Origin of the sequence: Neobacillus sp. 114, assembly GCF_030127045.1 — a bacterium.
Lineage (GTDB): Bacteria > Bacillota > Bacilli > Bacillales > Cytobacillaceae > Neobacillus > Neobacillus rhizophilus.
Genome location: NZ_CP126144.1, coordinates 1,485,881 through 1,601,223 on the forward strand (window position 1 = coordinate 1,485,881; position 115,343 = coordinate 1,601,223).

The following is a 115,343-nucleotide window of genomic DNA, read 5'->3' on the forward strand; positions in this document are numbered from 1 at the left end:
GATTATTTTTCATGAAGAAATCAGTCTGGCCCATTGGATTGGGATTGTGGTAATACTCGGTTCAGCCCTGATGATTCAATATTCGCCGGGCAAAAGTCACGGCACAAATTATGGTCCATGGATTTATCGGGTCGTAATGGCAATTCTGTCCTTTGGGATTCTGGGAATATTAATGAAAACAACATCCTATTTGCAAATTAGTTCGCTAAGTACATTAATTTGTATGTACGGCGGGGGCAGCATTTATTTGGCCCTGACCAGTTTGAGGGAAAAGGAAAGCTGGCTGAGGTCCGAAGTGAATGTCGGGTCCATGGCCGGTTTAGTCAGTGTCATCGGGTACAGCTGTTATTTCTATGCATTGCAAAAAGGTATTGCCAGTATTATCTTCCCAATCGTCAGCTTGAATTGCCTTGTTGTCATCCTGGCTGGTTGTTGGTTCTTTAAGGAGAAATTAAAACGATACCAGCTTGTCGGCATATTCTCTGCGATTCTTGGGATTATTTTTACAAAAATATGATACGTGGGGACGTTTCTTGTGCTTCAATTTTTGAAGCACAAGAAACGTCCCTTTGCTTTATCAAAAATGAGCAACGCTTTTTTGGTTTAAAGTGATAAAATTTTTATCGAAAATCTATTGTTCTATAACAATAATATATGGTAAAATCTGAATATTATTTATTTTTCAGAAAAATTAGAGCGGTTATTACTGCGTTCATAGTCCGCTGAGGGGGAGAAAAGGTGAAAAAGAGTTTAGCCATTGTTTTGATGGGAGTATTGTTGCTGCTTTCTGCTTGTGGTGGGGGAAGCAAGGAAACTAGTGGGGAAAAGAAAGAAAAAGAAGTAAAAATAGGGATCACGCAAATCGTTGAGCATCCGTCCCTTGATGCTGCCCGCGAAGGGTTTATCGCGGCCTTGAAGGATGCTGGTTATGAAGAAGGAAAGAACTTGAAGCTTGATTACCAAAATGCACAGGGCGACATGAATACCAATTTATCAATTGCCCAAAAATTAGTTTCGGACAAGAATGATCTAATTTTAGCAATTGCCACGCCAAGTGCACAGGCTGTATTGAAAAACACGAAGGAGATACCAGTTTTATTTACGGCTATTACGGATCCGGTTGGTGCGCAATTAGTTAAAAGTTTAGATAAGCCAGGCGGCAATGCCACTGGAACATCTGATACGCACCCAGATGCCATTAAGAATACGATTGCTGCGATAAAGAAGTTTGTTCCTAATGCCAAGAAGGTCGGCATCATCTATAACAATGGTGAACCTAACTCTGTTGTAAACGTGAAGAATGCCAAGAAAGCGATTGAGGCAGAGGGACTGGAGTCAGTTGAGACAACTATTACAGCCGGTTCCGAAGTGAAGCAGGCTGCTGAATCATTAGTTGGTCGTGTGGATGTCCTTTACATTCCTAAGGACAATACGGTTGTTGCTGCTCTTGAATCCGTTATTACTGTAGCAAATGCGAAAGATATCCCAACATTTGTTGGTGAAGGTGATTCTGTAAAACGAGGAACATTCGCCTCTTATGGTCTAAACTACCATGATCTTGGCTATTCAACTGGTAAAATGGCAGTCGAAATCCTAAAAGGAAAGAAACCAAGCGAAATTCCAGTCGGCTTCCCAGAAAAGCTAGAACTCGTCATCAACAAAAAAGCCGCTGCTGAAGAAGGCATCACCCTAACAGAAGATTTAATTAAGGACGCTAAGATAGTAGGAGAATAAGTGAAACATGGGGACGGTTCTTGTGCTTCAATTTGAAGCACAAGAACCGTCCCTTTGCTTTGAAACTTTTAATTTAGGTGGGCAGTCTAATCTAGTAAAGGAGTGGTGGTGTGATGAAAAAATTCATTTTTCCGCTTATACTAGTGGTTTTCTTTATTCTAATGGTGTGGGGGATGGGAATGAAACAAACCGGAAATTTGGCTCCATCCATTAACGCTATTTTTGGAAAGGAAGATTATACGGAAATTGTTTCCGCCAATAATCAATTGGGGATGAAACTGTTAACAGAGATAGGAGCAGGAAACGGCGGCAATACGGTTATTTCTCCGACAAGTTTATTCATGGCGTTGTCAATGGTCTACAACGGGGCCGATGGGGCAACAAAGGAAGAGATGGCGAAGGTTTTGCAAACGACCGGAATGGATGCCAGTGAGTTAAGTCAAGCAAACGCCTCAATGATGTCGATGTTACATAAGCATTCAAAGCAAATTCAGCTCAATATCGCAAACTCCATTTGGTTAAACAAAGACTTCCACTTTCAGGACGATTTTGCAACGAACAACAGAGATTATTTTAATGCAGAAATAAAAGAGATTGATATCAATGATAGCCAATCGGTTCCGTTGATTAATGATTGGGTGAAGAAATCGACGAATGGTAAAATTAAGGAAATTATTGAAGCTCCTTTAGATCCAGATTTAGTCGCTGTTCTGATTAACGCGATTTATTTTAACGGGAAATGGCAATATGAATTTGATAAAGAGCAAACAAAGGAACAAACTTTTTATCTGACAGAAGGGACCACCAAAAAGGTGCCGCTTATGACGCTGAACGAAAAATTGGCTTATTTGGAAACCGAAGATTTCCAGGCGGTTTCGCTTCCATATGGTGATGGTCAAATGAGCATGAAGATATTTCTTCCAAGGGAGAGTTCCAATTTAGCAGCATTCCAAAAAATGCTGACAACTGAAAATTGGGAGAAGTGGAACTCTGAATTTACCGAAAAAAAGGGGACCGTTCTGCTGCCAAAGTTTCAATTGGAGTATGAAGTGATATTGAATGACCCATTAAAGAATCTGGGGATGGAGACCGCTTTTGACACTCGTGCTAATTTTTCAAAAATGGTGAAAGAGACGGATCCCATAATGATCAGTGAAGTGAAACAAAAGACATTTATCGATGTGAATGAAGCAGGGACAGAAGCGGCTGCGGCAACCTCTGTCCAAATGGTAAAAGAGTCGGCAAGCATAGATAATCCCTTCTTTATAGAAGTAAATCGGCCATTTTTCATGGCGATTACCGAAGAAGAAAGCGGAACTATTTTATTTATGGGGTTGATATCTGACCCTCAGGGGGGAACTCAAAAATAGTTCATTTTTTTGGCTAATAAGAAAGTGTAAAATTCCCCCTAATTTTACACTTTCTTAACGCATAAATTCAACTAGGTCTCTGTCTTCGTCCTAACGGACTCGCCGATCGACGAGTTTTCATTTAAAATTGCTTTTGCAAAATTAGGTTGATAAACTTATTTTGTATATTTAGAAAAGGAGTTTTAGCAGGATGATTAATAAAGTTGCAAAAGTTACTGTTTATGTAAATGATCAAGAAGAAGCAAAAGATTTTTGGATTAATAAAGTCGGCTTTGTCCTAAAAGAAGAGCAGCCAATGGGGCCAGACTTCTCTTGGATAGAAGTCGGACCAAGTGGCGATGAATTCACTAACTTAGTCCTTTATGCAAAAGCTGCGATGGAACAGCATGACCCATCAAAGGTTCAGCACCCATCGATCCTCTTCAGCACGGCCGATATCGAATCTGCTTATGAAAAAATGAAACAAAATGGAGTAAAAGTAGGGGAAATGTTAAGAATGCCATTCGGAACGATGTTTTCCTTCCATGACCAGGACGGCAATGATTATTTGTTAAGGGAAGATAAATAAGGATAAATAGGGACGGTTCTTTTGTTTCAAAAATTGAAACAAAAGAACCGTCCCCGTGTTCCTTATTTCTTTTTCTTCTTAGAATTATCGACAACTGCCACTTTACCTTTTTTGATTTCTTCTAAAACCACTTTCACATGTATCGTTTTTTCGTCAATATGCTCGACGTTTGAAACCTTGGCTTTGCGGCCTTTAATGGTTAGATCCTCTCCAACTGCTGGAATACGTTTTAGCAGCTGAGTTAATAAAACATTTTTATTTTCAAGAAAATGAACTGCAAACATGGGCGGGCCTCACCTTTCATTTTTAATGGGTTGTCTCTCTACAAAAATATTTATTGAAAGGTGGTTTTAGACCAAAAACGCTTACATAAAAACTTGAAATTAATTTCCACTTAATTTTAAATAGAGTTATAGATTGATTAAAAAACGAAAAAACGAGATGATTATATGTTTATTTTAACTGAAGCAGCGAAAGCAGAATTACAAAACCGATTGCAAAATTCAAACACATTTATCCGCTTGCAAATGCGGAAAAGTTGTTTTATGAAAGCTAAACTGACCTTTGAAGATTCCATTCAGGCAAATGACGAATTAATAAAATTGGATGAACTTCAGTTTATCATTGACCAATCCGAATGCCATTATTTCAGGAACAAAACATTGGATTTTATCCCCGACACGACTGGTTTTAAACAATTTGAGATTATCTAATTTTTCAAAGAGCTTATTCCGCAAGGATTAGGCTCTTTTTTTTGCTTTTAACCACCCATTTCAAGCAGGTTTACTTAAAATTTATGAATTCTAAAAATATTGACACAATAAAAAATGCAAGATATTATAAATTTGTAGGTTGATATTATCGAATGGTGTTCGACAATATCGAACGCAATGGAGGATTAATAATGTCTGAACGTTTAATTCAATCGATTGAAAGAGCAGCAGATGTCCTTGAAATTTTTTTAACAACAAATTCAGAGCTAAGCGTCAAGGAAATAAGCGAGAAGGTAAATCTATCGAAAAGTACTGTCCATGGGATTATTAAGACTTTGGAACACAGGGGATACCTTCAGCAAAACCCGGATGACCTCAAATACCGTTTAGGTATAAAGCTTTTTGAACTAGGTAATTTTGTCGGCAAACATTTGGACATAAGAAGCATTGCTCGACCAATTATCAAGGATTTAGTCAATGAACTAAATGAAACCGTTCACTTAGTTTTATTGAACCGCAACGAAATTATTTATATCGAAAAGGAAGATGGACCGAGAACCCTGACGATGTACTCGCATATTGGAAAAAGAGCCCCGGTACATTGTACAGGAGTCGGGAAAGCTATTTTGGCCCACTTAAGCGATCAAGAGGTAGATCGGCTGCTGTCAATCCAAAATTTGCTGTCGTTTACGGAGTTCACGATGACGGATAAAGAGGAAATTAAAAATCATTTAAAATCCATCCGTGAGTGCGGCTATGCGGTTGACGATGAAGAAATTGAGTTAGGGCTGAAATGTATCGCTGCTCCGATCTTTAACCATCAAGGGAATGTAATCGCTTCAATAAGCTGTGCCGCCCCTAAAATCAGGCTAGATGAAGAACGTCTTCCAAAGGTCATCGCCGGAATCCGGAAAGCTGCATTAGAGATTTCAAAGGCACTGGGCTACAAAGGTGTAATGCAACGATAGGGACTGTTCTGGCAGCTATTTTGGAATAGGGATTGAATAAAATGGGACACGAGAACCGTCCCCGTGAACTACCCGTGAACTAATTTTTAGGAGGAGAAATGAAGTGGAAAAAGTAAAAGTTGCCATTCTTGGCTCAGGAAATATTGGGACAGATTTAATGATTAAGCTTGGCCGCTCTGAAATTTTGGAATTAACCACTGTGATTGGGATTGATCCAAATTCGGATGGACTGCGCCGTGCCAAGGAATTAGGATATACAACTATAAGCGATGGTATTGATGGGTTTCTGAAAACACCGGAATTGGCTGACATCATTTTTGATGCAACTTCTGCCAAAGCACATCTCTATAACTCAAAAGTGTTAAAGGAAGCAGGAAAGAAAGTAATCGATATGACTCCTGCTGCGGTTGGACCATATGTGTGTGCTGCGGTAAACATTCAAGAGCATTTAGAGAAAGATAATATCAATTTGATTACTTGCGGGGGCCAAGCGACGATCCCAATGGTGCATGCAGTCAATCGTGTTTGCCCAGTTGAATATGCCGAGATTGTGGCAACCATTTCAAGCCGCAGTGCCGGACCAGGGACTCGCGCAAATATCGATGAGTTTACTGAAACGACATCCCGTGCGATTGAGGTAGTTGGGGGCGCGAAAAAAGGAAAGGCCATCATTATCCTGAATCCTGCTGAACCGCCGATCCTTATGCGTGACACCGTTTATACGCTTGTCGAAGAAGGAAAGATGAACGAGGAAGCGATCAGACAATCAATTGCAGAAATGACTAAGGTCGTTCAATCCTATGTTCCGGGGTATCGTCTACGTACAGAGCCGATTTTTGATGGAAATAAGGTAACCATTTTCTTAGAGGTAGAAGGAGCAGGGGATTATCTGCCAAAATACTCTGGAAACCTAGATATTATGACAGCTGCAGGTGTTAAAATCGCAGAAGAATTTGCAAAAAACTTATTACAGAAACAAACCGTTTAAGAAAGGGGCCGAAAAAACAATGGAAAACAACAGGGATATTATCATTACTGAAGTAGCATTACGGGACGGCAGCCATGCGATTGCCCATCAATATACTGTCGAGCAAGTATTGAAAGTAGCAAAAGCATTGAATGATGCCAATGTACCATTTATTGAAGTATCACACGGTGATGGACTTGCAGGGTCTTCTTTACAATATGGCCTGTCAAAAACAAATGAAATGGAATTAATCGAAGCAGCTGTTTCGGTTGCTGATAAATCAAAAATTGCTGTTTTATTAATACCGGGAATCGGTACACTGCATGAGCTAAAGGAAGCGGCTAATTTAGGGGCAAAAATGGCTCGTATTGCTACACATGTTACTGAAGCAGATGTGGCACCGCAGCATATTGCTTATGCAAAAGAACTTGGTATGGAAACAGTTGGATTCTTAATGATGAACCACATGGCACCAGTAGACAAACTTGTTGAACAGGCTAAATTAATGGAAAGCTACGGTGCTGATACTGTTTATGTGGTTGATTCAGCAGGTTATCTTCTTCCGGAACAAGTACGTGAACGGATTCGTGCCCTTAAACAATCTGTAGGAATTAATATCGGCTTCCACGGTCATAACAATCTTTCTCTTTCCATGGCCAATACGCTTGTTGCAATTGAAGAAGGGGCGACCCGCATCGATGGCAGTGTTCGCTGCTTAGGTGCCGGTGCCGGAAACACCCAGACAGAAGTGCTGGTTGCCGTTTGTGAACGGATGGGAATTAAAACAGGCATCGATTTATATAAAATAATGGATATGGCAGAAGATATCGTCGCACCGATTCTGCCGGTACCACAGGAAATTACTAGAGACAGCCTGACACTAGGATATGCAGGGGTTTATTCAAGCTTTGCCCTTCATGCGAAACGTGCTGCAACTAAATTTGGCATCGATTCACGTGACATTTTAATAGAGTTAGGAAAACGTAAAGTTGTCGGCGGTCAAGAGGATATGATCGTGGATGTAGCAGCGGAAATTGCTAAAAACAAAAACTAAGTCTTTTTGGACATCTTAGAATACGCACAATTAACATTTTTCAGCAAAGGGTTAGATCATCTAAGATAGAGGAGAAATTTTATGGAACTAGTTATTATTCTCTTAGCGCTGGGGTTGTTAATGTTTATCGCCTACCGCGGATTTTCAGTCATCATTTTTGCACCGGTATGTGCATTATTTGCGGTATTATTAACAAATCCAGATTATGTTCTCCCGTTTTATTCGAATGTCTTTATGGGAAAAATGGTGGAATATATAAAATTATATTTTCCTATTTTCTTGCTGGGAGCTATTTTTGGTAAAGTAGTAGAAATGTCCGGTTTAGCACGTTCCATCGCCACCACCTTGATTCAATTAGTGGGACGCAAGCGTGCCATGTTAGTTATTGTTTTATTGTGCGCAATTCTTACCTACAGCGGCGTAAGCTTAGTCGTTGTGGCATTTGCTGTATATCCGTTTGCAGCCAATTTGTTTAGACAATCCAATATTCCGAAACGGTTAATTCCGGGAACGATTGCCCTTGGTTCTTTTACCTTTACAATGGATGCGCTGCCAGGTTCCCCACAGGTGCAAAACGTTATTCCGACAACATTTTTTAAAACAAACCTTTATGCCGCACCTACACTTGGAATTATCGGGGCCATTTTCATCTTTACAGTCGGGATGCTGTATTTAGATTCACGCCGGAAAAAAGCAGAAAAAGCCGGTGAAGGCTATGATAGCTTTGGAACGATTACCGAAGAGGAAATTAAAATCGACTTAGATGTAAAAGAAAGCGTCGGCCGCAAAATATTTGCCTTTGTTCCGGTTGTCCTAGTTGGTGTGTTAAATAAGGTGTTAACCACAGTGATTCCAAAATGGTATCCAAATGGTTTTGATTTTTCGAAGATCGGTTTAACGACTTTCCCGAACATTGAAACGGCACAAGTCGTTGGTATTTGGTCAGTTGAAATTGCTCTTCTTGCAGGGATTTTTGCCACTATTTTGTATAATCGAAAACCTGTTCTGACGAATTTTAAGGTTGGCATGAATGTCGGGATTGGCGGGGCACTGCTAGCAATCATGAACTCTGCTACTGAATATGGTTTTGGTGCTGTTATTTCAAATTTGCCTGGATTTGCGATTGCAAGAGACGGCATCTCCAAAGCATTTGAAAATCCTTTATTAAACGGTGCCGTAACGACAAACGTTCTGTCTGCTATTTCAGGCTCTGCATCGGCGGGTATTGCCATTTCATTAGGTATTATGAGTAAAACCTATATTGAACTGGCTAATCAATTTGATATTCCACTAGAAGTTATGCACCGTGTTATTTCTATGGCATCGGGAGGGATGGATACACTTCCACATAACGGAGCTGTTATTACATTACTCGCGATCACTGGTCTGACACATAAGCAATCCTATCGCGATATATTTGCGATTACGATTATCAAAACAATCGCTGCATTCTTTGTAATTGGTGTTTATATGGTAACTGGAATTGTTTAAGAAATTTATAAAGAACTAGTTGCGAAAACAGGCAAGTAGACGATGTCTAAATGTGGACAAGTCTGCTTGCTTTTTTGCACTTATTAAGCTTTCCGGTTATAAAGTTATTTTTCCAGTACTATATTTTAATATATTTGCTAGTTTTTAAGAAAAAATGAAGAGGATTGTGTTAATCTCAATTTAATAAGTATCGCAAGATAAAAAACCTTAAGCAGAGGTTGTGCTTCAAATGATCGAAGAGTTATTAATAAATGCCGATGAGTGTTATCAGCAGGCTGAGCAAAAGGCTGCTGAATATTTTCGGACGCTATACAAACTGGTCACAGAAAAAAGCTATGTCACTGCTTTGACAACGGATTTCCAAGAGTGGAAACACAACCATATTCGTCATCCTCTATTAACCTTCCTATTTCGAAGAAGGCAAAGGCCGGATGTTCGGGGATACTACCAATATATTCAATGGCTCGACTATACCGGTAAACTGGACGATTATCTGGATCGAAGCATTTCCTATCTTTACATGCGGGACCTCGGCAAATCTCTGGAGTCACCAGAAATACAGGCCAGGGTACGGAGTGTTGTGTCCAATTTAAAAAATCACCTGACAAGCCTTGATGACAAAACTGATTTTTTCAGCATGGCCGGTTTGTATCGCTGGGCGCAGAAGGAAGGGATTGAATCCGCCTTTATTTGGCTGATGAACAAACTGAAAATCGTATCCGACAACATTCCGGAGGGAATGGATCCCGAGCATGCCAAACGAAAATTGATTAAAATCATTGCGGGGGTCATCCTGCATGTAAATGAAGAAATGGCTGATGAAACTGCCCAAGAAGAACGGAGCCAGAGGCTTGATGAAGCCATCAGGCTGGGTTATGCCTACGGTCTGACCTATCCCTTTATTGACGATCTACTAGATGCCCATGTTTTGTCCAATAAAGAAAAAGAGGAATACTCCAGTTTAATCCGGACCACCCTTGTTACAGGATCTGTTCCTGATTTAGGCAACTGGATAGGACCTAATGCCAGTCTCATTTGTTATATTCATTCTGAACTCCGCGATGCCTTTGACTATATTAAGTCCCATCAGCATCCGGAAACGAGAAAGCATTTTTCCGAGCAGGCCTACATCTTTTTTAATTCTCAAGAAGTGGACCGTGTTAAAAGTTTATCCAACCCTAATTACACCAATGAAGAACTGTACATACCGATCATTTTAAAATCGTCTTCGTCCCGATTAATTGCCCGTTCTGTCATCAGCGCTCCTGAGGATGAGGGGTTTGACAACCGGACCTTCTTTTACGGCATTTATAATCAACTGGCGGATGATTTTGCCGATATGTTCGATGACATAAAAGACGGTGCCGTCACGCCGTATACCTACTATATGAAATACCACAACCAGCGCGATGACCTTATCAACCCATTTGAGTTGTACTGGGCGGTTATTGCTAATTTGATTCACAATGTCTTTCACTCCGATCCAAAGACATGCGAGGTCATACTGGACCGAGCCATAAACGGCCTGAAACGATTTAAGGTGCGTCTAGGAACAAACAAATACAATGAAGTGATGGATTTATTTGCTTCGGGCAATCCTACATTTAATCGTGTTATTCAAAATATGGTTCAGAAGGCAGACGATGTGGATTTCTTTGATAAGCTGCTGCGCGACCATATTATTACAAATTTAAAAAATGACCGTTTGGAGCAAGACGACTTTTTAGATAGAATCGAAACGGTGCGCGACCAAATTAACGGGACCTTGAAAATTGAAGATGTGCCATTAAGGAATGACCCCATTAGCGATGCCGCCAATTACAGTCTTGAGGGTGACGGGAAGCGGCTGCGGCCCATTATGACGTGGGTCATGGGTGTTGATGGATATGGTTTGGACGGTTCCGCCATTACTCCGCTTTTACGGTCATTAGAATACATGCATACGGCATCACTTATTTTTGATGACCTTCCGTCTCAGGACAATGCTGCAATCCGCAGGGGACGGCCAACTCTGCATAAGACCTATAACATCGCCATTGCTGAACTAACTGCTCTTTTTTTAACCCAAAAGGCGATCGAGGAACAGACTTCGCTTACCTCGTTCAATGCAGAAACAGTGCTTCGCTTGATTCAATATTCGGTCCAGGTAACAGAGGATATGTGTAAGGGGCAGGCGATGGACCTGGAATCTAAAGGCAAGCCATTAACACTGGAACAACTGAATGTCATGTGCTTTTATAAAACCGGAATTGCTTTCGAAGCGGCTTTAATCATGCCGGCAATTCTTGCACAAGCTCACGCGTCCGAACAGTCCGCCTTGAAAAAATTCGCCAGGCATGCCGGCATTGCCTTTCAGATTAAGGATGATCTTCTAGATTTGGAAGGGGATCAGAACGTATTAGGGAAACCCGCAGGCAAGGATGCTGATAACAACAGCTCAACGTTTGTATCCATCCTGGGCGCAGAAGATGCAAAAAAAGCGATGTGGGACCATTATTGTCTGGCAATGGACACACTAGAGGAAGTGCCGCGCAACACGACTTTTTTGAAACATTTAATGAACTATATTGTTAATAGGGATCATTAAAAAGAGGGGACGGTTCTTTTGCTTCATTTTTTGAAGCAAAAGAACCGTCCCCATGTTTCAGTATATGACAACCGGTTCGTATGTGCTGAGATTTTCGTATACGACTTTCATATCGTCTGGTTGTGTGTTGACGCAGCCGTGCGAGCCATCGTTAAGATAGGCATTGCTTGCCCAGTTTTTCCGCCAGCTGGCATCGTGGAACCCTTGTCCATCGTTCGTAAAAGGAGCCCAATAATTTACCTGTACTTGATAACTTGGTTTTCCTCCGAGTTCCCTGCCTGTTAGTATGGAAGGAGATCGTTTATAGAGAATATACCAAACTCCTGTTGAAGTATCATTGCCAGTGCTGTGTTTTCCAGTCACGACATTTGTTGTGATGACCAATTTACCATCTTTGTAAATCCAAATTCGCTGTTCGGCAAGGGATACTTCAGCATACGTGTCGCCAATTCCGTTGTTCGCGGTTGTATCGTAACCGTAGCCTTCACCCTTCCATCCGTGTCCAATAACATTGGATGCTGCAATGGAATTCTCTCCCTTTTCAAAAGCTGCTTGAATTTGAGCAGTTTCTTTGTCAATATCTAATGCCCAGCCGTAGCCTTTTCCTTTTACAGATATGACCGAACCCGAGTGGGTCTTAAATGAGAAGTCTTTATTTAATGTGGATTTTGTCTCATTTATTTCCGCAACTTTGTTTTTTATGTCATTCGGGTCAATTGTAACTTTCAAATCCTTAGTCACAGAGGCATTTTTAATTACTTCACTAGCTTTTAAAGAAAAGACTTGATCCTGAACCTTATACTCAACAGTCTGCCCAAGAAGTTCTTGCAGCTTTTTCTGTTCATTTTTTACAATGGCGCTATTTTCTTTGATTGGCTGTATGTATAAAGGATTAAGATGAATGTCACTCTGATAATGCTGCTTGTCGTATTCCTTCAATAGGCTTGAGACGTCATACTGCTCTCCATCCTTGCTTTTGGTGATAACAATACTGCCCTGCGCAAGCTTCGCCTCTGCATCTTGGGGTGCTTTTAAACTTTTATTCATGGATAGGAGCTTTTCTTCCACAAGTTTTTTCATTGTTTCGCTTCGGAATTGGTCTGCCTTTTCAGGTATCAGATGATAATTTTTTGCCTTTGTAGATGGAAAAAATGTCCACTGGCTTTTTAGTATTTTCTTAACCTCAGGCAAATCCTGGTCCGCAAAACCCATCTTTGTATCTTCTTCATCTAAAATTTGCTGCTGTCCGACAAAGACCCTATTTTGTAGGACAGTGGTTTGTAATTTTTTTAATGCTTGATCAGCCGTCATCCCACCGACTTTTATATCATTAATCGTAGTCTGCGAATTGAATCGGGTTGCCTGGTAATAACTGACTCCTGCAATAATGAGTACGATAATGACGGTGCTGCCTGCTGTGATAAACTTCCAACTTTTATGCTGTTTGACCGATTTGCCTCGTCTGCTCTGGATTTCGCCAGCCAAATTCACTTCTGTGTTACTCATTAATCTTCCCCCATAAATGCCTAATAACATCGGTATAATTTCCACCGACTTTAATCCCATAACTCCCTTTTAGTCTACAACAATATGCTTAATTAATCATTAATAATTTACTAGATTTTCATAGTATAAAATAAGTGCTAATTTAAACCATCTTAGGATAAACTGAATATAAATTAGAGCATAGGGACGGTTCTTTTGCTTCAGAAGCAAAAGAACCGTCCCCATGCTTCAAAGAAGGGATAAAGAAAATATGAGTAATCCAGGCTGGAATTTTGATAATAGTTATGCACAACTCCCGAAAGCTTTTTTTACTGATACGAAACCTGCTCCAGTTGATTCACCAAAATTGGTTATTCTTAACGGTCATTTGGCATCTGCTTTGGGGTTGAATCCCGAGGTTCTTCAGGGTGAAGAAGCTGTTGAGGTGTTTGCTGGAAACAAAATACCCGAAGGTGCTGCGCCGCTTGCGCAAGCCTATGCCGGGCATCAATTTGGCTATTTTACAATGCTGGGGGATGGACGGGCAGTGCTGCTGGGGGAGCAAATCACTCCGGACGGAAAACGGTATGATATTCAACTAAAGGGCTCAGGCAGAACACCGTTTTCCCGCGGAGGGGATGGACGGGCGGCGCTTGGACCGATGCTTCGAGAATATATCATTAGTGAAGCCATGCATGCTCTAGGTATTCCGACTACCCGCAGTCTGGCCGTGGTGACTACAGGGGAAGCCATTTATCGTGAAACCGAGCTTCCTGGTGCCATTTTGACACGCGTTGCGTCCAGTCATATTAGGGTTGGAACCTTTCAATATGCTGCCGGGAAAGGCAATGTGGATGAATTAAGGATTCTGGCTGACTATACAATAAAACGCCATTATCCTGAAGTCGCTGATGATAATAAAAAGTACCTGTCATTTCTTAAGGAAGTCATAAAACGTCAGGCCTCACTGATTGCCAAATGGCAGCTCGTCGGTTTTATTCACGGGGTCATGAATACGGACAATATGACTATTAGCGGAGAGACCATCGATTATGGCCCTTGTGCCTTTATGGACACCTATGATCCGGCAACGGTATTCAGTTCTATCGACAGGGAGGGACGTTATGCCTATGGCAATCAGCCGTTTATTGGCGGGTGGAATCTGGCCCGATTTGCGGAAAGCTTATTGCCGCTGCTTCATGAAAACGAGGAGGAAGCAGTTAAATTGGCCCAAGAGGCTATTTCAGAATATGACGGGTTATACCGCCAAAATTGGCTTGCCGGAATGCGGGCAAAGCTGGGTCTTATTAATGAAGAGGCAGAAGATGAATCGCTTGTGGAAGACCTGCTTAGCCTAATGCAAAAAAATCGTGCTGACTACACCAATACCTTCCGAGCTTTAACATTGAATCGTTTGGAGGGAGCGGAGCTGTATAATGCACCGGAATTTTCCGAATGGCATAAGCGTTGGCAGGCAAGACTCGGCATGCAGCAGGAAGCAACAGAGGAATCCCAAAAGTTAATGCGGAATTCCAATCCCTCTGTCATCCCGCGCAACCACCGAGTGGAGGAAGCTCTTGATGCAGCAGTCAGTCAAGGCGACTTCAGCGTAATGATGAACCTCCTAAGTGCTCTGTCGCACCCTTTTGCCTACGTACCAGAACAGGAAGAATACTGTACAATTCCTGCAGTTACGAACAAACCATACAGAACTTATTGCGGTACATGATTAGGAAAGGAAAACTTCGTCGGTTTCCGTTTTATTCCTAAGTTTGTCGTGAGACTCCTGAATTTTGTAGTTAAGAAGCAAAATTATGTCGTGAGTTCCTATTTTTATGTAATGAGCGCAGTGAAATTTGAATTGAAAAAGAAGCTCCAACCCAGGCTGGAGCTTCTTTTTATTTTATGAAAAAAATTTAATATACTCCTACCGCATCAAATGATTTATTAACTGCAGTAACCTCCGCAGAGCTAGCCCCATAAAGATCCGCAGCAGCTTGTACCAGAGCAGCGCGTGCCTGGCTGAAGGTAGAGGAGGCTGTTAAGTAGACGGTATTTGCACGATAATAAATTGCCCCCACTTTATCATTGCCGATCCCCTGAACCGTTACACCATAATGAGTTCCACCGACAGCCAGCAGGTAGGCAGCTTTATTGATAATGCCGCTGTTCGTATGAACGCCGCCGTTATCACTTGTTCCAGTATAACGTTTTGAATAATGATCCGGATCGCCGTATTTCGTTGGATCACTCATCGAACGAAGGGCATCATTTGCCTTTGCTGGAGTATAAACGTCCTCGCCAATCTCATAATCTGGATTTTTCCCATTATAAAATTCAACAAGTGTACCAAAAATATCAGAAATGGCTTCATTTAATGCTCCGGACTCATTTTGGTAGACTAAATCTGAACTAGTGTCTGTAACCGCATGGGTCAGCTCGTGGGCAACAACATCAATACCACCTGATAACGGGATAAAGGTAGTTCCGTCTCCATCCCCATACACCATTTGACTGCCATTCCAGAAGGCGTTGTTGTAGTTTCGGCCATAGTGGACCGTCGATTTTAAGGCTCCTCCCTTATTATCATAGGAATTGCGGGCAAAGACATTTTTATAGTAATCAAAGGTTTTGCCTGCATAATAGTGGGCATCAACCGCAGGACTCTCATAAGAACTATTTAACAGGTTGTCAACACTTGTCCAAAGTGTCCCTGGCGTACGGGAACGGTTGGACGCATCATATGTGATTACACCGTTTCCTCTTGTATTATCCTGCAGATAATAAGTTGAACTGGATAAAAGCATGTTTAAGGCCTTCGTATCTCCTAAAACACCAACTCCGCTGCCCGTTGTATTTGTACCTGTTACGCCTGGGCCGGTTTTTGCTTCATGAAGGTCATTGTATTTATTTAAAATTTCCCCAGTGGCCGCATCAATAAAATAATTATAGTTTCCTGGTTTTGGTTCTAGGAAATTTAAGTTTACTAGATATGCATAGTTAGCATCATTACCTTGTGTGAAAACAACCAGATCAGCAGATGGCTTTTTCTCGTATTCAGGAGAAAGCCCAAGATCTGCTTCCGCAATTTTTATTGCTTGATTGGCATTGACCTTTTTCTCCTTGTTCAGCCCTTTTTTCGTTTCCAAGTCTGGAGTGACTGTTCCGGAGAATACATTCAGAGTTCCGTCCTCCGCGACAAACGCTGCCTGTGCAGCGCCCCAAACAGGAACACCGTTGTACAATTGTTGGAGTCTCAGCGCCGTTCCGCCAAGCTTGTCTTTATTGCTGGAGGTGATTTTGAACGATTCCAATGCGGATTTGGAACCAAGTTTAAATTTGTCTTTGTTAGCGTTTACATAATCAAGAACAATAGCTTCTGCACTTTTACCTGAGGGGTTTGTAAGCTTGCCTGAAATAAACTCTGGGGATCCAACTAGCTCATTGTATTTGTAGTTGGACAGGACATTTTTCGGTGCGGCAAATGATGATGCTGGGGCAATGGCACTGGCAGCGAGACCGATTGACAATCCGAAAGCTAAAACCTTTTTCTTCACTAAAACTCCTCCTTGGAAAACATATTAATTTTTAAAACTATCATATTACCTCGATAGGTCGTGAATTCATTTTACTATCAAAAATAGCCATGAAAAAGAAAAGGTTTTCATTTTGATGTTGGGAAAAAATCAAAAAAGTAGAGAAAATTTTTAAAAAAAGACAGTGGCATTTCCAAAAATACTGTTATATAATTCTTTGTAAATACCAAAGTTGTTATATAACAATTTGAACGAAAGGGGAAAAAATGATGAACAAGGTAGATTCAATTGCACGGAGAATTCTTGGTTGGAAGTTAAATAGGTGGGATCGTTGGTACGATTATGAAAAGGGAATGTTCATCCATGACGCAGACTTTCAACCTGAGCACAACCTTGATCATGCGATGATGATTGTTGACAGATTAGAGAATTTAGGATTTACCTATACAAACAAAGGGCCATCAGAGGTTTGCTTCAATGATGTAACGGGAACTGGGGAAACATTGGCTCAGGCGATTACTAATGCAGCCTACTCGATCATCGAAAGAAGCACAGAAGCTGTCAGCAGCAGACTATGGTCAAAGCTTTGCTAAATTAACTCAAAAAAAATGGACCGTCTTCGATAGACGATCCATTTTATTATGGTCTAGGGAATTACAGATTAAGTCATTGATAACTTGTTACCTGGATAGACACGTCCAGCTCCAACGCTCTAGCGGCTAGTGACCTTCGCTCTCCGCCCTACGATAAGTCAAGCACGAATGCGCTTGCGCTCTTCGTGTTACCTTTATCTCAGGTTGGAGAGCTCCAGGCCATACGCCGCTGACCAGGGCGCTTGTGCTTTTGTTCTTACCGTGCATCTGCAGGCTTTAAGTTCTTCTTCTCAAGCCATGTTAAACCAATATATAATACTGCCATGGTCACTCCGGTCCCGATAACAAACCCGCCGCCATGAACAAGAACAGCGCCAATCCATAGGATACTTAGAATAAAGTGAGCCGAGCGAATCGGTTTTTTCTTCTTCCGGTCCAGTACATATCCGTATATAGCCAAACAAAGCAGCAATAAAAAGGCAGAAGCGCCCGTTAAATTGTCTGTTTTTGTGAATTCCTTAATTAAGTAGTATCCGCCATGGATGGCAACAAGGGCCAATGCCGCCCAGCCGGTATACGTATGAATGCTGTGAGCTTTCCGAGCACCTACTTTAACAATCGGAAACGGAGATTTCAATTTCTTTTTCAAAAGAAACCATGAAAAACTCAACGCCCCTGCCAAAATCGCGCCGTTCCCCATTAGCTTAAAAATTCCGCCTTCGTCCTCGCGCTCCCGGGGCTTGCCCGCCAATTTTTCCGGACCATCGTGGGGAGTTGTAATTTGATAATATAGAAATAATCCGATTAATATTAGGCAAATTAGAACAGTAATGATAATAGGAATATAAACCTTAATATTCTTTTGCATTTGGCCCTCCCTTTTAAATTTAGTATTTCCCTCATTCTAAAGGACCAATCTTAAATTTTTCTTAAAATCATCTTAATATTAAAAAAATAAGAGGGGAATCACATAGATTATCGACTTAAAGGTAGGAAAAGGTTTAAGATATAAAATAGAGTGTATTGAAATAAGAACGAGGTGTATGTTTTGAAAATTGCATTTATAGCACATGACCAAAAGAAAAACGACATAGTGAATTTTGCTGTGGCATATGAGCCGATCTTTTGCAAGCATGAATTATACTCGACTGGCACAACTGGCAGCAGAATCATGGAAAAAACCAACCTGAAAATTCACCGATTTAATTCGGGTCCTCTTGGGGGAGACCAGGAAATAGGTTCCCTAATCGCTAAGAACCAAATGGATATTGTGTTCTTCTTCCGTGACCCATTGACAGCGCAGCCGCATGAGCCTGACATTTCAGCATTAATCCGTTTGTGTGATGTGTACTCCATTCCGTTAGCCACCAACATGGGAACGGCGGAAATACTTATTCATGGTTTAGAACGAGGCGACATAGACTGGCGCAATATTGTCCATGAACAAAGAACTGAATAGAAGGAAAAAAGCATCATTCATAATCATCAATTATGTCTGATGCTTTTTTTATCATCATCTTAAGTATTCAAGTCGAGTAACAATTTCATTATCGTGGCAAAATATTTTTAAATAATCTGGAATAGTAGTAACATTAGCTATAGAAACACAAAGGAGTAATGTTGAATGGTAGAAAATATTTTAGCGACATATGCTTCGATGCTGGATTGGCATATGTGGGCAGAAGTATTAACTTCGCCAAAGGCATGGGGGCTGATTCTCTCATTGGCTGTACTGGAATGTATCTTATCGGCGGATAATGCGCTAGTGTTGTCGGCGTTCGTAAAACCTTTGCCGAAAAAACAGCAAAAGAAAGCATTAGTATACGGTCTTTGGGGAGCGTATTTATTCCGCTTTATTTTCATCGGTTTGGGAACTTTTTTGATAAAGCTTTGGTTTATTAAATTAATTGGTGCGTTGTATTTGCTTTGGCTTGCGGTTAAGTTCTTTATTGACAAATTTAAGAGCAGTGAGGATGGAGACGAGGAAAAAGCACGGGAGCCAAAAGGCTGGTTAATGAAAACTTTCGGAGTCTTCTGGGCGACTGTTATCAGCGTTGAGCTCATGGATTTGGCCTTTTCCGTTGATAGTATCCTTACCGCACTTGCGGTTTCCGATGAGGTTTGGGTGATCCTGCTTGGAGGGATGATTGGGATTCTAATGATGCGAGGGGTTGCGACATTCTTCATTTCGCTGATGAACAGAGTGCCGGAGCTTGAAACAACGGCTTATGTACTGATTACCTTTATTGCTGTAAAAATGGGATTGACATTGATTGATATTCATATTGCAAATGAAATCTTTATCGTTGTCCTTATCTTGGCGTTTGTGGTTACGTTTATAATCCATGGAATTCGTTCAAGAAGAGGAGAAAAAGTATCACATTAAATATTGGGTAAACCCAGTCTTTTGGACTGGGTGTTTTTTTGATTTAGTGAACCTAATCTAGGACCCCCATAAACGGCTTCAGGCTGAAATAGTCCAGCGCCTGATTGACATCGTGAACATTATAAATTTTTTTCTCCAAACAGAATTGAATAACTAAATCGAAAGTATCGCTGTCAGATAAAGAATAGCCTGCCGAACTTAACAGTTTGTCGGTTTCTTTTTTGTTTAATTCAAGGGCAAGCGCCAAGGCTACTACTGTATTTTTTCGTGGGCGGTATTCTGGATTCGAGCGGATTTTAGAAAAATGCCTGCGATCCAATCCGGCTTTTTTGTAGATTTCTGTGTCGGCAGTTCCTTTTTTATCTATCAATTTGAATAGAGTTTGGTTGAAGGTCGGCTGGCGCTTATTTTTAATAAAATCTTCTAACCCAATACTATGTTTTTCATTAGACTCCATCATTGAGTAAGTAAGGAAGTTTAAGTTTCTTTCAACATATTCCTGCAATTAAATTAATAGTTGTTTATTCAGCATATTTCTCTCTCCCTTGAAATGTCGCTTTCAAGGCGACCAATTTTCAAATGAAAATTTCTATTATTATTTTATAAACAATATGGAAAGGATGATAGAGATGAACACGAATTTGACTGAAATTATTTTCCTGCTTGACCGTAGCGGGTCAATGGCAGGACTTGAAAGTGACACAATTGGCGGATTTAACGGGTTTATTGAAAAACAGAGGAAGCTAAAGGGTGACACGTTGGTTACAGCCGTGTTATTTGATGACCAATATGAAATACTTTGGAATGGAATTGAGGCAAAGAAGGCTAAACTTACGGATCAGGATTACTATGTAAGAGGTATGACAGCATTGTTGGATGCAGTGGGGAAAACAATTCTAGATGTAGGATATCGATTATCCAAAAAAGATGAGAATAAGCGGCCTGGCAAGGTGATATTTGTTATCACGACTGACGGAATGGAGAATGCAAGCTCTGAATTCACCTATGAAAAAGTGAAAGAGCTATTAAGACATCAGCAGGAGAAATACAATTGGGAGTTTATCTTTTTAGGAGCAAACATAGATGCTGCGAAGGAAGCGGATAGCTTAGGAATAGACGTTGAAAATGCCTTTAACTTTGAGGCATCTGAAAAAGGTGTTGAGGTTATGTATAATATGGTGTGTGAGCAAGTAATGGAGAGAAGGCTGCGCACAAGGAAACTTTAAAGCAGTAGTGTATTTGTTGTAAAATATATAGTATCTATTTTGCTCAGTCTATACGACTGAGTTTTTGTTTTGAGGTGAGTTATGCAAAAGGTAATTGTAATTGGTGCAGGAATACTCGGGGCATCCACTGCTTATCACCTTGCCAAATGGGGGGCAGAAGTTATCATAGTGGACCGGCAAGACCATGGGCAAGCCACTGACGCAGCTGCAGGGATTGTTTGCCCATGGTTGTCCCAACGACGTAATAAAGCTTGGTATCAGTTGGTTAAAGGCGGGGCGCGGTATTACCCAGAATTAATTACACAGTTAGAAGCAGATGGGGAAAAAGATACGGGTTATAAAGGAGTTGGGGCATTAAGTATTCATTCTGATACTAAAAAGTTAGAACAAATGGCGGAACGTGCGCGAGTCCGCCGGGAGGATGCTCCTGAAATAGGTGAGATTACTATCTTGTCTCCAACCGAAACGAATCGACTGTTTCCAGCTTTGTCCGAGGAATTTGGTGCAGTTTATGTTAGTGGCGGGGCACGTGTAAATGGCCGTGCTTTACGTAATGCACTTGTAAACGCTGCAGTAAAGCATGGGGCCCAAGTTATTAAAGGGGATGCCTCATTAATTAGTAACGATAATAAAGTCCAAGGGGTTAAAGTGTCTGAAAAATTATTTTTTGCTGATCAAGTTATCGTCACAGCAGGAGCATGGGCAAAAGAACTTTTGGGACCACTGGGAGTTGAATTTTTGGTAAGGCCACAAAAGGCGCAAATAATTCATTTACAGTTGTCAGACATGGATACTAACTCATGGCCGGTTGTCATGCCGCCATCTGACCAATATATACTCTCATTTGCAGATGGTCGTGTAGTAATAGGAGCTACACACGAAAATGATGCAGGATTTGATAATCGAGTAACGGCTGGAGGAGTCCAAGAAATCTTAAATAAAGCTTTAGCGATTGCACCAGGTCTTGCCGGTGGAACAATTTTGGAAACTAGGGTAGGTTTCAGGCCTTTTACACCAGGTTTTCTTCCCATAATAGGTGGATTGCCTAGTTTTGAAGGGATGTTAGTGGCAAATGGCCTAGGTTCTTCCGGGCTAACTAGCGGACCTTATCTAGGAGCTGAACTAGCTAAATTAGCACTTGATAAACAGACGGAGATTGATTTAATTAACTATAGTGTTGCTGGTGCATTAACGTAATGTTAAATAATACAAAGAGCTTTTCATGCGAAAAGCTCTTTTCTAGTCTAATAAAAAAATTATTTTTTTAAATAATATGTTGATATGGCAATATTGAAAACGCTGTCGGATAAATTGCATTATAATTTAGATGATTGACAAAATAAGAATAGATTTGTAGTATCTTAATATAACTTAATTATTTGTTAATTTAATTTTCTTATCCAGAGCGACCGAGGGACATGGCCCGATGACGTCCGGCAACCCCCGATTGGGAAGGTGCCAATTCCTGCAGAATGATTTCATTCTGAAAGATAAGCTACCGAGATGTTTATTTCGATGCTCCTTTCAGAATGAAAGGGGCTTTTTATTTGGGTATAAAGTCTAGTTTAGATATCGGAAAAATGAGGTAATCAGTATGATTGAAATAAAAAACCTTACTAAAGTTTACAAAACAAAAAAAGGTGAAGTAAAAGGTGTGGATAACGTTTCACTCACCGTAAAAGAAGGCGAAATCTTTGGCATTGTTGGCTATTCCGGTGCTGGAAAAAGCTCGCTGCTTCGTTGTATCAATCTTTTAGAGCGGCCAACCTCTGGCAGTATAACGGTCGATGGCACTGACCTGACATCCCTAAAAGGCGAGCAATTACGATCTTCACGTTTAAAAATAGGCATGATTTTTCAACACTTTTACCTAATCAGCCAAAAAACAGTCTATGAAAATATTTCTTTCTCTTTAAAGGCAGCGAACTACCCTAAAGACCAGGTAAAGCAGAGAGTAGAGGAACTACTCAAAATGGTTGGTCTTTCCGATAAGCGTGATGTCTATCCGTCACAGCTAAGTGGCGGTCAAAAACAGCGGGTCGGTATTGCAAGGGCTCTTGCAAATAATCCGAAGGTGCTTTTATGTGACGAAGCAACATCAGCACTTGACCCTACGACAACAAAGTCGATACTCAATCTGCTGAAAAAAATCAATAAAGAACTCAACATCACTATCGTTTTAATCACGCACGAGATGGATGTTGTTAAAGAAATCTGCAGCCGTATGGCGATTATGCAGGATGGAAAAGTCATAGAAGATGGTTCAGTATACGATATTTTTGCTAATCCACAGGCAGCACTCACCAAAGAATTTATTGAGAGTGTCGTAACCCTTGAAATCCCAGAAGTAATTTTAAATGGCTGTGAAGGGCCAATCGTTAAGGTTACTTTTAGAGGGAAGGTTGCTGGAGAAGGAGTCATTTCTGATACCCTTCAACAATTTAACCTTAAGGGTAATTTCCTACATGGATCTATTGAATATATTCAAGAATTACCGCTTGGCATATTTATTATGGAGCTAAAAGGACAAAAACAAGAAATCGAAAAAGCCCTTCAATACATTGAAAACCGGGCCGCACAAGTGGAGGTGTTACGCAATGGGCTTTGATTTTGCACATCTAATGGAGCTTATTCCGGATATCAATAAAGCATTTTTTCAAACCATCTATATGATTGCTATCTCGTTGGTTGTTTCAACAGTTATCGGACTTCCTGTTGGGATCCTGCTTTACATAACCGACAAAGGATTATTTCTAGAAAATCGTATGGTCCAAAATATCTTGGGTTTTGTCGTCAACATGGTCCGGTCGATTCCTTTCATTATATTGTTGGTGGCATTGCTCCCACTAACGAACTTACTTGTCAGCACAACCATCGGTCCAACTGCAGCTAGTGTTTCATTATCAGTAGCGGCAATTCCTTTTTTCGCAAGAATCGTAGAAAATGCTCTAAGAGAAATCGATAAAGGCGTAATCGAAGCGGCCATTGCTGCTGGGGCAACACCTTGGATGATTATCAAAGATGTCCTATTACTTGAAGCAAGATCCGGAATCATCTCAGGTGTAACCTTAACATTAATAAGTTTAGTAGGATTTTCCGCCATGGCCGGAACAGTCGGCGGCGGCGGTATTGGAGACTTGGCGATTCGCTTCGGTTATTACCGGTACGACAATACCATCATGATTTCAACAGTTTTAATCTTAATTATTTTAGTTCAGGTCATTCAGCTTCTTGGCGATTACATCGCCAAAGTTGTAGATAAAAGATAAACAGGAAAAGGGGAAAATTACAATGAAAAAATGGTTAACAAGCATTATATTACTATGCGTAGTATTCGCGTTGGCAGCTTGCGGAAACTCCGAAGAAAAAGCAGCTAGCGGCAAGGAAAAAGCAGCAGAATCAAAAGATATTAAAATAGGCGCGACCGCCGGCCCATATAGCGACATGGTAACAAAAGCGATTAAACCAGGCTTAGAAAAAAAGGGCTACAAGGTTGAGCTTGTTGAATTTAGTGACTACATCCAGCCAAACAAAGCATTAAACAATGGCGATATCGATGCAAACCTTTTCCAGCACACGATTTACCTTCAAAATTTCGCGAAAGAAAACAACATGGATTTAACAGCACTTATTTCTGTGCCAACAGCACCAATGGGAATTTATTCGAACAAATTCAAATCGATTGACGATGTAAAAGACGGTGCTACTGTTACACTTCCTAACGACCCGACTAACGCTGCTCGTGCCTTAAACACTCTTCGTGATGCAGGTTTGATCACGATTAAAAAGGATGCCGATCCGCTAAAAGTGTCTGAGAAGGACATCGACGAAAACAATAAGAACTTGAAGTTCCAACCAATCGAAGCAGGCCAGCTTCCACGCTCTGTTGAGAGTGCAGATTTAGCTGCAGTACCTGGAAACTTTGCACTTGCTGCAAAAATGAATCTGTTAGATGCTTTAACTCTAGAAGACATGGCAGACAATTACCGTAATATTGTAGCAGTAAAAACTTCCAACAAAGATTCACAGTTATCAAAAGATATTAAAGCTGTTGTCGAATCTGCAGATTTTGAAAAAGTGATTGATGACCAATTCAAGGGTTTTGGAAAACCATCTTGGATGAAAAAATAATTTTTGAAGTAGAGGATATGGATTTAACTCCATATCCTTTTTTATGTTGGATATACAATAACCTAATGGGAATCCTATGAAAAAAAGGAGGATTTCAGATGGGTTTTTTTAATGGAAAAGAAGAAAAGGTAAATATCGAAACAGTCTTAAAAAACTCCCTAGAAATTGAAGAAGATTTAATGCGTACATATTTAGTTACTGCTGAGCGAATTCATGACGATGACGAATTAAAGGAACGCCTTGAAAACTTTGCGGAAGGAAATGCGAAAAGAACGAAACAGCTAATAGATGAACTAAAGGAAGAACACGAATAAACTAGAAGCTTTGATTATCCCCCATCTTAACAGATGGGGGATTTTTCCTTTAAATATTAATTGATTTAGAAGAGAAAACGTTTTAATATAATGTGTGGGAATAATACAGAAAATTCCTTATTTTTTGTGTCCTTTTTCGCTTTTAGGTGGAAAATTGACAGTAAAATCATTTTAAGGAGGGTCCTATCCTTCAGAGGAGTTAGTATGTCTATTGACATTGAAATTATTTTATATCAAGTGCTGATCGTTCTCTTTCCGATTTTTGTCTATCATTTATTTTTTTACGAGAAGACGAGTGACCGTCGAAAACCTCTTTCAAAACTAACCTTCATTCTGATACTCATCTTAGTTCTGGCAATGTCTTTTCCAGTACAGTTTTCCGAAGGGTACATTTATGATTTTCGCCTCATACCTTTTATTATCTCATTTGTATATGGGGGAACTATACCAGGTTTAATAACTGGGGCTGTTTTGCTGACTTACCGGTTTATAATCGGTGGTGACGGCTTTTATGTCGTTTTCATCAGCTATTTGATCACCTGCATAGTCCTTATTTTTATGGGCGAAAAAATCCAGCGCTTTCAAAAGAAGAGAAATCTTATATTTGTCAGTATTGTTTTTTGGGCGAACACGCTCATGATTATGCTTACACTTTTCACACATAACCAAAATAATCAACTTTATTTTATGTTTGTCTTCTATTTCATTACCTGGATTTGCTTAATGATGGTTGTATTTGTCATCGAAAACGTCAATCAGCAAATCGAAATTCGCGAAAGACTTCAGAAGGATGAAAAATTAAACGTCGTCAGCCAGCTAGCCGCTTCGGTAGCTCATGAAGTTCGGAATCCGCTCACATCTGTCCGCGGATTTTTACAACTAATGACCGATGATGATAATCTGAAACAGGCTCAAAGATCGTATATTAAGATTGCCCTTAGTGAATTGGACCATGCTCAATCAATCATTAATGACTATCTCTCATTAGCTAAACCAAATACTGAAGAGTTATCTACAATCAATATTTCTGATGAAGTGATGAAAACAGTTGCCCTTATGACCTCTTACTCTAATATTCAAAATATAACAATTCAGCCAAGCATCCAAGATTCACTATATATAAGAGGTAACAAGAGCGAAATAAAGCAGGTTTTAGTCAATATTATCAAGAATGGCATTGAAGCAATGAATACCGGTGGGAATCTTACAATTAAAGCGTATGAAAAGGATAGTGTTATTTCTATTGAAGTGATTGATAGTGGAAAGGGCATGACAAAAGCCCAGTTGAAAAAGTTGGGAACGCCTTTTTATACAACCAAGGAGAAGGGTACGGGCGTTGGTCTGACGATTTCATATCAAATTGTCCAAGCTATGAAGGGAAGAATTTTTGTAGAAAGTAAAATAGATAAGGGGACCATCTTCACAATCCAATTTCCCAGCGTTTAAAAAAATATTGCAGGTAAGGAGTCTTTCTTTATAAGGAGGGCTCTTCTTTTTAGATAATTTTCCCAATATTAGGGGAATTTGTTCTCAGTCAGTGATGCCATTGAGGATGAGATATAAATATTTTAAATTCTTAAAAAATTTCTTATGATCCATGAATTAAACTATATATCCAAAAATGTGAAATATTATTTAAGTTAGGATGTGCAAATTCTGAGTTATGCTTTATTGTTAAATTAAGGAAACATAGAAAGGGATGAGTTTCTATGGAGAATGTAAATCTCATCGCTGTTTTACTGAGGATTTTGGGATGGGGAATGACCGGTTATTTCGCCTATCGAATTTATAAAAAACAGACTATTAAAATAACTGTATGGAAAGTGATTGTCATTTTATTCGTTGGTGTTTTTTCTTTTTCCTTCGATTGGAGGATGTCTGAAACGACCATTAAGCTTGCCATTTTGCCATTAGGAGTTTGGTTCTTGTTCTGGTTAAGAGGCAGGACAGAACAGTGGCAGATTTATCGGCACTTTGCTTGGCTTGGCTTTTTTGCCAATTATATTTTTCTAGTGACAACCTTAGTTTATATGCCGCTATATCATGTTGTTTATCCGGAAAACCAGGCAGACGTCTATATTTCAAACATCGAGAGAGCCTCTATTATTAGTACCTTCCCTACTGCACAAAACCTCACCCTGGATAAAAAATCATTGCAAGAACAGCTCCCAAAAATGATGGAAGAATCCATCCACAGCACGGAATGGTTCCATGAGTCAGAGGAAGAGATCGATAAAAAAAGTGAACGATTCCCTTATCAGCTTATTGGTTCCATACCCAAGTTTGGTAGTGGCCTTAATGTTATTGTTTACGTTGAAAACGAAGGAAAAGGGTTATTGATTTCGACACCGGAAAAGCAGCATTATTTTCGCTCGGAAGAATCGATATTAAAGGGCGGACAATGACATGAGAAAAAAGATGATGATTTTCGGAATAGTAATTCTGCTCTTGTCCTCGGTAACAGTATATTGGTTTTATTATTCCAACCCGGATAGATTTTTAACGAATCAGCAATTGGTTGAGAAAATTAATCATGTTTTTCCCGAAGTGGCAGCTGACACCATTCAAGATATAATCCACGTGGATGAACATCATAAAGTTATCCCGTTTGTAACAAAGGATAACCGTTATGGATTAAGCTATTGGGCATGGAAAAATCATCAATGGAAGGCTGTATATATTGATAATGCCGGTGAACCCAAGGTTTGGAGAGTTAACCCAAAGAATTCTTCAATCTACACGATTGTCTGGAACATCCACCCGGATGATGCCGTCAGCTATATGAAGTTTTATTTAAAGAAAGACAGGAATTATCTAATAAGGGATGGGATAGAGACCTATCATCCGGGCATCCAGCTAGAAGCAACGGCGTCCCTTAACGGTAAATCCTATGGTGTTCTAAGAATTCCGGATGAATGGAGCTCCGTTATCGATTCTTTTGATGAAATAAACAAGGCAAAGCAGCTGAATTTCTTTCAAAATGTATTTCCTGCAAGAGACGTGTTTTTTGGATGGACGCCCTATAAAAGCTCTGGGGAAGAAGCGGCCATCAAGGCCACTACGAACGGAAATTCCTTTCATAGTGGAGACGAAATGATTGATTTTATCATGTACGTAAACAAATCAGAACTTCAGTCTGAATAAATTTTTAAAAAGGCGTCCCGAGTCAATTGGGCTCTTTTTAGAGGAAAAGATGTAAAATGAAACTAGATATAATCGATGAGGGGGCTGGTTTGACATGTTTGCGGCAGGGCAAAGGGATATGCAACGGATGGATCAGTATACGATGGAAAGGATTGGTTTACCGGGTGTGGTCCTAATGGAAAATGCCGGTGCAAGGGTAGTTGAGGAAATTATCGCGGACTTACCTTGCCCTAATCCACGGGTCATCGTTCTTGCAGGCGGCGGGAATAATGGCGGCGACGGTTTTGTCATTGCCCGCAGGCTGATTGATGCAGGAGTCAAGGCGTTGTTGTGTCTGCTCGTCAATCCTGACCGTTTAAAGGGAGATGCAAAAATCCACTTTGATGTGTATATGAATCGCGGGCTGCCTGTCTTTAACCTTCAAGAACATTCACTTAAGGGTTTGAAAAATGAATTGAACACTTCGGATGTGATTGTTGATGCCATTTTGGGGACTGGGGTAAATGGCCCTGTCAGGGAACCCATCAGCAAGGTGATTTCACTGGTCAATGAATTTTCCGGAAAGAAATTGGTCTTGTCTGTTGATATCCCTTCAGGTGTCAGCAGTGATACCGGGAAGGCAGCAGGAGAAGCGATAAGGGCTGATAAGACGATAACATTTGTTTTTCCGAAAAAAGGCTTCTTTTTACATGACGGACCAAAATATATCGGTGACTGGAAGGCGGTTGATATTTCTGTACCGCCCTCGGCCGCGGCCGAATTAGGACTGGACATGCCAAGGGTGATAACAGGGCCTTTTGTGCGGGAGGTGCTGCCAAAACGGCCAAGGCACGGTCATAAAGGGACTTTCGGTCATGCTTTGATAGTCGGAGGATCACGCCCATATGTTGGCGCTCCGATCTTCTCAGCGAAGGCAGCCTTACATTCCGGTGCAGGTCTGGTAACGCTGGCAGTTCCGGAAGGGATTTATCCGATGGCGGCGGCGCAAAACCCGGAATCATTATTTATGCCTTTATCTGATGAGCATGGTCATTTTGCGGCCAGGGCGGTTCATGAAATTATTCCGCAGCTTCAGCAGTTTGACTGTATAGCAGTTGGTCCTGGGATGGGGCGGTTTCCTGGAGGGGAGGAGTGGCTTAAATCGTTGATTGGGTCCTTGAGCGATCAGCCTTTGATTATTGATGCGGATGGACTTTATTTCATTCGCGACTTGATGGACTTGGTTCACCAGTATAATGGGCCTATCATTTTCACTCCGCATCCGGGTGAAATGGCAAGGTTAGTCCATAAGACCGTTAAAGAGGTGGAGGAAAATCGCATCGAAATCGCCCGGGAATATGCGAAGTCAAACAATGTGTACTTACTGTTAAAAGGACACCGGTCAATTATGGCAGCACCGGATGGACAGGTCTATATAAATCCGCTCGGTCATGATGCCCTTGGAAAAGGAGGCAGCGGGGACGTTCTTACTGGTCTGATTGCTTCATTTCTTGCCCAGGGTGCCGAACCCTTACACGCCATGATAGCCGCAAGTTACCTTCATGCAAGGGCCGGACAAGAAAAAGCAAAAGTTCTCTCTCATTACGGAGTCATGCCCTTGGACATCATAGAAGGAATAAAAGAGCAGTTAAAATAACCAGTCTTTCTTCCTAGAAAGGCTTTTTATTTTTGGATATTAATACTTTTTTACTATATAAAATGGAAAAGAATGCATAATTCTTAGTATTTACCTTGGAAATTTTTCTAGTAAACTAATATTTAGGGAGTGGGAATATTCAAACTATTTAAATAAACCCTTATGTACCTTTTGTTAGAAAGGAGTTTATAAAAGATGAACACCGAAGAAAAGGTTTACGCCGAGAGTGGAATGACAAATCATTTAAGCCAGCTGGCTTCGATTGGCCAAATCGCTGCAGGAATTGCCCATGAAGTGCGAAATCCATTAACAGCGGTCAAAGGGTTTTTACAGCTTTTGCAGCAGGATCAAAAAAATGAATACCTAGAAATTGCTCATTCCGAACTTGATAACGCCCTGAAAACTTTAAATAATCTCCTTCAGGTTTCTAAGCCTGATCTGGAGGACGAAGAATTCCAAACTATTTATTTGTCAGTCGAATTGGAATCCATCATTAACTTATTCCAGGACAAGATGTATGAGATTACCATCCAAACTGATTTTCAAAATACTGGTGCTGCTATTTATGGTAGGAAAAATCAGTTTAAAAAGGCTTTCTTTAATTTAATTAAAAATGCAATTGAAGCGATTGACGGGGAAGGCGCCATTACTCTGACACATTACACAAAGAATAATGAAGTCATTGTGACGATTCAAGATACAGGAGTTGGTATCCCCGAGGAGAAGCTTTCGCTATTAGGCACGCCCTTTTTTACGACCAAGGATCAGGGGACAGGGATGGGACTTGCTCAGGTGTTCTCGGTCATTTATCAACATGGCGGCATGATTTTGGTTGACAGCAAGAAAAATCAAGGAACCTCTTTTACGATAAGGCTTCCGCAGCAGCAGCAAAAAACACAACGGGGTGTGAGAAAATTGGATGTTATGTTTGACGATAAATATTCAATAAAGGAATACTTTTTGGGAAATCAAAAATTATTTGAGGACCGTTTGCTGGCTGAGGCGACGACTGTAAGTGACAAAATTGATGATATACATAATGTTGGAATTAATTTACTTAACAATGCCCATAAGTTAGTACTATATGTCGTTGAAGGTAGGGAACATGAACTAATCTCATTTGCCAAGCAGGAGGGCATGGCTTGGGCGATGCATTCCTTGACCCTTGCGTTTAAGTTGGAATGGATTCAGGCAATCCGCCGAACACTGTGGGATTTTCTCTATAACTTTGATGCCTTAAATAAATTGGAGACTGATAGGATCACATTTTTTTCAATGGAAAAAAGTATTAATGAATTAATTGATCAGTTCCTGACACACTTTTTTATCACGTACACAAAATATAAGGATGAGTTGCTGGAGAACCAAAGAAAGCTTGTCGAAAACCTGTCTGTTCCGATTATTCCAATTAATAAAGAGATTTGCATTTTGCCCTTAATTGGAACACTTGATGATCTGCGTATTTCAACGATTCAGAATAAAGTGCTGGCTGAAATTGAATATCGGCAAATTCAAACTTTAATTATTGACCTTTCAGGTGTGGCATCGATGGAAAAAGAAGCCGCCCGGAACTTTGTCCAAATCATCCAAGGCTTTTCGATGATGGGCTGTAAAACGATCCTCACCGGGATGCGGGCGGAAATTGTCAAAAGTCTTATTACCTCGGGAGTTGATATTAGTCATAAGGTAGAGTTTAAAGGAACACTGCAATTAGCCTTGAACGATATTGTTTTTCACAAGGATTTGCAAGAGGTATAGAGTTTTCTAAAAAGTACTCGCGGGAGTACTTTTTTAGTTTCTATTAAATGTGCGGAATTTGTAAAAAGTTTTCCATCTATAAACTAGCTTTCATGTTATCTTAAAGGTAAGTGATGAATCTATAGGTAGGAGGTTTTTAACATGGGAGCGCGTTTAATAGAACCAAACACTGGTCCAGTTATCCAAAAGGAAAAAGAAATCGTCAAGCAAATGATTGAGATTTATTGCCGCCATAAGCATAAACATCCCAATGGTTTGTGCAATGAATGTCAGGAGTTGAAAAACTACTGTATGTTGAGGCTCTCCTTCTGCCGTTTTGGTGAGGAGAAATCATCCTGCTCCCATTGTAAAGTTCACTGTTATAAACCAGCCTACCGACAAAAAATCAAAGCCGTCATGCGCTACTCCGGCCCGTGGATGCTATTGTATCATCCGATTTATGGCGTTAAACATTTATTTAATAAAAGATAAAAAAGGTGTCTGCCGATTGACTATACGGCAGACACCTTTGCTTTTTATAAAAATTATCGAATGCCCTTCATGTACCCTTGAATCTTAGGTGCAAGCATTAACAGGATAATACCTAATACTAATGAAGCACCGCCGACTGTGCCAAAGTAGGCCATTTCGGTTGCTGGTGTGTAGAATTTTACGATTTGTGCGTTGATCGCCTGAGCAGCAGCACTTGATAAGAACCACAAGCTCATTGTTTGGGCTGAGAACGCAGCAGGCGCCAGCTTAGTTGTAGCTGATAATCCAACTGGTGATAAGCACAATTCACCAAGTACGCAGATTAAATAGCTAAGCACCAACCATAATGGGTTTACCAAAGAATCTGTTCCGCCAAAGTAAGCAGGAAGCAAGATCACGATAAATGATAAACCAGAGAACAATAATGCTAATGAAAACTTCTGTGGAATATTCGGTTCTTTTTTTCCGAGCTTCACCCAAAGCCATGCAAAAACAGGCGCTAATATAATAACGAATAATGGATTTAAGGATTGGAACCATGCAGGAGAAATATGAATTCCTGCAAAATCAAGCTGGGTACGTTTGTCCGCATAGTTTGCTAAAATCGTTGAACCCTGTTCTTGAATCGCCCAGAACATAACAGACGCGATAAATAACGGAATATAAGCGATTAATCGAGAGCGTTCCACCGATGTTGTTTTTTTGCTTCGGTACATGACAATGAAGTACATAGTAGGAATTAAGATACCCAAAATACCAATTAGGTTAACAAATGTTTCAAATGTTAAATAGCCATTAGGAATCGCAATGGCGCAAATTACGGCAATCACGACAATGCCTAATCCAATATAAGTAAAGACTTTTTTCCTTTCAGCAGGTGACAGCGGGTTTGCAACTGTAGTACCGGCTAATCCAAGGTTTTTCTTCTTTGTTAAAACAAACATTACTAACCCTACGAACATACCAATCGCTGCGATACCAAATCCTAAATGGAAGCTGACACCCATTAGGGACCCAACGATTAATGGTGAAATAAATCCCCCAAGGTTAATCCCCATATAGAAAATACTGAAACCTGCATCACGGCGATTGTCGTTCTCTGCATACATATCACCAACCACGGTGGAAACGTTAGGCTTAAGCAGCCCTGTACCAAGAACAATCAATACCATGGAAACAAAGAATAACGTAATATTTCCCGGAATGGCTAGCGCAATATGACCAAACATGATTAAAATACCACCATAGAACACTGCTTTTGATGTACCGAAAATCCGGTCAGCCAGCCAGCCGCCAATGATTCCGGACATGTAAACTAACGATCCGTAAATGGACATGATAGATAATGCCAGAGTTTGGTCCATTCCAAGGCCGCCCTTGGAAACTTCATAGTACATATAGTATACGAGAATTGCTCTCATTCCATAATAAGAAAAACGTTCCCAAAACTCTGTAAAGAACAGTGTAAATAAGCCTTTAGGGTGACCGAAAAAGCCCTTCTGAGGTACACTGTCCACAATTTTCTGTTTATTTATGTTTGACATAAATCTACCTCCTTTTGTTATTCTATAATACTTTTAAAGTTGTGAATGGTCAAAATCTTTTTTCTGGAATTAGATTTACAAAACGGTTAAAAACCTTGATTTTATTATGTTTTCAGAAAATGTTCACGCGAAAAGAAAGTTTTTTTAAAATAATAATTATTTTCGGATAAGTTTGTATTTTGGTATCTTTTGGATGATTTATCCATAATAAAAAGCCCTCGAGATCTCTAGGGCTTTGTTAGTAATTTTAGAATTGTCTCATCCATGAGAGTGTGATCCTGTGCAGTAAGCAGAGCATCAGGAATTAGGGCGTATCTGCCATGATTACCTGTTAAATAGCTATAAATAATTTGTGCTTCGTCAAGGTCTTCTTTGTGGACATTAAGGGGTGTTTCATCCCTGACACCTTTGAAAAAGTTCAAGATATTCGCCCTTACCGTTATAACGACATCCGTTCCTTCAAGCGAAAACTTCTCTGAAAATAACACCGTGTTGCCTTTGATTAAAAAAAGTTTAAAGGTGCGGTCATCCAAAAATTCGATCGTGACGATATTTTGATTGGCCTCCGCAAAATCAACGACACCCTCTTTATAATGAAGAAAACTGATTGCCTCCAAATATCCTTTATACTTTGCGGCCAGTTCAAAATCCAATTGCCCCGCAGCAGCAGCCATTTTTTCCTCCATTTCCGCAAGCGGACTTAAGTCATCTCCCTTGATCAAGGCGATGATGCGGGTTAATATCGAATCATATTTTTCTCTCGGGACTTTTCCTGTACACAAGCCGATGCAGAGGCCAAGAGAATGATTCAAACATGGAGAACCTACTGTGGAACGGTTGCTGCAGCTAATTTTAAAAAATTCCTTGATCCCCTGTACCGCTTTTTCTACTGCAAACTTACTGATAAAGGGTCCGAAATAAAGATTTCCGTCATTTTCAATGCAAACATTCGTTACTTCAAGCGTAGGATGAAGCTCGTCCATTCTCATGACGATATAGGAATAGTTCTGCGGGTTTTTCATTTTCCTGTTGAAAAAAGGTTTGATATCTTTTATTAACTGGCATTCCAGGAGAAAGGCTTCAAACTCCGTGTCTGTCAGGATGTAGTCAAAATCCTTTAATGTAGCAACAAGTTTTATCGTTTTTTTAGAATGGGCCTTGGAATGCTGGAAATAGGAACGAACTCGATTCTTTAAATTTTTGGCTTTTCCCACATATATGATTTGGCCAGCAGAATCCTTCATCAAATAAACCCCGGGAGTAATGGGGAGATTTTTTACCTTTTCTTTTAAATCCATGTTTTTTTCCTTCCCAAACATATTGTTCCTATAATTTTATCATAGGGAATATATCGTGGATTCTGTCTAATATTTCCTGTAAATAAAAAACCAGATTGCATTAACAATCTGGTAAACTTAATCATGGACTTTGTTTGTATAAAGCGATTAATAGGATTAACATGACGATGTCTAAGCGTGCGTTAAAAGCAGATTGCAAAAGCCCCGTGTTAAGTGTTGGCAGCTTCGTTAATAAAATAGCTGCTATCATAATTGCGATTAAGGGTATGACGGCATTTTTTACAGCTTTGCCCGCCAGAATTAAAGCACCGCAGCCAATTTCTAGAAGAATGACAAGCTTCAACATGAGCTGAGGATATGGCAGCCTCAGGCTCAAAAAATAGTTGGCTAAATCAGTGTTAAGTAGTTTCATTAAACCTGAGATGATAAACACGTATGCGACCGAATAGCGCAGTAGATTCATAGTTGAAAATGAAGTATGCATGTTTGTCCGCCTCCTTTGTAATACATATGCAATAATGGGGACAAACAATGACAGATAGTTTCTCTGGAATGAACAAACAGCAGGCCTGGTGCCTGCTGTTTGTTCATATCCCTATTAATTAATCCACGATTAAAACAACTGGAGGCTTATTCAGAAATTGCATCATATTGGCCACGTCTGCAGTGACTTCACGGCCCTCAGGGGTTGCTAATGACTGAGCTAGAATGGCTGGGTTTTCAAAATGAAGTTCTGCAAGAAGATATTGGTTATCGCTTGTGTTTTGCTTTTGCAAAACGCGGTGAACTTCCGCACCTGTGATATTAGGCAGTTTTGCTGCTAAAGGAATATGAACATTGAAATAATAGTTTTCGAAACCTTCTTGATCCTTCGGTTGATCATAAATAACAACTAATTTAGCCATCTTTGCTTTCCCCTTTCAACCTCTAAAATAGTACAATCACCCTCTCATTATAAAGGGAAAAAGAACCAATTATTATTAAAACTACTCGACAATTTGTGCAAAGAAATTTTAAAAATAAAGGCATATTAGTAATTGACATTGACGTTGCGTAAAGGTGTATCGTTGTTGGTGAGGAGGTGAAAGGAATGGAATATACGGTACAAAAGCTTGCGAGTTTGGCTGGGATTAGCACCCGGACGCTAAGGTATTATGATGAAATAGGGATTCTTAAGCCGGCAAGAATCAATTCATCAGGTTACCGAATTTACGGACAGATAGAAGTGGATCGGCTCCAACAAATTCTGTTTTACCGGGAGTTAGGTGTTAGTCTCGACCAAATCAAGGAGATTGTAACGGACCCTTCCTTCGATGGTGCCGCAGCACTCATGGAACATCGCCAAAAGCTCCTCGAAAAGCGGGAACAATTAGACTTGTTAATCGCGAATGTTGAAAAGACAATCGCGATGACAGAAGGGAGATTCAAGATGTCTAATAAAGAAAAATTCGAAGGCTTCAAGAAGAAAATGATAGATGAAAATGAGAAAAAATATGGCAAGGAAGTCCGCGCCAAGTACGGCGATGATGTGGTCAATCAATCGAATGCCAAGGTCATGAATATGAGCGAGGAGCAGTATCAAGAGGTAACCGCGTTAGCTGAAGAAATTAAAACCATCTTAGCGGCGGCTATGAAAACTGGCAACCCTGCAGGAGAGTTGGCACAGAAAGCAGCAGACCTCCATAAGCGATGGCTCACCTATTACTGGAAGGATTACAGTAAAGAAGCCCACGCAGGACTGGCGCAAATGTATGTCGACGATGAAAGATTCAAAGCCTACTACGACAAAGACCAACCTGGCACAGCCGAATTTCTAAGAGACGCGATCGAAATCTATACTGGTATAAAAAAATAACTAACCATTTAGGTCAGGCCGAAACTGCGTAACATATTAAAGCGCAAGGGTCTGGCCTCTTTACATTAATGACTTAAATTGCCTTATTCGTAACTTATTTCCACTTTAATGCTTTAAAGTAATATCCCTTATTTTCCCTCATTTTAAAATTTTTCCCCAAAATGACATTTTTAGATAGCACTTACAGGGTGACTTATGTCATAATAATTTTAAAATTTATTATATTATAATATTTCAGAACGTTATTCATTTGAAAATAATAGTCTAGTCAGGCAGGTGTTTAGTATGGATCAAAATTCCATTCTTCGAATAAACGATTTAAAAGTTTCCTTCCAATCCGGAAAAAAGCTCTTACCTGCAGTGGATGGGATTAGTTTTGAACTTAAGGAAGGCGAAATCCTAGGAATTGTAGGGGAATCCGGCAGCGGTAAAAGTGTTACCTCCTTAGCAACTATGGGCTTGATTCCATCACCGCCGGGGAAAATTGAAAAGGGCGAAATTATTTTTAATGGAACTGATTTAACGAACTTAACAGAAAAAGAGTGGCGGAAAATACGCGGCAACCAAATCTCGATGATTTTTCAGGAGCCGATGACATCCTTGAACCCGCTGTTTACCATCGGGAATCAGTTGACGGAAGCCATTCGATTACATACGGACCTCTCTAAGGCAGAGACAAGAGTCCGGAGCATTGAATTACTTAAGCTAGTTGGAATACCGAGAGCGGAAGGGATTTTAAAAGAACATCCGCATCAATTATCAGGCGGCATGCGGCAGCGGGTGATGATCGCCATGGCGATGGCCTGCAACCCAAGAGTCCTGATTGCGGATGAGCCGACAACGGCACTCGACGTCACCATCCAAGCGCAAATCCTTGCCTTAATGAAGGATTTAAATGAAAAAACGAAAACATCCATCATCCTTATTACTCATGATTTGGGCGTAGTCGCAGAAATATGTGAACGTGTCGTCGTCATGTATGCCGGACAAATCGTTGAGCAGGGCGATGTCAGAAGAATTCTAAAAGACCCGCAGCATCCTTACACAAAAGGATTATTGAAATCGGTTCCAGACTTGAGAGGCAAGAAAGAACGACTCTACAGCATTCCAGGAACGGTTCCGGTACCAGGTACTGTTCACAATGGCTGCCGCTTCGCCGCCAGATGTGCGGAAGCGTTTGACCAGTGCCATACCGATTCCCCACAATTATTTAAATCGGAAAAAGACGGACATGAAGTGCGCTGTTTCCTATATACATTGAAAGAGGAGAGTGACAAACATGTCGGAGTTACTTCTTGAGGTTAATGGTTTAAAAAAGTACTTTCCAATCACCGGTGGACTTTTTGGAAAAAAACAAGGGGAAGTAAAGGCCGTTGACGATGTTTCTTTTTATGTGAAAAAAGGTGAAACTTTAGGCATCGTAGGCGAATCCGGCTGTGGTAAATCAACGACCGGCCGCTTGCTTATGCGCTTAATTGAAGCTAGTGATGGGAAAATTGTTTTTGAAGATAAAGAGATTACGAGTATGTCGAACTCGGAATTAAGGAAGGTTCGTCGCGATATCCAGATGGTTTTCCAGGACCCATATGCATCATTGAACCCTCGGCATTCGGTAGAGCAAATTCTCGAAGAGCCTTTAATTGTGCACGGAATTGGAACAAAAACGGAACGCCAAAAACGTGTTAAAGAAATGCTTGAGGTAGTAGGCTTGAGCAGCTATCATGCGAAACGCTATCCGCATCAATTCAGCGGCGGGCAGCGCCAGCGGATTGGCATCGCCAGAGCATTGATGACAAAGCCAAAGCTAATCATTGCCGACGAACCTGTATCCGCACTCGATGTTTCGATTCAAGCACAGGTGCTTAACCTGATGAAAGACATCCAAAAAGAGTTTCAGTTAACCTACATATTTATCGCTCATGACCTAGGAGTGGTTCGCCATATCAGCGACCGCGTTGGCGTGATGTATTTAGGAAGATTGATAGAGTTAGCTGATAGTGAGGAACTCTATGAAAATCCAAAGCATCCCTATACGAAAGCACTGCTGTCCGCAGTCCCGATTCCGGACCCGGATGTCAAAAAGAAGACTATTTTAATAGAAGGTGAACTGCCAAGTCCGGCAAATCCTCCTTCAGGCTGTGCCTTCCACACAAGATGCGGGGAGTGCATGGATATTTGTAAAACTACTAGACCAACAGAACACAACCTTAATGGTCATTTTGTTGCCTGTCATTTGTATAACAAGTAGTAGGCGGCATTGATGATAAATAAAAAAGCTTTAGGGGGTAAAAAAACGCTTATGAGCAAAAAGTCAATTAAATTGCTGTTGATTTCCTTATTGGCCCTTAGCATGTTCTTAGCAGGCTGCGGCGGCAAAACGACCAAAGAAACTGGCGGCAAGAAAGAGCCTGCTACTAGCGGCGGTTCAGCAAAGGATACGCTAGTCTATGGTCGTGGCGGTGACTCCACATCATTAGACCCAATCACCACAACTGAAGGGGAAGCCTTTAAAGTAACTGAGAACATTTTTGAAACACTATTAGAGTATGGCGAGCAGGATACAACCCTGCACCCTGGTCTTGCTAAAGAATGGAAGGTTTCTGATGACGGTTTAACCTACACATTCAAACTGCAAGAAGGCGTAAAATTCCATGATGGAACAGACTTCAATGCAGACGCTGTAGTCTTCAACTTTGACCGCTGGATGAACGGGAACGAAGATAAATTCCCGTATTATACCATGTTTGGCGGTTACAAGGCTGATGAAGGCCACGTTATTAAAGAAGTAAAAGCAGTTGACCCATACACAGTAGAGTTTGTATTAAAAAGGCCACAGGCTCCTTTCTTAAAGAACCTGGCAATGTCTCCATTTGGTATCGCGAGCCCAACGGCTGTGAAAAAATTTGGCGACGACTTTAGAAAAAATCCGGTTGGAACAGGTCCATTCAAATTCGTAGAGTGGAAGCAAAACGATACAATTACACTTGAAAAGAATCCTGACTACTGGCAAAAAGGTCTTCCTAAGTTAAACAAAGTGGTCTTCCGTGTTATTCCGGAAAACACTGCACGTCTAAACGCTCTTGCTAATGGCGAAATCGATGTAATGGACGGTCTGAACAACTCAGACGAAGCTACTGTTAAAGGAAATGACAAGCTTCAAGTGATCGAGCGTCCATCTATGAACGTTGGTTACCTTGGATTAACAACTACTCGTAAGCCATTTGATAACAAGTTAGTACGTCAAGCAATCAACCACGCAGTTAATAAGAAAGATATTATCAAAGCATTCTACGGCGGAAAGGCTCTTGCAGCGAAGAACCCAATGCCTCCGTCCATTGAAGGCTACAACGATAGCATCAAGGATTATGATTACGATTTAGAAAAGGCAAAAGCATTATTAAAAGAAGCAGGCTATGAAAAAGGCTTTGAAATCGACCTATGGGCAATGCCTGTAGCACGTCCTTACATGCCTGAAGCACAAAAGGTTGCAGAGGTTATTCAAGCGGACTTAGCGAAAATCAATGTAAAAGCTAAGATTCAATCTGTTGACTGGGCTACTTATTTACAGAAAGCAACAAAAGGCGAGTTTGACATGTTCATGCTTGGCTGGACTGGTGACAATGGTGATCCAGATAACTTCTTATACACATTGCTTGATAAAGACAGCATTGGCAGCAACAACTACTCTCAATACAGCAATGACGAACTTCATGATGTATTGATTGCTGCACAGACTGAAACAGAACAAGCTAAGCGTAACGAGCTTTACAAGAAAGCTCAGGAAATCATTCATGATGATGCTCCATGGGTTCCGCTTGTTCACTCTACACCGCTGTTAGCAGCAGCCAAAGATGTGGCAGATTATTTACCACATCCAACTGGATCTGAAGCATTAACAAAAGTGTACTTTAAATAATCCATCTTGAATGGGGGAGGAGTTTTTTTCCTCCCCTTTTATCAACAAACGGTACGGTTTTATTTTTTGAAAAAAAGAGGTGAAACAAATGTTTACTTACACAGTTCGCCGAATTCTTTCCTTAATCCCAGTTTTATTTGGAATGACGCTGGTAGTATTTGCGATTATCCATGCGATTCCGGGGAATCCTGCCCAGGTGATCCTTGGACAAAGGGCTACCGCCGAAGCGATTGCAACGTTAACAAGGGAATTAGGGTTGGACAGGCCTTGGTACATACAATATTTTGATTATATTGGTCAGCTTTTTCAAGGCGATTTAGGAACCTCTTTGAGGACTAGAGGTCCAATAAACGTGGAAATTTGGCCATATCTAGCAGCAACATTTGAACTCACACTGGTTGCGATGATTATCGCCGTGATTGTAGGCGTAAACGCGGGAATCATCAGCGCCTGGTTCTCTAAATCATGGTTTGATTATGTTGCAATGGTTCTTGCCCTGGTAGGCGTATCGATGCCAATTTTCTGGCTCGGTCTAATGGAGCAATGGGCTTTTTCGATTGAGTTAGGGTGGCTGCCTACAACTGGCCGGGAGAATGTCAGAGATCCCATTTCGGCGATTACGAATCTTTATTTAATCGATACCTTGTTGCAGGGTAGATTCGATCAATTTTGGGTCGTTGTTCAACATCTAATTCTGCCAAGCCTTGCGCTGGCGACAATTCCAATGGCAATCATTGCCCGGATGACTCGCGCCACCATGCTTGAGGTCATGCGCTCGGATTACGTTCGTACAGCACGTGCGAAAGGCTTAAGGATGTTCTGGGTAGTTTACAAACATTCTTTGAAAAATGCCATTATACCTGTTTTAACGGTTATCGGTCTACAAACAGGCCTTCTCTTAGGTGGTGCGATACTAACAGAAACAATCTTTGGCTGGCCGGGAATCGGAAGATACCTATATGACGCGATTGCGTATCGTGATTATCCCGTTATCCAGTCAGGAATTTTGCTGATCGCTGCGATTTTCGTATTGATTAACTTAATCGTGGATTTATTGTATGTCTTTGTTGATCCACGGATTAAATATAATAAGTAGGGGGGAGTTAATGTGGCTGAACTTGCTAAAAATGCAGCAGATATCCTAGTGATACCCGCTGAAGAAAAGCTGACACCTCCATGGAAGGAAGCACTAAAATCTTTCTATAAAAATAAACTTGCCGTTGTTGGCTTGGGAATCGTGCTATTTTTTATTGTTATCGCGATTATTGCTCCTTTGGTAGCGCCATACGGGTTCAAAGAACAAGTATTAGCAGACCGGATGCAGGCCCCATCGAGCAAGCATTGGTTTGGCACGGATGACTTTGGCCGGGACATCTTTTCAAGGATTTTATATGGTGCGCGAATTTCTTTATGGGTTGGATTCTTTTCCGTACTAGGATCTGTCGTAGTTGGAACTCTACTTGGCATCGTCGCCGGTTATTATGGCCGCTGGGTGGACGCTATCATTTCAAGGGTTTTTGATGTCATGCTGGCGTTTCCTAGTATTCTATTAGCGATTGCAGTAGTATCTATTTTAGGACCGTCTTTACGCAATGCTCTAATCGCGATTGCGGTAATCAACATCCCAAACTTTGGCCGACTTGTTCGCTCGAAGGTGTTAAGCGTCAAGCAGGAGGAATATATCATGGCTGCCCGAGCCATTGGGATGAAGGATTCCCGGATTCTCTTGAGGCATATTTTACCGAACAGTATTTCCCCGGTCATTGTCCAAGCAACATTGGCGATTGCAACTGCGATTATCGAAGCGGCAGCACTTGGTTTCTTGGGATTAGGCGCCCAGCCGCCAGAGCCTGAATGGGGGAAAATGCTGGCTGACTCTAAGAACTATATAACCCAAGCACCGTGGACACTGTTCTTTCCAGGTGTGGCTATTATGTTGACTGTATTAGGCTTTAACCTGATGGGGGACGGACTGCGCGATGTGCTTGATCCGAAGATGAAACAATAATGTGAGAGGCTCCTAGAGGGGTCTCTTTTCTATATGGGTGCTATTTGATGAGTTTGCAGAATATTTAAGTTTCTTGTGGTGTTTTGGTAAAATATCTTTCATAATAGGATGAAGGACAAATTCGATAAAGAACGTGAAGGAAATGTCCTTCATAAGTATAGACTCTTAAAAAGGTATTATGTTAAGGAGAGATTTAGATTGAAGTACCTAGCAGTACCGGCTTTAATAATCATTCTAGCTCTTTTTACTTTTGCCTTAGGCGGTAGTTTCGTAGTGGCTATGCCTTTTCTATCGGTAATTTCTATATCAATCATGCTAATATTGTGTTTTCTAGTAGTTCATTTTATAAAAAGAGATGAAAAGAGGCTGCTAATATATTGGCTGCTAATTTCAACAATACCAGGATTAATGGTTATAATAGCTTTGAAGTTTTATGGTGCAGATTCCTTTTTATCATGGGACTTAATGTTATGGGATCTCATCATCCCAATGGCAGTTTCGGCCTCACAGTGGCTGTTTATCATGATAAAAAATCGTTTGTAAGATAAATGCAAAACATCTATGATAGGAGCTGAAAATTTTGACGGCACACCAAAACGCAGAAGATAAAAACATTATTTTTATCGGATTTATGGGAGCGGGCAAAACAACCGTTGGTAAACTTCTTGCAGAAAAACTACATCGACAATTTATCGATACGGATGAATTAATTGAAGAGGAATTCAAAATGCCCCCATCGCAAATATTTAAAGTATATGGAGAAAAGGTTTTTAGAGAAAAGGAAAAAAGCCTAATTACTAGCTTAAATGAAGAAAAAAACTTGGTTCTCTCGCTAGGCGGCGGAGCATTTCTTCAAGAGGAAATCCGTGCGGTCTGTTTATCCAAGGCTACAGTCATTTTACTTGATATTTCTTTTGATTGCTGGAAGGAACGATTAGATCTAATCATTGACAGCCGCCCAGTCCTACATGGAAAAACAATCGAAGAAATGGAACAACTTTATAATAATAGAAGAGAAATTTATTCTAACCACCATATAAAAATAAGTACTGATTATAAGATTCCCGAGCAAATTGCGGACGAAATTTTAGAGAAGGTGCAGTTTAATGAAGAAAACAATTAAAGTTAAAGGGATAACGTTAGGTGAAGGTACCCCAAAAATATGCGTACCGATGGTAGGGAGAACTACATCTCAATTAATAGAAGAGGCTAGACTTCATAAGACACTTGACCTGGATCTTGTAGAATGGAGGGTTGATCATTTCGAACAGGTAGATGACCTCATGCAAGTAAAAGAGGCACTAGCCAATATTCGTAGTGTTTTAACCGACATACCCTTAATCTTTACTTTCCGAAGCACTAAGGAAGGCGGAGAAAAAGAAATTAGCAATGACCATTACATTGAATTAAATAAGGAAATTTTGCAAACTGGTCAGGTTGATTTTATAGATGTGGAGTTATTTAATGAAGAAAAGGATGTTAAAACCCTAATTAACTTTGCTCATTCACACGATGTTTTCGTGATTGTTTCCAACCATGATTTTGAAAAAACACCGCCGAAAGAAGAAATTGTATCACGCTTACGCAGTGCCCAGGACCTTGGAGGCGACATCCCCAAAATTGCTGTAATGCCTAAAACAAATGAAGATGTACTAGCTCTATTAGATGCAACGAATATAATGTATGAAAAATATGCAGACAGACCGATAATTACTATTTCAATGGGACAAAAAGGGGCAATCAGCCGTGTAGCAGGATTTGGATCCGCACTGACGTTTGGCGCGGCGAAGGTGGGTTCTGCACCTGGACAAATTGCGGTTAATGAATTAAGAAGTATGTTAAACCTGTTGAATCAATAATAAGAATACATAGTAATCTGGCCCTTTATGGGCTTTTTTTTATGATTTATTGCATAAATAGTTGTATATTTATTTAAAAATTATTGAAAGCGTTTACACAAATTTATACCTGAAAATAGAATTAAATCTGAAAAATATGTGATTTTTTCATTGAATAATTATATATGTGAATGTATAATAATTCATTATAAACGAAATCGGGAGTGAAGACATAATGAAGGCTGCTATTATAGGCGGTACGGGTTACGGATCAATTGAACTAATTAGGCTTATCAATAAGCATCCTTATTTGGAGGTTGGCACTGTCGTTTCAAACTCCCAGGCAGGAAATAAATTTAGTGATACTTACCCGCATATCTCGGAAATAATTGAGCAACCACTAGAAAAATTTGAACCAAATCAATTAGCCGATAAAAATGATGTAGTATTTCTGGCAACACCATCTGGGGTAAGTAGCAGGATGGTCCCAGAATTAATCGATAAAGGGATTAAATGTATAGATTTATCTGGAGATTTCAGGTTAAGGTCGGTTGAAGAATACGAAACCTGGTATAAACATTCCCCCGCGGATGAGAGGTATTTAAAGAAAGCGGTCTATGGGCTAAGCGAGATTTATCCGGAAAAAATTAAAACCGCAAATTTAATTGCCAATCCAGGCTGCTATCCAACAGCAACAACACTGGGGCTAATACCAATCCTTAAAACAAACCTAGGAGACTATGATTCTATAATAATTGACGCAAAGTCAGGTGTAAGTGGAGCAGGACGGGGGCTTTCTCTCACCAACCATTACGCAGAAATCAATGAAAACCTAAAGGCTTACAAACTTGGAGCACATCAACATATACCGGAAATTGAGCAGGTCCTCACAGACGAGGCCGGTAACCCGATAACGGTATCTTTTACAACACATTTAGTACCGATGACTAGAGGAATTATGTGTTCTATTTATATAAAACTAAAAGAAAAGGTTACTACAGAAGATGTTCATCAAATATATGATGAATTTTATAAAAATAAACCATTTGTAAGAGTAAGGCCAATAGGGAAGGTGCCTTCTACAAAGGAAGTATGGGGAAGCAACTATTGTGATATCGGCTTACATGTTGACCCTCGGACCAATCGACTTACAGTCATCTCTGTAATCGATAACTTGGTAAAAGGTGCGGCAGGGCAGGCAATCCAAAATGCAAATATAATGAACGGCTGGGATGAGCAAGCAGGTCTCCAAGATATCCCGATGTATCCATAATAAATTGATAGTTAAATAGTTTGATTGAATATGAACAAGGGAACCATAAAGGGGGAAATTACATTGACACAAGCAACATCAACCAACGAAATCGTTGTTTTAGAAAATGCAGGAATAACATTACCACAGGGATACAAAGCAGGCGGAATGCACTGCGGAGTGAAAAGAAAAAGACTTGATTTGGCATATATTGTGTCAGAAGTTCCCGCTGATGTGGCTGGTGTTTACACAACTAATTTATTCCAAGCAGCTCCACTATTAGTAACACAAGAAAGCATCGCAAAAGAAAATAAGACCCAGGCAATCATTGTCAATTCCGGTAACGCCAACGCTTGTACAGGGGAGCAGGGTATTCAAGACGCTTACCAGATGCAAAAAGAGTTTGCAAGTCAATTAAATATTCAAGAGCACCTAGTCTCCGTCACTTCAACAGGAGTGATTGGCGAATTAATGCCAATGGATAAGATAACGACAGGAATTAGCCAAATCCTTCAACCGGAGTTTGAAGCAGAGGAGAACTTCCTACAAGCCATCCTAACTACTGACACTTGCGCAAAGCACATAGCCGTTCAGTTCACAATTGACGGCAAAACAGTCAGCATCGGTGGAGCGGCGAAAGGCTCCGGTATGATCCATCCAAATATGGCAACCATGCTTGGCTTTGTCACAACCGATGCAAACATTGCACATGAAGACCTTTTATCAGCACTTAGAGAAGTTACCAACCAAACTTTCAATATGATTACAGTTGATGGCGATACAAGTACGAATGACATGGTTTTAGTCATGGCAAATGGATTAGCTGAAAATGACCAGCTTACCAAAGAGCATCCTGATTGGGATGTATTCGTAAACGGATTAAAAGTTGTCAGTGAAACCCTTGCTAAAAAAATTGCCCGTGACGGTGAAGGGGCAACAAAACTTGTCGAGGTTCAGGTAAATGGTGCTTTAACGGCTGAAGATGCGAGAGCGGTTGGAAAATCGATTATTTCTTCCAACCTCGTAAAAACGGCCATCTACGGAACAGATGCCAACTGGGGCAGAATCGTGACAGCGATTGGGTACAGCGATGTCCCTGTTGAACCAAACTTAGTAAAGGTGTCATTAGGCTCCATCCCTGTATTTGAAAATGGGCTGCCTTGTCCGTTTGACGAAGTAGAAGCAAAGAGTTACCTAGAACAAGAAACTGTACAAATTTTTGTAGAGTTAAATCAAGGAAATAGCAGTGCAACCGCCTGGGGATGCGACCTTACCTACGATTACGTAAAAATCAACGCATCCTATCGCACTTAAGGAGGCTTTTTGAAAAATGAAATACCTAGTCATTAAGTGTGGCGGAAGTGTGTTAGAAAATCTGCCAAGGTCATTTTATGAAGACATAGTAAAGATGCAAGAATCAGGCGAATGGACTCCAGTTATTGTCCATGGCGGCGGCCCATTAATCAATCAATTATTAAAAAGTTTAAATATAGAAACTAAATTTGTGAACGGACTTCGAGTGACCAACCATGATGTCCTCGATATCGTTGAAATGGTATTAAGCGGCATGGTCAATAAGCAGGTTGTTAGAAACATCGCAGAAGTCGGCGGCACTGCCTTTGGGGTCAGCGGCGTAGATGGAAGCTTGTTAAAAGCTGAACCAACAGCAGACGCCCAAACCCTTGGATTCGTGGGGGAAGTTGTTGATGTAAATAAAAATGTTATTGAGGGAATCGTCAGCCAAGGCTACATCCCAGTCATTTCCCCAATCGGAATTGATGCAAACGGCCAGCGCTACAACATCAATGGTGATATCGCGGCGTCTGCCATCGCCAAGGCGCTCCAGGCTAACCTCTGCTTTATCAGCGACATCCCAGGAATCCTGGTCGAAGAAGAAGGAGCCAAGAAGAAGCTTGATAAAGTTTCTAAAGCGATTATTGAAGAATTGATCGAAAACAAAACTATTTACGGCGGCATGATTCCAAAAGTAAAAGCGGCCATCGATGGCCTTGTCCATAACATTAGTGAAGTGGCCATCATCAACGGTTTTGAAAAAAGCAGCTTACTAGATTACGTGAACGGAAAAAATATAGGAACAAAAATTGTTTTAGAAGAGGAGATAGCGTAATGACAGCCAATAATACCGTCTCTCACATTTCACCGGTAATGCCAACCTACGGACGCTTCCCTGTCACTCTCGAAAAAGGCAAAGGAAGCTACGTCTGGGACGACAAAGGCACAAAATATTTAGATTTCACCTCCGGTATCGCAACCTGCAACCTGGGCCATGTACCGGATGTTATAAAAGAAAAACTTGAAGAACAGCTGCAAAACCTTTGGCACTGTTCAAATCTATATAATATCCCAAACCAAGAAAAATTAGCAGGCCTCCTTGCAGCCAACAGCTGCGGCGATCAAGTCTTTTTCTGCAACAGCGGGGCGGAAGCAAACGAAGCAGCGATTAAACTTGCAAGAAGATATGCAAACAAAGTAAAAGGCAGCGGCTTATCCACAGTCGTGACCTTCAAGCAATCCTTCCACGGCCGAACATTAGCAACCCTAACGGCAACCGGCCAGGAGAAAATTCAAAACGGCTTTGCACCATTGATGCCTGGTTTCAGCTATCTGCCATACAACGACATGGAGGCACTCAATGACTTGGTGGAGCTAAAACCGGCGGCAGTTCTTCTCGAACTTGTCCAAGGTGAGGGCGGCGTCATTCCAGCATTCCCAGAATGGGTGCAAAAGCTTGACCAGATTTGTAAGGAGAACGGAATTCTCTTAATGGTTGACGAAATCCAAACCGGCATCGGCCGTACAGGAACCCTTTTTGCATACCAACAATACAACATCGAACCGGATGTCATCAGCGTTGCTAAAGGTCTTGGCTCTGGATTTCCAATTGGCGCCATTATTGCCAAGGAAGAAGCGGCAAAAGGCTTTGAACCAGGCAGCCACGGCAGCACATTCGGCGGCAACCCGCTGGCAACAGCAGCAGGGTTGGCAACCGTTACACATATACTTGAAAACAACATACTTACCAACGCGAACGAAATGGCAGAGTATCTCGACCAACAGCTTGAGAACCTGTCTGCAAAATACACTTTTATCAAAGAACTCCGTGGCAAAGGACTTTTAAAAGGCTTAGTCGTCGACAATGATGCATCAGCCATTGTCAAGAAAGCCATCGAACAAAACCTGTTAATTTTAACAGCAGGTCCTAATGTCATCAGAATTTTACCACCGTTAACTGTTACAAAAGACGAAATTGACGAATTTATAATAAAACTGGAAAAGGCGTTCCAAAGTTTAGAGAAAGGCGAGTGAGGTAGGTTGGAACATGGATATCTTACTTTGGAAACGGGAGAAGTATTTGAAGGTGTGCTAATCGGCGCAAATAACGAATCTCTCGGGGAAGTAGTTTTTAATACAAGCATGACCGGCTATCAGGAAATTATCACTGACCCGTCCTACGCTGGACAAATCATTACATTTTGCTATCCGATTATCGGAAACTATGGAATCAACGCCTTGGATGATGAAAGCATTTCACCGGCACTTGCTGGGGTTGTCATCGGCGACTTATGTGAAACACCGAGCCATTATCAATCCTTTCAAAAGTTTTCTGAAAAACTAAAACAGGCCGGTGTTCCCGGAATCGTAAACGTCGATACAAGACTACTAGTTAAAACAATCCGCAGCCGCGGAACCGTTAAGGGTTATATCAGCAAAAAGATTGAAGAAAGCTTCCCGTTAGAAGAAAAAACGCCATTATGGGTAGACCAAGTATCCACGAAAAAGGTGCAATTTTTCAAAAATAACGGCCCGCATGTGGTCTTAATGGATTTCGGTTATAAAAAATCGATCCTTACCGCTCTGTTAGCAGAAAATTGCGCGGTAACGGTTGTTCCTTACAACACGCCGTTTGAAAAAATAAAATCTTTAGAACCGGATGGTGTGCTCATCAGCAACGGACCTGGGGACCCGATGTCACTGCAAAAATGGTTCCCGGAAATCAAGAAAATCAGCCAGAACTATCCGACACTTGGTATTTGCTTGGGACACCAGCTTATTGCCCTTGCTTACGGTGCTAAAACAGAAAAGCTTGCCTACGGTCATCGCGGCGGCAACCATCCGGTTAAAGAATTAATGACCGGCAAAGTAAAAATCACCGCCCAGAACCATGGCTACGTAGTCGTTGATAACAGCATCGACGAAAAGGTATTCAACGTCACCTACCGAAATGTGAATGACAAGTCCATTGAAGGATTAACACATAAAAACTATCAAATTCAAACCGTGCAATTTCATCCGGAAGCGCACCCGGGACCAAGCGACACCACTTATATTTTAACAGAATTCGTAAGCAAGATTGCTTCAGTGGGAGAGACACGTTATGCCATTAAATAAGAACCTGAAAAAAGTACTAGTCATCGGATCAGGCCCGATTGTCATCGGGCAGGCTGCAGAATTTGATTATGCAGGAACGCAGGCGTGTATCGCCCTGAAGGAAGAGGGACTTGAGGTTGTCCTCATCAATAACAACCCGGCGACCATCATGACAGATGAGGCAGTTGCCGATAAGGTATATATTGAACCGCTAAATGTGGAAACGATTGAAAAAATCATTCAAAAAGAAAAACCGGACGGGGTCATCGGTACCCTTGGCGGGCAAACAGGCTTGAACTTAACTGTTGAATTATTTGAGCAAAAAATTCCTGAAAAATATAATGTGGAGCTGCTGGGAACCTCGGTTGCCTCCATTAAAAACGGCGAGGATCGCGAGAAGTTCCGGAATTTGATGCTGCAAATCGGCGAACCGATTCCGGAATCGGCGATCATTCACACATACGACGAAGGCCTTGCATTCGTTAACGAAATCGGCTATCCAGTTATTATTCGCCCTGCCTATACGCTAGGCGGAGATGGCGGAGGTTTTGCCTATAACGAAGAGGACCTTGAGATCGTTTTGAAAAAAGGTTTGGCAGCCAGCCCGATTCATCAAGTATTAGTGGAAAAGAGCATCAAGGGCTGGAAGGAAATTGAATATGAGGTCATGCGGGATGCCAATGATACGTGCATCATCGTTTGTAACATGGAAAACATGGACCCGGTCGGTGTTCATACCGGCGACTCGATTGTCGTTGCTCCATCGCAAACATTAACAGATGTTCAGTATCAAATGCTCCGTGACGTTTCGATAAAAGTTATCAGAGAATTAGAGATTATCGGGGGCTGCAACATTCAGTTCGCACTCCATCCGGAATCCAACGAATATTACATCATCGAAGTAAACCCAAGGGTCAGCCGTTCTTCGGCACTTGCCTCCAAAGCTACGGGTTATCCGATTGCAAGGATGGCGGCAAAGTGCGCAATCGGTTATCACTTGGATGAGATTGTGAATCCGATAACAGGCAATACCTTCGCATCTTTTGAACCGGCGATTGATTATATTGTGGTAAAACTGCCGCGCTTCCCGTTTGACAAGTTCCCTGAAGCTGACCGGACGCTAGGAACGCAGATGAAAGCAACGGGAGAAGTCATGGCGATTGACCGGACCTTCGAGGGAGCTTTAAACAAGGCAATCCGTTCGATGGAAATGAATGTATACGGTCTTTGCAAAGAAGCAAATCAATCTTTAGAAGATATTGCCCTGGTACAGCTTTTGGAAACGGCCAATGATCAGCGGTTATTCATTATTGCTGAAGCGTTCAGAAGAGGGCTGACGCTTGAACAAGTGCAACAGTTGACTCAGATTGACCCGTGGTTTTTACACAAAATTAGCTCTATGGTGGCCATGGAAAAGGAATTGGCTAGTTACCAATGGAGCGAAGTGCCTGACACACTCCTGAAGAAAGCCAAGCGCACCAATGTTGGTGATAAGTTATTGTCGCAAATTTATGGTGTTCCTGAAAAAGAAATTAGAAGCAAACGTAAAGCACTAAACCTGAAACCAGGCTATAAGATGGTTGATACCTGCTCCGCAGAATTTGATGCGGTAACGCCATATTATTACTCTACTTGGCAGGGCTTTGACGAGGTTGAAGCTAAAGACTTGCCGAAAATCCTTGTCATCGGTTCAGGGCCAATCCGAATCGGCCAGGGAATCGAATTCGATTATTGCTCTGTACACGCCGCAAAGGCCATTAAGAAAAAAGGCTATCAGGCGGTTGTCATCAATAATAACCCGGAAACAGTCAGCACGGATTACTCAGTTGCCGACAGCCTTTACTTTGAACCTCTTGCTGCCGAGGATGTTCTGCATGTGATTGAAAAAGAACAGATTGAAGGCGTCCTAATTCAGTTCGGCGGGCAGACGGCTATTAATCTTGCCCATGAGTTAGAAGCAGAGGGCGTCAAAATTTTAGGAACTTCTGTAAAACATGTCGACCAACTCGAAGACCGAAAAGAATTTTATCAGCTCTTAGAGGAACTAGATATTCCGCATATCGAAGGGAAAACAGCTGAAAGTGCTCAGGAATTGCTCGATGCGGCAACAATCCTTGGTTACCCGGTACTCGTAAGACCATCTTACGTAATCGGTGGACAGTCCATGTTTACCATTTTTTCAGAAGAAGAATTAATCAGTTACATTCAGCAGCTTGAAAAAAATTCTAACGAAAAAATGTGGCCATTATTAGTAGATAAATATATGCCAGGATTAGAGTGTGAAATTGATGTTATCAGTGACGGTAACGATATTGTCGTTCCTGGAATCTTTGAACATATTGAAAAAGCAGGGGTTCACTCCGGTGATAGTATCTCCGTATTCCCGCCGATTTCGTTAACAGCAGAAACGAAAGAGACGTTAATCGAGTACGGTGCCAGAATTGCCAAGGTTACCTCAATCATCGGCATGATGAATATCCAATTCGTTGTCTATGAAAATATCGTCTATTGTTTAGAAGTGAATCCTCGTTCGTCAAGAACGGTGCCGATAATCAGCAAGGTAACTGGCGTTCCAATGATTGAATGGGCAGTACGAGTTCAATTAGGCGAGACTCTTAAGGATGTAAGTCAAACAACAGGTTTGCTTCCTGAACCGGCATACTATTCCGTAAAAGCACCAATTTTTTCATCAAGCAAGTTAAAGGGTGTTGACCATGTGCTTGGTCCGGAAATGAAGTCAACTGGTGAGGTACTTGGTATGGGCGGAACTTTCCAGGAGGCCCTCAATAAGGCGCTTCCTTCCATAGGAGGAACTGCCGAAGAAGATTACCTGTTATGCTCCATTTCTGACCGTGAGAAAGCGGGAAGCCTGCCAATTTTAAAAGAGCTTGCAGGAAAATGGAAGCTTGCCGCAACAGAAGGCACTGCAGCCTTTTTAGCAGCGAATGGCATCATTGTAGAGACTGTTGTGAAAAACGACCAGGATGTGAATGACCTGTTCAAAAAGCAACCCATGAAAGCTGTAATCAATATGCCAAATCAAGGACGGAACAAACAGAAATTTGGCTTTTATATCCGCGAGCAGGCGATCCGCTATAAGGTGCCGGTGTACACCCACCTTGATACGGTGAAAGCAATCCTCGACTTGCAAAAAACAGTAGCAGCAGATTTTACAGTTCATACTGTAAGCGAGTTTTATCAATTGGAAAAGGAAGGTGCGGTTCATGTTAGAAGCCGTTAAATTAAATTCAAATAAATTACAGCTGAAGGGGAAGGATTTCCTTCAGCTGGCTGATTATACAACAGAAGAAATTCTTTATATGCTAGAAGTGGCCCAGGAATTAAAGGCCCAGCAAAAGCAAGGAAAGCCGCATCCGCATTTGGGCGGGAAGGTCCTGGGAATGATTTTTGAAAAATCATCCACACGTACAAGAGTATCCTTTGAAGTAGGAATGCTGCAGCTAGGCGGCCATGCGATTTTCTTAAGTTCAAGAGACATTCAGATTGGCCGCGGGGAGAGCATTTCTGACACAGCCAAGGTCTTATCACGCTATGTTGACGGCATTATGATTCGTACATTTGCACACGAGACGGTTGAAGAATTTGCAGAGCATGCTACCGTTCCGGTTATTAACGGTTTAACTGATCTGCAGCACCCAACCCAGGTCCTGGCCGATTTATTAACCATTTTAGAGAATAAAGGGAAATTAGCGGGTTTAAAGCTTGCCTATGTAGGCGACGGAAATAACAATATGGCTCATTCATTAATGGAAGGTGCTGCAAAAGTAGGCATGGATATCAGCATCGCGAGCCCGTCAGGATATTTGCCAAATGGGGAAATTACCGAAAGAGCCATCAAGTTTGGTCAACAAACAGGAAGTACCGTTACGATTACAAACAACCCACAGGAAGCAGTTAAGGATGCAGATGTAATCGTAACAGATGTTTGGACCAGCATGGGTCAGGAAGAAGAAACGGCAAAACGCCTTGAGGCATTCCAAAGCTATCAAGTGAATGCAGAACTATGCAAACTGGCAAAAGATGACTATCTTTTCTTACATTGTCTGCCTGCCCACCGCGGTGAAGAGGTAACGGCAGAAATTATCGATGGCTCTCATTCCGTTGTTTTTGATGAAGCAGAGAACCGTCTTCATGCACAAAAAGCAATTTTAAAACTTTTACTAGGCTAATAGGGAATAATAAATTTTTTCCAAAATTTATTATTCCCAAACGCATAAGGGCAACTACGCCTCTGTCTTCGCCCTAAGGGGCTTGCCAATCGGCGAATTTTCTTTAAGAAATAGACTTTCTTTTTTTGAGATTTGATGTATAATAATACCATTGAATGAATTTAAATACACAGTAATGTAAGGAGCGTTTAAAATGGCTAAGGAAAAAATCGTATTGGCCTATTCAGGCGGTTTAGATACATCCGTTTCGGTTAAATGGATCCAAGAAAAATATGGCTATGATGTTATCGCGCTAGGACTTGATGTCGGCGAAGGAAAAGACTTAGAAGCTATTAAAAATAAGGCATTGAACGTTGGGGCTATCAAAGCCATCATGGTAGATGCCAAAGAAATGCTAGCAAAGGATTATATTATTCCTGCATTAAAGTCTAACTGCTTATACGAAGGCAAATATCCTTTATCCTCTGCTCTATCAAGACCGTTAATTTCTAAATTATTGGTTGATGTGGCAGAGCAGGAAGGAGCAGCAGCGGTTGCCCATGGTTGTACTGGTAAAGGAAACGATCAAGTCCGCTTTGAGGTTTCCGTACAGGCATTAAATCCAAGTCTAAAGGTTGTCGCACCAGTTCGTGAATGGGGTATGACCCGTGACGAAGAAATCGCCTATGCACAGGAGAATGGGATTCCGATTCCAGTGGATTTAGACAATCCATTCTCGATTGACGCCAACATCTGGGGCCGTGCCTGCGAAGCAGGAGTTCTCGAGGATCCATGGGCAGAAGCACCTGAAGCAGCATACGATTGGACCAACCCAATTGAATTAGCTCCAGATCAGGCTGAATATATTGAAATCGAATTTGAACAAGGTGTTCCTGTAGCCCTTAATGGTGAAACTTTACCGCTTGTTCAAATGATTGAAACGTTAAATGCCCTTGGCGGCAAACATGGTGTCGGCCGTATCGACCACATCGAAAATAGATTAGTAGGGATTAAATCCCGTGAAGTATACGAAAACCCAGCTGCACTGATTTTAATCAATGCTCACAAAGAATTGGAGTTCTTGACATTACCACGTGAAGTAACTCAATTCAAAACACAGGTAGACCAGCAAATGGCAAAAATCATTTACGAAGGTCTTTGGTATTCACCATTGAAAGCTGCGCTTGATGCGTTTATCGACGAAACTCAAAAGGTTGTTTCCGGAACAATCCGCGTGAAGCTTCATAAAGGTAACCATACGGTTGTCGGCCGTAAGTCCGTTCATAGCCTTTACAATGAAGAGCTTGCTACTTATACAAAAGGCGATGCCTTTGATCATAATGCAGCGGTCGGTTTCATTAAGCTTTGGGGTCTGCCAACAAAGGTATATTCTGAGGTTAATAAAAAAGAAGAATCTGTTGTGAAACAATAATCTTATTTGAAAAATAAATTTGGAGTGCCCTCGAAGCTGTTTCGGGGGCAATCTTCTTACATTTAGGAGGAGCAAGTGATGTCTAAGCTATGGGGCGGACGTTTTACAAAGGAAACCAACAAATTAGTGGAAGAGTTTACAGCATCGATTTCCTTTGACCAAAAGCTGGCTAAGGAAGATATTGCAGGAAGCCTTGCTCATGTGCAAATGCTTGGTGAATGTGGCATTATCCCAGTGGAGGATGCGGAAAAAATTAAAAACGGCCTTCTGCTGATTAAGGAAAAAGTAGACCGCGGCGAGGTCGAATTTTTAGTTGAAGATGAAGACATTCATATGAATATTGAAAGACAGCTAATTGAAGAGATTGGACCTGTTGGCGGGAAACTCCACACAGGCCGCAGCCGGAACGACCAAGTGGCGACGGATATGCATCTTTATTTAAGAACAAAGACAACTGAGTTGATCACGTTGGTTGAAGAGGTTCAGCAGGCGATTATCGGACAAGCGAAGGAGCATGTGGAAACGCTGATTCCGGGCTACACCCATTTGCAGCGCGCGCAGCCTGTCTCATTCGCCCATCATTTAATGGCTTATTTCTGGATGTTCGAGCGGGATAAGGAGAGACTGATGGATTCGTTGAAACGCGTGAACTGGCTGCCACTTGGTTCGGGAGCGTTGGCAGGAACAACATTCCCGATTAACCGTGAGATTGTTGCCGAGCAACTAGGCTTTGAGACCATCTATCCAAATAGTATGGATGCCGTCAGCGACCGCGACTTTATCCTAGAATTCCTGTCGATTGGCTCAATCATAATGACACATATTTCTCGTCTTTCAGAGGAATTGGTTATTTGGTCAAGCCAGGAATTTCAGTTTGTCGAGCTCGATGATTCGTTCTGTACAGGATCCAGCATCATGCCACAGAAAAAGAATCCTGACGTACCAGAGCTTCTGCGCGGAAAAACAGGACGCACGTATGGCAATCTGATTGGCTTGCTGACTGTGTTGAAAGGACTGCCGCTAGCTTATAACAAAGATCTTCAGGAAGACAAGGAAGGCATGTTTGATACTGTGGTTACCCTAGAAGGCTCATTGAAGCTTTTGGCACCAATGATTGAAACAATGACCGTTCGCAAGGATGTCATGCGAAAAGCTATCAATAATGACTTTTCTAATGCTACTGACATTGCCGATTACCTTGTCCGCAAAGGATTGCCATTCCGTGAGGCACATGAAGTGATTGGGAAAATTGTTCTTTACTCGATCCAATCCGGCAAATTCCTGTTGGATTTGACGATGGACGAATACCAGCAGTTTAGTACTCTGTTTGAAGAGGATATTTACGTTGTGTTGGCGCCGGAGCATGTAGTAGCGGTCCGAAACAGCTTTGGCGGTACCTCGCCGGAGCAGGTAAGAGAGCAAATTAAACTTGCTGAGGGAAAACTAGAGCAGTAAGCTTTTTAAATAGGTAACTAAATTACCTTTTGGAAAAGAAATTAGTAGGATCTCTACAATTAAAGCCAGCGCCCGTGCTGGCTTTTTATATGCCCGTAAATATGGAAGGCATTTCATTTGTATAAAATGCTAGATTATAAGATAATTCTATATGGAATCTAACTTCCAATAACCAATCTGGAGGCGAAAAATGAAACTTAGAGTATCTGTTGTTCAGTACCATCTTCACACAATCAACTCATTTGAGGAATTTGCCGCTCAATGTGAGCATTATATAAAAACCGCCGAAGAATTCGGGGCTGAATTTGTCCTTTTTCCTGAATTCTTTACTACGCAATTACTTTCCATTGGAAATGGTCAAGGACAAAGCCTGACCATCAATGACCTGCCTAGCTTCACCAACCAATACCGTGAACTATTTATTAAATTTGCAAAAGAAACCAACATGCATATCAACGCGGGGACCCATGTTCTTGAAAAGGATGGCAAGCTCTACAATACTGCCCATTTATTTTACCCAGATGGCCGTGTAGGCGAGCAGGCTAAACTGCATATCACGCCAACCGAGGTTAACGAATGGAATATGGCAGCAGGGGACTCGTTTCAAATTTTTGAAACAGAAAAAGGAAAAATTGCTCTGTTAACCTGCTATGATATTGAATTTCCAGAAATCGTCCGGATGGCGAAGGCGAAGGGAGCAGACGTGATTTTCTGTCCATCCTGTACGGACGACCGCCACGGCTTCCACCGCGTTCGTTACACGAGCCATGCCCGAGCGATTGAAAATCAGGTATATGTGGTGTTAACCGGAACGGTTGGCGCGCTGCCTACCGTTGATTTCATGCGGGCAAACTTTGGCCAGGCCGTCATCATCACTCCAAACGATATCCCGTTCCCGCCAAAAGGACTTTTAGTAGAAGGGGAAATCAACAACGACATGGTCGTAACAGCCGACCTTGACCTGGAACTGCTATACGAAGTTCGCGAGCGCGGTTCTGTGACCACCTGGCGCGACCGCCGCACCGATTTATATACAGATTGGAATTAAAACGAGGGAGGTCTTGCCATGTATCGTAGTGAATTTTACGTTTATGATCAGGACCGGCCTCTGCCGGTTTGCATCCGTAATTACACAATGGAGGACTTTGATCAGCTCATCGAAATCCAGTCCGAATGCTTCCCGCCTCCTTTTCCATCAGAGCTTTGGTGGAATAAAGAACAATTAACTAATCATGTGACCCTGTTTCAGGAAGGGGCATTATGCGTTGAAATCAATGGGAAATTGGCGGGCTCGCTCACCGGAGTTTGTGTCGAGTTGGATCCGGACAATTACAGCCATACTTGGGAAGAAGTTACCGACCACGGCTACATCCGCAACCATAATACGAACGGCAACACCCTCTACATTGTTGATATCAGCGTCCGTCCGAAGTACCGCAAGCTTGGGCTCGGAAAATTAATGATGTATGCCATGTACCATGTGGTCATTGAAAAAGGCTATGACCGACTGCTGGGTGGCGGTCGGATGCCGTGCTATCATAAAGTGGCTGAAAAAATGACGCCGGAAGAGTATCTAGAAGCTGTCATTAAAGGCGAGCTGAAGGATCCCGTCATCAGCTTTCTCCTCCGCTGCGGACGTGTCCCAATCGGTGTCGCCAGAAACTATTTAGAGGATGAAGAATCCCTCAACAATGCGGCATTAATGGAATGGAAGAACCCATTTAAATAATTTAGAAGGGGAATTAGAAAAAATGGAATTTAAACGCATTACCAATATCGAAGACCCAAATTTTAAAAAGCTTCACGATTTAATGGGACAGATTTTTCCTCCGGAAGAGGTCCTCGAATATGAATTGTGGAAAGAACCGTTAGAAGACCCAAGTATCCGCGTATTCGTTGCCGTCTATGAGGAAGAGGTCGTCGGTGCCACTGAATACCGCTATTATCCGGACTGGAACATTGCGATGACCGACTTCACCATCATCAGCAAACCAGGCCTCTCGCTTGGCCGATTTTTAGCAGAAAATCGTCTGAAAGACTTAAAACAGCTTGCTGCCCAAAACGGAAAAGAGCTTTTCGGAATGTTTGCCGAAATCTATGACCCATACCGTGTAGAGCACCACGAATTTGGCGGCGTGAAGGTCATGGACCCGTACGTGCGCCGTGAGGTTCTGTCACATTTAGGCTATAAGCGCCTTGACCTTGCTTACGTTCACCCGTCCTGGGAAAACAACGGGGAAGCGGTGTCTGGCCTCGATCTATGCTTCATGCCGATAAAGGAAGAAATCGCCGAAATTCCGGCATCACTTGTTAGAGACTTTCTTACCACCTATTACTCGGTGCTCTCAAACAAACCACAGAAATGGCTGGATATGGTTGAGAAATTAGCAGCAAAAGAAACGGTCGCCCTTTTACCACTTTAATATTGACAACTCTTGAAAATTCAGATAATATACTTTTTATATATCTTTGGAAATTTAATGAAAAATCAAATAAATATCTCTTATCCAGAGCGGCGGAGGGACTAGGCCCGATGAAGCCCGGCAACCTTCAAGGTATTCCTTGAAAAGGTGCTAATTCCTGCAGGTTATTTGTAGCCTGATAGATAAGAGGAGGAATAAAGCCCTCTTCTTATGAAGAGGGTTTTTATTTTTCAAAAAAATAAAGGGGTGGCAGACATGTCTGTAATTAAAGTGGCAATTCTCGGGTTCGGTACGGTTGGTGAAGGGGTTTATCGGACCATTCAATCACATAGCGATGAGCTAGCGGCAGAATTAGGGAAGGAAGTAGAGGTTGCCGCCGTCCTTGTCAGAAACAAGCGAAAGCCGCGGGAGATTAACGGAAATGTTCTGCTGACAACGGACTTCGAAGAAATTCTGCAATTGCCGAAGCTTGATGTCGTGATTGAGTGCATCGTGGATAAAGACCCGACTTTTACCTACTTGAAAAAAGCAATCCAACGGGGCTGCCACATCATTACAGCGAACAAAGAGATGTTTGCCCACCACGGGAATGAGCTTATAGAGTTAGCGGAACAGCATCAGGTGTCGGTTGGTTTTGAGGCAACAGTGGCGGGAGGGATTCCGGTCATTCAAACTCTCGGACAGCTTTTAAAAATTAATCGTGTCCAGCGGATCCTGGGAATCCTTAATGGAACGTCAAATTTCATCTTGACCGAGATGAGGGAGAAGCGGCAGTCATTTGCCGAAAGCTTGCTGCGTGCACAGGAAAATGGCTATGCCGAGGCGGATCCGACCAATGATGTGGAAGGCTTTGATGCTTTTTATAAAACAATGATCCTCAGCAGGCTGGCATTTGGAGAAGAGCCTGACTGGCGTAATGTCGAGCGGGTAGGGATTACGTCTATTACAAGTGAATTGATCGAAGCAGCGCAAAACTTAGGGCTAAGGTTTAAACATATCGCGAGCATCTGGAAGTCTGGCACCCGCATTCAGGCATCGGTGAAGCCGGTTCTGGTCGGTTCTGAACACCCTTTTTACCATGTTGAAGGGGTGGAGAACGCGGTGAATGTAAAATCTGATATCGTTGGCGAAATCACCCTTCAAGGACCGGGTGCAGGCATGTACCCAACTGCTAGTGCCATCATTGAGGATTTAGTCCATGTATGTCAAAGCCACATGACTAAATCTAATTATTTGAAAACCTCAGGGGAGGACATTGAGTTAAAAAATGAACACCAGAGGGAATACTGGCTGGTTCAAGGACTGGTCCAAAAATATGGCAGTCCCGCTATTACACTGGTGGATGAAATCTCTGAAGGAATCTTTGTTCTAAAGGGTACTAAAAAGGACATAGAGCAGCTTGCTCAAAGACAACCATCGGTTCAATATTTTTCGATCCTGGGTAAGGAAGAATTCCTTGTTCGGGGGAACGAGGAAGCAAAGGCATTATAGGGTTTAAGGGGCATCTTTTATCTGATGCTCCTTTGCTATGAATGGACATTAATTTATCCAGCGTTTTTTCCACATCTAAAGTCCTGTATTTATAGGCATTCCGCAGGTTTATGCACATTATCCAAATTTCGGAAGCGGTTACCTACCGATTATTATTAACAGAAAGGCTGATTTTAAAAATCAGGTTTTATAAGGGGGAAGCTGGTGTTGTCCACATTATTCACATTGTCCACAAAAGGTGAAGGGGAAGGATAACACTAACATGCCGTATCGAGTTCACATTCTTTTCAAATTTCTAACTTTAATATGTTAAGAAACTGTGAAAGCCGTTGTTTTTTCAATAGGAGGGGAGTATATTAAAAGTGTAAAGAAGATAGTGAAACAATTCACAAACACTTCTTTATAAGAAACAGCTAGCTGATCAATCCCTTTAAAAAGGGGTATAACCAAATAAAATTGTGAATGATTTCACAAAAAACTTGGAGATGATTATGATGAGATGGTACAAAACTCCATACGCAGCTGTTGTTTGGACAGTATTACGTGTTTGGCTTGGATTACAATGGATTGAGGCAGGATATCATAAGTTAACAGGCGGTTTTGATGCAACCGGATTCCTAAAAGGAGCAATGGCGGCAGCAACCGGCGATCACCCTGCAGTTCAAGCGTGGTACGCAGATTTCTTACAGCAATTCGCTGTTCCTAACGTGGGAATTTTTAATACATTAATACCTTGGGGAGAAATGTTAGTCGGTATTGGCTTAATCGTTGGCCTTGCCACTATCCCAGCCTTGGTTGCCGGTGCATTTATGAACCTGAACTTTATGCTGGCAGGTACGACAAGCACGAACCCAATTCTTTATACAGCCGCGATGATTCTTTTATTCGCAGGTGCAGGAGCTTACTATTTCGGGCTTGACCGATATGCAGTTCCTTTTATCAAAGGCTATTTCAAAAAGGCTCATGTAAATGAGGTAAAAATGCAATAAGGCAGCACCAATTAATAATCGTTAATTCCCCCTTTTAAATACATTTAAAGAAGCAGGAATCCTGCTTCTTCTTTTTTTAGCAAATAGGAAAGAATAAATTTTCACAAATTTATTCTTTCCTAACGCATAAATTCAACTACGCCTCTGTCTTCGTCCTATCGGACTCGCCAATCGTCGGGTTTTCATTTATCTATTTGCGATTTCTGACACGCTGGTTTGCCGCATTTGCACGCGCCATTGCTTCTAAGTCAGCTCCATCCGCCATTTCCTTGGAGAATTCTACGTCCTGTCCATCTGATTTCATATTTTTCGGTACTTGAGGAAGTGAGGCTTTGTTTTTGTCACGACTTTTATGCCCGTGTGAACGGCCCATTAAAAAAAACCCCTTTCATTTTATCGCTAGTGGAGCTAAAGGCTTGCTCCCTTTACTAGCATTTGCAAATGGCAAGGGGTCCATTAATGGAAAATTTATATAAAGTTTTTAGTAAGTTACCTTTTACGTTTCGTGTAGCCGCCGGCCCGGTCCGCCATTTTAAACTCATGACCGTACGCGACTTCCTGCATACTTGTTAAATTTGTTCTTTCCCGATCCTTATTGCGCTTCTTATTTTCTGACATCATGCTCATCCTTTCAACTATTTGAATTAGGTAAAAATGGTACATAATGTACACTTCACCATTTTTGCCTTATCAACTCTGAAAGATACGGTTTTAAGTAAATATATTTTTCAGCGCAGGTTTTAAATCTGGATATTGGAAGGTGTAGCCGGATTCTAAGAGTTTGGCTGGCAGCACTTTTTGGCCATCGATCACCAGTGTGCTCATTTCCCCTAATAGAGTTTTTAAGGCAAAGCTAGGCACTGGAAGCCAGTTCGGCCGCTTGAGAACTTCGCTTAGTACTAAGCCGAATTCATTCATGGTGACAGGATTTGGGGCCGTAAAGTTGACCGGACCTTGAACGGTTTCATTTTCGATGATAAAGAGTATGGCTTTAACAACGTCTTCAATATGAATCCATGACATCCACTGCTTTCCTGTGCCGATTGGCCCGCCAATAAATGATTTATAAGGGAGTGCGATTTTTGGCAGGGCACCTTCTTCTTGATCAAGGATGATGCCAAATCTGCAAAAAACGGATCGTATCCCAATTTCGGTTGCTTTTGCGGCTTCTTTTTCCCATTCCATGACTGTACGTGACAGGAAGTCATCACCGCTGCCTTTGTTATCTTCTGAAAAAGTCTTATCCAATGAGGTCCCGTAATACCCGACCGCACTGGCATTAATAAATGCTTTTGGTTTTGGGTTTAATTCGTTCATGATTGTTAGAAGCTCATGGACGGCTTCGAGCCGGCTGTTCAAGATGGTTTTCTTTCTATGCTCTGTCCAGCGCCCGCTGTTTATGGATTCACCGGCTAGGTTGATGATGACATCCGTTCCTGCCATTAACGTGGCTGGGTTAGAATTTGGGTGCAGCCATTGAACGTATTGAACAGGTCCATCCTGATTTGCTTTTCGCGTTAAAACAATTACCTGGTGGCCGTTTTTGGTTAATTCTTTTACAAGTGCTTTACCAACAAAGCCTGTTCCGCCCGCAATCGCAATTTTCATTTTTTCGCCCTCCTTATTACCTTTATTTTATTATATTTTTTAACCAATATGGTAAATTAGAGTGGGGGTGACCGTGATGGCTATAATTACAAAAATCACCACACAGCAAAAAAATACAGACCGTTTTAATATTTTTATGGATTACGGCAAAGGTGAAGAATTTGCCTTTAGTGTTGACAGTGATGTGCTGATCAAATTTGGCTTAAAGAAAGGGATGGAAGTGGACGAATTTTCCCTTTTGGAAATTCAATATCAAGACGACATCCGCAAAGCCTATAATTTAGCAGTTCATTACCTGGCGCGGCGAATAAGGTCAGAAAAAGAAATCAGAGACTATCTTGATGAAAAAGAAATGGAAGAGCCAGTTATTAATGAGGTTATTCATAAGCTGACAGCTCAGAAATACATAAATGACAGGGAATTTGCCTTCGCCTTTGTGCGGACGCAGGCAAATACCACGGATAAAGGCCCTGATGTGGTCAAGCAGGAACTAAAGCAAAAGGGGATTAGCGAGGTAATTTTGGTTGAGGCGCTAAAGGAATTTACGCAGGAACAGCAAATCGAAAAGGCCTCTAAGCTTATCGAGAAGTTTTTCAAAAAGGGATCTAAGGATTCGCTGCGGACCAAGAAACAAAAGCTGGAACAGATGCTGCTTCGTAAAGGGTATTCCTATGAAGTTATTCAGATTGCGCTTGAGGATGCGGGTACGAGGAAGGCAGATAATGCTGACGATGATGGTGGTGGTGGCGAGCTTGAAGCGATCCGCTATCAAGGTGAAAAGGCCCTTTGGAAATACTCGCAATATAGTGGTTTTGAATTCGAGCAAAAAATGAAACAGGTACTTTATCGGAAAGGTTTTTCCATGGAGTTGATTGAGAAATACTTGTCTGAGCTGTAAAAGACAATATGTTCTCCCTTTGGAAGCAAAATGACTATTAAGAGGCTTTTAAAAGACAAAACGGGTGCGGGTTTGAGTGGAAATGTCCAATAGAAAGCAGGTAAAGGACAAAACGGGTAGGGCTTGGAGAGGAAATGTCCAATAGGAGATCTCTAAAGGACAAAATACCCTAGTGGCCGCCTCAAAATGTCCTTCATTAAGCTAATGAGGGACAAAATACAAGGGGGTCCGGGTCAAAATGTCCTTCATCAAGCCCATGAAGGACAAAACACATCTGGAGTTGCCGCAAAATGTCCTTCATCAAGCCCATGAAGGACAAAACACACCAGGGTCCGCCCCAAAATGTCCTTCATCAAGCCCATGAAGGACAAAATACACCAGGGTCCGCCCCAAAATGTCCTTCATCAAGCCCATGAAGGACAAAACACATTAGGAGCCACCTCAAAATGTCCTTCATCAAGCCCATGAAGGACAAAACACACCAGGGGCCGCCCCAAAATGTCCTTCATCAAGCCCATGAAGGACAAAACACATCAGGAGCCGCCTCAAAATGTCCTTCATCAAGCCCATGAAGGACAAAACACATCAGGGATCGCCTTAAAATGTCCTTCATCAAGCCCATGAAGGACAAAACACATCAGGGTCCGCCCCAAAATGTCCTTCATCAAGCCCATGAAGGACAAAACACATTAGGAGCCGCCCCAAAATGTCCTTCATCAAGCCCATGAAGGACAAAACACATCAGGAGCTGTCGCAAAATGTCCTTCATCAAGCCCATGAAGGACAAAACACATCAGGAGCCGCCCCAAAATGTCCTTCATCAAGCCCATGAAGGACAAAACACATCAGATGCCGCCCCAAAATGTCCTTCATTAAGCTTATGAAGGACAAAGTACCCTGGGAGCCGCCTCAAAATGGTCCTCATCAAGCAAATGAAGACATCATACTGCCCCATATACCCCTTAATATGTCCTTCATCCAACCAATGAAGGACAAATCGCACCCGGAAGCCTTCAAAATGTCCTTCATGGAGTCCAGAGCACTAAATAATACCCGTCATCCTTTATTGCTCTCAATAACAATCGTATCCTGCTCCATCTGCTCCATAATAAATTCCGCCACTTCTCGGGCCGATCGCAAACGCGATGGGTCTTTCACATGGTCGCTGTCAGTCCAAAACGGTGTGTCCATGCCGCCCATATAGACAGCGTTTATTTTTATGCTTCGCCCTTCAAATTCCTTCTGTAGGCTTTCGGTAAACCCCCGCACCGCAAATTTGCTGGCACAATAAACGGCTTCGTTTACCTTCCCGCGCAGGCCGGCAGTGGAGATTATATTCATTATCCGGCCTTCGCTGCGTCCAAGCAAAATAGGCAGAACGGCTTTTGTCATAAGAATGGTTCCCAACACATTGGTATCTAACATCTCCACAATCTGAGCATCATCCATATCACCGAAAGGCCCAAAATGGCCGACCCCGGCATTATTCACCAAGCCGTACACATCATACTTGCCACACAATTCTTTTACCTTTGAAAAAACATCCTCACGATTCCTAATATCCACTACCATAACATCAGCATTCCCGCCGCCATCCGCAAGCTCATTCCTCACAGAAGACAATTTTTCAACAGTCCGGCCGGCCAGCACCACATGATACCCTTTCTGGGAAAAAAGCAGCGCTAATTCTTTTCCTAATCCGGATCCTCCCCCGGTAATAATAATTGTTTTCATATCGTCATATCCTTCCGTAGTTTTGCCTTTATTAATTTTACAAAAATCACTATACTAAAATAAAGAGGAACGGGGAGGAATTATCGATGCAGCAGGAGAAACGGTATAGTGACATGACCGAGCAGGAATTAAGACAGGAAATATCCAAGCTTCAAGAGAAAGCCCGCAAAGCGGAACAAATGGGAATGGTCAGTGAATTTGCCGTGTTGGAAAGAAAGGTGCTTATGGCAAAGGCGTACATAATGGACCCTAGTACCTTTAAGCCAGGTGAAATTTACGAAATTGAGGGTGCACCTGGAGAGTATTTCAAAATCGATTATATGAATGGCGTTTTTGCCTGGGGCTATCGTACGAAGGGGGACGGAACCCAAGAGGCACTGCCGATTTCTTTATTAAAATGGCTGAATTAATATAAAAACAAACCAGAGAACCCAAGGTCTCTGGCTTGTTTTTAATACTTATTGCCAAACTTGAGGCGATTCATCATCACGCTCACCAGATGCTCTCATGCGCTCCTGTGGATGCGTGTTAATGGTGCCGTTAGCTCTTTTAGAGGCATATTCGGCTTTCGCCCGTGGCTCTCCTTCGAACTTATTGTTATTTTGATTTGGAAAGCTGCGCTGTTTATTTCTCATGCTGTACCTCCAATTAAAGGGAATGAGAAAACGTAAAAAGCATAGGACAGCCTAATGCTGACCACGTACTATTATTATTTACTTAATTTTTTTGCTTATGTGATAAGAAATTGCCAATGGGGTGGATAGATGAACGACTACCATGAAAAACTGACCAAAATTTTATTAAACAAAAACGACCATCTTTCTTATAACGAAGCCCGGACATGGGTGGAGCTTTTATGGGATGATTTTGAAACGACATTCGCCAGGGCAGGCCAAGAGTATATGGGCAGCGAAATGACGGAAAGAGTTGTCAAACAGTGGATTGAAAATTATGGAGACAAACTGCATGATTTCACGGCAACCAATCCTAAATATGAAATATATTTAGCTCATGCAAAAAATATATTGCATTAAAAAAAGCGGGTGATTAAAATATCCCCCGCTTTTTCTATGTTATCCTGGAATAATCCCCAATTTTTTTCGTAGTTTTTTCTCGCTGAAAACCCAGCCGGTGTAAGAGCTGATTGGCTTTAAATCGCAGTCAAGCTGGACAACAGCGACGAACGGATAGTGGCCGTTACTCCGGTAGCGCAGGTCAATGAAGCGCACCTCGTAATAGTTGTCATATTCGTCCACCTCCCAGCGATAAACCGGAGAGAAGGATAGGAACGCTGATATGTTATGATCCTTTTTGGCTGCTTCAATGACAGGTGTTTTTGGTACAGGAATCCGTCTGAAACGGTCAAGAATTTCGACCTTACCGTTAATCGAACTAGCCACAAAAAAAATATTTTCGTTCATGGCCGCAATCCGCCATTGATGGAACCTCATTGTAGGGGCGATGATAATCTCAGTCGCATCAGGGATCAAAGCCCTGACTTCCACAAGAACACGTTTTTTAGCTTGGTACCTTCGTAAATAATAGCCGATTATGATGATATACATCGCTAAAAAGGTAAATCCAGGAGGTGCACCGAGAACCCAAGCGATGATCCCAATAACATGCATGGTAAAAATAAACGGATCAAACGTATTAATGACACCAAGTGCAACCCATTTAGCCGAAAAAGGCCTTAGTGCCTGCGTTCCATAGGCGTTAAAAATATCAACAAAGACATGAATAAAAACTGCAGCAAACGTCCACGCCCAGAGGTGAAGCAGGTTTGCATCGGGGAAAAAGAAATAAATCAGCCCAGTAAGTAGAAGCGGCCATAACAGGACGGCAGGAACAGAGTGGGTAATTCCCCGGTGATTTCGTATATAAATGGCGTTATTTCGTAGCTTTAAGACTGTATCAATGTCCGGAATTTGTGAACCGGCAATCGTTCCAATTAAAACACTGGCAGCAGTGGCATGGCTGGCGGAAACGGCCGGGTCAAGCGTGGCCAGCCCCCCGAGCGCAATGCCCATTACAATATGAGTTCCAGTATCCAAAGGTAAAAAATCCCCCTTCAAATTATCTTGTCAAAACGCCCAATTTGGCATATCGTTAAAAAAGAATTGTTAATATTATATTCCCCTTTTTTAGAGTTGTTTACAAGCAAAAAGGAGTAAGTTTATGATGATTGAGCTAAAAAATATCGAAAAAATCAATATAAATGATTTTCAACATGATTTAATTTCTTGGTTTAAGGCAGAGCAGCGTGACTTGCCTTGGCGGAAGGACCGTGACCCTTATAAGGTATGGGTTTCCGAAATTATGTTGCAGCAGACAAGAGTGGATACCGTTATCCCGTACTTTAACCGTTTTATAGATTGGTTTCCAACAATAGATGACTTGGCAGAAGCCGAGGAGGACAAGGTCCTTAAGGCGTGGGAGGGACTCGGCTATTATTCTCGGGTCCGGAATTTGCAATCCGCCGTTCGAGAAGTTAAAGAAAAATATAATGGCGAAGTGCCGAACACCCCTGAAGTAATTTCTACGCTTAAAGGGGTAGGCCCATATACGGCAGGGGCCATTTTAAGCATTGCCTACGGTATTCCAGAACCTGCAGTAGATGGCAATGTGATGAGGGTGTTTTCGAGGATTTTAAATATATGGGAGGATATCGCGAAGCCATCTTCACGGAAAGTTTTTGAACATGCTGTCCGGGAAATGATTTCGCATGAGGATCCTTCAGCATTTAATCAAGCATTAATGGAGCTTGGGGCGCTAGTTTGTACTCCGACTTCGCCATCCTGTCTGCTTTGTCCAGTCCGCGAACACTGCCAAGCGTTTGAGGAAGGGGTTCAAGCGGAACTGCCAATCAAAACGAAAAAGAATAAAACCCGGGATGTGCAGCTTGCAGCAGTACTGCTTACAGATGAAGAAGGAAGAATTCTTATTCATAAGCGGCCATCAGATGGATTGCTTGCTAATTTATGGGAATTCCCGAACGTCGAAATTCAGCACCCGCTGCACCATGAGCGTGAAAAGATTTCCGAGCTTTTCGAGCAAGAACTGCAAATCCATTTAAAGTTAGAAAAAATCATCGGGCAACTCGAGCATGTTTTTTCTCATCTTGTCTGGAATATCAAAATTTATAACGGAGAATTACAATCTAACATACCGGAAGGAAGCGATTGGAAACTCGTCACTTTAGATGAAATAAAGGACTACGCCTTCCCAGTCCCTTATCAAAAAATGTTCAAAATCTATCTCGAATATTCAAATAGGCCTGACCCCAATGCTGCTAAAGCTTAACACAGTCATGCAGCTCTGGGGCTAGGCCCTTTTTTTGAGCATAAATCTTTAATCGTATGTGGCCTTGGTGCCGTGTGTGTAATTTGCTTCAGTTCTGTCTAAGCCGCCTCGGCTTTCAATTTCTTCAATAATCTGTCTGTGAATAGATTGCCCCTCACTGTTCAAATAGGGAGTAATCTGCTGCATGGCATGATGAAAAAAGGCAAGTTCGCTATCCTTCCAATCGTTTTTTGCCATCATCGAGAGTTCGGTCATATCTCGTCCTACATACATTTGACTACATCCTTTCAATAGGGTTTCTTGCCTTAGTTTTGTATATTAATTGTCATCTATTCATGGAAAAGCTAAAATGAACCCAATTGAATAAAAGATAGGAGACAGAAAGATGACAGAAAAAGTAGCATTAGTAACAGGCAGCAGCCGTGGAATTGGCAGAGCAGCCGCCATCCGCTTAGCAGAAGCGGGATATGATATCGTCATTAATTATGCGCGCAGCAAAAAGGGGGCCTTAGAAACTGCAGAGCAAGTGGAAGCATTAGGCAGGAAAGCGTTTATTGTCAAAGCCAATGTCGGCGATGTCAGTAAAATAAAAGAAATGTTCAAGCAAATTGACGAGGAATTTGGCCGCTTAGATGTATTCGTAAACAATGCCGCATCCGGTGTCCAGCGTCCAGCGATGGAACTGGAGGAATCGCATTGGGATTGGACACTAAACATCAACAGTAAAGCCTTGTTATTTTGCGCCCAGGAAGCGGCAAAACTGATGGAAAGAAACGGCGGCGGAAAAATTGTCAGCATCAGCTCATTAGGATCGATCCGCTATTTGGAAAATTACACAGCCGTTGGGGTATCAAAAGCGGCGCTAGAAGCACTCACTAGATATTTAGCAGTGGAACTTGCACCGAAAAATATTATCGTGAATGCCGTTTCAGGTGGTGCTGTTGATACGGATGCCCTAAAATCTTTTCCAAATCGCGAAGAACTCCTAGAAGAGGCAAGACAAAAAACGCCTGCCGGAAAAATGGTTGAAGTGGATGATATGGTGAATTGCATTATGTTCCTGCTTTCAAACGACTCAAACATGATTCGCGGCCAGACCATCATCGTCGATGGGGGCATTTCGTTACTTGTTTAAAAATTATTTTTGAAAAATAGACGGATAAACTCCACGAGCCGGGGTAAATTAAACTCGTGGAGGTGATAACAAATGGCTAACTTCAATCAACAACCAAACAAAACTTCTGCTGGAACTAACATCCAGGAAGTAAGACAACAAAACGCTCAGTCTGCTGGTGCAGGTGCTGCTGGCGCAGGTGCTGCTGGCGCAGGTGCTGCTGGCCAATTCGGAACTGAATTTGGTGCTGAAACAAATGCACAAGAAGTAAGACAGCAAAATCAGCAATCAGAAGCTCGTAAAAACCAAGGTACATCTGGTCAATATGGCCAAAGCTAATAACAATACTTACATGGAAGGCACTCTTAACCGGTAGAGTGCCTTCTTTTTTTCGGCTAGTAAGCAAGTATAAACTTAAGTGCAACTACGCCTCTGTCTTCGCCCTTTAGGGCTCGCCAATGATCGAGTTTTCTTTATGCGGAAATTCGACAAAACCTCCCTTTACTTTACATAAGTAGTCAAAGGAAAAAATATCTGCCACAAAGAATTATTAGTAAGGACAATTATTAAGGCGGTGAGGGAAATGGATCATTTTAATCGATTAGTTTCCGAGCAAATGGCAACAATGGAAAAGTTGCTTTTTCTTCAGGCTGAACTTGAGCGTTGCCAGCAGATCGAAGGGGAATTGCAGGTTTTGCAAAATGAAACTGATTTAGAAAGTATCCAAGCCGATATTCAACAAATGAAAAAGGAATTAAAAGAAATTCAAGCGATGTTTGAAAAACAGACTGAAGAAGTGATCAATTCCTACCGGGAAATAAATTTAACACAAACCATTTAGAGGAAAAAATAATCCGCAAATTTTTACAAAGAGCCATAGAAATATGGTTCTTTTGTTTTAAATTCCGGCTTCAACCGTTATAATAATAGAAAACAGGAATTTACTTTGTTGCCTTTTGTCGTTTAATTTGAATAGCAGGTCAGGTTAGCAAAGGTTCGGAAATGAAGGTAGGGGAGAAAATGGGCGTACCCATCGAAGGTGAACCAGTACAAATACATAGCTATAAACATAATGGGCACATCCATCGCGTCTGGGAAGAAACAACGATTTTAAAAGGGTCGCAGAATTTAGTGATTGGCGCAAATGATCGGACACTTGTCACGGAGTCGGATGGCAGAACGTGGATTACACGGGAACCAGCCATTTGTTATTTTCATTCCCAATATTGGTTTAACGTCATTGGCATGATTCGGGAAGACGGGATTTATTATTATTGCAATATAAGCTCACCCTTCATCTTTGATGGAGAGGCGTTAAAATATATTGATTATGATCTTGATATTAAGGTGTATCCTGACATGACTTTTAATCTTCTTGACGAGGATGAATATGAACGTCACCGCCGGGAAATGAATTATCCCGATGTCATTGACCAAATCCTAAAACGGAATGTAGACAAACTAATCCAATGGATTAGGCAGCGAAGCGGCCCATTCGCACCAGATTTTATTGATATTTGGTATGAGCGTTATTTAACATACAGACGTTAATTGGTGTGTTATGAAACAAACGCCTGTTGATTTTCATCAACAGGTTTTTATTTGGCTAAAAAGAAAGTATAAATTCAACTACGCCTTATGAACCGTCCTATCGGACTCGCGAATCGCGAGTTTTCATTATTTTCACTTTAGAAAGAAGGGGGGAAACTGGTTTGGAGAGCATCCGCAGATACCTTCAATTTGTCAAACCATATCGCTGGCAAATCATCGCCACGATTTTCATCGGTATTATTAAATTTTCCATTCCGCTCATCATTCCCATTTTAATTCAGTATGTGATCGATGATATCATTGGCAATCATGCCTTATCCACCGATGGAAAAATTCATAAATTAATGCTCATTATGGGCGTCATGCTGCTCGTTTTTGTAATCCTGAGGCCGCCGATTGAGTATTATCGCCAGTATTATGCGCAATGGACATCAAACAAGGTCTTATATGATATCCGCAATAAAATGTATAAGCATATTCAAAAATTAAGCTTCAAATATTATGCCAATACCCGGGCAGGAGAAATCATTTCACGGGTCATCAATGATGTTGAGCAGACAAAAACGTTTGTTGTGACCGGATTGATGAACCTCTGGCTTGATATCGCCACCATTGTTATTGCCATCATTCTTATGTTTTCCATGAATGTAAAGCTGACGCTTGTGTCTATTTTGTTGTTCCCGCTGTATGCTTTCTCGATTAAGTACTTTTTCGGGAATCTGCGCAATCTCACGAGAAGACGGTCACAAGCCCTTGCTGAGGTACAAAGCTATCTCCACGAGCGGGTGCAGGGCATGCCGGTAATTAAGAGCTTTGCGATTGAGGAATACGAACAAACCCAGTTTGATAAGCAGAATAAGAACTTTTTAGAAAAAGCACTCCAACACACGAGCTGGAATGCGAAATCATTTTCAGCGGTAAATACGATTACGGATATTGCTCCATTGATTGTGATTGGGTACTCCGCTTATCTCGTGATTCACCATCAGCTTTCCTTAGGGACGATGGTGGCGTTTTTCGCCTACATTGATAAGCTGTACAATCCACTTAGAAGATTGGTGAACTCGTCCACGACAATTACGCAGTCGTTTGCATCGATGGACCGGGTTTTTGAATTTTTGGATGAAAAATATGATGTGGTGGATTCCCCGGATGCGGTGGAATGCGAGCAGGTAACTGGGAATATCAACTTTGAAAATGTTTCCTTCGCCTATAACGAAAACGAAGAGTCGGTATTAAAAAATATAAACCTTCAGGTGAAAAAGGGAGAAACGATCGCGCTTGTCGGGATGAGCGGCGGAGGTAAATCCACACTGGTAAGTCTGATTCCGCGCTTTTACGATGTCACCAAAGGCCGGATTACGCTTGATGGGGTAGATATCCGCCAATTTAGGGTTCAATCGTTACGGGATAAAATCGGTGTCGTGTTCCAAGACAATATTTTATTCAGCGAGTCGGTTAAGGATAATATTTTACTAGGTAAGCCGGAATCTACCGAAAAAGAAGTGTTTGCGGCTGCTATAGCGGCCAATGCCCACGAGTTTATCCAGCATCTAGCGGATGGCTATGATACGAAGGTGGGGGAAAGAGGCGTCAAGCTGTCCGGCGGACAAAAGCAGCGGGTCGCCATCGCCCGTGTCTTTTTGAAAAATCCACCTATCTTAATTCTTGACGAGGCAACTTCAGCACTCGATTTGGAAAGTGAACACTACATTCAAGAGGCACTGGAGGAACTGGCGAAGGACAGAACGACCTTTATCGTCGCCCACCGGCTATCAACGATCACACATGCTGACAGAATTATTCTGATTGAACATGGGCAGATTGTGGAATCAGGTACGCACGATGAGTTAATGGCTAAGCAAGGGAATTATTATAAACTATTTCAAGTCCAGCAGCTGGATAGTAAGGAAGAGCAAGCCAACGTATAAAGTTTGCAAAAACGCAAATAAAAGGGTTGAATTAGCAAATAAAACTCGAAAAATCGCAAATAAAAGTGCTGGATTCACAAAAAAAACCGAAGCGTAATGGCTTCGGTTTTTCTATTGGTTGCTTTCTTCCTCAATGGATACTTCGTTGTGGTGGAACGAATGAAAGCTGGTAATTAACACATCGAGATGCTCCACCTGCTCGCTGTAATCAATAATTGAGGCGACAATTTGCATGGTATGGTAGAGATGCTGATTATCATCATCAGCTGCAAACTCTTTTTGATGGACTAAGAAGAGGTCAAAGAGCAGCTTTTTATCTATGCTGACCTTTTCGACGGGTGAAGCTGTTGAAATAGGTATTTTCTTAATGAACTGTAGCATAATCTGCTCATGCTGGTAAATGAGGCTGTCAAGCTGCTCCCGGATGGCTTCCTTAAATGGTTCTGGCAGCAGCAATAGTTCATTTTCAAAGCGATGAATCCTTTTTAAGGTATCAAGACCTTTTCTGGCGGCTATGGTCATTTGTCGGTAAACAACGAGTTTTCTTGATTTTTCTAAAAGGTTCTTTTTAAAATAGCTTCGCTCTTCTTTATACATCGTATAAAATTGTTCAATGCTTTTAATATTTTCCTTTAGCTTACCAATATCCGTTTTCAGCAATTGGTGGTCGTAATCGTGGCGTATGCTCAAGCGGATCCATCTGATGATTTCCTCGGTTGTGCTGCCAATTTTTAAATAAAGCTTATTTTCATATTTGGGCGGCATAAACACCAGGTTGACGATAAAGGCCGAAAATACCCCAATCATGATCGTGGAGAAGCGGATTGCCGCAAAGGTGATAAAATCACTTCCCGGTGCCTCCATAATAGAAATAAGCGTAACAAGCGATAACCCAATGGTATTTTCCAATTTAAATTTAAGGTTAAGAGTGATGACAGTAATCGCTGCCAGTCCAATGACGATCGTATGATTTCCTAACAGAAGAACAAAGACGACTGCTAGGATGGCGCCAATGATATTCCCTTGAACCTGTTCAATAATTGTTAAAAAAGAGCGGTAAATAGTCGGTTGGATGGCAAAGATTGCGGCAATAGCTGCAAAGACAGGAGAGGGTGAATGCAGCAAATATGCCAAGTATAGAGACAAGACAATCGCAATTCCCGTTTTTAAAATGCGGGCACCTAACTTCATTTGTTAATAGATTCCTTTCAAAGATAAATAATTTATTATAGTTTGCTCGAGAGCTAAACAATTAAGTACTATACAGGGATTAAACTATTTAATCAAGAGAAATTATATGACATTATTTTTAAAAGTTGCTTAATAGACGAAAAGCGGAAGCCCCCGGTTAGCGCACGACAGGACTGTAGCGCTTCGACTGAGATAAAGGAAACACGAAGGCGAAGTACACTAGTCACAGGGCGCTGGAGCTGAACAATTCTCAAAGTCGAAATTACTTTTTTAAATCAAAAAGCATCCGCAATAATATGCGAATGCTTTTTGCAATATTATTATTCTGTAGATACAGATGGGTCAGCCTGCTCTTTGACAGGAGTAATTTGCACGAAGTGCTCCTCTGGGCTTGCTAGCAAGCTTTGAAGCTGTTCGGCTTCTTCCGTTTGGCCGTTCTCGGCTAACAGGGCTGTATATTTGCCTAAGAGCTCATTGATGTCCTGTTTGCCTTTTTCGGTTAAATTGACGACAGATACTTTGGCGCCTTTGGCAACCCTTCTCTGTACAGCTTCCTTGGTTAATCCAAGTTCAGGCTGCTGGCGGACATAAATAACACCGCCGGTCATACCTGCGCAAATCCATGGACCTGGGTCTCCAAGAACAAGACCGCGTCCGTTTGTCATATATTCAAACGCAAATCCTTTGATATTAGCGTTGGAACCGATATTGCCGTTTTCTTTTTCAGGTAGCGCACTTTTAAGCTGGCCGCCGATGATTAAGTCGGCACCGGAGAGACGGATTCCGGCACGGGCATCAGCGTTGCCCTGAGCAACAAGGAGACCCTTTTGGGCACCGTATCCGAAGCCTTTACCAACAGAGCCGTTGACGTAATAGCCGTTTTTGCCTTTTGATTTTAGAACATGAATGTTACCGCCAAAGGAGGTCTTTCCAACGCCGTCCTGACCGCCTCCGTTAACGGTGATTTCAATTCCTTCACTGTTGTATGCGCCTAGTCCGTTACCAGGGATGGAGCCTTCTTTGTACTTAAGCTGAACTGGAGGAAGCTGCTTGTAAGAGCCATCCAATCTGCCGCGGACACGGTGGCAGGAAACTCGGCTTCCCAATACCCGCTGTTCAGATGTTACGCTGACGAATTCTCTTGAAGAGTGAAGCTGATCCACACTCGCATCAAGATACTCAGCGCCAGCTGCCACTTGCATTTGCGCTTCGGAAACAGACTTAGAAGCTTCAACTTTAGCAAATTGGCTGATTTCTAATGGCTTTAATAGGTAAGAAAGGTTCAACTGATTTTGGCCTTTCACTTGCTCTAATAGTTCGGAACGACCGACTGCATCTTGCAGATTGCGGATTCCAAGGCTTGCTGCAAGTGCTTTTAATTCAGTACCAAATGCAGTGAATAGATTCATAATTCCTTGTACAGCTAAATCAAATTGACGCGGTACGAAGCGGCGAAGACCGTGGTCTTTTGCCTGTGCTTCCGTTTCAATCTGAGTGGCAATACCAACGTGGCAAGTGTCTAAATGACAGCCGCGGCAGGTCGTACAACCGATCGACAGCATTGCTAATGTACCAAAGCCAACACGGTTGGCACCAAGAAGCATGATTTTCATAACGTCCATTACACTCTTCATGCCGCCGTCAGCCCATAATTCCACCTTGTGGCGCAGGCCGCTTTCAAGTAATGCATTGTGAGCCGCTTTTACGCCAATTTCAACAGGCAGGCCGACGTGCTGCAGGGCGTGGATTCTGGCTGCCCCTGTACCGCCATCAAAACCGCTTAGAGTAATAATATCTGCGCCAGCTTTAGCGATACCGACTGCAATTGTTCCGATGTTTGGAACAACCGGAACCTTAACGGCAATCTTTGCCTGGTCGTTTGCTGTTTTTAGCTCCTGAATCATTTGTGCCAAGTCTTCAATCGAATAAATATCATGGTTATTGGACGGTGAAATTAAGTCAGAACCAAGTGTAGCATTACGTGCTGCCGCAACCTTGGCCGTCACCTTAGAACCGGGCAAGTGTCCGCCTTCACCAGGCTTTGCACCTTGACCGATTTTGATTTCTAATAGATTAGAAGAGTTTAAAAGTTCGGCGTTAACCCCAAATCGTCCGGAAGCAATCTGCTGGCCGCGTGTTCTTGGGTATTTGCCAAGCATATCCTTGATCTCGCCGCCTTCACCGTTCAAGCTCACCATGTTTAAGCGGTCAGCCCCTTCAGCATAAGCTCTGAAGGCAATTTCGTTTTGCGAACCGAAGGACATAGAGGAAATCAAAAACGGCAGATCATGATCACCGACACGAAGATCAACATCGTTAGGCGATACCTGATTTAGGCCTTGCTTTAATTGAACTAAATGGCGGATTGTAACCGGATTTGCTGCTTCCTGCTCGGAGATTTTATCGCGATATGCGCTGTAATCACCAGTGGAGGCCACTTCGCCAATCGCTTTCCAAATCCGTGGGAAGAGGCTGAACGTTTTTCCGACTCTTTCCTTATCATTCTGATAATCTTCTGCTCTTTTTAAAGCATCCTGTTTCATTGCTTCAAAATTATTTTCAATTTCATCGGAGCCGAAGAAGTTCACAATGTTTAATACATTGGCAATCGACTCGTGCAGACCGATACTAGAGAACAGTCGTCCATAGCCGCGCAGTTCATGGATACCAATCGTTGAAATGACTTTTTCTATACCTTTCGTTAATGCACTGTAAAGGTTCGTTAACGGCGTTGTTGATTCATTCTGAACCGTTAAGAACATGTAGTATGGGCTGATTAAATCTGCACCTAAGCCAAAAACAGTAATAATGTCATGAAGCGAACGAATCGCAGCAGAGCGAAGCAATAATGAACAATCTCTTCTTAATTCTGCTTTCACTAAAGCTTGATCAATCGATGATGTGACGAGATGCGGGTCAAGCCAATAAGAATTCTCTTGATGGGCTTTTGCATCGTCAAGGACAAGCAGCGACTTACCGGCCTGAACAGCTTGAACAGCTTGGTTTGCAAGTCTTTCAATGGCCGCATCAACCGTTTCATCCGTTTGGAAGGTAGTTGAAATATAAGCGATCAGCTTTTGCTCTTGGAAATGCTGGACAAGCTGATCAAAAGTCGGCTGTCCTAAGCTTTCTGCACATGCGAAGCCCGCTTTTCCTTCTAAGAGCAGCGGTGTTGTCAATTCAATGACTGATTCCGCTTTTTCGGCAGCTGCAAATAATGTTGGGCGCTTGCCAATAATGACACGGGTAGAGAAATGCTCTGTTTCCCGGTCGCGGTCAATCGCTGGGTTTGTGACAACTGCTACGCTTTCTTTAATATAATCGGCAATGTTGACACGCTCTGGATTTAAGGCTGCAAGCGGTGAGTCGTGGCCAAGTGAACGAATCGGCTCGACGCCTTTTTCGGCCATTTGCTCGATTAATTGAATATGCTCGCGTTCCCAGCCAAATGATTTGTATTGCCCGTTATGAATTTTATCTGGATAATTCATGGTTACGGTTTTGCCAAGTGCCGGCGGCTGCAGACGCAGTCTTGCTCCTTGGAGGTTAACCCGTTTTGAAAAACGGTTATAAACGACATTTTGGTATTGGCTTTGTTCAAAAACTTCAAGCTGGTTTCCGTTCCACTTAAAGCCAACCTTTTCACCAGGTGCTAATGGCTTCGGATCGTTCACGTATTCGCTTGAAGGAATGATTCCTGGTTCAGACGAGAATAGGTAGGAAGTTTCCGTTTCAAGCATCCACAGCGGGCGGAGTCCAAGTGCATCGACACTGAACACGGCCTCATCGCCATATCTGGAAATAATGCCGGCAGGCCCTTGGGCAAAATGTCCCCAAGCTTCACGCATATAAGTATATAAATCTTGTAAATGCTCTGGATAAGCTTTGATTTCATTAATAATCGGCGGGAATAATAAATCCATTACTTCAAATAAGGAGTAGCCATCACGACAGATTAATGTTTCCATCGTTCTGCTTAAATCCTGGGAATCACTTCCGTCTTTTACAAGTGGTACACCAATCATTCTTGCCTCATCACGAAGCTTGGAAATGGTATTGATTTCACCATTGTGACCAAGCACGCTGAAAGGCTGTACCCGGAAAAAGCTGGAGAGAGTGTTTGTAGAATAACGGTTGTGGCCAAGTGTCATGGTGGAAGCCACAAGTGGGTTTGCTAAGTCTTGGTAATAGCGCGGCAGAATGTCACCTGCGCCCATTACTTTGTAAACAACATGGTTTTGGCTGAAAGACGCTACGTGAACAAGTTCATTTTTTTCAAAATCAACCAATGCTTCGAACAGGACCTTGTTTAATTCCTGGCCGTTCTTGTTTGATAGGATGGCAAATTGCCAGAAAATCGGGTTTTCCTGAATGGCAATTGGACCTAATGCTGATGGATTGGTGACCTCAGTTGTTTCAAAGATTAGCTCCAATTCATATTTTACTAGTTTGTCTGCTAATCCTTGCTTAACCTCAGCCCAATTTGCTTTCCTGCTGATAAAAACATGACCTACAGCAAAGCCCTCTTTTTCCGTGAGTGCCGGGTCCAGGTCTGCCAGAAGCAGCTTTTCCTTCCAAAGGTCCCTTGGGATATCTGTATGGATTCCAACGCCATCTCCCTCACCGTTAATAAAGCCTGCGCGGTGGTTCATGGTCACTAGAGCGTCTATACAAGCAAAAATGTTGTTCCTTGTTGGGGTCTGTGCTTTTTCAAGGCAAGCGACTATTCCACAAGCATCGTGTTCATGTTTATGAAAATCTTTAAATTGAGATGGCGTCCATCTTTGTGTCATTTTGTCGGGCTTCTTCAGAATTCCTAAAGGAAGCCGCTTCACCTCCTGATTATTGATAACTTGAAAAATTGCAGGAAAAAGTTAAGAGAAAAAAGGAAAAATAATAAACATATAGTATCATACGAATTTTCAGAAATCAAATAATTATTCAAGAATTTGGATATCAATTTGGCATGATTCTAATCGAAAATATAGATGAAAAGCCTTACATGAAAACGTTTACAATTTGTTTTTTAAAATAAAAAGAGAGCATGTATAGCTCCCTTTCTTGCATGAAATATGCATATTTATTCTTGTTTTAGTGAAGAAAATGCATTCCTGACCGCGTGGAGAGTTGCTTCCACATCTTCCTCAGTATGGGCGATTGTGAGGAACCAAGCTTCATATTTGGATGGAGCGAGGTTGATTCCTTGATGCAGCATCAGTTTAAAGAACTTGGCAAACATCTCACCGTCCGTTTTTTCCGCCTGCTCATAATTTTCAATTTTCTCATCAGTGAAATAGACGGTTAAGGCACCCTTTAAGCGGTTGATGGTAATTTGGATATTGTGTTCCTTAGAAGCCTCAAGAATACCTTCTTCCAGCATCGCGCCAAGGCGATCTAAGTATTCATAAAGGCCCTCTTGTTTTAACACTTCTAAGCAGGCGATTCCCGATAGGATCGAGGCGGGGTTGCCGGCCATTGTTCCCGCCTGGTAGGCAGGGCCTAGAGGAGCGACTGTTTCCATGATTTCCTTCCGTCCGCCATAGGCCCCAATTGGCAGTCCGCCGCCAATGATTTTCCCCATTGCGGTAAGGTCAGGCTTGACGTTGAGGAGGTCTTGGGCCCCGCCGTACATGAACCGGAAGGCTGTAATGACTTCATCGTAGATTACTAGCGCACCAGCCGCGTGGGTAAGTTCATTTACCTGTTCTAGGAAACCAGGGTTTGGTTCGACGATTCCGAAGTTGCCGACAATCGGTTCAACGAGAACAGCGGCAATTTGATCGCCCCATTTTTCTAGTGCTTCTTTGTACGGTTCAATATCATTGAATGGGACAGTAATAACTTCTTGGGCGATCGACTTCGGTACGCCTGCTGAATCCGGAGTACCTAAGGTTGACGGTCCAGAACCGGCAGCGACAAGAACAAGGTCAGAGTGACCATGATAGCAGCCGGCAAATTTGATGATTTTGTCACGGCCTGTGTACGCACGGGCTACACGGATTGTCGTCATGACCGCTTCTGTTCCGGAGTTAACAAAGCGGACCTTGTCTAATGACGGAATAGCTTCCTTCAGCATTTTCGCGAATTTTACTTCATGCGGCGTCGAGGTTCCGTATAGGACGCCGGTTTCTGCTGCGCGCTTGATGGCTTCGGTTATATGCGGGTGGGCATGACCGGTAATGATTGGTCCGTAGGCAGCAAGGTAATCGATGTACTGGTTGCCGTCAACATCCCAAAAATAAGCGCCATGGGCGCGTTCCATCACAACCGGTGCACCGCCGCCGACTGCCTTATAGGAACGGGATGGGCTGTTAACCCCGCCGACAATATGTTCGAGAGCTTCATTATGTATTCGTTCTGAATTGGTAAAATGCACTTGGGTTTCCTCCTTTTTTATTAACATTCCTATTCTAGCATGTTTTTGGTGATTTACTATTTTGACATTTTGGGGTGGAGGAGGGGATGAAGGACATTATGGGGGGAGATGAGTGGATTTTGGTCTTCAGAGGGTTGATGAAGGACATTATGAGGCGGTGATGAGTTGGTTTTGGTCTTCGTAGAGGAGATGAAGGACATTATGGGGGAGAGATGAGTGGATTTTGGTCTTCATAGGGGAGATGAAGGACATTATGGGGGAGAGATGAGTGGATTTTGGTCTTCATAGGGGAGATGAAGGACATTATGGGGGAGAGATGAGTGGATTTTGGTCTTCATAGGGGAGATGAAGGACATTATGGGGGAGAGATGAGTTGGCTTTGGTCTTCGTAGAGGAGATGAAGGACATTATGTGGCGGAAGGAGGAAAGTTTTGTCCTTCATGAGGCAGATGAAGGACATTATGAGATGGAGGTGAGGTAGTTTTGTCCAATAGAACGCCTCTAAAGGACATTTTGCCTCAGCGGCAAGCCGGAATCGTCCAATAGAACAACTTCTAAAGGACATTTCACCCAACGCCCAGCCGAAATTGTCCAATAAGAATGCCTGCCAAAGACATTTCCCCCCGTCAAATAAAAAACTGTCTAATAATACCCAACTTGAACTCCATTTATTAAAACAACAAGCCACTCCCAGCCTTAATCCTCCTCCAAAATATTAAATGCACAAAAGTTGTACCTCCGCTCCCAATTGGCTAAACTAAAACATTAGGGTAAGCCACATGCCACATCAGGAGGTGCCGTATAAATGAAGAACGCCATAGAAGTAAACAACTTACGAAAAGAATTCAAAGCTTATTCCAGCCGTTCCGGTTTAGCGGGCGCATTTCGCGACCTTTTTACACGAAATTATAAAATAGCACGCGCCGTCAACGATATCAGTTTTAACGTCAAGCAAGGGGAAATGGTCGGCTATATCGGCGAAAACGGGGCCGGTAAATCAACAACCATCAAAATGTTAACAGGTATTTTAACCCCATCCGGGGGGCAAATCAAAGTGAACGGCATGAATCCCCATAAGGAGCGGGAAAAATTTGTCCAAACCATTGGTGTTGTGTTTGGCCAGCGTTCCCAACTATGGTGGGACATCGCCGTCCAGGAATCATTCCGGCTCCTAAAAAAGGTATATAAGGTAACGGATGAACAATATGACGACCATATGAACCATGTCATCAAAACACTCGATATCGAGCCGCTTCTTGACAAACCAGTAAGAAAGCTATCGCTCGGTCAAAGAATGCGCTGCGAGCTGGCCGCCGCACTCATCCACAATCCACCGCTTCTTTTTCTGGATGAACCGACAATCGGCCTCGATGTCCTAGTAAAATTAAAAATCCGTGAATTTTTAAAAGAAGTCAATGAAAAATACAATACAACCATTCTCTTAACAACGCACGATCTCTCTGACATCGAGGCATTATGCGAACGCGTCATTATGCTTGATGAAGGAAATATCATCTATGATGGGGCTTTGAAAAATTTAAAAGACACATTAGGGGATGGCAAAGAGCTGCAATTCCAGTTCCTTGAAAAAGTCGATCTACCAGCCGTGAAAAAACTCACAGCCGCCCTCCCTGTCAAATGGGAGCACGATGAAAAGGAGCAAATCTTTACCGCCAACATGCAAAACAACGACGAACTTATCTCACAGCTGATTGCCAAAATTGTCGCCGCTTTTAAAATAAAGGACATTAAAATAAACGAAACATCCACGGAAGAAATCATCCGCAATATTTATGAAAAGGGTGCGGTGGAAGTTGGATAAATATTTAGAAATGATTCGCATCCGTTTTTTAATGATGCTCGCCTACCGAACAAATTATTATACGGGCATCCTCATCTACGGCATTAACATCGGCGCCTATTATTTTCTGTGGACAGCGATCTACAGTGGTAAGGAGGAAATCCAGGGTCTATCCATTACACAAATGACAACCTATGTGGCGATTTCCTGGATGGCACGGGCCTTTTATTTCAACAACCTGGACCGGGAAATGGCGATGGAAATCATGGAAGGGAAGGTGGCCGTTGAGCTGATCCGTCCCTACAACTACCTCGGCATGAAAACCATGCAGGGACTGGGGGAAGGGATTTTCCGGTTATTTTTCTTCTCGCTACCGGGACTAATTATTGTCTATTTCGTATTTCCAATCCAAATCACATTAAAGCCAAGCGTATGGGGATTATTCGCCATCTCCATCCTATTAAGCTTTTTCATCAACACCCAGTTAAATCTATTAACCGGAATTACGACTTTCTTCTTATATAATAATACAGGCCTTATCCGCGCAAAGCGGGTCGTCATTGACCTGTTTTCCGGGCTGCTCTTGCCGATGAGCTTTTTCCCGGGCTGGGCGCAGGGAATTATGAAATTCCTGCCGTTTCAAGGAATCAGCTATATACCAAGCATGATCTATACAGAGGGATTCACGCACCAGCAGGCCATTCAAGCCATTGGCCAGCAATTTATTTGGGTTATCATCCTCCTCATTCCCATCCAAATTCTTTGGGTTATTGCGAAAAAACAGCTGGTCATACAAGGAGGGTAAATGGTGTTTTACGTAACAATGTTTTTTCAATACATGTCACAATATATAAAAACAAGATTGCAATATCGGTCTGACCTCATTGTTGAGTTTTTCTCAGACCTGATGTCCCAGGCCATCAATCTCGTCTTTATCCTGGTCGTATTTGGCCACACCCAGCTGCTTGGAGGCTGGAGCCGTGATGAAATTATTTTTATATATGGATTTTTCTTAGTTCCTTACGCGGTCTTTTCAGCCTTCTTTAATATCTGGGATTTCAACGAGCGTTATATTGTAAGGGGAGAGCTTGACCGCATTCTAACTAGGCCGATTCATAGTCTTTTTCAGATCATTCTGGAGCGGCTGGAACTGGAAGCTTTATTAGGGGCGGTCACCGGCTTGGCGGTTATGTTTTATGCAGGAACCCGGTTAAACCTGCAGCTGGATTGGTTTGACCCGATTCTATTTATCATTTTCGTCATCGGCGGCGCGCTTGTTTACGGCGGCATCTTTGTGATGCTGGCCTGTGTCAGCTTTTGGGCGGATGCGAAAACCTCGCTCATGCCGATGATGTACAATATCAGCAACTACGGCCGCTATCCGGTCAATATCTATAATACGGTGATCCGGTTCGTTCTCACTTGGATTTTGCCGTTTGCTTTCGTCGGCGTCTATCCCGCGGCCTTTTTTCTTGAAAAAAAAGAATGGTATATCTATTCGTTTTTAACACCTGTAATCGGCATCATCTTTTTTGCCCTCTCTGTATTCCTCTGGAATCAGGGTGTCAAAAAATACCGCGGTGCAGGCAATTAATAATTAATTAAAACCGCGCTACATTCGGCACGGTTTTTTGATATTTTATTGGCCAAGTCCACATACAATGAACTAACCTGTACAAATATTAGAGGTGGTCTTGTGATTTATTTCTTGCTGCCGATCGTGATTTTTTGCATCTTCATGAGTATTCGCACTTTATTTATACCCAATACGATCAAGGGCAAATTGGTGTCCTTTGACAATTTCTTTTATTTAGGAACATGCTATTTAACTGTCATCTTCGGATTTGGGCTGATTTATTTAATTTTTGAATTGGCGGGAATGAAAGTCTTGGCGGAAATAACCGACAGCCAAAACCGGAACATTTTTGAATCAAGCTTTTATTTTAGCGCAATGATGCTGTTCTCGGTCGGTAATGGAGATGTGATACCTCAAGGACTCGGAAGGCTGGTTGCGGTCATTGAAGCATTAATTGGCTATACGCTACCGGCAGCCTTCGTAGCGAAGGTCATGTTTGATCGGGAAAAATAAATCCCGAGGTGCACGAAAGTTGTATTGTTCCATCATATTGGTTAGGCTATAAATAGGAATATTTTTCAAAGTGGAGTGAATAAAATGATAGTAGAAATTGGTAAACAAGCACCAGACTTTACACTAGAAGCACAAAATGGCGAGAAGGTTACTTTGTCAGAGTTAAAAGGAAAATATGTTGTGCTTTATTTTTATCCAAAGGATATGACGCCTGGATGCACGACGGAAGCGTGTGATTTCCGTGATCAACATGAGCAGTTTGCCGACTTGAATGCCGTTATTTTAGGCGTCAGCCCAGATCCGGTAGACCGCCATCAAAAATTCGTTGAGAAATACGGTCTGCCGTTCCTGCTCCTTGCCGATACAGATCATCAAGTGGCGGAGGATTACGGTGTTTGGAAGCTAAAGAAAAACTTTGGGAAAGAGTACATGGGCATTGAACGGTCGACTTTTATCATTGATAAAGAGGGTAATATTGCGAAGGAATGGAGAAAAGTTCAGGTGAAAGGGCATGTCGAAGAAGCCTTAACCTATATCAGGGAAAACCAATAATAGACTGCCTATTTTCACGAGAAAAGGCTTTTGTCCAATGCAAAAGTACTTCATGTGAATATCATTTTATTAGGGCATACCTCCTCAGATAAAACTTTTTGGGTCCATCCGGACCCCTTTTTTATGCCTTCTTTCTTTTCTAATAAATGACCCAGGTGATATGATGAAGTAAAGATTTAATAAACATGTGGAGCTGAAATTTACCAATAGGGGGTATTGAAAAATGAAAATCTATACAAAAACAGGAGATAAAGGAACAACTTCTCTAATTTACGGGCAAAGGGTGGCAAAGAACGACCTTCGCGTCGAGGCCTACGGAACCTGTGATGAAACGAATTCCATGATTGGACTGGCATTAAGTTATTTAACTAAGGAAAATTTTCAAGGGAAAGAAATAATTGAAAAAGTATTTCATAAAATACAAACAAACCTATTTCATGTCGGTGCCGAGCTCGCGACTCCGAAAGGGAAGGAAGTAAAGTGGTCATTAGCTTTAGTGGATATCGAAGAACTGGAAAAACAAATTGACGTATGGGACTCAAGCCTGCCGGCGTTGACGAATTTCATTTTACCTGGGGGACATCCTGCAGGTGCAGCCTTTCATGTGGCCCGGACCATTGCAAGAAGGGCGGAAAGATGTGCCGTCGGTTTAGGGGAGGATGTCAATCCGTTTGTGCTAGCGTATTTAAACCGTCTTTCCGACTTGTTGTTTGTCACGGCGAGATTTGTCAACCACCAGTTAGGAGCTTCTGAACAAACATTACATAGCTGATGAACTTCGGTGTTTGCAGTATTACAATATTGACAAAAGTACAAATTACCTAGTAAACTAATTATAACAATTACAATGTAATAATATCTTTTAGAAAAGAGGTGCATGGCGATGAATCAATTAAAAGAAGCGTTGGATACCTTAAAGGATACAGGGGTGCGTATTACTCCGCAACGTCATGCGATACTTGAATATTTAATAAGCTCGATGTCACATCCTACTGCAGATGAAATCTATAAAGCGTTAGAGGGCAAATTCCCGAATATGAGTGTGGCGACGGTTTACAATAATTTACGAGTATTTCGTGAAGTAGGCCTTGTAAAGGAATTGACCTATGGAGATGCATCCAGCCGCTTTGATTTTGTTACCTCGCATCACTATCATGTGATCTGTGAGGAATGCGGGAAAATTGTTGATTTCCACTATCCTGGCTTGGATGAAGTGGAGCATTTGGCAACACATGTCACTGGTTTTAAAGTGGCGAATCACCGCATGGAAATTTACGGCACTTGTCCTGATTGCTCTGCAAAAGAAGTTCATTAATGTAAAGCCGATTCTAATTGGAGTCGGCTATTTGTTTATAAAAAAGGGGATGACCGATTGCTGGTCATCCCTTTATTTCATTTTATTTTTATTATAAGTTTCGTCAAATTCCTTGCCTTCAAGGGCTTTATCCATAGTCAAAGGTTCGCGGCAGTGCATGCACATATCTACCCTGCCAAGCATTTTAGTCGGTTTGCTGCAGCTGGGACATATGACAGAAATGGTTTTGGTTGATAGCATGCCAATCCAGAAATAAACAACCGTGCTGGCGATAATAAAAAGCAGACCAAAAATCATAAAGATGGTCATAATAAGTGGTGAAGTGCGAAAATAAATACCACCATACATAACGATAAAACCTACAAAGATTAACGACAATGCGAACGTTCTAATTTTATTTATTTTACTCGAGTATTTTGCCATGATTCTCCCTCCTAGACAAACTATACCACAATTCTCTATCGAGAAAAAAGGATACACAGAAGAATGTCGAATTTTGTCTTAAATTTTAGAAGGATATTTCTTATTCCTGTCGAACATATATTGCTAGCTAGAAAAATGGAGGTATTGAGAATGGAAGACATTCTTCGGCCCATTTATCAAGAAAGGGCAAGCCAATTAAATACGCTGGGGATTTTATTGGTAGAAAAGAAACAACGGTCAAGTCAAACAACCGATTCGTTTGATGCGATTCTTTTAATGATTGTGAAAGAAGCAGATCAGCATGTATATACAAAACATTATTCGTATGATGACAAAAAAGCTGCCATGCATATTATCACCGAGTTACAGCTGCAAGAATGGATCTTATTAGGCAGCAACCGAAAGATTTTTGAATGGCTTCATCATTCCAAAATTTTATTTGACCGTAATGAGTATGTAGCCAATCTAAAAAAGGAACTAGAAGAATTTCCGTTTCATGGCCGAAAAATAAAAATGGGATTGGAGTTTGCGAAGTTAATCCGCCGCTATGTGGATGGGAAAGCGCTGTTTGAAAATAAACAGTATTTAGATGCCTATAATTATGTCGTTCACTCCCTGCATCATTTGGCGAGATTAGCGATTATTGAAAATGGCCTTCATCCTGAACTGACCGTTTGGCAGCAAGTGAAACAAATTGAACCGGAAATTTATAAATTATATGTTGAGTTAGTTGTAAGTGAGGAAACATTGGAACAAAGGCTCGAGCTTTTATTCCTTGCCAGTGAATTCTTGATTCATTCGAGAACTAACATCGGTTCCTCACACTTAATAGACGTTTTAAGTAAAAAAGAACATTGGATGTTTAGCGAAATCATGAGTGAACCGGAATTGATGCCGTATTCCGTTGATATGTCAGTCCTGCTTGAATACTTAATTGAAAAACATTTATTAGAAATCGTTAATGTTGAGACAAAGGGACAGGGTGTTTTTCATCGCTGTTACCGCGTTAGCCAAAAACTATCGTAAAAAAACAAAAAAAGCTATTGACCTTTTCGTGAATACTTGATATATTAATAACCGTCGCTGCGAAACATTTTCAAAAAGTTTTACGCAGTGGACGGTTTTAAAAAAGGTGTTGACACAAATAAACACCATGTGTTATATTGATAAAGTCGCTTTTGAGCGACGCGCAAGATGGTTCTTTGAAAACTAAACAAACAAAAACGTCAACAAACAATAATATTCGTTTCATTTGAAACGAAGCCAACGTAACATTTTTGAGCTAATCAACTCAACTTTATTGGAGAGTTTGATCCTGGCTCAGGACGAACGCTGGCGGCGTGCCTAATACATGCAAGTCGAGCGAATCACTGGGAGCTTGCTCCCGGTGGTTAGCGGCGGACGGGTGAGTAACACGTGGGCAACCTGCCTGTAAGACTGGGATAACTTCGGGAAACCGGAGCTAATACCGGATAACTTCTTCCCTCGCATGAGGGAAGGTTGAAAGTCGGTTTCGGCTGACACTTACAGATGGGCCCGCGGCGCATTAGCTAGTTGGTGAGGTAACGGCTCACCAAGGCGACGATGCGTAGCCGACCTGAGAGGGTGATCGGCCACACTGGGACTGAGACACGGCCCAGACTCCTACGGGAGGCAGCAGTAGGGAATCTTCCACAATGGACGAAAGTCTGATGGAGCAACGCCGCGTGAGCGATGAAGGCCTTCGGGTCGTAAAGCTCTGTTGTCAGGGAAGAACAAGTATCGGAGTAACTGCCGGTACCTTGACGGTACCTGACCAGAAAGCCACGGCTAACTACGTGCCAGCAGCCGCGGTAATACGTAGGTGGCAAGCGTTGTCCGGAATTATTGGGCGTAAAGCGCGCGCAGGCGGTCCTTTAAGTCTGATGTGAAAGCCCACGGCTCAACCGTGGAGGGTCATTGGAAACTGGGGGACTTGAGTGCAGAAGAGGAAAGCGGAATTCCACGTGTAGCGGTGAAATGCGTAGAGATGTGGAGGAACACCAGTGGCGAAGGCGGCTTTCTGGTCTGTAACTGACGCTGAGGCGCGAAAGCGTGGGGAGCAAACAGGATTAGATACCCTGGTAGTCCACGCCGTAAACGATGAGTGCTAAGTGTTAGAGGGTTTCCGCCCTTTAGTGCTGCAGCTAACGCATTAAGCACTCCGCCTGGGGAGTACGGCCGCAAGGCTGAAACTCAAAGGAATTGACGGGGGCCCGCACAAGCGGTGGAGCATGTGGTTTAATTCGAAGCAACGCGAAGAACCTTACCAGGTCTTGACATCCTCTGACACTCCTAGAGATAGGAATTTCCCCTTCGGGGGACAGAGTGACAGGTGGTGCATGGTTGTCGTCAGCTCGTGTCGTGAGATGTTGGGTTAAGTCCCGCAACGAGCGCAACCCTTGATCTTAGTTGCCAGCATTCAGTTGGGCACTCTAAGGTGACTGCCGGTGACAAACCGGAGGAAGGTGGGGATGACGTCAAATCATCATGCCCCTTATGACCTGGGCTACACACGTGCTACAATGGATGGTACAAAGGGCAGCGAAGCCGCGAGGTGGAGCCAATCCCATAAAACCATTCTCAGTTCGGATTGCAGGCTGCAACTCGCCTGCATGAAGCCGGAATCGCTAGTAATCGCGGATCAGCATGCCGCGGTGAATACGTTCCCGGGCCTTGTACACACCGCCCGTCACACCACGAGAGTTTGTAACACCCGAAGTCGGTGGGGTAACCGTAAGGAGCCAGCCGCCTAAGGTGGGACAGATGATTGGGGTGAAGTCGTAACAAGGTAGCCGTATCGGAAGGTGCGGCTGGATCACCTCCTTTCTAAGGATATAAGCTGGACATATGAGCCAGACAATACATGTTTGTTTGATTGTTTCTTGTTTGTTTAGTTTTGAGGGAATTATCTCTCAAAACTTTTTGTTCCTTGAAAACTAGATAATCGTAAAAGAAGAAGTAACCAAGTAAGAACCGAGTAATCGCCATTTTAGTTTTTCTCTCTTATTTTTAAGAGTAAGTAAAACCTTTTAGGTTAAGTTAGAAAGGGCGCACGGTGAATGCCTTGGCACTAGGAGCCGATGAAGGACGGGACTAACACCGATATGCTTCGGGGAGCTGTAAGTAAGCGCCGATCCGGAGATTTCCGAATGGGGAAACCCACTGTTCGTAATGGAACAGTATCTTTACCTGAATACATAGGGTATTGAAGGCAGACCCGGGGAACTGAAACATCTAAGTACCCGGAGGAAGAGAAAGCAAACGCGATTCCCTGAGTAGCGGCGAGCGAAACGGGAACAGCCCAAACCGAAAGGCTTGCCTTTCGGGGTTGTAGGACACTCAACATGGAGTTACAAAGGAACGGGGTAGATGAAGCGGTCTGGAAAGGCCGGCCATAGAAGGTAAAAGCCCTGTAGTCGAAACTTCGTTCCCTCCTGAGTGGATCCTGAGTACGGCCGGACACGTGAAATCCGGTCGGAAGCAGGGAGGACCATCTCCCAAGGCTAAATACTCCCTAGTGACCGATAGTGAACCAGTACCGTGAGGGAAAGGTGAAAAGCACCCCGGAAGGGGAGTGAAAGAGATCCTGAAACCGTGTGCCTACAAGTAGTCAGAGCCCGTTCATGGGTGATGGCGTGCCTTTTGTAGAATGAACCGGCGAGTTACGATTGCATGCGAGGTTAAGTTGAAGAGACGGAGCCGCAGCGAAAGCGAGTCTGAATAGGGCGAAATAGTATGTAGTCGTAGACCCGAAACCAGGTGATCTACCCATGTCCAGGGTGAAGTCCAGGTAACACTGGATGGAGGCCCGAACCCACGCACGTTGAAAAGTGCGGGGATGAGGTGTGGGTAGCGGAGAAATTCCAATCGAACTTGGAGATAGCTGGTTCTCTCCGAAATAGCTTTAGGGCTAGCCTCACGTAGTTAGAGTCTTGGAGGTAGAGCACTGTTTGGACTAGGGGCCCTCATCGGGTTACCGAATTCAGACAAACTCCGAATGCCAATGACTTATCCGTGGGAGTCAGACTGCGAGTGATAAGATCCGTAGTCAAAAGGGAAACAGCCCAGACCACCAGCTAAGGTCCCAAAGTATACGTTAAGTGGAAAAGGATGTGGAGTTGCTTAGACAACCAGGATGTTGGCTTAGAAGCAGCCACCATTTAAAGAGTGCGTAATAGCTCACTGGTCGAGTGACTCTGCGCCGAAAATGTACCGGGGCTAAACGTATCACCGAAGCTGTGGGTGGACACCTTATGGTGTCCGCGGTAGGAGAGCGTTCTAAGGGCGTTGAAGCTAGACCGTAAGGACTGGTGGAGCGCTTAGAAGTGAGAATGCCGGTATGAGTAGCGAAAGATGAGTGAGAATCTCATCCACCGTATGCCTAAGGTTTCCTGAGGAAGGCTCGTCCGCTCAGGGTTAGTCGGGACCTAAGCCGAGGCCGAAAGGCGTAGGCGATGGACAACAGGTTGATATTCCTGTACCACCTCTTTATCGTTTGAGTGATGGGGGGACGCAGGAGGATAGGGTAAGCGCACTGCTGGATATGTGCGTGTAAGCAGTTAGGCTGGTGAATAGGAAAATCCGTTCACCTTAAGGCTGAGCTGTGATGCCGAGGGAATTATAGTACCGAAGTTCCTGATTCCACACTGCCAAGAAAAGCCTCTAGCGAGATAAAAGGTGCCCGTACCGCAAACCGACACAGGTAGGCGAGGAGAGAATCCTAAGGTGAGCGAGAGAACTCTCGTTAAGGAACTCGGCAAAATGACCCCGTAACTTCGGGAGAAGGGGTGCTTTTTGGGGTGAATAGCCCCGAAGAGCCGCAGTGAATAGGCCCAGGCGACTGTTTAGCAAAAACACAGGTCTCTGCAAAGCCGCAAGGCGAAGTATAGGGGCTGACGCCTGCCCGGTGCTGGAAGGTTAAGAGGAGGGGTTAGCGCAAGCGAAGCTCTGAATCGAAGCCCCAGTAAACGGCGGCCGTAACTATAACGGTCCTAAGGTAGCGAAATTCCTTGTCGGGTAAGTTCCGACCCGCACGAAAGGCGTAACGATCTGGGCACTGTCTCAACGAGAGACTCGGTGAAATTATAGTACCTGTGAAGATGCAGGTTACCCGCGACAGGACGGAAAGACCCCATGGAGCTTTACTGTAGCCTGATATTGAATTTTGGTACAGCTTGTACAGGATAGGTAGGAGCCTGAGAAGCCGGAGCGCCAGCTTCGGTGGAGGCGTCGGTGGGATACTACCCTGGCTGTATTGAAATTCTAACCCGCACCCCTCATCGGGGTGGGAGACAGTGTCAGGTGGGCAGTTTGACTGGGGCGGTCGCCTCCTAAAATGTAACGGAGGCGCCCAAAGGTTCCCTCAGAATGGTTGGAAATCATTCGCAGAGTGTAAAGGCACAAGGGAGCTTGACTGCGAGACCTACAAGTCGAGCAGGGACGAAAGTCGGGCTTAGTGATCCGGTGGTTCCGCATGGAAGGGCCATCGCTCAACGGATAAAAGCTACCCTGGGGATAACAGGCTTATCTCCCCCAAGAGTCCACATCGACGGGGAGGTTTGGCACCTCGATGTCGGCTCATCGCATCCTGGGGCTGTAGTCGGTCCCAAGGGTTGGGCTGTTCGCCCATTAAAGCGGTACGCGAGCTGGGTTCAGAACGTCGTGAGACAGTTCGGTCCCTATCCGTCGTGGGCGCAGGAAATTTGAGAGGAGCTGTCCTTAGTACGAGAGGACCGGGATGGACGCACCGCTGGTGTACCAGTTGTCTTGCCAAAGGCATCGCTGGGTAGCTATGTGCGGACGGGATAAGTGCTGAAAGCATCTAAGCATGAAGCCCCCCTCGAGATGAGATTTCCCATAGCGTCAAGCTAGTAAGATCCCTGAAAGATGATCAGGTTGATAGGTCAGAGGTGGAAGCGCGGTGACGTGTGGAGCTGACTGATACTAATCGATCGAGGACTTAACCAAGTCATGTTTTTAGGTGAACTCGTTCTAATTTACTTCTTCTGCATTATCTAGTTTTGAGGGAATGAAAAAATTTAAATTTCCTCTTGCAAAATATGAAAAAAACATTATAATAAAATAGTGTCTGATAAATGGTCTGGCGGTAATGGCGAGAAGGTCACACCTGTTCCCATCCCGAACACAGAAGTTAAGCTTCTCAGCGCCGATGGTAGTTGGGGCGAAAGCCCCCGTGAGAGTAGGACATCGCCAGGCTGTTATATTATTCCGCAGTAGCTCAGTGGTAGAGCTATCGGCTGTTAACCGATCGGTCGTAGGTTCGAGTCCTACCTGCGGAGCCATTTATGGAGAGCTGTCCGAGTGGCCGAAGGAGCACGATTGGAAATCGTGTATACGTTAACCGCGTATCAAGGGTTCAAATCCCTTGCTCTCCGCCATTATAAGTTTTTCAAAATGGCCCCTTGGTCAAGCGGTTAAGACACCGCCCTTTCACGGCGGTAACACGGGTTCGAATCCCGTAGGGGTCACCATTTAACGGAGGATTAGCTCAGCTGGGAGAGCATCTGCCTTACAAGCAGAGGGTCGGCGGTTCGATCCCGTCATCCTCCACCATAATGTTATCGCGGGGTGGAGCAGTCCGGTAGCTCGTCGGGCTCATAACCCGAAGGTCGCAGGTTCAAATCCTGCCCCCGCAATTCGGTCTGGTAGTTCAGTTGGTTAGAATGCCTGCCTGTCACGCAGGAGGTCGCGGGTTCGAGTCCCGTCCAGACCGCCACTTATTTTTTAGAATGTGGTATTGGAAATCATCTTAATTTGGCTCAGTAGCTCAGTCGGTAGAGCAAAGGACTGAAAATCCTTGTGTCGGCGGTTCGATTCCGTCCTGAGCCACCATTTTGATTCAATTTTGCCGGTATAGCTCAATCGGTAGAGCAACTGAATCGTAATCAGTAGGTTGGGGGTTCAAGTCCTCTTGCCGGCACTTGCAAGCAGCAAGTGCATAGTATAGATGGAGGGGTAGCGAAGTGGCTAAACGCGGCGGACTGTAAATCCGCTCCCTCAGGGTTCGGCGGTTCGAATCCGTCCCCCTCCACCATTTATAGGGGTATAGTTTAAAGGTAGAACGAAGGTCTCCAAAACCTTTGGTGTGGGTTCGATTCCTACTACCCCTGCCAATGCTGTAATGGCGGTTGTGGCGAAGTGGTTAACGCATCGGATTGTGGTTCCGACATTCGTGGGTTCGATTCCCATCAGCCGCCCCATTAATTTTTTATTGATGAATTAGTGAAAATGTTGTATTATTGGGCTATAGCCAAGCGGTAAGGCAACGGACTTTGACTCCGTCATTCGTAGGTTCAAATCCTGCTAGCCCAGTCAAATATGCGGAAGTAGTTCAGTGGTAGAACACCACCTTGCCAAGGTGGGGGTCGCGGGTTCGAATCCCGTCTTCCGCTCCAAATAATATGGCGGCATAGCCAAGTGGTAAGGCACAGGTCTGCAACACCTTTACCACCGGTTCGAATCCGGTTGCCGCCTCCATATTATGCCGGTGTGGCGGAATTGGCAGACGCGCACGACTCAAAATCGTGTTCCGTGAGGAGTGTCGGTTCGACCCCGACCACCGGTATCATAAAAACACTCATATTAATGTGAGTGTTTTTTATTTTGCATAAAGTTTGGCCAGCTGCATGAGTAGCGGGTTCTATTGTATTTTATTAGTCTCTTTTCGAAAAGATTGATGCTGGCCGAATATTAAAAATGGCTCTAATTTAGAAGGAATAACTTATTGCCTAGCTGTAAGCGACCTAAGACTTTGGAAAATAAACTTGTCCGGCCTTTCTATGCTCCTCTACTCTTGCAAAAGCTTAGCTTTCCTTTCACTTGATTAATCACAGAATCACTCCTCTTTTTTAAAGCTAATATCAATTCTACTCATATCATTCCATTAATTTTTTAAATAAAATATGGACAAAATATACCAATGCTTTCAGCGGACATACAAGGTTACTACACTATAGACAATTGGGAAGGGAACCCCTACATAATGTTTCAACACATCAGGAGGTAAAAAATGCACTATGTTATTTCAATCTTAGGTATTATAACTGTCGTGTTTGCCGCTTGGCTGGCAAGCTCGAATCGAAAAGAGGTAAAATTTATACCCATTATTGTGATGATTGCTATTCAAATAACCTTATCCATATTGTTGTTAAATACAGAGTTTGGCTTTATCATCATCCAAGGAATTTCAAAGGTATTCAGCAAATTGCTCGACTATGCAAATGAAGGAGTTTCCTTTGTGTTTGGCGGAATGGCGAATAAAGGAGAGGCACCATTCTTCTTAACTGTGCTGCTGCCAATTGTCTTCATCTCTGTATTAATAGGAATCCTGCAATATTTGAAAATTCTTCCGATCCTTATGAGAGGAATCGGATGGCTGTTAAGCAAAGTGAATGGCATGGGAAAGCTTGAATCTTATAATGCGGTTGCGTCGTTAATGGTCGGGCAATCGGAGGTTTTCATTACGGTAAAAAAACAACTGGGCATGCTTTCAAAAAAGCGTCTGTATACGCTCTGTGCCTCGGCGATGTCGACAGTATCGATGTCGATTGTTGGTGCCTATATGACGATGCTGGATCCAAAATATGTCGTCACAGCTTTAGTTCTAAATTTATTAGGCGGTTTTATCGTTGCATCGATCATCAATCCTTACGAGGTAAAGCCAAGTGAAGATATTTTAGAAATTCAGAATGTGGAGAAACAGTCCTTTTTCGAAATGCTGGGTGAGTATATCCTGGATGGATTTAAGGTTGCTGTTATTGTGGGTGCGATGCTGATTGGATTTATTGCTCTAATGGCGGCCATTAATAATGTATTTGAGTTGCTGTTCAGCATTTCTTTTCAGCAGTTATTAGGGTATCTCTTTGCTCCCATTGCCTTTATTATGGGGATTCCATTATCTGAGTCAGTCAGTGCTGGCGGGATTATGGCAACGAAGCTGGTGACCAATGAATTCGTTGCAATGTTGGACTTGTCTAAGGGCACTCACAACTTTAGTGACCGTACAGTTGGGATTCTGTCCGTATTCCTTGTTTCCTTCGCCAACTTCTCATCAATCGGCATTATTACCGGGGCGGTCAAGAGTTTGAATGAAAAGCAGGGGAATGTGGTTGCCCGCTTCGGTTTAAAGCTGCTTTACGGAGCTACACTTGTAAGCATCCTTTCGGGGACGATTGTAAGTATTATTTTATAAAAAAGGTTTAGAGTTTGAGGCATAAAAAAAATCCCAGCGCTGTGATACATGTGCTGGAATTTTTTTTCTGATTCCTATCGTCTAAAAACCTTATTCCAAAAACCTGATTTCCTTTCTTCCTGTTGTACAGATGGTGCGTTGGATGGCGGCTTTTGTTCTGATGCTTTAATGATTCCTTTTTGACGTGCCTCTTGAAGCCAGCTTGGGAACTCATTTAACAATGATTCATAAAGCTGATGATCTGGAATTTTATCGATATCTTCAATATCCAAGAAATTGGCGTTGTCGACCACTCGACCTTCCAATGTATCGAGTGTCCTAAGAAAATCAAAGTTGCCATTTCCGATGCCAACAAATTGCCAAAAGACCGGATACTTTGCTGAACTTTCGATTAATGATTTAATCGACTTTTTGCAGCCACCGTCATTGATAAACACAATATAGGCAGGATCTGGTGATGAATCTTCTTCAAGATACTTTGTCAAAACGTCCTTCATAACAGGCAGTTCTTCATTTCTTCCAAATTTATGTACTAAATCATCCTCGAGGATAATGCGATTGACATAGCCTTCGATATCCCTTTCAGTTACAGGTTTTAAACGGGAGAATTCATTATCATAAACCCAAACATCCAACACGCCATCATCATCAAACTGAGCGGCGATCGCTAAAATTCGCTCGACCACTCTCTGAACGGTCCCGTTTTTATACAAGTTCCTCATGGAACCGGTAATATCGAGGACCAGCCCAACTCGAGCGGTTACCTTTACTAAATTCTTCTTTTCCAAAACAACTTTGACAGATTTCTTTTGCAAATTGATTGTCTCCATAACTAGCCTCCTTGTCTCAATTTAATATCCACTTCTATTATATTATTCTACCATTATAAATTTCTAATATTCTCCTTACCCAATAAGTATCGCTTTTTGTCGAACAATTTATGTAACATGGAGTGGAAACAAGTGATATTATATAAATAACAATTAACAAAATGTTAATTAATAAAACAACAGAAATAGGTGAGCGAGACTTTGTTAAATTATGATGTGAGCAAATATCGGACTCCTGATGGATATACGAGTGATATTGCCGTTTTTACGATTATTTCAACGGAAGTGGGCCCTTATAAGCCGCCTCAAAAAACATTAAAAATCATGCTGATAAAACGAGCGGAGCGGACGAAAGAAGGTGACCCCAATATCGAAGGGGGGAAATGGGCTTTGCCTGGCGGCTTTATTAAGCCAGAGGAAACTGCCTATGATGCAGCCGTTCGCGAGTTAAGAGAAGAAACTGGAGTAGCAGGATTAAAAATCAAGCACTATGAAGTATATGACAAATTTGGGCGTGACAAGCGCGGCTGGATCATATCGAACGCTCATTATGCGATTGTTCCGGAGAGTAAGCTGGTTAAAAGGAAAGCTGCAGACGATGCAGAGGAGGTAGAGCTATTCTCAATGGATGAAGTGTTTCAGTTGGACCTCGCTTTTGATCACAAGCAAATAATTGATGATGCTTTGTGGTTTATCAAAAAGGATATGTCATTAACAACCCTCGCCAAAAACTTTTTACCAAAGGAATTTGTTCTATCTGAGCTGCAAGGTGTGTTGCTAACAGTGATGGATGAGCCTTGGCTAAAGCTTGACTCGCAATTTTTTAGAAAGGCCCCAACTCTCCCTTTTATTGAAAAAGTAGAGAAGGATGGAGAGCCGCAAAAAACTAATCGTTGGTCAAAGAATAAAGCACAGCTGTACCGTTTTAATGATTTTAATCCGTATGTATCCATTTATAATGCCAAATACTAATTTTTTTTCATTATTACAATTAACAATTTGTTAATTAATAATTATATGGGAGCGATTGAAAATGAAGATCCTCAAAGACTGGACCTTATTTGAAAAGCTATGGCTTGTTACGTTTACGCTTGTGAATGTGTATTTGTTTTTTGCCTGGGACGATACGATTTTTGGGCTAATCACCTCTATTTCAGGTATGCTTTGCGTCGTATTGGTCGCCAAAGGGAAGGTGAGTAATTACTATTTCGGCATTATCCAAACCGGAACCTATGCCTACATCTCTTACGGTTATGGCCTATACGGTGAGGTCATGCTAAATGCCTTGTTTTATTTTCCTCTCCAGTTCGTTGGGATCTACTTATGGAAGAACCATAAAACGAAACACACAGTAAAAGGGGAAGAAATTCAAATCAGTTCTTTGACGAAAAAAGGGTGGGGTATTACGCTTTCAACCTTTTTGGTCATCTTTGTTCTCTACGCTTACCTGCTCGAAAAATTAGGAGGCAATGTAGTCTGGATTGATTCCGCTTCAACGACATTATCGGTTATAGCCCAGATACTCATGCTAAAAAGGTTAACGGAACAGTGGTTATTTTGGATTGCGGTAAATGTGCTTTCGATTGCTCTTTGGGTGAAGGCTTTAATTTTACAGGATGGTAACGATGTCTCCATGCTTGTGATGTGGTCAGCTTTTCTGATTAACAGTATATACGGCTATTACAATTGGTCTAAAGTTTATAAAAAGCAGAAGGGAGAAGAGATCTAATGAAGAAGATTGGATTTTACGGTGGAAAGTTTTTACCTTTGCATCAAGGTCATGTGTATGCCATCATCAAAGCTTCCACGATGGTCGATGAACTGTATGTGGTCTTGTCCCATAGTGAAAAAAGAGATCAGGCATTGTGTAAGGGGAGCAAGCTTTCCTATATTCCAAGTCGGATCCGGCTGCGCTGGCTTTCTCAACTAACGAAGGAGATGGAACACATCAAGGTCGTGGAAGTGGAGGATCATGACGGTGATGAGGATTACAATTGGAAGGAAGGGGCCTTGAAAATAAGAGAGGTGATCGGGAAGGGAATTGATTTGGTGTTTAGCTCTGAAAACGATTATGACCCGATTTTTAAAGAGCTATATCCTGAGGCAAAACACGTTTTGATTGATGAAAAAAGACAACAATATCCGGTTTCAGCAACGGAGATTAGGAATAAAGGAGTCTTTCATTATTGGGACTACATCCCCGAGGTAGCGAAACCTTATTTTATTAAAAAGGTCGTCATTTTAGGGACGGAAAGCTGTGGAAAATCGACGCTTACGAGGAATCTAGCACTCATCTATAACACAACTTATGTACGAGAATACGGTAGAGAGTATTGCGAAGATTTAGGAGGATGTGATGGTATTATTTTAGAGGAAGATTACCCGATCATTGCCTATGGCCATAAACTGAAAGAATATGAAGCTATTAAACAGGCAAATAAAATTGTTTTTATTGACACAGAAGCAGCTGTCACTCAATTTTACTCCGAACTGTATAACCAGAAACACCAACGGGTCTTGGATGAAATCGCCAGAATTCAACAGTATCATCTATGCTTATTTTTAGAGCCTGACGTCAAATGGGTAGATGACGGATTAAGGGTGCATGGAGAACAAAAGGTCCGAGAAGAAAATAATCAGCGTTTGAAGGATTTATTGAAGGAAAACGGGATCAAATTCGTAAGCATTAGCGGGACCTATCAGGAACGGCTGGAAAAAGCGATTGAGATGATAGGGGGAATGTTTGAGGGAGTATAGGTAATTATTTGGATTAGGAAATCGCCTGTTAAGGGACTCCTTCGGTTTAGGGCGTCAAAAAACTACCTGGGCTGAGGTCCCTTTTCAGTTCGGGCGTTATGAGGCCCGTCATAACCACCTGAACGAAAGGTCACAATCCCGTTTGGGCGTTATGAACCTTTTATAACTACCTGAACGAAGGACCACAATGCCGTTCGGGTGTTATGGAGCTTTTATAACTACCTGAACGGAGGACCACAATGCCGTTTGGGTGTTATGGAGCTTTTATAACTACCTGAACGGAGGACCACAATCCGGTTCAGGTGTTATGAACCTTTTATAACTCCCCGAACGGAGGGTCACAATCCCGTTCGGGCGTTATGAACCTTTTATAACTACCTAAATGGATGGCCACAATCCCGTTCGGGCGTTATGGAGCTTTTATAACTACCTGAACGGAGGACCACAATGCCGTTCGGGTGTTATGGAGCTTTTATAACTACCTGAACGGAGGACCACAATGCCGTTCGGGTGTTATGGAGCTTTTATTCATGCCTTGATACCATTTTGAATCACCGCACACGATTCATACGACAAAAATCGTGTGCGTTAGGTAAAAGGTTTTGCCAATTTTTTATAAATAAGAGAGATTAGACGGGTCAATGTTTCATCAAGATTCCCTCTTTCAATTTGATTTTATAGACGATGTTTCTATGTTTGGCATTCGATCAAATCGAATACCACTTACAAGTAACATAGATCCAATGAATACTACGCTAGCTGCTCCAATCAACGCTGAATTAAAGCTTTGAGTATAAGATAATAAAACTCCTGCGATTGTTGGTCCTATCATTTGACCAGCAGCATAAATGGCGGTTAGATAACCAATAATTCGACTGCTATTTGATGGACTCATTTGGCGTGCCAATGTTGTGGCGAGTGTGGTAATACCCATAAAAGTTGCTCCAAATAAGAAGGCACTTATCATTAAACTGGATTGGGTCAACCAGAAGACAGGCAGTGCAATTCCGATTGATTGAAGAGTCATCGCAATTACTAATGATCTTACAAATCCCCATTTTTTTGCGAGGGTGGACCATACGATACATGATGGAATTGCACCTAAGCCAACAACCATCCAGACAATTGCAGGGTCACTGCTAAAGATTGAGGCCTTTTCAGCAATTGACACAATAAATGTCCCTGTTACAATATAGCCTAACCCTTCCAGTCCATAGGCAATAATTAACCAAGGAAGCCATTTAAGGGGTGGTGCTTGTATAGTAACCATTTGTTTATCCTTTTGTACCTTCGAGTTTGGGGAATCTTTTAGCCAAAACCATACGAAGATAGTAAGGATACCGCTTATAATGGCTAGTCCTATCCATACGCCTTCCCACATAAATAAATCGTTAAAACTCGGTATAAAGAGCGTCGAAAAAAAGATTCCAAAGCCTACCCCAGAATAAAAATATCCTGCCCAATTTGTTTTTCCTACAATAGCCAGTTTATCTAGAACAATACTGGAAGCTAATACAAAAATGAATGCACTAGACACTCCTGAAATAAAGCGAATGATGAGCATCAGTGTGTAGGAGTGAGTCAGTCCCATCAAGTAAGTGGTAATAATACTTACTGCAAGACTAATTCTTAAATAAAATGTTCTATGCTTTTTCAAAGGAAGAACTCCTGCTAAAATTGCCCCGGCAAAGTACCCTGCATAATTGCTTGAAGCGAGGTAGCCCGCAACAGCATCAGTAAAGGCAAGAGCCTTCTGCATGAGCGGTAAGATTGGAGTATAAGCAAACCTTCCAATTCCCATCGCAATCATTAATGAAAAAATTCCCCCAATCAAAAATAAAAAAGGATTTTTATTCAAATTTTCACCTTCAATAATAATAATTTTGTTATATTTTTATCTTATCTGTTTTTTGCCATATGCTATAATACTAAAAAATGATGTATAGATATCACTTTTCTATATATCAAAAAAGGAAGAGGTGATAACTATGGATTTGCAAGCATTGAGATTTTTTCAAGCTGTTGCAGAGTTAGGAAGCATTTCAAAGGCAGCAAGGGAAATGAACTACGCACAATCCAATCTCACAGCAAGAATTCAACAATTGGAATCGGATCTTCAAACAAAGCTATTTTATCGACATAACCGGGGGACTACTCTAACAGACAAAGGTAAAGCATTACTTTCGTATACATACGAAATATTTCAACTTTTAGATGAGATTCAAAACGTTATGAGTGATGATCAAACACCTAAAGGTCCTTTATTAATAGGTTCAATGGAAACGACTGCAGCAGTTCGTTTACCAACAATACTTTCAAAGTTCCATCGTGAATATCCTGCTGTTGACCTTACGTTAAAAACAGGTCCAACTGAGCAAAATGTTCAAGGTGTTCTACAATATGAATTAGATGGGGCTTTTGTTGCTGGACCTATTGAGCATCCAGAACTCACATTTAAAACAATAATAGAGGAAGATTTAGTACTGATAACGGACACGTTACACCACCGTTTATCTTCTATAAAAGAAATACAAAATCGAACAATATTGGTTTTTCGAAATGGCTGTTCGTATCGGGCAAGGTTTGAAGAGTGGTTGCAGCATGAAGGGGTTATTCCAGAAAAAATAATGGAATTTGGAACACTTGATGGAATTATTGGCTGTGTCTCTGCGGGACTGGGTATAAGTTTACTCCCTCGAAGTGTGGTTGATAAACATATGAAAGACAATCAACTTATCCAACATCCCATTCCAAATAAATTCGGGAAAGTCAAAACCATTTTCATTTATCGTAAAGATAAATATATATCAACTTCTTTGAGGATATTTATTGAAATGTTAAGTAATGACAATACAACGATAAATAATTCAACATTAGTTTAGAAAGTATTTATTTTAAAATATGGTGAATAAATATACTTAAAGAACGGGTTCAAGAGAAATAAAGGCATATTAGGAATTAATAACGCCTGGATTTAGATCCAAGCGTTGAAAGGTTTAGCATTTAGTTTGTTATTCAGGATGCTATTTCAAATGTTTGAATAACAAACATACTGTTAAAGATTTTCTGTATTAATTCTTGGAATTTCTGGTTCAAGAGCCGTTGCTTCCCTAGCATTAATATTATGTCGATCGTTTTTGTAACTATCTAATTTATTGTCTCTTTCTATGTCTTTGGAAGTTTTGTTTTTGTCAGCCACCATATCACCTCCTACGGATAATATGTCCAACTTTTGCCTTGAAAATAAAAATGGTTGAAGCATATTAATTCACGGAACACAATCCACTTGGCAAAAGTCTTGAAGCCATGATGAAAAGTTTAGCTGTTTTAATAAATAACTGATACTAGACAGGTCAATGTTTTGTCAAAGCATTGGCCTTTTTATCATTTATTTTAAAATTACCAGCCAAAATAATAACTTTCATAAAGATTTCATTTTTGATAGTTAAATTGTAATTAACAAATCAAAAGGAGGAATTTCAATGGAACGGATCAAGTTTATTTTTACGGGAATCGGTGTATTGGCGGCCTCTGGCGTTTTAATTTTGTTTGGAAGTTTATTTTAAAAGTCAGGCTATCCGGAAGGTCTGGCCCCATCAAGTATTATTAAATATAATATTATGGCGGAAAATTTTCGAAAGCTAAGAACCTTCATGCCATAAGTAATTCAGTTAGAGGTACCAACTTGAGTATTGAATTGCAAAGCAATTGTATGCTCTTTCTTTTTATTGCTAAATCAATTTCTATTTCTGTTTAGGAAGGTAATTTGGTCATGAAGTTGCAACCAAATTTGCAGCTTTGTAATAAACAAATATATTATTTTGGGTTAAAGTATTTAGCAAATTCTGTACATCCTTTACCATCAATTTTTGGATATTATGAAACCTTCAAGAGCGCAACTTGAAATAACTCAAATTGCGTTCTTTGTTTTATATGAAGTCTTTTTCTTACTGCTAACAGAAATGATTACAGTAATTAATGATAAGATGATGAATAATCCGCCTGCAAATGGAATCACATTGACTGAAAGTGTATCAACTATTCCAGCACCAATAACTGAACCAGCCGCAACACCTAAATGAAGAGATGAATTATTCAAGCTTTGCTGAATTTCCGATGATTCGGGTGCTATTTCAATCAAATAAGATTGCATGGCCGGTGAAATTGCCCAACTGAGCATCCCCCATAAGATCAAGATGAGGAAAAATATTGGATAGAAATCTGTTGTATATGGAAATACAAAAAATAAAGCACTAAAAACTGCTAGAGCAATAACCATTGTTTTTCTTGAGCCCAATAAATCTGCCAGTAGTCCGCCAATTCCTCCACCGCATACAGCAGCAAAACCAAAAATTAAATAGATGACACTAACCCAATTAGCATTAAAATCAGTGGTTGCTTCTAAATAAGGCTTAAAATATGCATACATAATTGAATGACCTGTCATATACAGGAATGTCGTTGTCAGCCCTAATGTGATTTTGTGATTTTTAAATGCTGCAAGCTGTTGCCTCAATGGAATTTGAGGTTTTGGTGTTATACGTCCCATAAATACATGAACGCCAATAATTGATAATGCTGTCAATACAGTTATAAGGATGAATGGTGCTCTCCAGCCAAAATTAGTTCCCAATATAAGCCCGATCGGTACCCCTAAAACTAATGAAGCACTTACTCCAACAGAGACAATCCCAATAGCCCTGCCTTTATACTGTTCTCCTGCTAAGCTAGGAGCCATAACTAAACATAATATGATTAATAGCGCTCCACTTATCCCTAAAATAATTCTTCCTATAAACAAAATAGAAAAAGTAGGTGCAAATACTGTTACGATACAGCCAATTAAAAATATGTATAAGCAAACTAATGTTAGCCGTTTTCTTTCTATTTTAGCTGTCATAACAAGTAGAATTGGGGATGCAACTGCAAAAATTACAGCAAAAACAGTTATCAGTAAACCGGCTTGCCCGATGCTTACATGTAAATCCCCTGCAATTAAATCTAAAATGCCGCTAATGATCAGTTCAACCATCCCTATTACAAAGGATATGATCATTAAAAAATAAATACGCTTATCCATATTGTCTTCCTTCCTAATTAGTTCCCACACTATATACTATCTTTTGATGAAAGTTTACTCAAGAATAAGCTAATAAAAGCCATTTCGCTGCCGTTTTAACATTTTTACTAGTAAGAACCAACAAAGTACCAGTTTTTCTCCATTTTATCTATTGCTTTGAAATCGCCATCGAACGCATTTTTAGAAGGCTTTTGGTCGTTAGGCGTATATACGAACCCTGAAAAGTTATCCAGTATCCCACGATAGGTAAAAAAGAGGATGTTATAGCCATCTCCAGATTTCTCCACCACTATTTCACCGCCACCAATAGAAAGATGTTCGTATTTCTTAGGTAACTGAAGGTGTGAAGAATTGTGTGAAATGTTTGGCCTGAGTTCTCCGTTCTCAACCATTTTAACTACTTGATTTCTTTCAGATTTGTTTAATTTAAAATCTATATCCAATATGATTTGATTGAAAGGAACGAAAAATAACAATAGGATTGTGATAACTTGGATAACTATAGGCTTCCAAGTTTTATTTTTAAACAATGATATTATTGCTAGTACTGTTATAAAAATAAAAAATCCAAACACCAATAAAAGAACAGGAAACATTAGAAATTCCGTTATTATATCAATTAATTTCCATTGGAAGAACATATATAGAATGACTAAAACACTGCTGAATATTGATAAATATAACAACCTGTTTCTTTTCATTTCTTCACCAACCATAGATTATCCTCATCATATAGATTATATCTTGCTGTTGAGCTAGAATCTTACATCTATTTAAATGAGATTAAAGAATAATGTAGACACTCAATATTAAAATGCTGTTAAATTTAAAAGAATGTTGCCCAGATAATAAAACTTTATACGAATGTATCATAATTGAAACGAGCTAATGGTTGAAGTGAAATAAATAACAGAAATGGAGGTTTTAATATGGTTATACAATCTAATATGTCTCCAAAAGCAATAGTCAAAGTTTGGGAAATTACATCACCTATTTTTGCAAAATATAAAGTACCATTAACTGATAAAACATTAGAAATCACAATTGATTCCGAGATTCTTCCCAATCTTCTTACTGAATTAAATTCTGCAGTTGGAAGTTCCTCCGCTACCTGTATTGAAGGTGGCTGACAAATGCCAACTAAATAGGAGTAGGTTACTCTTATAAAATTCTTTTTCAAGTAACGGTGCTTTAACACAATAAAAAAGCCTAATTTCTCGGAACTCTAGGGAGGAATTAGGCTTTTAATTATCGGCCGTATACTTATGAATTACCGTTAATTTATTTGATTTTCTCAGCCAACTCTAAAATAATTCCTTCCGGCCCACGAACGAAGCATAACTTATAACTATCTTCATATTGTTGTATCCCACTAAAGATTTCTGTACCTTTCTTTTTCAATTTGGCCACAACAGCTTCAATATCTTCAACAGCAAAGGCAATATGTTGCATACCCAAGGTATTTGCAAAAGGTTGCTGAATTTCTCTTTCGTCTGACGACGAATAAAATTTGATTAGCTCTATCCATGCCTGACCGTCTGGCGCCCGCAATCCTACACATGCTACTTTAACGTCATTAAGCCCAACTACCTGATCGATCCACTTTCCTTCCCATTCCCCTTGCACCTCAAGGCCAAAATCGACAAAGAACTCTTTAGCAGCAGTGAGATCATTTACGATTATACCTACATGATCTATTCTGTGAATCTTCATAGCTCATTACCTCCTATGTTCCTGTTATTTTGCAATATCCTGTATTCTGGAAATGTGTTTGTCATTCTATTTCACTATAACTAGAAAATATCCTTCTTCAACAAACTCCCTGTTTGCAGAAGAGCACTGAATAATCAGTGCCAGCAAATTTTTCGTATCGTTAATATTTTTGTATATGTTTAACTAAGGTCACAAAGTAATAGTGAAATCCTTGGAGTTATAAAACAATCCAAATGTTCAATTAGAAGATTCACTCAAATGTATATATTCCTATTTTAAACAAAATATAATGATGTCAAAAAAGGCCGGAAAAAAGAGGTGATCTGTGTGAAAAATATCTTAATGCTAGCTTTCATGTTTTTCTTTTTAACTATACCAAGTGTTGTACAAGGAGAAGAATACAATAAAAAAAGGTTACAAGATGATTTATACAACGTAACTAATGATGTTACTCAAGAACAACATTTAAAACATTTTATGCTTAATTTAATTAACAAGGAAATCATTCTATCTGCAAGAGAGTTTTATAAAGATAAAAACATTTCTGGTATGGCATTTGACTGGGAGAAAAACTACAATGTTGTTGAGGTAACAGAGCCTCAAGTAACAGGCGAAAATGCGGAATATCCATTTATAGTTATAGTAAATGTTATTCCTGCCAACGAGAAACCATTAGGGACGGATACTCTAACCTTCGGTGTGGTCGTCGATAGCCATCCCGACGCACCAGGAAAACCCTCAATTACCAGTAAGCTTATAAAATATGAGCACAAGGATTTACCAAAGGAGTAGTCTACTCCTTTGGATTTTTTTAATCATTACAATATTTCGATATATCCTTCTGTTCCATTCACGCGTATTCGTTGCCCATCTTTGATCAGTTTGGTAGCATTCTCCACCCCGACGACTGCTGGTAATCCATATTCACGTGCGATTACTGCTCCATGGGTCATCAGGCCGCCAACTTCGGTGACGAGGCCTTTTATAGAGACAAACAATGGTGTCCAGCTAGGGTCTGTAAAGGTGGTGACTAATATATTCCCATCTTCTAAATTTGCATCTTCCATATTTAAGATGACACGAGCGCGTCCCTCTATAACACCAGAAGAAACCGGCAAGCCAACAATAGCTTCGGCTGGGAGATTTTCTCGTTTGTACTTACCTGTTAAAATTTCACCATCAGACGTGATAACACGTGGAGGAGTTAGTTTTTCATATAATTTGTACTCGTCTTTTTGTTTGCAGATGATTTGGTAATCCAGTTTATTTGTGCGTACGACTTCACGAAGTTCTTCAAAGGTGAGATAGTATATATCTTCCTTTTCATGAATAACGCCATTTTGTACGAGTTGTTCGGCTTCTTTCAGTAAAGCCTGCTTATAAACGAAGTAGCGATTAATCATACCGTATTTTGGATATTCCCGATAGCCGATGAAATTCCGGATTAGGTCAATCATTCGTTTTGTTTCTTTGGCTTTTTGTTCACCATCTGGTAATTGCTTCAATCGTTCTAATAACTCTTGTTCTTTTTTCAAAGCTTCCTGCCGCCCTTGCTCAAATTTTCGATTGCTGGCATTAGGCTCAAAGTTTCTTATATTACCAAGAATTAAGGGTATAAGTGTTGTTGGTTTTTCGCTCCAACGACTTCTGGTCATATCGATTTCTCCGGCACATCGCATTCCGTATTTATTGAGAAAAGCGAAGAAGGCGTCTCTAGCTTCCCGTCCACCATCAAACTTATCCAGTTCATCCAGAAAGTTATCATCTTTTACTTGTTCGAAATAATCAATTACTTCTGGATATGGACGAATCACATCTGCGACATCCAATAATGCTAGACCCATTTCCGAAGTAATATTGTTTGGTACAGATTGAGAAAGTATGTCTGCTGCGTTTTTTTCACCTAACCATTCGTTCATTTTTTCATTGATCCATGTTGAAGCATTTATTGCAGACATAAATACAGCCGAACTTTGTGGGTCAAATAAAATCTTCTTTAATTCTTGAATATCTTCTAGAATAAAATCAAATAAATCCAATCCTGATTTGGTTTTAATGTTTTGTTTTAACTCTTCAATGGATGTTTGGCTACGATTAATCAAAACAGAAACAATTGATGGATTGTTTTCGATTTGTGCCAGCATATCTGTATTGCCTCTGCGGGGACTCGGTGCTTTATTATCATTTGGTAATGATTTTATAAAATCTCCTCGCTCAATGATATTCATAAGTGCGTCTTTCATGAGCGGATCATGTTGTCCCATGGCATTTAATAAAATGTTTCTACTGACAGGTGAAGCCAGTTGTTGTGTGACATTAACAAACAGCCTCCCACCAGCTTTACGCATGGGTGCAGGAGTCGTTAACAGGAAAAATGACAATCCCAATGGTTTGATGGGGTCTGTCATCATTTGCTGATGGCCGACAGATATAAAGACTTGGTTTTCTTGATCATTCGCTTCAGGGATGGGAAAAAGAGTCGTGACTGGACGGCTCTGGACAATATAAAAGGTATCATCAACCAAACACCATTCGATATCTTGCGGACAGCCAAAATAAGCTTCGATCTGTCTTCCGATGCGTGCTAGTTGTAAAATTTGTTGGTCAGTAAGTGTTTGTGTTTTTTGCTGGCCCGGATCGATTGGCTGTGTCTCTGTTCCGCCTTCTTTTCGTCCATAGATAGCCAGTTTTTTCGTTGCTATCATCTTGTTGACGATTTTCTCTTCCTGTACTTTATAACTATCCGCGGATACTAAGCTAGAGACCAGTGCTTCTCCAAGTCCAAAACTGGCATCGATGGATAGCAGCTTTCGGTTAGAAGTAATCGGATCAGCAGTAAATAAAATCCCTGAAGCCTGTGGAAAAACCATCCGTTGAACGATAACGGATAAATACACTTGTTTGTGGTCAAATCCATTTTGCATACGGTAGATAACCGCACGATCTGTAAATAGGGAAGCCCAACATTTGCTGATATGCTGCAAGATGGCTTCTTTTCCAATGATATTTAAATAGGTGTCTTGCTGGCCAGCAAAAGAGGCATGTGGTAAATCTTCAGCGGTCGCGCTAGACCTTACTGCATAAGCATGGTCCTCGCCAAACTGGGAGAGATAGTGAGTAACAGCAAACGCAACATCGGAAGGAATTTCAATTTTCATAAGGATTTGTCGGATCTTCCTGCTAATTTCTGCAATTTGATCTCGATCCTCTACTTTTAGCATTGTTAGTTGATCCAACAAAGCATGATACGTAACGTTTTGTTCGATGGCTTTTTGATATCCCACTGTTGTCACACAAAAACCTTCTGGTACTTGTATTCCTTCAATTTTTAATAATTCCCCTAAATTTACCCCTTTTCCACCAACGAGCAAAAGCTGCGTTTTTTCCATTTCCTGAAAACCGAGAACTAAAGAACTCATTTAACATCTCTCCCAAACAGTAATGTTCTATTGATTTTAGCAGTCATAAATAAGAATAAACAGTCTATTTTAACCATTTTTTACATGTTATAATTAAATTAGGAAGAGTTTATTTTTTTATAAATAGTTAGACATACCCGTACAGTAACTGATGCCCCGGTTCATCCCCTCGAACCTTTTAGCCATGACTAAATTGCATTTAATCTGTTTATTTTCCCAAGAACACCTTATAAATATGAGATATTTACAGTAACTTTACAATTAACCACTTGAATTAACATGTTTATTAATCTAATATATAAGCAAATAATTATATATCAATTTATAATATAAATAAGTAAATAGTTATTTACCTATATGAAATTTAGGAGGTGTATTTAATGTTACAATCAACTGTTGCAATTGAACAAACTGCCAACTTTTTAAAATTATTAGGGGATAAAACACGGTTAACGATTGTTGGGATGTTAAAACAACGAGAGTGTTGTGTTTGTGAATTGCAAGAAGTATTTGATATGAGTCAACCATCCATCAGCCAGCATCTACGCAAGTTAAAGGATGCAGGACTTGTTAAAGAAGAACGAAGAGGTCAATGGATTTATTATTCCTTGAACCCAGAAAATGAGCTTTATGGACTTATAGATCCTATTTTGCAACATGTACCAGACCTGAAAGATAAAATCGAAATTATTAATAAAAGTAATCCCACACTTCGATGTGGTTGTTAACTTTTAATTGAATAAGGAAGTGTAGATCATGAGTAACACGGGGAAAAAGCGTCTTTCCTTTTTGGATCGATACTTAACGCTTTGGATTTTTATTGCGATGGCATTAGGGATTGGATTAGGATTCATTTTTCCAGGATTTGCAGACAGTTTGAATAGTTTGCAGGTAGGGACTACATCCATTCCATTAGCCATCGGCTTAATCCTAATGATGTATCCTCCGTTAGCAAAAGTTAGGTATGAAGAGATTGGCCGGGTTTTTAAAGATGTGAAGGTACTATCTTTATCACTTGTGCAAAACTGGATTATTGGACCAATTCTAATGTTTTTGCTGGCAATTATCTTTCTGCCGGATAAGCCGGAGTATATGGTAGGACTCATCATGATTGGTTTAGCCAGGTGTATTGCTATGGTTATCGTATGGAATGATCTTGCAAAAGGGGACACAGAATATGCAGCTGGATTAGTGGCATTCAATTCTATTTTCCAAATGCTATTCTTCTCTGTTTATGCCTATGTGTTTGTGACCGTCATTCCTGAATGGTTTGGAATACAAGGGGCGGTTGTTGACATTACGATTGCAGAGGTAGCTAAATCAGTCTTCATTTATCTCGGAATTCCATTTATAGCTGGTATGATTACTCGCTTCACATTAGTTAAAGCTAAAGGAAGACAATGGTATGAAAAAGTGTTTATTCCCAAAATAAGTCCCATCACATTAATTGCATTGCTATTTACCATTATCCTTATGTTTTCTTTAAAAGGGGACGTTATTGTTAGTCTGCCTCTGGATGTGGTTCGGATAGCAATCCCATTGTTGATCTATTTTGTTGTCATGTTCTTTGTTTCCTTTTTCATGGGAAGAAAAATTGGCGCGAGCTATCCCGTTACAACAACACTTGCGTTTACAGCTGGAAGCAATAACTTTGAATTAGCGATAGCTGTAGCGGTTGGTGTTTTCGGTATCCATTCTGGCGCAGCCTTTGCAGCAGTAATCGGACCACTTGTGGAAGTGCCGGTCATGATTGCATTAGTCAATGTGGCATTATGGTTTAAACGAAAATATTTTAAAGAACACGCAGCCTAACAATCATAATAAAGGTGGCTTTCAACATGGAAAACAAAAAGAAACTTTACTTCTTATGCACAGGAAACTCCTGCCGGAGCCAAATGGCAGAAGGGTGGGCAAAAAAATTTTTAGGCGATAAGTGGGAAGTACGTAGTGCTGGTATTGAAGCGCACGGATTAAACCCAAATGCTGTAAAAGCTATGAAGGAAGCGGGCTTCGACATTTCCAATCATACTTCTGACATGATCGACCCTGATTATCTGAACATTGCGGATTTAGTCGTAACCCTGTGTGGTGATGCTGCTGATAAATGCCCTGTAACACCACCAAGTGTAAAACGAGTACATTGGGGATTTGATGACCCGGCAAAAGCTCAAGGAACAGATGAGGAAAAATGGGCATTTTTCCAAAGAGTGCGCGATGAAATCGGCGATAGAATTAAGCGTTTTTCCGAAACAGGAGAGTAAGATTGAATAAAATCCAGGAGGGATTTATCCTCCTGGATTTGAAATGTGTGTGAATACCATTTTCTTAGTGCCTATTTTTAACATAGAAAACTTTGAAAGATGTCTTATTTACAGCAACTGCTTTTTTGTTCATCTTGTGATTGAACATTAGTGTCTTCTTTTACTTCCTCAATCTTAACATTGCAGCAAGAACTTTCTTTCTTTTGAAATAGACTTTTAAAAATACCCATTTTAAATATCCCCCTTAAATAATGTAAAATAGAAATCCTGATATAGTAGACATCGTAAAGACTGAACCAACGAATGCAAATACGAGCTTCTTTTTGAAGATGCTATTTAATAAAGTCAACTCAGGTAGACTTGCACCTGCTGAACTTATCATAAGAGCCATCACTGGACCCAAAGCCATCCCTTTGGCAATCATGATTTGAGAAATTGGTATCATAGTAGAAAGTCTAATATAGAGTGGGATACCAATAATCGCAGCTATAGGAACGAGCCACCACTTATCACCTCCCAAAAATGTAGAGATCCAACTGGTTGGAACAGCTCCATGTATGAATGCACCGATAAATGCACCTATTAGCAAATAAGGATATACACTTTTCATTAGTTGCAGCGTTTCAATAAATGCTGCTTTTAGTTGAAATTTCTTATCCGGTTCCTGGTAACCCTTTACTACCACATTTTTTATCTGTTCTTCAAAACCAAACTTTTCTAAAGCGAAACCAATAATTACGGAGAGGAGGGATGTTATGACAGTGTAAGCAAAGGCAACTTTTACTCCGAGTACGGCCATCATTAATGTTATGATGGTTGGGTCTAAAACAGGAGAAGAGAATAAGAAAATCATGACAATTCCAAATCGCACTTTTTTGTTTAGTAGATTAACTACTACCGGTATAGTTGAGCAGGAACAAAACGGAGTGATAAAGGCGAACCCTAGTGCAACAAAGGCACTTACCAATGGATGGCTTTTTTCCATCACTCGTTCCATCTTTTTATAGGGAATGAAAGCTTGTAATAGGTTGATTAGAAAAGAGATTCCAATAAACAATAAAGTTAATTCTAATGCAATGGATAAAAAACTATGAAACACTTCAGACCACATAAGCAACCCCCTTATTTATAAACAACATTTTTTTATTTCCGCAGCATACTTCTTGGATTTTAATTTCACAGCAATCCGGTTTTGGCACAGCATTTTGTTTTTGGCTTTTCTTAAACATATTTAAGAAATTTCTATAGAGTTTTGACGTTGGACTATTTTTTTAATACTGGCTAGCCAGTACAGCTTTCTCCATTTCTTCTTTTTTCATTTCATAATAAACTTTTAATTTCATTTCATTGAAATACATATTGCTATCTCCTTATTACTTGCAAATTGCAAGTAATTATTTTTAATAAATGAGCAAGTGGATCTTGCTCAAATTAATGGTTTACAACAAACAGTAGATTTTGACATTGCTTCGTTTAAAAGTTTGACTGATTTGATGACCATTTCCCGTTCAAACTCGCTCATATTTGAAAATACTTCGTTAAGATATTGGTTCATGTCTGCATCGATCTTCGCAGCAACATACTTTCCCTGTGTGGTTAGGGCTAGTTGAGAAACACGTCTATCTTCAGGGAGAGGTGATTTCACAACTAGTTCCATTTTTACTAGCGTTTGAATTTGCCGGCTAAAGGTGGTTATATCCATCCCTAACGTATCAGCAACCTGTTGCATCGAAGGCTTTTCCCGGCGAAGTAGTTCATATAGGATATGGCTTTGAACGAGGGATATTTCAGTTCCGCCTATTTGACAACAGTTTTTATTTAAAAGACCAAAACGCCTTGTCATTACCTGGAACAGTTCTCTAAGGTTTTCCATATTTTTCACCTCTGATTTATTTATATACTAATCATTTGCAAAATGCAACTAATTTTCTTTTAAAAATGGAAAATTTTTTATATAATGGTTATAAGCCATTA

Annotated in this window: 106 protein-coding genes, 15 tRNA genes, 3 rRNA genes and 2 riboswitches (1 of these 126 cut by a window edge); of the genes, 94 read left to right on the plus strand and 30 right to left on the minus strand. The window is 41.6% G+C overall.

The genetic code is table 11. The features are described from left to right. The 4 genes from QNN06_RS07335 to QNN06_RS07350 all read left to right on the plus strand — a co-directional run. On the plus strand, positions 1 to 517 hold the 3' portion of the coding sequence (locus QNN06_RS07335; protein WP_213118095.1) for a DMT family transporter. The gene continues 320 nt to the left of window position 1, outside the view; only the last 517 of its 837 coding nucleotides appear in the window; the start codon falls outside the window, past its left edge; its stop codon occupies positions 515 to 517. A 221-nt stretch (positions 518 to 738) separates the two neighbouring features. Further along, positions 739 to 1,734, plus strand: coding sequence for an ABC transporter substrate-binding protein (locus tag QNN06_RS07340; protein ID WP_284037334.1), 996 nt, complete (start codon positions 739 to 741; stop codon positions 1,732 to 1,734). Positions 1,735 to 1,847: 113 nt separating this feature from the next. Next, positions 1,848 to 3,104, plus strand: a complete 1,257-nt coding sequence (locus tag QNN06_RS07345; protein ID WP_284037335.1) for a serpin family protein — start codon at positions 1,848 to 1,850, stop codon at positions 3,102 to 3,104. Between the two features lie 190 nt (positions 3,105 to 3,294). Then, complete coding sequence (locus tag QNN06_RS07350) at positions 3,295 to 3,672, plus strand: VOC family protein (RefSeq protein WP_213118092.1); 378 nt, start codon at positions 3,295 to 3,297, stop codon at positions 3,670 to 3,672. A gap of 62 nt (positions 3,673 to 3,734) precedes the next feature. On the opposite strand, the gene QNN06_RS07355 is transcribed toward QNN06_RS07350, so the two are convergent. Then, complete coding sequence (locus QNN06_RS07355; protein ID WP_213118091.1) at positions 3,735 to 3,956, minus strand: hypothetical protein; 222 nt, start codon at positions 3,954 to 3,956, stop codon at positions 3,735 to 3,737. A gap of 165 nt (positions 3,957 to 4,121) precedes the next feature. Between QNN06_RS07355 and QNN06_RS07360 the strand changes: the two genes are divergently transcribed. The 6 genes from QNN06_RS07360 (at position 4,122) to QNN06_RS07385 (ending at position 11,452) form a co-directional block, all read left to right on the plus strand. Continuing rightward, positions 4,122 to 4,385: an iron-sulfur cluster biosynthesis family protein gene (locus QNN06_RS07360; RefSeq protein WP_213118090.1), complete on the plus strand. Its 264-nt coding sequence runs from the start codon at positions 4,122 to 4,124 to the stop codon at positions 4,383 to 4,385. A gap of 191 nt (positions 4,386 to 4,576) precedes the next feature. After that, entirely contained in the window at positions 4,577 to 5,353 is a 777-nt protein-coding gene (locus tag QNN06_RS07365; protein ID WP_213118089.1) for an IclR family transcriptional regulator, read from the plus strand. A 103-nt stretch (positions 5,354 to 5,456) separates the two neighbouring features. Then, complete coding sequence (locus QNN06_RS07370; protein WP_213118088.1) at positions 5,457 to 6,341, plus strand: acetaldehyde dehydrogenase (acetylating); 885 nt, start codon at positions 5,457 to 5,459, stop codon at positions 6,339 to 6,341. Between the two features lie 19 nt (positions 6,342 to 6,360). Beyond that, complete coding sequence (gene dmpG, locus QNN06_RS07375) at positions 6,361 to 7,374, plus strand: 4-hydroxy-2-oxovalerate aldolase (protein ID WP_284037336.1); 1,014 nt, start codon at positions 6,361 to 6,363, stop codon at positions 7,372 to 7,374. 81 nt (positions 7,375 to 7,455) lie between these two features. After that, positions 7,456 to 8,865, plus strand: coding sequence for a GntP family permease (locus QNN06_RS07380; protein ID WP_284037337.1), 1,410 nt, complete (start codon positions 7,456 to 7,458; stop codon positions 8,863 to 8,865). A 229-nt stretch (positions 8,866 to 9,094) separates the two neighbouring features. After that, positions 9,095 to 11,452, plus strand: coding sequence for a polyprenyl synthetase family protein (locus QNN06_RS07385; RefSeq protein ID WP_284037338.1), 2,358 nt, complete (start codon positions 9,095 to 9,097; stop codon positions 11,450 to 11,452). 57 nt (positions 11,453 to 11,509) lie between these two features. Here the strand turns inward: QNN06_RS07385 and QNN06_RS07390 are convergent, their stop codons facing one another. Further along, the gene (locus tag QNN06_RS07390; RefSeq protein ID WP_284037339.1) at positions 11,510 to 12,958 is read right to left on the minus strand and encodes a L,D-transpeptidase family protein; all 1,449 of its coding nucleotides are present in this window, start codon (positions 12,956 to 12,958) and stop codon (positions 11,510 to 11,512) included. Positions 12,959 to 13,208: 250 nt separating this feature from the next. Between QNN06_RS07390 and QNN06_RS07395 the strand changes: the two genes are divergently transcribed. Beyond that, complete coding sequence (locus QNN06_RS07395) at positions 13,209 to 14,666, plus strand: protein adenylyltransferase SelO (protein WP_213118083.1); 1,458 nt, start codon at positions 13,209 to 13,211, stop codon at positions 14,664 to 14,666. Positions 14,667 to 14,853: 187 nt separating this feature from the next. On the opposite strand, the gene QNN06_RS07400 is transcribed toward QNN06_RS07395, so the two are convergent. Further along, positions 14,854 to 16,494, minus strand: a complete 1,641-nt coding sequence (locus QNN06_RS07400) for a M4 family metallopeptidase (protein ID WP_284037340.1) — start codon at positions 16,492 to 16,494, stop codon at positions 14,854 to 14,856. A 248-nt stretch (positions 16,495 to 16,742) separates the two neighbouring features. On the opposite strand from QNN06_RS07400, the gene QNN06_RS07405 reads away from it, so the two are divergent. After that, a complete protein-coding gene (locus QNN06_RS07405; protein WP_213118081.1) occupies positions 16,743 to 17,066 on the plus strand; it encodes a BC1872 family protein in 324 nt (107 codons plus the stop codon). A 256-nt stretch (positions 17,067 to 17,322) separates the two neighbouring features. On the opposite strand, the gene QNN06_RS07410 is transcribed toward QNN06_RS07405, so the two are convergent. Continuing rightward, entirely contained in the window at positions 17,323 to 17,934 is a 612-nt protein-coding gene (locus tag QNN06_RS07410) for a hypothetical protein (RefSeq protein WP_213118080.1), read from the minus strand. 180 nt (positions 17,935 to 18,114) lie between these two features. On the opposite strand from QNN06_RS07410, the gene mgsA reads away from it, so the two are divergent. Both mgsA and QNN06_RS07420 read left to right on the plus strand, forming a co-directional pair. Continuing rightward, the gene (mgsA, locus tag QNN06_RS07415) at positions 18,115 to 18,525 is read left to right on the plus strand and encodes a methylglyoxal synthase (protein ID WP_213118079.1); all 411 of its coding nucleotides are present in this window, start codon (positions 18,115 to 18,117) and stop codon (positions 18,523 to 18,525) included. A gap of 165 nt (positions 18,526 to 18,690) precedes the next feature. Beyond that, on the plus strand, positions 18,691 to 19,452 hold the full coding sequence (locus QNN06_RS07420) for a TerC family protein (RefSeq protein WP_213118078.1): 762 nt from the start codon (positions 18,691 to 18,693) through the stop codon (positions 19,450 to 19,452). Between the two features lie 52 nt (positions 19,453 to 19,504). On the opposite strand, the gene QNN06_RS07425 is transcribed toward QNN06_RS07420, so the two are convergent. Next, complete coding sequence (locus QNN06_RS07425) at positions 19,505 to 19,957, minus strand: hypothetical protein (RefSeq protein ID WP_284037341.1); 453 nt, start codon at positions 19,955 to 19,957, stop codon at positions 19,505 to 19,507. Between the two features lie 124 nt (positions 19,958 to 20,081). Here QNN06_RS07425 and QNN06_RS07430 point away from each other — a divergent pair, with 124 nt between their 5' ends. The 12 genes from QNN06_RS07430 (at position 20,082) to QNN06_RS07485 (ending at position 32,132) form a co-directional block, all read left to right on the plus strand. After that, positions 20,082 to 20,678, plus strand: coding sequence for a vWA domain-containing protein (locus QNN06_RS07430; RefSeq protein WP_217035707.1), 597 nt, complete (start codon positions 20,082 to 20,084; stop codon positions 20,676 to 20,678). An 81-nt stretch (positions 20,679 to 20,759) separates the two neighbouring features. Further along, the gene (locus QNN06_RS07435; RefSeq protein ID WP_213118075.1) at positions 20,760 to 21,875 is read left to right on the plus strand and encodes an NAD(P)/FAD-dependent oxidoreductase; all 1,116 of its coding nucleotides are present in this window, start codon (positions 20,760 to 20,762) and stop codon (positions 21,873 to 21,875) included. 196 nt (positions 21,876 to 22,071) lie between these two features. Further along, a riboswitch (SAM riboswitch) is annotated at positions 22,072 to 22,175 on the plus strand. A 97-nt stretch (positions 22,176 to 22,272) separates the two neighbouring features. Then, positions 22,273 to 23,286 (plus strand): methionine ABC transporter ATP-binding protein, encoded by a 1,014-nt coding sequence (locus QNN06_RS07440; RefSeq protein ID WP_213118074.1) that lies wholly within the window; start codon positions 22,273 to 22,275, stop codon positions 23,284 to 23,286. After that, positions 23,276 to 23,947 (plus strand): methionine ABC transporter permease, encoded by a 672-nt coding sequence (locus tag QNN06_RS07445; protein ID WP_213118073.1) that lies wholly within the window; start codon positions 23,276 to 23,278, stop codon positions 23,945 to 23,947. The genes QNN06_RS07440 and QNN06_RS07445 overlap by 11 nt, the downstream gene beginning before the upstream one ends. Positions 23,948 to 23,969: 22 nt before the next feature. After that, complete coding sequence (locus QNN06_RS07450) at positions 23,970 to 24,809, plus strand: MetQ/NlpA family ABC transporter substrate-binding protein (protein WP_213118072.1); 840 nt, start codon at positions 23,970 to 23,972, stop codon at positions 24,807 to 24,809. Between the two features lie 98 nt (positions 24,810 to 24,907). Continuing rightward, positions 24,908 to 25,123 carry a hypothetical protein gene (locus QNN06_RS07455; RefSeq protein WP_217035711.1) on the plus strand — a complete coding sequence of 72 codons (216 nt, stop codon included), beginning with the start codon at positions 24,908 to 24,910 and terminating at the stop codon, positions 25,121 to 25,123. 204 nt (positions 25,124 to 25,327) lie between these two features. Next, positions 25,328 to 26,569, plus strand: coding sequence for an ATP-binding protein (locus QNN06_RS07460; RefSeq protein ID WP_213118070.1), 1,242 nt, complete (start codon positions 25,328 to 25,330; stop codon positions 26,567 to 26,569). A gap of 263 nt (positions 26,570 to 26,832) precedes the next feature. Then, a complete protein-coding gene (locus QNN06_RS07465; protein WP_213118069.1) occupies positions 26,833 to 27,528 on the plus strand; it encodes a hypothetical protein in 696 nt (231 codons plus the stop codon). A 1-nt stretch (position 27,529) separates the two neighbouring features. Next, the gene (locus tag QNN06_RS07470) at positions 27,530 to 28,267 is read left to right on the plus strand and encodes a hypothetical protein (protein ID WP_213118068.1); all 738 of its coding nucleotides are present in this window, start codon (positions 27,530 to 27,532) and stop codon (positions 28,265 to 28,267) included. Between the two features lie 94 nt (positions 28,268 to 28,361). Next, positions 28,362 to 29,903 (plus strand): NAD(P)H-hydrate dehydratase, encoded by a 1,542-nt coding sequence (locus tag QNN06_RS07475; protein WP_284037342.1) that lies wholly within the window; start codon positions 28,362 to 28,364, stop codon positions 29,901 to 29,903. A gap of 195 nt (positions 29,904 to 30,098) precedes the next feature. Beyond that, positions 30,099 to 31,661 (plus strand): ATP-binding protein, encoded by a 1,563-nt coding sequence (locus tag QNN06_RS07480; RefSeq protein WP_213118066.1) that lies wholly within the window; start codon positions 30,099 to 30,101, stop codon positions 31,659 to 31,661. 141 nt (positions 31,662 to 31,802) lie between these two features. Further along, complete coding sequence (locus QNN06_RS07485) at positions 31,803 to 32,132, plus strand: nitrous oxide-stimulated promoter family protein (RefSeq protein ID WP_213118065.1); 330 nt, start codon at positions 31,803 to 31,805, stop codon at positions 32,130 to 32,132. A gap of 53 nt (positions 32,133 to 32,185) precedes the next feature. Here QNN06_RS07485 and QNN06_RS07490 read toward each other — a convergent pair whose 3' ends face one another. The 4 genes from QNN06_RS07490 to QNN06_RS07505 all read right to left on the minus strand — a co-directional run bounded on the left by QNN06_RS07490 (position 32,186) and on the right by QNN06_RS07505 (position 35,879). Further along, positions 32,186 to 33,676, minus strand: a complete 1,491-nt coding sequence (locus QNN06_RS07490; protein WP_213118064.1) for a peptide MFS transporter — start codon at positions 33,674 to 33,676, stop codon at positions 32,186 to 32,188. 227 nt (positions 33,677 to 33,903) lie between these two features. Continuing rightward, a complete protein-coding gene (locus QNN06_RS07495) occupies positions 33,904 to 34,974 on the minus strand; it encodes a GIY-YIG nuclease family protein (RefSeq protein ID WP_217035717.1) in 1,071 nt (356 codons plus the stop codon). A 121-nt stretch (positions 34,975 to 35,095) separates the two neighbouring features. Then, positions 35,096 to 35,458, minus strand: a complete 363-nt coding sequence (locus tag QNN06_RS07500; protein WP_213118062.1) for a DoxX family protein — start codon at positions 35,456 to 35,458, stop codon at positions 35,096 to 35,098. 118 nt (positions 35,459 to 35,576) lie between these two features. Next, positions 35,577 to 35,879: an EthD family reductase gene (locus QNN06_RS07505; protein WP_217035719.1), complete on the minus strand. Its 303-nt coding sequence runs from the start codon at positions 35,877 to 35,879 to the stop codon at positions 35,577 to 35,579. A 185-nt stretch (positions 35,880 to 36,064) separates the two neighbouring features. On the opposite strand from QNN06_RS07505, the gene QNN06_RS07510 reads away from it, so the two are divergent. The 23 genes from QNN06_RS07510 to QNN06_RS07620 all read left to right on the plus strand — a co-directional run bounded on the left by QNN06_RS07510 (position 36,065) and on the right by QNN06_RS07620 (position 62,191). Beyond that, the gene (locus QNN06_RS07510; RefSeq protein WP_217035721.1) at positions 36,065 to 36,829 is read left to right on the plus strand and encodes a MerR family transcriptional regulator; all 765 of its coding nucleotides are present in this window, start codon (positions 36,065 to 36,067) and stop codon (positions 36,827 to 36,829) included. 285 nt (positions 36,830 to 37,114) lie between these two features. Then, a complete protein-coding gene (locus QNN06_RS07515) occupies positions 37,115 to 38,128 on the plus strand; it encodes an ABC transporter ATP-binding protein (protein WP_217035723.1) in 1,014 nt (337 codons plus the stop codon). Continuing rightward, positions 38,109 to 39,077 carry an ABC transporter ATP-binding protein gene (locus tag QNN06_RS07520; RefSeq protein WP_213118058.1) on the plus strand — a complete coding sequence of 323 codons (969 nt, stop codon included), beginning with the start codon at positions 38,109 to 38,111 and terminating at the stop codon, positions 39,075 to 39,077. The genes QNN06_RS07515 and QNN06_RS07520 overlap by 20 nt, the downstream gene beginning before the upstream one ends. 51 nt (positions 39,078 to 39,128) lie before the next feature. Next, on the plus strand, positions 39,129 to 40,745 hold the full coding sequence (locus QNN06_RS07525) for an ABC transporter substrate-binding protein (protein WP_217035724.1): 1,617 nt from the start codon (positions 39,129 to 39,131) through the stop codon (positions 40,743 to 40,745). Between the two features lie 88 nt (positions 40,746 to 40,833). Then, complete coding sequence (locus tag QNN06_RS07530) at positions 40,834 to 41,841, plus strand: ABC transporter permease (protein WP_213118056.1); 1,008 nt, start codon at positions 40,834 to 40,836, stop codon at positions 41,839 to 41,841. Positions 41,842 to 41,853: 12 nt separating this feature from the next. After that, the gene (gene nikC / locus QNN06_RS07535) at positions 41,854 to 42,753 is read left to right on the plus strand and encodes a nickel transporter permease (protein WP_213118055.1); all 900 of its coding nucleotides are present in this window, start codon (positions 41,854 to 41,856) and stop codon (positions 42,751 to 42,753) included. Positions 42,754 to 42,951: 198 nt separating this feature from the next. Further along, complete coding sequence (locus QNN06_RS07540; RefSeq protein ID WP_213118054.1) at positions 42,952 to 43,296, plus strand: hypothetical protein; 345 nt, start codon at positions 42,952 to 42,954, stop codon at positions 43,294 to 43,296. 37 nt (positions 43,297 to 43,333) lie between these two features. After that, a complete protein-coding gene (locus QNN06_RS07545) occupies positions 43,334 to 43,876 on the plus strand; it encodes a shikimate kinase (RefSeq protein WP_372447601.1) in 543 nt (180 codons plus the stop codon). Next, positions 43,860 to 44,612, plus strand: coding sequence for a type I 3-dehydroquinate dehydratase (aroD, locus tag QNN06_RS07550; protein WP_213118053.1), 753 nt, complete (start codon positions 43,860 to 43,862; stop codon positions 44,610 to 44,612). Before QNN06_RS07545 ends, aroD begins: the two co-directional genes overlap by 17 nt. A gap of 214 nt (positions 44,613 to 44,826) precedes the next feature. After that, a complete protein-coding gene (argC, locus tag QNN06_RS07555) occupies positions 44,827 to 45,864 on the plus strand; it encodes an N-acetyl-gamma-glutamyl-phosphate reductase (RefSeq protein WP_217035728.1) in 1,038 nt (345 codons plus the stop codon). A 30-nt stretch (positions 45,865 to 45,894) separates the two neighbouring features. Next, the gene (gene argJ / locus QNN06_RS07560; RefSeq protein WP_217035730.1) at positions 45,895 to 47,157 is read left to right on the plus strand and encodes a bifunctional ornithine acetyltransferase/N-acetylglutamate synthase; all 1,263 of its coding nucleotides are present in this window, start codon (positions 45,895 to 45,897) and stop codon (positions 47,155 to 47,157) included. Positions 47,158 to 47,173: 16 nt separating this feature from the next. Next, positions 47,174 to 47,971 (plus strand): acetylglutamate kinase, encoded by a 798-nt coding sequence (gene argB / locus QNN06_RS07565; protein WP_213118050.1) that lies wholly within the window; start codon positions 47,174 to 47,176, stop codon positions 47,969 to 47,971. Then, the gene (locus QNN06_RS07570) at positions 47,971 to 49,170 is read left to right on the plus strand and encodes an acetylornithine transaminase (protein ID WP_284037343.1); all 1,200 of its coding nucleotides are present in this window, start codon (positions 47,971 to 47,973) and stop codon (positions 49,168 to 49,170) included. The genes argB and QNN06_RS07570 overlap by 1 nt, the downstream gene beginning before the upstream one ends. 6 nt (positions 49,171 to 49,176) lie before the next feature. After that, positions 49,177 to 50,253 (plus strand): carbamoyl phosphate synthase small subunit, encoded by a 1,077-nt coding sequence (locus tag QNN06_RS07575; protein ID WP_213118048.1) that lies wholly within the window; start codon positions 49,177 to 49,179, stop codon positions 50,251 to 50,253. Further along, the gene (carB, locus tag QNN06_RS07580; protein WP_284037344.1) at positions 50,240 to 53,473 is read left to right on the plus strand and encodes a carbamoyl-phosphate synthase (glutamine-hydrolyzing) large subunit; all 3,234 of its coding nucleotides are present in this window, start codon (positions 50,240 to 50,242) and stop codon (positions 53,471 to 53,473) included. Before QNN06_RS07575 ends, carB begins: the two co-directional genes overlap by 14 nt. After that, positions 53,457 to 54,422, plus strand: coding sequence for an ornithine carbamoyltransferase (gene argF / locus QNN06_RS07585; protein ID WP_284037345.1), 966 nt, complete (start codon positions 53,457 to 53,459; stop codon positions 54,420 to 54,422). The genes carB and argF overlap by 17 nt, the downstream gene beginning before the upstream one ends. Before the next feature lie 193 nt (positions 54,423 to 54,615). Then, positions 54,616 to 55,833 carry an argininosuccinate synthase gene (locus QNN06_RS07590; RefSeq protein ID WP_213118045.1) on the plus strand — a complete coding sequence of 406 codons (1,218 nt, stop codon included), beginning with the start codon at positions 54,616 to 54,618 and terminating at the stop codon, positions 55,831 to 55,833. 78 nt (positions 55,834 to 55,911) lie between these two features. Then, positions 55,912 to 57,288, plus strand: coding sequence for an argininosuccinate lyase (gene argH / locus QNN06_RS07595; RefSeq protein ID WP_213118044.1), 1,377 nt, complete (start codon positions 55,912 to 55,914; stop codon positions 57,286 to 57,288). A gap of 190 nt (positions 57,289 to 57,478) precedes the next feature. Then, positions 57,479 to 58,336 (plus strand): carbon-nitrogen hydrolase family protein, encoded by an 858-nt coding sequence (locus tag QNN06_RS07600; protein WP_284037346.1) that lies wholly within the window; start codon positions 57,479 to 57,481, stop codon positions 58,334 to 58,336. A gap of 18 nt (positions 58,337 to 58,354) precedes the next feature. Next, the gene (locus QNN06_RS07605) at positions 58,355 to 59,017 is read left to right on the plus strand and encodes a GNAT family N-acetyltransferase (RefSeq protein ID WP_217035740.1); all 663 of its coding nucleotides are present in this window, start codon (positions 58,355 to 58,357) and stop codon (positions 59,015 to 59,017) included. 22 nt (positions 59,018 to 59,039) lie between these two features. Further along, entirely contained in the window at positions 59,040 to 59,711 is a 672-nt protein-coding gene (locus tag QNN06_RS07610; protein WP_213118041.1) for a GNAT family N-acetyltransferase, read from the plus strand. A 77-nt stretch (positions 59,712 to 59,788) separates the two neighbouring features. Further along, positions 59,789 to 59,900: riboswitch (SAM riboswitch) on the plus strand. 66 nt (positions 59,901 to 59,966) lie between these two features. After that, positions 59,967 to 61,202 (plus strand): homoserine dehydrogenase, encoded by a 1,236-nt coding sequence (locus QNN06_RS07615; protein WP_213118040.1) that lies wholly within the window; start codon positions 59,967 to 59,969, stop codon positions 61,200 to 61,202. A 494-nt stretch (positions 61,203 to 61,696) separates the two neighbouring features. Continuing rightward, positions 61,697 to 62,191, plus strand: a complete 495-nt coding sequence (locus QNN06_RS07620) for a DoxX family protein (RefSeq protein WP_213118039.1) — start codon at positions 61,697 to 61,699, stop codon at positions 62,189 to 62,191. A 190-nt stretch (positions 62,192 to 62,381) separates the two neighbouring features. Here QNN06_RS07620 and QNN06_RS07625 read toward each other — a convergent pair whose 3' ends face one another. From QNN06_RS07625 to QNN06_RS07635, 3 genes are all read right to left on the minus strand, one after another. Beyond that, on the minus strand, positions 62,382 to 62,564 hold the full coding sequence (locus QNN06_RS07625) for a YfhD family protein (protein ID WP_213118038.1): 183 nt from the start codon (positions 62,562 to 62,564) through the stop codon (positions 62,382 to 62,384). A 116-nt stretch (positions 62,565 to 62,680) separates the two neighbouring features. Beyond that, on the minus strand, positions 62,681 to 62,809 hold the full coding sequence (locus tag QNN06_RS07630; protein ID WP_213118037.1) for a YfhE family protein: 129 nt from the start codon (positions 62,807 to 62,809) through the stop codon (positions 62,681 to 62,683). Between the two features lie 93 nt (positions 62,810 to 62,902). Next, positions 62,903 to 63,799 (minus strand): TIGR01777 family oxidoreductase, encoded by an 897-nt coding sequence (locus tag QNN06_RS07635; RefSeq protein ID WP_217035741.1) that lies wholly within the window; start codon positions 63,797 to 63,799, stop codon positions 62,903 to 62,905. Between the two features lie 76 nt (positions 63,800 to 63,875). Between QNN06_RS07635 and recX the strand changes: the two genes are divergently transcribed. Next, positions 63,876 to 64,697 carry a recombination regulator RecX gene (gene recX, locus QNN06_RS07640; protein WP_284037347.1) on the plus strand — a complete coding sequence of 274 codons (822 nt, stop codon included), beginning with the start codon at positions 63,876 to 63,878 and terminating at the stop codon, positions 64,695 to 64,697. A gap of 1,056 nt (positions 64,698 to 65,753) precedes the next feature. Here the strand turns inward: recX and QNN06_RS07645 are convergent. Next, positions 65,754 to 66,431 carry an SDR family NAD(P)-dependent oxidoreductase gene (locus QNN06_RS07645; RefSeq protein ID WP_284037348.1) on the minus strand — a complete coding sequence of 226 codons (678 nt, stop codon included), beginning with the start codon at positions 66,429 to 66,431 and terminating at the stop codon, positions 65,754 to 65,756. Between the two features lie 86 nt (positions 66,432 to 66,517). Between QNN06_RS07645 and QNN06_RS07650 the strand changes: the two genes are divergently transcribed. Then, positions 66,518 to 66,841, plus strand: a complete 324-nt coding sequence (locus tag QNN06_RS07650; protein WP_213118033.1) for a YfhH family protein — start codon at positions 66,518 to 66,520, stop codon at positions 66,839 to 66,841. 48 nt (positions 66,842 to 66,889) lie between these two features. Here the strand turns inward: QNN06_RS07650 and QNN06_RS07655 are convergent, their stop codons facing one another. Then, positions 66,890 to 67,066 carry a small, acid-soluble spore protein K gene (locus QNN06_RS07655; RefSeq protein WP_213118032.1) on the minus strand — a complete coding sequence of 59 codons (177 nt, stop codon included), beginning with the start codon at positions 67,064 to 67,066 and terminating at the stop codon, positions 66,890 to 66,892. 129 nt (positions 67,067 to 67,195) lie between these two features. Here QNN06_RS07655 and QNN06_RS07660 point away from each other — a divergent pair, with 129 nt between their 5' ends. Next, positions 67,196 to 67,465, plus strand: coding sequence for a YfhJ family protein (locus QNN06_RS07660; protein ID WP_213118031.1), 270 nt, complete (start codon positions 67,196 to 67,198; stop codon positions 67,463 to 67,465). Positions 67,466 to 67,504: 39 nt separating this feature from the next. Here QNN06_RS07660 and QNN06_RS07665 read toward each other — a convergent pair whose 3' ends face one another. Then, on the minus strand, positions 67,505 to 68,485 hold the full coding sequence (locus tag QNN06_RS07665; RefSeq protein WP_213118030.1) for a metal-dependent hydrolase: 981 nt from the start codon (positions 68,483 to 68,485) through the stop codon (positions 67,505 to 67,507). Between the two features lie 124 nt (positions 68,486 to 68,609). Here QNN06_RS07665 and mutY point away from each other — a divergent pair, with 124 nt between their 5' ends. Continuing rightward, entirely contained in the window at positions 68,610 to 69,734 is a 1,125-nt protein-coding gene (mutY, locus tag QNN06_RS07670; protein ID WP_213118029.1) for an A/G-specific adenine glycosylase, read from the plus strand. A 48-nt stretch (positions 69,735 to 69,782) separates the two neighbouring features. Here mutY and QNN06_RS07675 read toward each other — a convergent pair whose 3' ends face one another. After that, the gene (locus QNN06_RS07675; protein ID WP_213118028.1) at positions 69,783 to 70,007 is read right to left on the minus strand and encodes a hypothetical protein; all 225 of its coding nucleotides are present in this window, start codon (positions 70,005 to 70,007) and stop codon (positions 69,783 to 69,785) included. Between the two features lie 112 nt (positions 70,008 to 70,119). Here QNN06_RS07675 and fabL point away from each other — a divergent pair, with 112 nt between their 5' ends. The 5 genes from fabL to QNN06_RS07700 all read left to right on the plus strand — a co-directional run bounded on the left by fabL (position 70,120) and on the right by QNN06_RS07700 (position 74,330). Beyond that, a complete protein-coding gene (gene fabL / locus QNN06_RS07680) occupies positions 70,120 to 70,869 on the plus strand; it encodes an enoyl-[acyl-carrier-protein] reductase FabL (RefSeq protein ID WP_213118027.1) in 750 nt (249 codons plus the stop codon). 72 nt (positions 70,870 to 70,941) lie between these two features. Continuing rightward, entirely contained in the window at positions 70,942 to 71,187 is a 246-nt protein-coding gene (locus QNN06_RS07685; protein WP_284037349.1) for a gamma-type small acid-soluble spore protein, read from the plus strand. Positions 71,188 to 71,431: 244 nt separating this feature from the next. Then, positions 71,432 to 71,689 (plus strand): YgaB family protein, encoded by a 258-nt coding sequence (locus QNN06_RS07690; RefSeq protein ID WP_217035749.1) that lies wholly within the window; start codon positions 71,432 to 71,434, stop codon positions 71,687 to 71,689. Between the two features lie 179 nt (positions 71,690 to 71,868). Next, a complete protein-coding gene (gene ntdP / locus QNN06_RS07695) occupies positions 71,869 to 72,399 on the plus strand; it encodes a nucleoside tri-diphosphate phosphatase (RefSeq protein ID WP_213118024.1) in 531 nt (176 codons plus the stop codon). Between the two features lie 161 nt (positions 72,400 to 72,560). Further along, complete coding sequence (locus tag QNN06_RS07700) at positions 72,561 to 74,330, plus strand: ABC transporter ATP-binding protein (RefSeq protein ID WP_284037350.1); 1,770 nt, start codon at positions 72,561 to 72,563, stop codon at positions 74,328 to 74,330. Positions 74,331 to 74,441: 111 nt separating this feature from the next. Here the strand turns inward: QNN06_RS07700 and QNN06_RS07705 are convergent, their stop codons facing one another. From QNN06_RS07705 to QNN06_RS07715, 3 genes are all read right to left on the minus strand, one after another. After that, positions 74,442 to 75,521 (minus strand): FUSC family protein, encoded by a 1,080-nt coding sequence (locus tag QNN06_RS07705; RefSeq protein WP_213118022.1) that lies wholly within the window; start codon positions 75,519 to 75,521, stop codon positions 74,442 to 74,444. A gap of 320 nt (positions 75,522 to 75,841) precedes the next feature. Beyond that, on the minus strand, positions 75,842 to 80,314 hold the full coding sequence (locus tag QNN06_RS07710; RefSeq protein ID WP_284037351.1) for a glutamate synthase-related protein: 4,473 nt from the start codon (positions 80,312 to 80,314) through the stop codon (positions 75,842 to 75,844). A gap of 287 nt (positions 80,315 to 80,601) precedes the next feature. Then, on the minus strand, positions 80,602 to 81,897 hold the full coding sequence (locus QNN06_RS07715) for a glutamate-1-semialdehyde 2,1-aminomutase (RefSeq protein ID WP_284037352.1): 1,296 nt from the start codon (positions 81,895 to 81,897) through the stop codon (positions 80,602 to 80,604). Between the two features lie 805 nt (positions 81,898 to 82,702). Here QNN06_RS07715 and QNN06_RS07720 point away from each other — a divergent pair. The 7 genes from QNN06_RS07720 to perR all read left to right on the plus strand — a co-directional run bounded on the left by QNN06_RS07720 (position 82,703) and on the right by perR (position 87,654). Beyond that, a complete protein-coding gene (locus QNN06_RS07720; protein ID WP_213118019.1) occupies positions 82,703 to 83,719 on the plus strand; it encodes an ABC transporter ATP-binding protein in 1,017 nt (338 codons plus the stop codon). Further along, positions 83,712 to 84,503, plus strand: a complete 792-nt coding sequence (locus tag QNN06_RS07725) for an ABC transporter permease (protein WP_213118018.1) — start codon at positions 83,712 to 83,714, stop codon at positions 84,501 to 84,503. Before QNN06_RS07720 ends, QNN06_RS07725 begins: the two co-directional genes overlap by 8 nt. 3 nt (positions 84,504 to 84,506) lie before the next feature. Further along, entirely contained in the window at positions 84,507 to 85,292 is a 786-nt protein-coding gene (locus QNN06_RS07730; RefSeq protein WP_213118017.1) for an ABC transporter permease, read from the plus strand. A gap of 102 nt (positions 85,293 to 85,394) precedes the next feature. Then, complete coding sequence (locus QNN06_RS07735; RefSeq protein ID WP_284037353.1) at positions 85,395 to 85,787, plus strand: ion channel; 393 nt, start codon at positions 85,395 to 85,397, stop codon at positions 85,785 to 85,787. Between the two features lie 84 nt (positions 85,788 to 85,871). Continuing rightward, positions 85,872 to 86,339, plus strand: a complete 468-nt coding sequence (bcp, locus tag QNN06_RS07740; protein WP_213118016.1) for a thioredoxin-dependent thiol peroxidase — start codon at positions 85,872 to 85,874, stop codon at positions 86,337 to 86,339. 223 nt (positions 86,340 to 86,562) lie between these two features. Then, positions 86,563 to 87,111 carry a cob(I)yrinic acid a,c-diamide adenosyltransferase gene (locus tag QNN06_RS07745; RefSeq protein ID WP_213118015.1) on the plus strand — a complete coding sequence of 183 codons (549 nt, stop codon included), beginning with the start codon at positions 86,563 to 86,565 and terminating at the stop codon, positions 87,109 to 87,111. A 105-nt stretch (positions 87,112 to 87,216) separates the two neighbouring features. Continuing rightward, positions 87,217 to 87,654 (plus strand): Fur family transcriptional regulator, encoded by a 438-nt coding sequence (perR, locus tag QNN06_RS07750; protein ID WP_213118014.1) that lies wholly within the window; start codon positions 87,217 to 87,219, stop codon positions 87,652 to 87,654. A gap of 72 nt (positions 87,655 to 87,726) precedes the next feature. Here perR and QNN06_RS07755 read toward each other — a convergent pair whose 3' ends face one another. Next, positions 87,727 to 88,077 (minus strand): YgzB family protein, encoded by a 351-nt coding sequence (locus QNN06_RS07755; RefSeq protein WP_284037354.1) that lies wholly within the window; start codon positions 88,075 to 88,077, stop codon positions 87,727 to 87,729. Between the two features lie 150 nt (positions 88,078 to 88,227). On the opposite strand from QNN06_RS07755, the gene QNN06_RS07760 reads away from it, so the two are divergent. From QNN06_RS07760 to QNN06_RS07855, 20 genes are all read left to right on the plus strand, one after another. Beyond that, on the plus strand, positions 88,228 to 89,103 hold the full coding sequence (locus tag QNN06_RS07760; protein WP_213118012.1) for a nucleotidyltransferase-like protein: 876 nt from the start codon (positions 88,228 to 88,230) through the stop codon (positions 89,101 to 89,103). A 271-nt stretch (positions 89,104 to 89,374) separates the two neighbouring features. Further along, positions 89,375 to 90,924: ribosomal RNA gene (locus QNN06_RS07765) — 16S ribosomal RNA — on the plus strand. A gap of 206 nt (positions 90,925 to 91,130) precedes the next feature. Further along, positions 91,131 to 94,065 (plus strand): 23S ribosomal RNA (locus tag QNN06_RS07770). Between the two features lie 132 nt (positions 94,066 to 94,197). Next, positions 94,198 to 94,314 (plus strand): 5S ribosomal RNA (rrf, locus tag QNN06_RS07775). Together the 16S, 23S and 5S rRNA genes with 15 tRNA genes alongside form the textbook arrangement of a ribosomal RNA operon. An 11-nt stretch (positions 94,315 to 94,325) precedes the next feature. Then, positions 94,326 to 94,400, plus strand: a tRNA-Asn gene (locus QNN06_RS07780). 5 nt (positions 94,401 to 94,405) lie between these two features. Continuing rightward, a tRNA-Ser gene (locus tag QNN06_RS07785) sits at positions 94,406 to 94,496 on the plus strand. A gap of 18 nt (positions 94,497 to 94,514) precedes the next feature. Next, positions 94,515 to 94,589 (plus strand) — tRNA-Glu (locus tag QNN06_RS07790). Between the two features lie 6 nt (positions 94,590 to 94,595). Continuing rightward, positions 94,596 to 94,671 (plus strand) — tRNA-Val (locus QNN06_RS07795). A gap of 9 nt (positions 94,672 to 94,680) precedes the next feature. Beyond that, positions 94,681 to 94,754, plus strand: a tRNA-Met gene (locus QNN06_RS07800). Between the two features lie 3 nt (positions 94,755 to 94,757). Beyond that, a tRNA-Asp gene (locus QNN06_RS07805) sits at positions 94,758 to 94,834 on the plus strand. A gap of 40 nt (positions 94,835 to 94,874) precedes the next feature. Then, positions 94,875 to 94,950 (plus strand) — tRNA-Phe (locus tag QNN06_RS07810). A gap of 15 nt (positions 94,951 to 94,965) precedes the next feature. Beyond that, positions 94,966 to 95,038 (plus strand) — tRNA-Thr (locus QNN06_RS07815). 29 nt (positions 95,039 to 95,067) lie between these two features. Continuing rightward, a tRNA-Tyr gene (locus QNN06_RS07820) sits at positions 95,068 to 95,152 on the plus strand. Positions 95,153 to 95,157: 5 nt separating this feature from the next. Continuing rightward, positions 95,158 to 95,231: transfer RNA gene (locus QNN06_RS07825), tRNA-Trp, on the plus strand. 11 nt (positions 95,232 to 95,242) lie between these two features. Continuing rightward, positions 95,243 to 95,318, plus strand: a tRNA-His gene (locus QNN06_RS07830). A 40-nt stretch (positions 95,319 to 95,358) separates the two neighbouring features. Further along, a tRNA-Gln gene (locus tag QNN06_RS07835) sits at positions 95,359 to 95,430 on the plus strand. An 8-nt stretch (positions 95,431 to 95,438) separates the two neighbouring features. Further along, positions 95,439 to 95,513 (plus strand) — tRNA-Gly (locus tag QNN06_RS07840). 8 nt (positions 95,514 to 95,521) lie between these two features. Further along, positions 95,522 to 95,595, plus strand: a tRNA-Cys gene (locus QNN06_RS07845). Between the two features lie 6 nt (positions 95,596 to 95,601). Then, a tRNA-Leu gene (locus QNN06_RS07850) sits at positions 95,602 to 95,683 on the plus strand. A gap of 444 nt (positions 95,684 to 96,127) precedes the next feature. Then, the gene (locus QNN06_RS07855) at positions 96,128 to 97,309 is read left to right on the plus strand and encodes a NupC/NupG family nucleoside CNT transporter (protein ID WP_284037355.1); all 1,182 of its coding nucleotides are present in this window, start codon (positions 96,128 to 96,130) and stop codon (positions 97,307 to 97,309) included. A gap of 74 nt (positions 97,310 to 97,383) precedes the next feature. Here QNN06_RS07855 and QNN06_RS07860 read toward each other — a convergent pair whose 3' ends face one another. After that, positions 97,384 to 98,139: a vWA domain-containing protein gene (locus QNN06_RS07860; RefSeq protein ID WP_284037356.1), complete on the minus strand. Its 756-nt coding sequence runs from the start codon at positions 98,137 to 98,139 to the stop codon at positions 97,384 to 97,386. A gap of 201 nt (positions 98,140 to 98,340) precedes the next feature. Between QNN06_RS07860 and QNN06_RS07865 the strand changes: the two genes are divergently transcribed. The 3 genes from QNN06_RS07865 to nadR all read left to right on the plus strand — a co-directional run bounded on the left by QNN06_RS07865 (position 98,341) and on the right by nadR (position 100,896). Beyond that, positions 98,341 to 99,111: an NUDIX domain-containing protein gene (locus tag QNN06_RS07865; RefSeq protein WP_249366453.1), complete on the plus strand. Its 771-nt coding sequence runs from the start codon at positions 98,341 to 98,343 to the stop codon at positions 99,109 to 99,111. Positions 99,112 to 99,172: 61 nt separating this feature from the next. After that, entirely contained in the window at positions 99,173 to 99,868 is a 696-nt protein-coding gene (pnuC, locus tag QNN06_RS07870; RefSeq protein ID WP_213116835.1) for a nicotinamide riboside transporter PnuC, read from the plus strand. After that, on the plus strand, positions 99,868 to 100,896 hold the full coding sequence (gene nadR / locus QNN06_RS07875; RefSeq protein WP_284037357.1) for a multifunctional transcriptional regulator/nicotinamide-nucleotide adenylyltransferase/ribosylnicotinamide kinase NadR: 1,029 nt from the start codon (positions 99,868 to 99,870) through the stop codon (positions 100,894 to 100,896). The genes pnuC and nadR overlap by 1 nt, the downstream gene beginning before the upstream one ends. 664 nt (positions 100,897 to 101,560) lie before the next feature. On the opposite strand, the gene QNN06_RS07880 is transcribed toward nadR, so the two are convergent. Next, positions 101,561 to 102,754, minus strand: a complete 1,194-nt coding sequence (locus tag QNN06_RS07880) for a YbfB/YjiJ family MFS transporter (RefSeq protein ID WP_284037358.1) — start codon at positions 102,752 to 102,754, stop codon at positions 101,561 to 101,563. Between the two features lie 130 nt (positions 102,755 to 102,884). Between QNN06_RS07880 and QNN06_RS07885 the strand changes: the two genes are divergently transcribed. After that, positions 102,885 to 103,778, plus strand: a complete 894-nt coding sequence (locus tag QNN06_RS07885; protein ID WP_217033131.1) for a LysR family transcriptional regulator — start codon at positions 102,885 to 102,887, stop codon at positions 103,776 to 103,778. 173 nt (positions 103,779 to 103,951) lie between these two features. On the opposite strand, the gene QNN06_RS07890 is transcribed toward QNN06_RS07885, so the two are convergent. From QNN06_RS07890 to QNN06_RS07900, 3 genes are all read right to left on the minus strand, one after another. Beyond that, positions 103,952 to 104,095 (minus strand): hypothetical protein, encoded by a 144-nt coding sequence (locus QNN06_RS07890; protein ID WP_217033129.1) that lies wholly within the window; start codon positions 104,093 to 104,095, stop codon positions 103,952 to 103,954. Between the two features lie 711 nt (positions 104,096 to 104,806). Beyond that, entirely contained in the window at positions 104,807 to 105,976 is a 1,170-nt protein-coding gene (locus QNN06_RS07895; protein ID WP_284037359.1) for an MFS transporter, read from the minus strand. A gap of 107 nt (positions 105,977 to 106,083) precedes the next feature. Then, positions 106,084 to 106,692, minus strand: a complete 609-nt coding sequence (locus QNN06_RS07900) for a hypothetical protein (protein ID WP_284037360.1) — start codon at positions 106,690 to 106,692, stop codon at positions 106,084 to 106,086. A 213-nt stretch (positions 106,693 to 106,905) separates the two neighbouring features. Here QNN06_RS07900 and QNN06_RS07905 point away from each other — a divergent pair, with 213 nt between their 5' ends. Beyond that, positions 106,906 to 107,106 carry a hypothetical protein gene (locus QNN06_RS07905; RefSeq protein ID WP_217033125.1) on the plus strand — a complete coding sequence of 67 codons (201 nt, stop codon included), beginning with the start codon at positions 106,906 to 106,908 and terminating at the stop codon, positions 107,104 to 107,106. 151 nt (positions 107,107 to 107,257) lie between these two features. On the opposite strand, the gene QNN06_RS07910 is transcribed toward QNN06_RS07905, so the two are convergent. Next, on the minus strand, positions 107,258 to 107,689 hold the full coding sequence (locus QNN06_RS07910) for a VOC family protein (protein WP_217033123.1): 432 nt from the start codon (positions 107,687 to 107,689) through the stop codon (positions 107,258 to 107,260). 327 nt (positions 107,690 to 108,016) lie between these two features. Here QNN06_RS07910 and QNN06_RS07915 point away from each other — a divergent pair, with 327 nt between their 5' ends. Further along, positions 108,017 to 108,481, plus strand: coding sequence for a hypothetical protein (locus tag QNN06_RS07915; protein ID WP_284037361.1), 465 nt, complete (start codon positions 108,017 to 108,019; stop codon positions 108,479 to 108,481). A gap of 26 nt (positions 108,482 to 108,507) precedes the next feature. On the opposite strand, the gene ppsA is transcribed toward QNN06_RS07915, so the two are convergent. Beyond that, positions 108,508 to 111,108: a phosphoenolpyruvate synthase gene (gene ppsA, locus QNN06_RS07920; RefSeq protein ID WP_284037362.1), complete on the minus strand. Its 2,601-nt coding sequence runs from the start codon at positions 111,106 to 111,108 to the stop codon at positions 108,508 to 108,510. 380 nt (positions 111,109 to 111,488) lie between these two features. Here ppsA and QNN06_RS07925 point away from each other — a divergent pair, with 380 nt between their 5' ends. Genes QNN06_RS07925 through arsC form a run of 3 tightly spaced genes read left to right on the plus strand, consistent with a single transcriptional unit; the run spans position 111,489 to position 113,369 of the window. Continuing rightward, positions 111,489 to 111,836: an ArsR/SmtB family transcription factor gene (locus QNN06_RS07925; RefSeq protein WP_284037363.1), complete on the plus strand. Its 348-nt coding sequence runs from the start codon at positions 111,489 to 111,491 to the stop codon at positions 111,834 to 111,836. A gap of 28 nt (positions 111,837 to 111,864) precedes the next feature. Further along, on the plus strand, positions 111,865 to 112,920 hold the full coding sequence (gene arsB, locus QNN06_RS07930) for an ACR3 family arsenite efflux transporter (protein ID WP_213116824.1): 1,056 nt from the start codon (positions 111,865 to 111,867) through the stop codon (positions 112,918 to 112,920). 26 nt (positions 112,921 to 112,946) lie between these two features. Continuing rightward, positions 112,947 to 113,369: an arsenate reductase (thioredoxin) gene (gene arsC / locus QNN06_RS07935; protein WP_284037364.1), complete on the plus strand. Its 423-nt coding sequence runs from the start codon at positions 112,947 to 112,949 to the stop codon at positions 113,367 to 113,369. Positions 113,370 to 113,473: 104 nt separating this feature from the next. Here arsC and QNN06_RS07940 read toward each other — a convergent pair whose 3' ends face one another. The 3 genes from QNN06_RS07940 to QNN06_RS07950 form a co-directional block, all read right to left on the minus strand. Continuing rightward, positions 113,474 to 113,599: a hypothetical protein gene (locus QNN06_RS07940; protein WP_284037365.1), complete on the minus strand. Its 126-nt coding sequence runs from the start codon at positions 113,597 to 113,599 to the stop codon at positions 113,474 to 113,476. Positions 113,600 to 113,613: 14 nt separating this feature from the next. Then, positions 113,614 to 114,480 carry a permease gene (locus QNN06_RS07945; protein ID WP_284037366.1) on the minus strand — a complete coding sequence of 289 codons (867 nt, stop codon included), beginning with the start codon at positions 114,478 to 114,480 and terminating at the stop codon, positions 113,614 to 113,616. A 315-nt stretch (positions 114,481 to 114,795) separates the two neighbouring features. Continuing rightward, positions 114,796 to 115,242, minus strand: coding sequence for a MarR family winged helix-turn-helix transcriptional regulator (locus QNN06_RS07950; protein ID WP_213116821.1), 447 nt, complete (start codon positions 115,240 to 115,242; stop codon positions 114,796 to 114,798). Positions 115,243 to 115,343: the final 101 nt, after the last annotated feature.

Excerpts from the sequence above, each read along its gene's own strand:
- QNN06_RS07455 (WP_217035711.1), top strand. The coding sequence starts at position 24,908 with ATGGGTTTTTTTAATGGAAAAGAAGAAAAGGTAAATATCGAAACAGTC.
- arsB (WP_213116824.1), top strand. The coding sequence starts at position 111,865 with ATGAGTAACACGGGGAAAAAGCGTCTTTCCTTTTTGGATCGATACTTA.
- QNN06_RS07350 (WP_213118092.1), top strand. The coding sequence starts at position 3,295 with ATGATTAATAAAGTTGCAAAAGTTACTGTTTATGTAAATGATCAAGAA.
- argH (WP_213118044.1), top strand. The coding sequence starts at position 55,912 with ATGTCTAAGCTATGGGGCGGACGTTTTACAAAGGAAACCAACAAATTA.
- QNN06_RS07910 (WP_217033123.1), bottom strand. The coding sequence starts at position 107,689 with ATGAAGATTCACAGAATAGATCATGTAGGTATAATCGTAAATGATCTC.
- QNN06_RS07860 (WP_284037356.1), bottom strand. The coding sequence starts at position 98,139 with ATGGAGACAATCAATTTGCAAAAGAAATCTGTCAAAGTTGTTTTGGAA.
- carB (WP_284037344.1), top strand. The coding sequence starts at position 50,240 with ATGCCATTAAATAAGAACCTGAAAAAAGTACTAGTCATCGGATCAGGC.
- argB (WP_213118050.1), top strand. The coding sequence starts at position 47,174 with ATGAAATACCTAGTCATTAAGTGTGGCGGAAGTGTGTTAGAAAATCTG.
- QNN06_RS07600 (WP_284037346.1), top strand. The coding sequence starts at position 57,479 with ATGAAACTTAGAGTATCTGTTGTTCAGTACCATCTTCACACAATCAAC.
- QNN06_RS07720 (WP_213118019.1), top strand. The coding sequence starts at position 82,703 with ATGAAGAACGCCATAGAAGTAAACAACTTACGAAAAGAATTCAAAGCT.
- nadR (WP_284037357.1), top strand. The coding sequence starts at position 99,868 with ATGAAGAAGATTGGATTTTACGGTGGAAAGTTTTTACCTTTGCATCAA.
- pnuC (WP_213116835.1), top strand. The coding sequence starts at position 99,173 with ATGAAGATCCTCAAAGACTGGACCTTATTTGAAAAGCTATGGCTTGTT.
- QNN06_RS07905 (WP_217033125.1), top strand. The coding sequence starts at position 106,906 with ATGGTTATACAATCTAATATGTCTCCAAAAGCAATAGTCAAAGTTTGG.
- QNN06_RS07380 (WP_284037337.1), top strand. The coding sequence starts at position 7,456 with ATGGAACTAGTTATTATTCTCTTAGCGCTGGGGTTGTTAATGTTTATC.
- QNN06_RS07900 (WP_284037360.1), bottom strand. The coding sequence starts at position 106,692 with ATGGTTGGTGAAGAAATGAAAAGAAACAGGTTGTTATATTTATCAATA.
- QNN06_RS07445 (WP_213118073.1), top strand. The coding sequence starts at position 23,276 with ATGGGCTTTGATTTTGCACATCTAATGGAGCTTATTCCGGATATCAAT.
- argF (WP_284037345.1), top strand. The coding sequence starts at position 53,457 with ATGTTAGAAGCCGTTAAATTAAATTCAAATAAATTACAGCTGAAGGGG.
- QNN06_RS07605 (WP_217035740.1), top strand. The coding sequence starts at position 58,355 with ATGTATCGTAGTGAATTTTACGTTTATGATCAGGACCGGCCTCTGCCG.
- QNN06_RS07885 (WP_217033131.1), top strand. The coding sequence starts at position 102,885 with ATGGATTTGCAAGCATTGAGATTTTTTCAAGCTGTTGCAGAGTTAGGA.
- mutY (WP_213118029.1), top strand. The coding sequence starts at position 68,610 with ATGATGATTGAGCTAAAAAATATCGAAAAAATCAATATAAATGATTTT.
- recX (WP_284037347.1), top strand. The coding sequence starts at position 63,876 with ATGGCTATAATTACAAAAATCACCACACAGCAAAAAAATACAGACCGT.
- ppsA (WP_284037362.1), bottom strand. The coding sequence starts at position 111,108 with ATGAGTTCTTTAGTTCTCGGTTTTCAGGAAATGGAAAAAACGCAGCTT.
- QNN06_RS07355 (WP_213118091.1), bottom strand. The coding sequence starts at position 3,956 with ATGTTTGCAGTTCATTTTCTTGAAAATAAAAATGTTTTATTAACTCAG.
- QNN06_RS07855 (WP_284037355.1), top strand. The coding sequence starts at position 96,128 with ATGCACTATGTTATTTCAATCTTAGGTATTATAACTGTCGTGTTTGCC.
- QNN06_RS07655 (WP_213118032.1), bottom strand. The coding sequence starts at position 67,066 with ATGAGAAATAAACAGCGCAGCTTTCCAAATCAAAATAACAATAAGTTC.
- QNN06_RS07660 (WP_213118031.1), top strand. The coding sequence starts at position 67,196 with ATGAACGACTACCATGAAAAACTGACCAAAATTTTATTAAACAAAAAC.
- QNN06_RS07630 (WP_213118037.1), bottom strand. The coding sequence starts at position 62,809 with ATGTCAGAAAATAAGAAGCGCAATAAGGATCGGGAAAGAACAAATTTA.
- QNN06_RS07505 (WP_217035719.1), bottom strand. The coding sequence starts at position 35,879 with ATGGCTAAATTAGTTGTTATTTATGATCAACCGAAGGATCAAGAAGGT.
- QNN06_RS07650 (WP_213118033.1), top strand. The coding sequence starts at position 66,518 with ATGCAGCAGGAGAAACGGTATAGTGACATGACCGAGCAGGAATTAAGA.
- bcp (WP_213118016.1), top strand. The coding sequence starts at position 85,872 with ATGATAGTAGAAATTGGTAAACAAGCACCAGACTTTACACTAGAAGCA.
- QNN06_RS07925 (WP_284037363.1), top strand. The coding sequence starts at position 111,489 with ATGTTACAATCAACTGTTGCAATTGAACAAACTGCCAACTTTTTAAAA.
- QNN06_RS07635 (WP_217035741.1), bottom strand. The coding sequence starts at position 63,799 with ATGAAAATTGCGATTGCGGGCGGAACAGGCTTTGTTGGTAAAGCACTT.
- QNN06_RS07705 (WP_213118022.1), bottom strand. The coding sequence starts at position 75,521 with ATGAAGTTAGGTGCCCGCATTTTAAAAACGGGAATTGCGATTGTCTTG.
- argC (WP_217035728.1), top strand. The coding sequence starts at position 44,827 with ATGAAGGCTGCTATTATAGGCGGTACGGGTTACGGATCAATTGAACTA.
- QNN06_RS07590 (WP_213118045.1), top strand. The coding sequence starts at position 54,616 with ATGGCTAAGGAAAAAATCGTATTGGCCTATTCAGGCGGTTTAGATACA.
- QNN06_RS07440 (WP_213118074.1), top strand. The coding sequence starts at position 22,273 with ATGATTGAAATAAAAAACCTTACTAAAGTTTACAAAACAAAAAAAGGT.
- QNN06_RS07460 (WP_213118070.1), top strand. The coding sequence starts at position 25,328 with ATGTCTATTGACATTGAAATTATTTTATATCAAGTGCTGATCGTTCTC.
- arsC (WP_284037364.1), top strand. The coding sequence starts at position 112,947 with ATGGAAAACAAAAAGAAACTTTACTTCTTATGCACAGGAAACTCCTGC.
- QNN06_RS07420 (WP_213118078.1), top strand. The coding sequence starts at position 18,691 with ATGGTAGAAAATATTTTAGCGACATATGCTTCGATGCTGGATTGGCAT.
- QNN06_RS07405 (WP_213118081.1), top strand. The coding sequence starts at position 16,743 with ATGAACAAGGTAGATTCAATTGCACGGAGAATTCTTGGTTGGAAGTTA.
- QNN06_RS07690 (WP_217035749.1), top strand. The coding sequence starts at position 71,432 with ATGGATCATTTTAATCGATTAGTTTCCGAGCAAATGGCAACAATGGAA.
- argJ (WP_217035730.1), top strand. The coding sequence starts at position 45,895 with ATGAACAAGGGAACCATAAAGGGGGAAATTACATTGACACAAGCAACA.
- QNN06_RS07360 (WP_213118090.1), top strand. The coding sequence starts at position 4,122 with ATGTTTATTTTAACTGAAGCAGCGAAAGCAGAATTACAAAACCGATTG.
- QNN06_RS07625 (WP_213118038.1), bottom strand. The coding sequence starts at position 62,564 with ATGGGCCGTTCACACGGGCATAAAAGTCGTGACAAAAACAAAGCCTCA.
- ntdP (WP_213118024.1), top strand. The coding sequence starts at position 71,869 with ATGGGCGTACCCATCGAAGGTGAACCAGTACAAATACATAGCTATAAA.
- QNN06_RS07610 (WP_213118041.1), top strand. The coding sequence starts at position 59,040 with ATGGAATTTAAACGCATTACCAATATCGAAGACCCAAATTTTAAAAAG.
- QNN06_RS07470 (WP_213118068.1), top strand. The coding sequence starts at position 27,530 with ATGAGAAAAAAGATGATGATTTTCGGAATAGTAATTCTGCTCTTGTCC.
- QNN06_RS07620 (WP_213118039.1), top strand. The coding sequence starts at position 61,697 with ATGAGATGGTACAAAACTCCATACGCAGCTGTTGTTTGGACAGTATTA.
- QNN06_RS07510 (WP_217035721.1), top strand. The coding sequence starts at position 36,065 with ATGGAATATACGGTACAAAAGCTTGCGAGTTTGGCTGGGATTAGCACC.
- QNN06_RS07485 (WP_213118065.1), top strand. The coding sequence starts at position 31,803 with ATGGGAGCGCGTTTAATAGAACCAAACACTGGTCCAGTTATCCAAAAG.
- QNN06_RS07395 (WP_213118083.1), top strand. The coding sequence starts at position 13,209 with ATGAGTAATCCAGGCTGGAATTTTGATAATAGTTATGCACAACTCCCG.
- QNN06_RS07495 (WP_217035717.1), bottom strand. The coding sequence starts at position 34,974 with ATGGATTTAAAAGAAAAGGTAAAAAATCTCCCCATTACTCCCGGGGTT.
- aroD (WP_213118053.1), top strand. The coding sequence starts at position 43,860 with ATGAAGAAAACAATTAAAGTTAAAGGGATAACGTTAGGTGAAGGTACC.
- QNN06_RS07500 (WP_213118062.1), bottom strand. The coding sequence starts at position 35,458 with ATGCATACTTCATTTTCAACTATGAATCTACTGCGCTATTCGGTCGCA.
- QNN06_RS07570 (WP_284037343.1), top strand. The coding sequence starts at position 47,971 with ATGACAGCCAATAATACCGTCTCTCACATTTCACCGGTAATGCCAACC.
- QNN06_RS07530 (WP_213118056.1), top strand. The coding sequence starts at position 40,834 with ATGTTTACTTACACAGTTCGCCGAATTCTTTCCTTAATCCCAGTTTTA.
- QNN06_RS07390 (WP_284037339.1), bottom strand. The coding sequence starts at position 12,958 with ATGAGTAACACAGAAGTGAATTTGGCTGGCGAAATCCAGAGCAGACGA.
- QNN06_RS07480 (WP_213118066.1), top strand. The coding sequence starts at position 30,099 with ATGAACACCGAAGAAAAGGTTTACGCCGAGAGTGGAATGACAAATCAT.
- QNN06_RS07435 (WP_213118075.1), top strand. The coding sequence starts at position 20,760 with ATGCAAAAGGTAATTGTAATTGGTGCAGGAATACTCGGGGCATCCACT.
- QNN06_RS07430 (WP_217035707.1), top strand. The coding sequence starts at position 20,082 with ATGAACACGAATTTGACTGAAATTATTTTCCTGCTTGACCGTAGCGGG.
- QNN06_RS07615 (WP_213118040.1), top strand. The coding sequence starts at position 59,967 with ATGTCTGTAATTAAAGTGGCAATTCTCGGGTTCGGTACGGTTGGTGAA.
- QNN06_RS07895 (WP_284037359.1), bottom strand. The coding sequence starts at position 105,976 with ATGGATAAGCGTATTTATTTTTTAATGATCATATCCTTTGTAATAGGG.
- QNN06_RS07685 (WP_284037349.1), top strand. The coding sequence starts at position 70,942 with ATGGCTAACTTCAATCAACAACCAAACAAAACTTCTGCTGGAACTAAC.
- QNN06_RS07940 (WP_284037365.1), bottom strand. The coding sequence starts at position 113,599 with ATGGGTATTTTTAAAAGTCTATTTCAAAAGAAAGAAAGTTCTTGCTGC.
- QNN06_RS07450 (WP_213118072.1), top strand. The coding sequence starts at position 23,970 with ATGAAAAAATGGTTAACAAGCATTATATTACTATGCGTAGTATTCGCG.
- QNN06_RS07950 (WP_213116821.1), bottom strand. The coding sequence starts at position 115,242 with ATGGAAAACCTTAGAGAACTGTTCCAGGTAATGACAAGGCGTTTTGGT.
- QNN06_RS07755 (WP_284037354.1), bottom strand. The coding sequence starts at position 88,077 with ATGGCAAAATACTCGAGTAAAATAAATAAAATTAGAACGTTCGCATTG.
- QNN06_RS07525 (WP_217035724.1), top strand. The coding sequence starts at position 39,129 with ATGAGCAAAAAGTCAATTAAATTGCTGTTGATTTCCTTATTGGCCCTT.
- QNN06_RS07465 (WP_213118069.1), top strand. The coding sequence starts at position 26,833 with ATGGAGAATGTAAATCTCATCGCTGTTTTACTGAGGATTTTGGGATGG.
- QNN06_RS07745 (WP_213118015.1), top strand. The coding sequence starts at position 86,563 with ATGAAAATCTATACAAAAACAGGAGATAAAGGAACAACTTCTCTAATT.
- QNN06_RS07345 (WP_284037335.1), top strand. The coding sequence starts at position 1,848 with ATGAAAAAATTCATTTTTCCGCTTATACTAGTGGTTTTCTTTATTCTA.
- QNN06_RS07385 (WP_284037338.1), top strand. The coding sequence starts at position 9,095 with ATGATCGAAGAGTTATTAATAAATGCCGATGAGTGTTATCAGCAGGCT.
- QNN06_RS07520 (WP_213118058.1), top strand. The coding sequence starts at position 38,109 with ATGTCGGAGTTACTTCTTGAGGTTAATGGTTTAAAAAAGTACTTTCCA.
- QNN06_RS07675 (WP_213118028.1), bottom strand. The coding sequence starts at position 70,007 with ATGTATGTAGGACGAGATATGACCGAACTCTCGATGATGGCAAAAAAC.
- QNN06_RS07490 (WP_213118064.1), bottom strand. The coding sequence starts at position 33,676 with ATGTCAAACATAAATAAACAGAAAATTGTGGACAGTGTACCTCAGAAG.
- QNN06_RS07515 (WP_217035723.1), top strand. The coding sequence starts at position 37,115 with ATGGATCAAAATTCCATTCTTCGAATAAACGATTTAAAAGTTTCCTTC.
- QNN06_RS07710 (WP_284037351.1), bottom strand. The coding sequence starts at position 80,314 with ATGACACAAAGATGGACGCCATCTCAATTTAAAGATTTTCATAAACAT.
- QNN06_RS07410 (WP_213118080.1), bottom strand. The coding sequence starts at position 17,934 with ATGCAAAAGAATATTAAGGTTTATATTCCTATTATCATTACTGTTCTA.
- dmpG (WP_284037336.1), top strand. The coding sequence starts at position 6,361 with ATGGAAAACAACAGGGATATTATCATTACTGAAGTAGCATTACGGGAC.
- QNN06_RS07945 (WP_284037366.1), bottom strand. The coding sequence starts at position 114,480 with ATGTGGTCTGAAGTGTTTCATAGTTTTTTATCCATTGCATTAGAATTA.
- QNN06_RS07365 (WP_213118089.1), top strand. The coding sequence starts at position 4,577 with ATGTCTGAACGTTTAATTCAATCGATTGAAAGAGCAGCAGATGTCCTT.
- QNN06_RS07475 (WP_284037342.1), top strand. The coding sequence starts at position 28,362 with ATGTTTGCGGCAGGGCAAAGGGATATGCAACGGATGGATCAGTATACG.
- perR (WP_213118014.1), top strand. The coding sequence starts at position 87,217 with ATGGCGATGAATCAATTAAAAGAAGCGTTGGATACCTTAAAGGATACA.
- QNN06_RS07760 (WP_213118012.1), top strand. The coding sequence starts at position 88,228 with ATGGAAGACATTCTTCGGCCCATTTATCAAGAAAGGGCAAGCCAATTA.
- fabL (WP_213118027.1), top strand. The coding sequence starts at position 70,120 with ATGACAGAAAAAGTAGCATTAGTAACAGGCAGCAGCCGTGGAATTGGC.
- QNN06_RS07645 (WP_284037348.1), bottom strand. The coding sequence starts at position 66,431 with ATGAAAACAATTATTATTACCGGGGGAGGATCCGGATTAGGAAAAGAA.